The sequence below is a fragment of the Streptomyces sp. NPDC041108 genome (genome assembly GCF_055592645.1).
This window is the reverse complement of sequence record NZ_JBVIYK010000008.1, coordinates 343,217-455,751: the sequence shown is the minus strand read 5'-3', so window position 1 is coordinate 455,751 and position 112,535 is coordinate 343,217. Positions and strand designations below refer to the sequence as shown.

Below are 112,535 nucleotides of genomic sequence, written 5' to 3'. Positions count from 1 at the left end.
CGTGCTGTGCGTGAACAACTTCTCCCGCTTCGCACAGCCCACCGAACTCGACCTGCGCGCCTACCAAGGACGCCACCCCGTCGAACTCATCGGCGCAGTCCGCTTCCCGGCCATCGGTGAACTGCCCTACCTCCTCACCCTCGCGGGCCACGGCTTCTACTGGTTCCGGCTCTCCCGAGTCCTCACCCGCGCCGCCCCAGGGCGTTGAGGCGCGGCCCGGCGAAAGGACGCGTCACCATGTCGAAGACCGCAACCGCACTGCTCCGGCCGGGCAGCGGCGGGCCGAGCAGCGGCGAGGTCGCCGCCGACCTCATGGCCTCGCTGGCCGGGCTGCTGCGCGACTGGCTCCCCCGGCAGCGCTGGTTCGCCGGCAAGGACCGGCCGGTCACGGACCTCGCCCTGCTGTCGATGACGGAGCTGTATCCGGGCTGTCTGCACCTGCTCGTGCACACCGGCGAGCCGAGCCACACCGGCCACGGCGGGGTGCCCGCGCCGGGCGGCATCCCCGCCGCCGGTGACTGCTACCAGTTGCTGCTCGGTGTGCGGGAACACCAGGCGCCGCGCCTCGGCCGGGCGCTCATCGGGCAGGCGCAGAAGGGCCCGCTCGCGGGTCTCAGCGTGTACGACGCGCTGTACGACCCCCGCTCGGCCCAGTTGCTGCTCGAACGGCTCCGGCACCCCGGTACGGCGGGCCCGTTGCATTTCGAGTCGGACCCCGACGTGCGGGTGCCGGCCGGGCTCGCGCCCCGGCTGCTGGACGCCGAGCAGTCCAACTCCTCGCTGGTGTACGGGGACGCGTTCATCCTGAAGGTCTTCCGGAGGATCCAGCCGGGGGTCAACCCCGACCTCGAGGTGCCGGGTGCGCTGGCCGGGCAGGGGTGCGGCCGGGTGCCGGCGCCGGTGGCCTGGTTCCGGACGACCGATCCGTTCCCGGCGACGCTCGGTGTGCTGCAGCCGTTCCTGCCCGACGCGTCGGACGGCTGGACGCTGGCGCTCGGCGCGCTCGCCGCCGGGCAGGACTTCACGGCACAGGCCCGTGAGCTGGGCCGGGCCACGGCCGAGGTGCATCTGGCACTGGCCTCGGCCTTCCCCTCGGGCGCCCACGACGAGAACGGACGCACGGCTGCCGCGATGACCGAGCGCCTGAACGCCGCCGCACGCTCCGTACCGGCCCTGCGGCCGTTCGTCCCCGGTCTGCGCAGCGCCTTTCGCGCCCTGCTCTCCTGCGACGTCGGTCCGCCCGCACAGCGCGTGCACGGCGATCTGCACCTGGGTCAGGTGCTGCGGGCCGGGCGGGAGTGGTTCGTCATCGACTTCGAGGGGGAGCCGTCCCGTCCGCTGGCCGAGCGGTGCGGCACCCAGTCGCCGGTGCGGGACATCGCCGGGATGCTCCGCTCCTTCGACTACGCGGCCCGGCAGCGCCGCCCCTGGCGCCCGGAGTGGGCACGCCGCTGCCGGGAGGCGTACTGCGCGGGTTACGCCGCCCACGCCGGCTGGGACCCGCGCAAGAAGCACGGACTGCTGCGCGCCTACGAGACGGACCGGGCCGTGTACGAAGTGCTCTACGAGGCCCGGCACCGCCCCGACTGGCTTCCCGTACCGATGGCGGCGATCGAGCGTCTCGCCGTGAGAGGAGACTGAGACCGTGGCCCTGCGCGACACCACTCCCCCCGAGGCGGCGGGCCCGCCCCCGCGCGGGCCCCGGCTGACCGTGGCAGCCCCTCCCCTGGCCCCCGACGACCGTGCGCGGCTGCTCTCCGGCGCCCACCACGACCCGCACGCCCTGCTCGGCGCCCACCCGGTGCCGGGCGGGATCGCCGTGCGGGCGCTGCGGCCGTACGCCCACGCCGTGAGCGTCGTGATCGGCGGTGAGCGCACCTATCTCGCCTCGGAGGGCGACGGTCTCTTCTCCGTCCTGCTGCCGCGTGACGCAGTCCCTCCGTACACGCTGCTCGTCTCGTACGAGGACACCGACCACGAGGTGCACGACCCGTACCGCTTCCTGCCCGCGCTGGGCGAGCTGGATCTGCATCTGATCCGTGAGGGGCGGCACGAGCAGCTGTGGAAGGCGCTCGGTGCCGAACCGATGACCCACCAGGGCGTGACCGGCACCCGGTTCACCGTGTGGGCGCCGAACGCCCGGGGTGTACGGGTCGTCGGTGACTTCGCCTGCTGGGACGGGACGGCGTTCCCGATGAGGTCCCTCGGGTCGTCCGGGGTCTGGGAGCTGTTCCTGCCGGGGGTGGGTGAGGGCGCCCACTACAAGTTCGAGATCACCTCCCGCCACGGCCACCGTCTGCTCAAGGCCGATCCGATGGCCCGCCGGGCTGAGGTGCCGCCCGCGACGGCGTCCGTCGTCACGGCCTCCCACTACGAGTGGGGCGACGCGGAATGGATGGCGCGGCGCGGGGACACCCCGGTGCACGAGGCGCCGTTCTCCGTCTACGAGATCCATCTGCCGTCCTGGCGACCGGGACTGACGTACCGTCAACTGGCCGATGTGCTGCCTGAGTACGTCTCCGACCTCGGTTTCACCCATGTCGAGCTGATGCCGGTCGCCCAGCATCCGTTCAGCGGGTCCTGGGGCTATCAGGTCACCGGCTTCTACGCCCCGACCGCGCGCCTCGGCACCCCCGACGACTTCAAGTACCTCGTCGACGCGCTGCACCGGGCCGGTGTCGGGGTGATCCTGGACTGGGTGCCCGCGCACTTCCCCAAGGACGACTGGGCGCTCGGCCGGTTCGACGGGGAGCCGCTGTACGAGCCCGGGGACAGCCGGCGGGCCGAGCACCCCGACTGGGGGACGTACGAGTTCGACTTCGGCCGTACCGAGGTGCGCAACTTCCTGGTGGCGAACGCCGTCTACTGGTGCGAGGAGTTCCATGTCGACGGGCTGCGGGTGGACGCGGTGGCGTCGATGCTCTACCTCGACTACTCGCGCGACTCCGGTCAGTGGACCCCCAACGTGTTCGGCGGGCGCGAGGATCTGGACGCGGTCGCCTTCCTCCAGGAGATGAACGCGACGGTGTACCGGCGCGCGCCGGGCGTGGTGACCATCGCGGAGGAGTCCACGGCCTGGGACGGCGTCACCCGCCCGACCGACAGCGGCGGTCTCGGCTTCGGGCTGAAGTGGAACATGGGCTGGATGCACGACTCGCTCGGCTACATCGAGCACGAGCCGGTGCACCGCAAGTACCACCACGACGAGATGACCTTCTCGATGGTGTACGCGTACAGCGAGAACTACGTCCTTCCCATCTCCCACGACGAGGTCGTCCACGGGAAGCGGGCGCTGGTGTCGAAGATGCCGGGCGACTGGTGGCAGCGGCGGGCGAACCACCGGGGGTACCTGGGCTTCATGTGGGCGCACCCCGGCAAGCAGCTCCTGTTCATGGGACAGGAGTTCGCGCAGGGTGCCGAGTGGTCGGAGGCGCAGGGCCCCGAGTGGTGGCTGCTCGACCCGGGGTACGGCGCCGAGGCGGACCACCGGGGGGTGCGCGATCTCGTCCGCGACCTCAACGCGGTGTACCGGCGAACACCCTCGCTCTGGCAGCGGGACTCGGATCCCGCCGGTTTCCAGTGGGTGTGCGGGGACGCCGCCGATGACAACGTCTTCGCCTTCCTGCGGTTCGACGCGCAGGGGGTGCCTCTCCTGGCGGTGTCCAACTTCAGCCCGGTCGTCCGGCGGGAGTACCGGCTCGGTGTCCCCGAGGAGGTTCCCGCATGGGCTGAGGTGCTGAACACGGACGCCGTGGCGTACGGGGGCGGCGGTGTCCGCGACTCGGGCCCGGTCGCGCGCGAGCCGGTGGCCTGGCACGGGCGGTCGGGAAGTGTCCGGGTGACGCTGCCGCCCCTGGCCACGGTCTGGCTCCGCCCGGCCTAGGTCTTGCGGGCCGCTCGCGTGTGCCGGTCCTCCGCGGGTGGGTGGGGCTTCTCGCGCAGTTCCCCGCGCCCCTGAGAGCCACCAGGCCCCGCACCCGAATGCCGATGGGACACCCCTCGCTCTCGGGGGATCGATCAGGATCGGAGAAGCCTGCCGGGGCGCTCGCGCCCTAGCGTGGAGCGCAGTTCACAGCGACCAGGAAACGACACCCGAGGAGCACCCCATGACCGCCGGACTCAAGACCGTCATCTACCCCGTCAAGGACCTGGCCGCGGCGAAGGCCCTGTTCAGCGCCCTGCTGGAGGTCGAGCCGTATGCGGACTCGGCGTACTACGTCGGTTTCAAGGACGCGGGGCAGGACGTGGGTCTGGACCCGAACGGACACGCGAAGGGAATGACCGGTCCCGTGCCGTACTGGCACGTCACCGACATCCGGGCGACGCTCACGGGGCTGCTGGGCGCCGGCGCCGAGACGCTGGAGGACGTCCACGACGTGGGCGGCGGCCGGCTCATCGCCTCGGTGAAGGACCCGGACGGGAACCTGATCGGGCTGCTCCAGGACACCACGGCGGAGTAGACCCGGAGACAGTCGTTGCGCCTGCACTAGTTGCATGGGCAACAATCTGCTCGCCCTCTGTTACCGTGCACATATGGCAGCGAACACGGCCGGCGCCCGGCTTGAGGACGAGTGGCGGGACATCCTGTCCGTGCACGCCCGCACCATGTGCGAGATCGACCGCGTCCTGCATCCGCACGGCCTCGGCGCCAGCGACTTCGAGGTGCTCGACATCCTCGCGTCCGGCCTGGCGGCCGCCACGGCGGCCGGGGACCTGTGCCGGGTGCAGAACATCGCGGAGAAGGTCCACCTCAGCCAGAGCGCGCTGTCCCGGCTGATCGGCCGCCTGGAGAAGGACGGCCTGGTGGAACGGTCCGTGTGCGCGGAGGACCGGCGCGGCGTGTGGGTCGCCCTCACGGACAAGGGCCGCGCGCTGCACGCCGAGGCGCTGCCGCTGCAGCGCGACGCCCTGGCCCGTACGCTCCGGCAGGGCTGACCCGCCCGTCACCCGGCCGGACCGGGCACGAGGGGCTGCGGTCCCCGCTTCTCAGGCCGGCTCTCGGGCTCAGATTCCCTGCCCTCCCAGCAGGGTGCCCACGTCGTGGGCGTCGAGGGTGAGACCGTGCGGGGAACCGGCGTCGATGGTGAGGGACAGGTCCACGTCGGCCGGCCACTGGGAGGCGAGGGCGCCCAGCGGCACCAGACGGTAGCGCGACACGTACGGCAGGAGTTCGGCCATCGCGGGTTCCGAGGTGAAGACCGGCACGATCTGTTCACCGCCGGGCTGCTCCAGAACCGGCAGCGCCACGGCCGTCGGGTCGCTCACGGCGGCCTCGTCGGCGTCGTCCGGCACGGGAATCAGCACGTCGCTGTCGGCGAGTGTGCTCAGCGCGGCCTCGTCATGGGTGTCGAAGGCGAGCGCGGTCAGCGCGCGCTGGGCCGGCGATACGGCCTGGGGCGCGTGGTGACCGTTGGGGGAGATGTCCATGGAAGATCCCAGATAGTGATGGAAAGGCCGCCCGGAACGGCGTCCGTACCGGGCGCGTCGCCCTGCGCGTACCCGACACGGACGCACGCATTCCTCTACGCCGCTCCGGGTTCGGCCCGCCGGTCCGTGCCACGCCGACAGGGCTGGTCATTTCTCCGGTCGGGGTGAAAACGGACCAGCAGTGGTGACCGGCGCCCACGCGCCCGCCGGGGCCCTGCGCCTAGCGTGGCCGTATGACCATGCAACCCTGGTTTCCCGCCGCCAAGCTGGGCATCTTCATCCACTACGGCATCTACGCCGTGGACGGGGTGCCGGAGTCCTGGTCCTTCTACTGGGGCGAGGTGACGCACGAGCGGTACATGAAACAGCTGGACGGCTTCACCGCGTCCGCCTACGACCCGGCGGCCTGGGCCGAGCTGTTCGCCCGGGCGGGCGCGGGATACGCGGTGCTCACCGCACGCCACCACGACGGCGTCGCCCTGTGGGACACCGCCCACGGCGAACTGGACGTCGTCCGGCGCACCCCGGCGGGCCGGGACCTGATCGGCGGCTATGTGGACGCGCTGCGCGAGCGGGGCCTGAAGGTCGGCCTCTACTACTCGCACTCCGACTGGAACCACCCGGACTACGCGAGCGTCCGCCACCCCGAGATCGATCAGTGGTCGAACACGCACCCGGGCGGAAACGACGCCAACCCCTACTCGCACGCCGCACCCGGCGAGGAGGACCCGGCGGCCTGGGACCGCTACCTCGCCTACCGTGACGGTCAGGTGAGGGAGCTGGTGGAGCGGTTCCGCCCCGACCTGCTGTGGTTCGACGGCGAGTGGGAGCGCACCGAACAGCAGTGGCGCATCACGGAGTTGGCCGATCTGATCCTCGCGGAGAACCCGGACACCGTCCTGAACGCCCGCATGCTCGGCCGCGGCGACTACGCCACCCCGGAGCAGGGGGTACCGCTCGAAGCGCCAGACGGGCCTTGGGAGTTGTGCCTGACCATCAACGACTCCTGGGGTTTCCAGCACGCGGACCACAACCACAAGTCGGTCCGGCAGCTGGTGCGTTACTTCACCGAGACGATCGGCATGGGCGGCAATCTGCTGCTGGACGTCGGTCCCAGGGCGGACGGGACGATCCCCGCGGAGCAGGTCGAGCGGCTGGAGGGGCTCGGCGCCTGGATCGCGCGGCACTCCGAGGCCGTCCACGGGACGGTCGCCGGACTGCCCGCCGGGCACCACTACGGCCCGAGCACCCTCTCCGCCGACCGGCGCACGCTGTATCTGACGTGCTTCGACGTGCCGCGCGAGTCCGTCGCGGTGCGGGGGCTGCGCAATCCGGTCCGGAGGGCCACCGTCCTCGGCACGGGCGCCGAACTGGGCCACCGGGTGATCGGCGGCCTGGACGCCGTGCCCGGTGTGACCTGGATCGACGCCCCCGCGGAGGCCGACCTCGACCCGTACGCGACCGTGCTCGCCCTGGAGCTGGACGGGGAGCTGGACCTCTACCGGGGTGCCGGCCGCGACTGACCGAGCACCTGGTCGACGGTCACGACCCGGACGAGCGGGCGGTACAGGTCCAGCAGATGCAGGGCCTTGGCGTGCGACTCGTCGTCCGCGCCCGCGCAGGCATCGGCGGCCACCAGGACCTCGACGCCCGCGTCGGCCGCCGCGAGAACCGTGGACAGCACACAGCAGTCGGTGCTGACCCCGGCCAGGACCAGCCGCCCGTCCGACCCGAGGCGGGCGGCGAGTTCCGGGCCCCACTTGCCGAAGGTCGGGGCGTCGATCACGTCCGGCGCCTCGTCGGCGAGTTCGTCGGCCAACTGCCACAGGCGCGCGCCGGGTGGCCGCAGCGCGAAGGGCGCCTGCGCGTAGTACGCCCGCCAGGCTCCCTCGGGCCGCCGGGGCGCGACGAAGCGGGTGAACACCGTCCGTCCGGCGAACGCCGGCAGCAGCCGCCGTACACCCGCCGCGGCCTCCTCGAAACGGGGTGCCGCCCACGGGCTGTCGGGCTCGGCGAACACGCGCTGCATGTCGATGACGGCGAGCAGGCCCCCCGGGGCCGTCGTCCTCACGCCCCCGCCTCCTGCGCCCGGACCCGGCCCCGCGACAGCGTCAGCGTGCCGAGGAAGCCGGCCGCCAGGGCGACCAGGACGCCCAGGTTGGCGTAGGCCCAGTCACCGGTCCTGCCGCCGAGGCCGAAGGGGCCGAGGAGATAGCCCTGCCAGTCGAGCCAGCCCGCCGCGGCGTTGGTGACCAGGCCCCAGCCGAGGGCGGTGGCGGCGACGGTGAGCAGGAGAGGGCCGGGCGGGATGTCGCCGTAGCGGCCGTCCGGGCGGAACAGGTCGGCCTCGGCGTAGTCGCGGCGGCGCAGCAGGAGGTCGGCCAGCATGACTCCGCACCAGGCGGCGACGGGGACGCCGAGGGTGGTGAGGAAGCCGATGAACGGGCCGAGGAAGTCGTCGGCGAGGAAGACGATGTAGACGGCGCCCGCGATCATCAGCAGCCCGTCCACGAGGGCGGCGAGCGGACGCGGTACGCGCAGACCGGCCGCGAGCAGGGCGAGGCCGGAGGAGTAGATGTCGAGGACGGCACCGCCGACGAGGCCGAGCACGGCGACGGCGGCGAACGGGACCAGGAACCAGGTGGGCAGGAGCGTGGTCAGCGCGCCGACCGGGTCGGCGGCGACGGCCTCGCCGAGGTCGGCGGAGGAGCCCGCGAGGAGCAGTCCGAAGACCAGCAGGAGCAGCGGGGCGAGCGAGGCGCCGAAGGTGGTCCAGCCGACGACGCCCCGGCCGGAGGAGTCGCGCGGCAGATAACGGGAGTAGTCGGCGGCCGCGTTGACCCAGCCGAGCCCGAAACCGGTCATCAGGAAGACGAGGGCGCCGATGAACTCCTGGGCGGATCCGGCCGGTACCGAGCTGACGGCGGACCAGTGGACGTGGTCGGCGACCAGTGCGACGTAGACGACGGTCAGCACGCCGGTGACGACGGTGATGACGGTCTGCAGACGCATGATCAGGTCGAAGCCCGTCACGCCGACCACCACGACCAGTGCGGCGACGAGGATCAGGGCGAGCATCTTGGTCCCGGTGCCGCCGCCCGTGCCGAGCCGGTCGAAGACGGTGGCGGTGGCCATGGTGGCGAGCGCGCAGAGCACGGTCTCCCAGCCGACCGTGAGCAGCCAGGAGACGGCCGCGGGCAGCCGGTTGCCGCGCACTCCGTACGCGGCGCGGCTGAGCACCATCGTGGGGGCCGAGCCGCGTTTGCCGGCGACCGCGACGAAGCCGCAGAGCAGGAAGGAGAAGACGACGCCGATGACGCCGGCGGCCAGGGCCTGCGGGAAGGAGATGCCGAAGCCGAGCGCGAACGCGCCGTAACTCATGCCGAGCACGGAGACGTTGGCGCCGAACCAGGGCCAGAAGAGGGTCCGTGGGGTGCCCTTGCGTTCGGTGTCGCCGATCACGTCCAGGCCGTGGGTCTCCACCTGGAGCGGTCGGACGGCGCCGGTGCCGTCGGGGGTGTGTGAGTCCGTCATCGCCGACCTGCCTGTCTGATCGCGGACCTGTCCGTCCGATCATGCTGATCGCGTCGAGGGGAACCTAGGTGCGCCGGTCAGGGGCGTCAAGGTGGCACTCGCACGGGTGCGGGGACGGGGCCGCCGGCCTGCCGGGAGCTACGTACAATCTTCGGGAATCGGCCGGAGGTTCGTGATCAGGGCTCTCCGGACGGGCTCCGGACGGCCCGGGGCCGGCTTCGGGGGGAATCGCATTGCCGTGGGACGTGGCTCCGCTGGTGAGCCGGGAGACCGAGCTGGCACGGATCGCCGGAATACTCGACGGACTGACGGGGACCGGCGACGGTCCGGCGGACCCCGCCCCCGGCCCGGCGGTCGTCGACGTCACCGGCGCGGCGGGGATCGGCAAGAGCAGACTGGTCTCGGAGTTCTGCGCGCTGGCGCGGGAGCGGGGCATGACGGTGCTGCGCGGCCGGGCGACCGAGTACGAGCAGCATCTGCCCTACCAGCCCCTCGCCGACGCCCTTGCGGACCTCGACTCCGAGACCGGGATCCCGTCCCCGTTCGCCGAGGCGCACACCGTCGACCGCTTCGCGATGCAGCGCGCGGCGGCGGCCTTCCTCGCCCGGGTCGCCCGCACCGGCAAGGGCCTCGTGGTGGCGCTCGACGACGTGCACTGGGCGGACCCGGCGTCCCTGGAACTGCTCGACCATCTCGTACGGCACCCGCCGCGGCGCGCACCCGTGGTGATCGTGGTGGCGCGCCGCGAACGGCAGACCTCGCCCCGTCTCGTCGCCTCGCTCACCCGGGGCGTGGAGACCGGGACGGTACTGCGGCTTGAGCTGGGCCCCCTGGACCGTGCCGCCTGTCTCGCGGCGCTCGCCCCGGACCGGCCGCCCGCCCTGGCCGCCGAGCTGTACGCGGCCAGCGAGGGCAACCCGCTGTACTTCCTGGCGCTGCTCCAGGCGGGCAGACCCGCGGGGCTCAGCTCGCTGCTCCTGGACGAGCTGACTCCCCTGACCGACGCCCAACGCGGCACGGTCCAGGCCGTGGCCGTGCTAGGCGACCACGCCGCACCCGCGCTGGTGGCGGCCGTCACCGGGCGGGGCGAGGACGAACTCGACGCGGATCTGCGGGAACTGACGGCCCGTGATCTCGCGCGGCCGGGGCCGGACGGCCGCTGGGCGCTGCGGCATCCCGTGCTGCGGTCCCTCGTCCACGACACCACCGATCCTCTGCTGCGCACCCGGATGCACCACCTCGCCGCCGCCGAACTGGCCCGGATCGGAGCGCCGGTCACCGAACGGGCGCATCACGTCGAGCGTTCGCTGACCGGCTGGGACCCGGACGCCGTCGCCGTCCTCACCGAAGCCGCCCGGCAGGCCGCCGCGACCGCGCCCGCGAGCAGCGCGCACTGGCTGGGCGTCGCCCTCACACATCTGCCGGAGCGGCCGGCGCACGGGGCGCTGCGCCGTGACCTCATGCTGCGGCGGGCCGAGGCGCTCGGCGCCTGCGGGGGGCTGCTGGAGAGCCGGGACCTGCTGCACGACGTGATCAGCCTGTCGCCGCCGGGCACCGACGACGGCGTACGGGCCGGCGCGGTCACCCTGTGCGCGGTCATGGAACGTCATCTGGGCCGGTACGCGGAGGCCATCGCCCTGCTGCGCCGCGAACTGGCCCGCGGCGCCGACCTCTCCCCCGCCGAGACCGTCCAGCTCGGCCTGGAACTGGGCTCGTCCGCCCCGCACGCCAGCTCCTACCCGGATGTGCGCGACGACGTGGTCCGCACCCTGGAGCTGGCCCGGTCGCTGGGCGACGAGGTCGCGGAGGCGGGGGCGCTCGCCGTCACCGCGCTCGGGGAGGCGTACGAGGGGAACATGGTGGCCGCCGCCGAGGCCGCCGACCGGGCCGGCGCGCTCATCGACTCCCTCACCGACCAGGATCTCGCGGGCCTGTGCGAACCGCTCGCCCGGCTCGGCTGGGCGGAGGCGTTCCTCGAACGGTACGCCGACGCCGAACGGCACGCCGGGCGCGGTCTCGCCATCGCCCGCCGGGGCGGCCTGCTCTACGTGGTGCCGCATCTGCTGCTGTGCCTGTCCCACATACAGGTCATAACCCTGCGGCTGGGGCCGGCCCTGGAACTCGCGGAGGAGGCGGAGACCATCGCCCGGGGCATCGACAGCGACGAACTGCTCGCGTTCGTCCTGGCGTCCAAGGCCCTGGCGCTGGTTCCCGCCCTCCCGCCGGGCGACGACGGTGCGCTGGCCGTCGCCGAGGAGGCCGTGGCGCGGGCCGGTGCCGGCACCCGCTGGTGGGCGTCCATCGCCTGGTGCATGCTCGGGTACGCCGCGCTCCACACCGGTGATCCGGCGCGGGCCCGCGCGGCGGTGATCCGGGCGGGCGGGGAGGACCTCGGCGGCCTGCAGCCGAGCATGCGGCCCCTGTTCATGGAGATCCTGGTGACCGCCGCCGCCGTCGCCGGGGACCGCGATCAGGCCCGGCAGTGGGCGGACCGCGCCCGCAAGGAGGCGGAGCGGCTCGGTCTCGTGGCGCAGCGGGTGTCGGCGCTGCGCAGCTCGGCGCATGTGCCGCTGGCCGACGGCGACATGGCGGCCGCGGCCGCCCTGTTCGAGCACGCCGCGGCGGAGGCGGCTCGGGGCGGGGGCCGGCTGTGGGAGGCACAGACCCTGCTGCTGGGAGCGCCCCTGACCGCGTCCGCGGGACGTACGGCCCGGGCCCGCGCCATGTGGGAGCGCGCCCTGCGGCTGAGCACCGAGGGAGAGGCCCGTCTGCTGACCGGCCTCGCGGAGGTGATCCGGCCGACGGTCTTCGGCGCGGAGCAGACAGCGGAGGCGATAACGGGCGCGGAGACAGCGGGAGTTCCGCAGGTCGCGGGCGAGAGCGGCGGGGAGCCGGGCGCCGGTCTCGTGGCGGGTGCGGTGACCGGCCCGGTGGCAGGTATGGCGGCAAGTGCCGCGGCCGGTCCGGTGGCGGGGCCGCCGACCGGTGCGGGGGTGCGTCCGAGCGGGGGCGCAGACGGGTCGTCGCGGGAGGCGGCGTCCGAGGAACTGGCCGTGCTGTCGCCGCGGGAGCGGGAGATCGCCGCTCTCGTCGCGAAGGGCCTGACCAGCCCCGCCATCGCCGAACGCCTGTTCCTCAGCCCGCGCACGGTCGAGACCCATCTCTCCCGCATCTACCGCAAGACCGGCGTGACGTCGCGGGCCGCTCTGGCGGCGCTCCAGGTGCGTGACGAACTGCGCGACGGGGGAGTGTGAGCGCCCCAGGCACGTGATGAACGCCCCCCAGGCACGTGATGCGGCACGGCACTTGATCAGGCGCGGCACGTGATCAGGCGCGGTGCGTGGTTCGGCACGGCATGATCCGGCACGAACGAAGGCGCCCGGCAAGCCGTACGCCGCCGACCGGAGCCCCTGCGTCGGCGCGCTGACGACCGTGACGGTCGGCAAGCCGCTCGCCGAGAAGGAACTGCCGGAGACGATCCAGCTGCGTGGCGGCGCTCTCGGCGAGAACGACCTCGTGGACTTCCGGACCGAGCGCGTGGCCACCCTTCATGTCTCCCGCCCGAAGGCGACCCATGTCTGCGGCCCGGACGGCACCCCCACGGCCGACCCCGACGACGTGCCCTCCCCCACGGCCGAGTCCGAGCCCGAGCCGTACGCCCCCTCCGCCCTGCCGCCCGGGGAGCTGGAGGACCTGCCGGTGCCCAGCCTCAGTCTGGGCCAGCGAACCCGTGCGACCGCGCGCTTCCCGCACCCCTCGTTCGTCTCCTCCGAGCGGGGTGGTTAGCATATGAGCGCCGCCTAGCTCGAAAGATAAATCTGTGACTGTCAACGAGGACTCGTTCACCCAATGGAAGAACCGCGAGGAGATCGCGGAGTCGATGATCCCGATCATCGGGAAGCTGCACCGTGAGCGGGATGTGACGATCCTGCTGCACAGCCGCTCCTTGGTGAACAAGTCGGTGGTCAGCATCCTGAAGACCCACCGGTTCGCCCGCCAGATCGCCGGTGAGGAGCTCTCGGTCACCGACACCCTGCCGTTCCTGCAGACCCTCACCTCGCTCGACCTCGGCCCCTCCCAGATCGACATCGGTCTGCTCGCCGAGGCCCACCGGGCCGACGACCGGGGGCTGTCGGTCGAGGAGTTCACCGCGGAGGCCGTCGCCGGCGCCACCGGCGCCAACAAGATCGAGGGCGGCGAGGGACGCGACGTCGTCCTCTACGGCTTCGGCCGCATCGGCCGCCTCGTGGCCCGGCTGCTCATCGAGAAGGCCGGCTCCGGCAACGGCCTGCGGCTGCGCGCCATCGTCGTGCGCGGGGGCGGTGAGCAGGACATCGTCAAGCGCGCCTCGCTGCTGCGCCGGGACTCCATCCACGGCCAGTTCCAGGGCACGATCACCGTCGACGAGGCGACCAGCACGATCAACGCCAACGGCAACGAGATCAAGGTGATCTACGCCGGCGACCCGTCCGAGGTGGACTACACCGAGTACGGCATCAAGAACGCCATCCTCATCGACAACACCGGCAAGTGGCGCGACCGCGAGGGTCTGTCGACGCACCTGCGCCCCGGCATCGACAAGGTCGTCCTGACCGCGCCCGGCAAGGGTGACGTCCCGAACATCGTGCACGGCGTCAACCACGACACGATCAAGCCGGACGAGCGGATCCTGTCCTGCGCGTCCTGCACCACCAACGCGATCGTGCCGCCGCTGAAGGCGATGGCCGACGAGTTCGGTGTGCTGCGCGGTCACGTGGAGACCGTCCACTCGTTCACCAACGACCAGAACCTGCTGGACAACTACCACAAGTCCGACCGCCGGGGCCGGTCCGCGCCGCTCAACATGGTCATCACCGAGACGGGTGCCGCCTCCGCCGTCGCCAAGGCGCTGCCCGACCTGAAGGCGCCGATCACCGGCAGCTCGATCCGGGTGCCCGTCCCGGACGTCTCGATCGCGATCCTCAGCCTTCGTCTCGGCCGGGAGACCGACCGTGAGGAGGTCGTCGACTACCTCCGCGGCGTCTCGCTGACCTCGCCGCTCAAGCGCCAGATCGACTTCACCAACGCCCCCGACTCGGTCTCCAGCGACTTCATCGGCTCCCGCCACGCCTCGATCGTCGACGCGGGCGCCACCAAGGTCGACGGCGACAACGCGATCCTCTACCTCTGGTACGACAACGAGTTCGGCTACTCGTGCCAGGTCATCCGGGTCGTCCAGCACGTCTCCGGCGTGGAGTACCCGACGTACCCGTCCCCGGCGGGCTGATCCACCAGGACACGGGGCCACTGGCCGCGGGCCGGACGGGGTATCCACCCGTCCGGCCCGCGGCGCGTCCACGTCACCCGGCCTCGGTGCTGGGGCTCGTGGATGCCGCCGCCTACGCCCAGGCCGTCGAGGACCCGGTCCGGGCCTCGGCCGCGTACTACACCGGCGGCACCTCGGCGCTGGACGACGACACCTACGACCGGCTCGTGCGCGGCATCGCGGTGTGGGAGGCCGCCCACCCCGAGCAGGTCCTGCCCGAGTCGCCCACCGGGAAGGTGGCCGGCGGGGCCGTCGAGGGGGACGTGCCCCACACGGTCGCGATGCTGAGCCTGGACAACGTCTTCTCCGCCGAGGAGTTCACGGCGTGGACGGCGTCGCCGGCCCGGCGGATCGGGCACGAGGTGGAGCGGTTCGGAGTGGAGCCGAGGCTCGACGGGCCGACGGTCGCCGCCCGGTACACCCGGGGGCGGCTCACGCGGCTGATCACGCGGGGCGACGGGACGGCCGGCAGTGATACGCGTCTGTTCCGCCCCGCACCACCGCGACGGGGCGATGGGCGTGATGCAGTACAGCCTGGCCGACCGACCCGAGCAGCAACCCGGAGACACCTCCGCGCCCCCGGCCACCCACCGCCAACAACTGCGCGAACCGGCTCGCCTCGATCAACGCCTCCCGCGTCCTGCCATGCACCACCTCGTACTCCCGGTGCCCGGCGGGGGCCTCGGACAGCAGGCGCTCCTCCTCCCTGGCGAGCGCGCCCGGTGGGTTCGCGTACGGCGTCGACGCGTCCTGCAGCGCGGGCATCGGCGCGTTCCACATGGTCCGGGCATGCAGCGCCGGCACGGGGGCATTCCGCAGCGCGGCCTCGGCAAAGGCGAAGGCCACCGCCTGCTCTCCGGCGTCCGAACCGTCCACGCCCACCACGATCGGGCCGTCGGCCGACGGACGGCTCACGCATCACCAGCACCGGACACCGGCCGTGCGCCGCCGGACGCACCGCCGTCGAACCCGCCATCCCCCGAGACCCGACCACCACCAGCTCGGCCGATCGCGACTGCGCCTCCAGGACCGTCAGCGGCTCACCGTTCACCACCGCACGGCTGACATCGGCCTCCGGTGCCGCAGTGCGTGCTCGCTCCACCGCCTCGGCCAGTAGTCGTTCGACCATGTTCCGGATCCCGCCCTCGGGCGGCCGAGCGGCGACGGACCCAGAGGCGCATGCACCGCGGGGCCAGGATCCCCTCCGCCACGGGGCTCGGTGGCCGCCACGAGGGCGGCGCGAGGAGGAAGGCCACGCCTCGCCGGCGAGGCGTGCGGGGCGCCAGGTGCCCGTACATCACCTGGCCGAAGGGCCCTACCGTGACCGAGCCCCCCGCTTCGGCCCCGCTTCCGCGTGCGCATGAGCATGGGCATGGGCATCCGGGCCTTTCCGCCCCAGCCCGGACCGGGGCACACCGCGACCCACCAGCCCTATGGCAGCCGGCCGGCGACGTACCTGGTGAGATCGAGCAGCCGGTTGGTGTAGCCCCATTCGTTGTCGTACCAGCCGAAGACCTTCACCAGATCGCCGTGGGCCTGCGTGAGCGGGGCGTCGAAGACGCAGGAGGCTGGGTCGCCGACGACGTCACGGGAGACGATCGGGGCGTCCGAGACCCGCACGATCCCCTTCAGGGGCCCGTCGGCGGCCTTCCTGAACGCGGCGTTGACCTCATCGGCGGTCACGTCCCGGTTCAGGACCACGGTCAGGTCGGTGAGCGAGCCGTCCTCGACGGGGACACGGACCGCGAGGCCGTCGAGGGTGCCGGCCAGCTCCGGCAGGACCAGGCCCACGGCCCGGGCCGCTCCGGTGCTGGTCGGGATGATGTTCACTGCGGCGGTGCGGCCACGGCGGAGGTCCTTGTGCGGGCCGTCGAGGACGACCTGGTCGTTGGTGTAGCCGTGGATGGTCGTCATGAGCCCCTTGTCGAGGCCGAAGGCCTCGTCGAGGACCTTCACCATCGGCGCCACACAGTTGGTGGTGCACGAGGCGTTCGAAACGACGTGGTGACTGTCCGGGTCGTACGTGCCCTCATTGACACCCATGACGACGGTGGCGTCGACTCCCTTGCCCGGCACGGACAGCAGCACCTTGCGGGCCCCGCTCTTCAGGTGCAGACCGGCGTCCTCGCGGGTGCGGAAACGGCCGGTGGACTCGATGACGACGTCCACGCCGAGGCCGGCCCAGTCCAGAGCCGCAGGGTCGCGTTCGGCGGTCACGGAGATGCGGTGGCCGTCGACGGTGATCGACGTGTCGTCGTGTTCGACGGTGCGGCGCAGCCTGCCGTACGTCGAGTCGAACTCCAGCAGATGGGCGAGTGCCGCAGGGGAGGTGAGGTCATTGACCGCCACCACCTCGATCGGCGTGCCGGTGCCCGTCTCCGCTCGATCCAGCACACAGCGCAGGTAGTTGCGCCCGATGCGCCCGAAGCCGTTGATTCCCACGCGCACGGTCATGTCCGTCGTCCTCCTGGTCGGTAGCGGATGTGTGAGACCAGCCTGTGGGCTCCGGGCCGGGTGGGACGTGGGCCGTACGGGGGCAGGCCGAGGGCCGTTCGGCCCGGCATCGGGTGTCCGGGACAACGGCCACGGGTTGTCCGCGTGATGGCCATGACGCGACGTCCGGTTCTTGGAGTGCCGTACGCGGAGCTCCCTCGACGTCATCGACGCACGAGTTCGTGTTCGTGTTCGCCGGGCCCGCGCCGTCGGCCGGGCCTGAGGTCCGGCGCCGGGTTCGTCCCTATACGTCTGGTTCCGTCCCGTCTCGTCCTGCGCCCGTGACGCCGCGGCTTCGTGGCCGTCGGCACCGGACATGCCTCCCGTCGTCAGGACCCTCAGGGCCCTCAGGACCCCGACCCGGGACCACCGGCCCATGGGCCCGACGTCGCTCCTCCGCCACTCTCGAATGCGGGGGTCTGCCGGGACGTCCGCCGCCCCGCCGCACAAGACACGGAGGTACACCTCATGGTTCGCCACATCGTCGTGGGTCTGGACGGTTCTCCCGAGAGCCTCGCGGCAGCGGACTGGGCCGCCCAGGAGGCGCAGCGCCGCGCGGTGCCGTTGCGCATGGTGACTGCCTGGATCTGGCGGCCGGTCGACGTGCCCACCGCTCAGGAGTCGGAAGCCCAGAAGCAATGGGCACAAAGGTTGTCGAGCGAGGTCAGGACGGACCTGACTGCCCGGTTCCCGGAGCTGCGGATCGACGTCGAGCACGTGTCCGATCTGGCCCCCCACGCTCTGCTGGGGCGGACCGAGGACGCCGAGATGCTGGTGCTGGGCTCGCGGGGGCGTGGCGCCCTCGCGGGCTTCCTCCTCGGGTCCGTCGGTCAGCACGTGCTCGCCCGGGCGGGCATCCCCGTGGTACTGGTACGCGCGAACAGGCACCACACCATGGAGGGCGTCCGAACCGTCGATCACGACGGCGGCGAAGTGGTCGTGGGAATCCAGGACCTGGACGAACCCGCCGGGGAGCTGATGGAGTTCGCCTTCGCCGCCGCGGCGGCCCGTGGGGCCACGCTACGTGCTGTGCACGCCTGGAGCCGTCCACCGGTGTTCGCGTACAACCCCGGGGCTGTGCCCATGGGCGACGAGGACGGCGGTATGGGGGCCCGGATCGAGAAAGAGCTCTTGGACGCCCTCACGCCCTGGCGTCATCGGTATCCGCAGGTCGAGGTGGTCCACAGCATCGACCTGGCCGCAGCCGCGGAAGTCGTTCTCCAGGCCGCCCGAAACGCCGGCCTGGTCGTCGTCGGCCGCAGGACGCACCGACCGGCCCTCGGCATGCGCATCGGTCCCGTCACCCACGGTGTGCTCCACCACGCCGCCGCGCCCGTCGCCGTCGTACCCCACGGCTGAGGGCCGGCCGAACCATGAGCCGGGGCATTCGGGGCCGCCCCGGCGGCACCACACGACCGGGTCTGTCACCGGTGTGCAGGCGTGCCGGGCTCCGGCACACCTGCATACGAACTTGCCCGGCGCGAGTACCGTGTTCGTCCCTTTCCGGATCTCATCCCTGTCCGAATACTGATGTGTGAGCGGAACGGCCCCCGTCAGCGGGGTCCGACAGCCGGAATCCGGGATGTGGCGCCGGGGCGGGACGGGCCGTACGGCGCCGATGGCCACGCCGAAGAACCCCTGCGCTCGGTCCTGTCGGTCGCCGCGACACCCCCGCATCGCGGTCCCCGCATCGCCTCGTCCGGACAAGGCGGCAGGGGCAAGGCCACCGTCGCGGTGGCATCCGCCCGGTCGCGAAATGGACCGCGACCGGGGCAAGGTTCGGCGTCGGGCACTGGCTCAGGCGTGCGGGACGACAGCGACGGGGCAGGCGGCATGATGCAGCACCGCGTGCGCGACGGGGCCGATGCGGACGCCCGGACGGCTGTCCCGGATGCGGCGTCCCACGACGACGAGCGACGCTCCGGAGGCGGCACGGATCAGTTCGGTACCCGCCCGGCCTTCGACGACGGTCTCGGTGACGGTGACCTCGGGAAACTTCTCGCACCACGGGCTCAGCGTCGCGACCACGGTGTGCTCGTGCTCCGCGAGCAGTCCGGGGCCGGGCGGCGGAGCGACCCGGTCGGCGGTGGCGTATCCCGGCGGGACACCGAAGGTGTGGATCACGCGCAGTGCGGCGTGGCAGCGCCGGGCGGCCTCGAAGGCGAACTGGACGAGGTCCTCGCAAGGACGGGCGGTGTCGAGGCCGAGGACGATGTCGCGGTACGGGGTTTCCGGGATCTCGTCCGGTGAGACTCCGTCGGGGGCCGGGAAGTGCTCGGCAGCGGCGCTCCCACCCGCGCGGACCAGCACCACGGGGCGCGGTGACCTGGCGACAACCCGCGCGGACACCGAGCCGAGCAGGAAGCCGGCTACACCGCTGAGCCCACGGGACCCGAGCACCATCAGCTCGGCCCGCTCCGCCGCTTCCAGCAGGGTGGTGACCGTGGAGTCCCGTACCTGCTGGTCGGCGATTTCGAGGCCGGCGTGAGCGGCGCGGACGCTGTCCGACGCCTCCGCGAGGAGCTGCCGTGCCCAGCTTCGCTCGGTCATGTCCGCGGGCACGTTGGCAGCGGGACGCGGGTGCAGCTGCCAGGCGTGCACGAGCAGCAGCGTGGCGCCGCGGCGCAGGGCTTCCCGGGCCGCCCAGTGTGCTGCGGCGCGGCTCTCGGGCGAACCGTCGATCCCTGCGGCAACGTATCGAGCCATGGCCTGTGCCTCCTCGGTATCCATGTGCGTGCCCATGAAGCCTGGTACGGACACCGAGTGGTGTGCAGGGGCCGAAAGGGCCCTTCCTGTGAACTCCACGGCCCTCTTGGGCAGACGGATCGCCTCGTCGGAGCCGTGAGCGGATGATCGTCTGCCCTCCTGCGGTCCCGGAAGCCTCCTTCTCCACGGAGAGTCGGCCCCCGGTTTCGGATCCACAGCGTGGTTGGCCGACTGGTCCCGCCAAGACCGGCCCAGGAGAGGACGGTTCGGCCCGGGAGCCCGGGCCGGTCGGCCCCTGACTCCTCGAACCGTTGCACGCGAGGCTGAAGGAGCATCGGAGAGCCGGCCACCCGGGACGGTCCGAAGGGACGGCAACGGCCGAACCGGCCGCTCGGTCCCGTGAGTCCCGGCCTCCGGTGCACAGCCGCAGGGGCAGGAGGCCCGGCGGTGTCCGGTAGGCGTCCGCGGGCGCCGTACACACCACAGACCGGTCGCGCTCCGCTGGTGTGGGGGAGGACTTGCGTGGTGGAGGAGGGAGCAGCCATGCAGACCACCAGAGTCGGTGAGGTGATGACCGGCGAGGTTGTCGGAGCCCGCAGGGAGACCTCGCTCAAGGATGTGGCGCGGCTGCTGGACCGGCATCGGATCAGCGGCCTGCCGGTGGTGGACGCCGACGAGAAGGTCGTGGGCGTGATCTCCGAGAGCGATCTGATACGCTGGCAGGCGGCTCAGGCCGAAAGGGGCACGCGACGCCGCTTCCGGCTCTCCGCACTGCTCCGCAGGGCGCGACGGGCGATCGCCGAAGCCCGCGCCGTCACCGCGGGGCAGCTGATGTCGACACCCGCGATCACGGTGCACCCGGAGCAACCCGTCGCGTACGCGGCCCGGGTGATGGAGCGTCACCACGTCGAACGGCTGCCCGTGGTCGACGAGGAGGACCGCCTCATCGGCATCGCCACCCGCCGCGACCTGCTGCGGGTCTTCCTGCGGACCGACGAGGAGATCCGTCAGGAGATCGTCGACGAAGTCCTGACCCGCGCCATGTGCCTGGCGCCCCACACCGTGATCGTCTCCGTCCACGACGGCGTGGCCACGCTGGAAGGCCGCCTGGAAAGCCGTGGCGACATCCCGCTGGTGGTCCAGCTGGTCTGGAGGGTGGACGGCGTCGTGGGCGTGATGAACAGCCTCACCTTCCGCATCGATGACACCCACCCGCCCGAGAAACACCCCTCGCGCCGGATCGCCCATCACTGGCTCCCGGAGCGTTGACCCGGACGTCGCTTCCGCGGCATGCCGCCAGGCAGCGGTGGGAAGCCCGCGACGGTTCCCCTGGGTGTGGCTCCGCCCGCCGGCATCGGCATGCGACCGGCTCGCCCCGGGCTGGGTACGCCATTGGTCGCTGTGCGGTGCCCAGGGCTGTCCGGCCCGCAGGATCGGGGCCGACCGGACCCCGGCGGGGACCTTCGGCCGCCTGCGCGGCCGGCCTGCCAGGAACGACAGTGGTGACAGGACCTGTACCGATCCCCCGCCCACGCGGCGGCACTCGACAACGGAGGCGTTTCTCCATGGCCCGTAAGGAAGACCGCAGCCCCGCCAAGACCCCCGACAGCGGGCCGTCCGAAACCGCGATCGCGGTGGACCGGCTGGTCACCGACGGGCTGAAGGCGCTCAGCGACTACGAGTCGCTGACCCAGGAACAGGTCGACCACATCGTCAAGAAGGCCTCGGTCGCCGCCCTCGACCGGCACACCGAGCTGGCCCTGCTCGCCGTCGAGGAGACCGGCCGCGGCGTCTTCGAGGACAAGGCCGCGAAGAACATGTTCGCGTGCGAGCACGTCACCCACAGCATGGGCAGGATGAAGACGGTCGGGGTCATAGCCCGCGACGACATCGAGGACATGGTCGAGATCGCGGAGCCGGTGGGTGTGGTGTGCGCGATCACACCGGTCACCAATCCGACCTCCACCACGATCTTCAAGGCGCTCATGGCGCTGAAGACCCGCAACCCCGTCGTCTTCGCCTTCCACCCCTCCGCCCAGCGCTGCAGCGCCGAAGCGGCACGCGTCGTGCGCGACGCAGCGATCGCCGCGGGGGCGCCGGAGCACTGCGTGCAGTGGATCGAGGTCCCGTCCGTCGAGGCGACTCACACGCTGATGCACCACCCGGGCGTCGCACTGATCCTCGCCACCGGCGGCAACGCGATGGTCAAGGCCGCCTACTCGGCGGGCAAGCCGGCCCTGGGCGTCGGCGCCGGCAACGTCCCCGCATACGTCCACAAGAGCGCCAAGGTACGCCGGGCTGTCAACGACCTGGTGCTGTCCAAGTCCTTCGACAACGGCATGATCTGCGCCTCCGAACAGGCCGTCATCCTCGACGACGAGATCTACGACGCGGCACTCAACGAATTCCGCACCCTGCACGCCTACCTGGCGACCGCCGAGGACAAGGCGAAGCTGGAGGCGTATCTGTTCCCCGTCACCGCGTCGAACGGGGGCGGCGAGCCCAAGGTGAACGCGGCGGCCGTCGGCCGAAGCCCCGCGTGGATCGCGGCCCAGGCCGGGTTCCAGGTGCCCGAGAACACCTCGATCATTCTCGTCGAGGCCCAACGGGTCGGCCCGGACGAGCCTCTGACACGCGAGAAGTTGTGCCCGGTGCTCACCGTGCTCCGCGCGAGTTCACCGGCCCAGGGCTTCGACCTCGCCGCCGACATGGTCGCCTTCCACGGTCAGGGCCACAGCGCGGTCATCCACACCGAGGACCGCGACTTCGCCGAGGCCTACGGCCGTCGTATGAAGACCGTCCGTGTCATCGTGAACTCGCCCTCCTCACAGGGCGCCATCGGCGGTATCTACAACGGTCTGCTGCCGTCCCTGACGCTGGGCTGCGGCTCCTGGGGCAGTACGTCGGTGTCCAACAACGTCTCCGTCGCCCAGCTGCTGAACGTCAAGCGGGTCGGCACCCGCCGCAACAACCTGCAGTGGTTCAAGGTCCCGCCGAAGATCTACTTCGAGCCGCAGGCCATCCGCTATCTGGCCTCCATGCCGGACGTCCACCGCGTCACCGTCGTCACCGACGCGACCATGACCCGCCTCGGCTTCGTCGACCGGGTGAGCCGCGTCCTGCAGCGCCGGCCCGAGCCGGTGACCCTGCAGATCATCGACAACGTCGAGCCCGAGCCGAGCATCGGCTCCGTGCAGCGCGGCGCCCGCCTCATGCGGGACTTCCGCCCGGACACGATCATCGCGCTGGGCGGAGGCTCCCCGATGGACGCCGCGAAGGTGATGTGGCTGCTCTACGAGCAGCCCGACATCGACTTCGCCGACATGCGGCACAAGTTCTCCGACATCCGCAAGCGCGCCTTCCGCTTCCCCGTCCCCGGCAGGCTGGCCCGGCTGGTGTGCATCCCCACCACCTCCGGCACCGGCGCCGAGGTCACCCCGTTCGCCGTCATCTCCGACCCGGCCACCGGCAAGAAGTACCCACTGGCCGACTACGCGCTCACCCCCAGCGTGGCCATCGTCGACCCGCTGCTCACCACCGAGCTGCCCGCGGCACTGGCCGCCGACAGCGGCTTCGACGCCCTCACCCACGCCATCGAGGCGTACGTCTCCGTCTACGCCAACGACTTCACCGACGGCCTCGCCCTGCACGCCATCCGGCTCATCTTCGACAACATCGAATCGGCCGTGAGCGACCGCGCGAGCCACCCCGAGGCGCGCGAGAAGATGCACAACGCCGGCACGATCGCGGGCATGGCCTTCGGCAACGCCTTCCTCGGCATCGTCCACGCCATGTCCCACACGCTCGGCGCCACGTTCCACATCGCGCACGGCCGCACGAACGCGGTCCTGCTGCCGCACGTCATCCGCTACAACGGCACCGTGCCGACGAAGCTGACGGGCTGGCCCAAGTACGAGAGCTACCGGGCCCCCGAACGCTTCCAGGACATCGCCCGCGCCCTGGGTCTGCCCGCCGCCGCCCCGGCGGACGGCGTCGAGTCGCTGGCGGCCGCGGTGGAACGCCTGCGGGACTCCGTGGGCATCGAACCCACCTTCCAGGCGCTCGGGGTCGACGAACAGGACTTCCTCGATGCCCTCCCCCAACAGGCCCTGAACGCGTACGAGGACCAGTGCGCCCCCGCCAACCCGCGTATGCCGATGCTCGACGACATGCGGGAGATCATGCGGGCGGCCTACTACGGCCGGGCAGCGACCACCGCTGCCCCGGCCGCCGCCCAGTAGATCGCCCTGGAGGGTCCGGATCGCCACCGATCGCCGTCACCGCGTCCAGCAGGGTGTGCACCCGGTCCCGGATATCGCGCACGCGCTGGACATGTGTCTGCAGCTCATTCAGCAGTTCGTCCAGCCGTAACTGAGGCCGTGCGCTCCCGCTGCGTTGCTGGATTGAGTCCACCATGGCTCCCCATCTCGCAGAAACGTTCGTACGGCCGGTGGACGGTACATAGCAGCGGGACGGCCGATGCTCCGAGAGCTCTGTGAACTCTTGGCGCATCGGCAGGATCGAAGCGAACGGGCCTCCTGGCTCACCAGTAGCCGAGGACAGCGAACCAAGCGGCTCCGGCGCCCATCCAGATGACGATGTTGGCCACGGCGGCGATCAACCCTGTGCGCCACCATTCGGCGAGGGTGACGTATCCGCCGCCGAAGAGCACCGGCGCCGGTCCGGAGGCGTAGTGGGTCAGGCCGCCGTACAGCGAGCTGACGAATCCCAGGACCAGGGCCGCCATCGGGGGCGGTGCGCCGGTGGCGATCGCGGCGCCCAGGAAGGCCGCGTACATCGCCGCCACATGGGCGGTGTTGGAGGCGAACAGGTAGTGCGAGAAGAGGTAGACGAGGGTGAGGATCACGAACGCCTGTTGCCATCCCAGGCCTTCGGTCGTATGGGTGATCGAGTCGCTGAACCAGCCGATCACGCCGAGCTCCTGAAGCTGTCCGGCCATCATCACCAGCACGGCGAACCACACCAGCGTCGCCCAGGCGCCCTTCTCCGCGACCAGGTCGCTCCATGTCAGTACTCCGGTGACCAGGAGTACCGCAACTCCGGTGAAGGCGCTGGTGGTCGCCGACAGGTCGTACACCTGGCCGCCGACGGACCACAGCAGGAGCAGCAGCACGAAGGTCCCGCCCATGATCCACTCGTGGCGTGACATGGAGCCGAGGTCGGCCAGTTCGGCGCGGGCCTGCCGCGGCGCCTCGGGGGTGTCCCTCAACTCCGGCGGACAGACCCGGTACAGCAGCGCCGGGAGGACGAGGAGGGCCATGAGCCCCGGGACGGACGCGGCGACCGCCCAGCGGGTCCAACTGAGGTCGACACCCTCCTCCTCGGCGAACTTCTGGACCAGCGGGTTGGCAGCCATCGCGGTGAGGAACATCGCGCTGGTGACGGTGTTGACCTGCATCGCGGTCACACTGAGGTACGCGCCCAGCTTGCGTCTGCTCTCATCGCCGGGCTCCGAGCCGGCGTTCACGCTCAGCGAGCGGATGATCGGCTGGATGACGCCGCCGGAGCGGGCGGTGTTGCTGGGGGTGGCCGGGGCCAGCACCAGGTCGGTGAGGGTGACGCCGTAGGCCAGGCCGAGGCTGCTCCTGCCCAGCGTCCGGACGAACAGCAGGGCTATGCGCCGTCCCAGGCCGGTCTTGGTGAAGCCGATGGAGATGAAGAACGCGGCCACGATGAGCCAGATGGTCGGCTCGGAGAACCCGCCCAGGGCGACATCGGGTTCCAGCGTCCCGGTGATCATGGTCGCTGTCATCCCGACGAGCGCGACCGCCGCCAGCGGCAACGGTTGCAGGATCAGGCCCAGGACCGTCGCGGCGAAGATCGCCAGGACCGCCCAGCCGGCCGGCCTGACCTCGTCCGGCCTCGGGAGCAGGAAGATGACGCCTCCGGCCACGACGGGGAGAACCCACTTCATGGCCGTCCACAGCTCATCGCTGTGGGTCTTCCGCCGCACCGGCTCCGGCCCGGAGCCGGTGCCCGGTGCCGTGTCCACGTACTGCCTCATGCCCCCACATCCCTGTTCCGCAGAGTTCCGCAGAGCCATGAGGCTCTGTTCCCTTGTGCGATGGCGCGGTGGCGCCTTCAAGTCCATGGTCATGTCGAGGCGTTCGGCACGGCAGCGGACGGTGGGCCCTGATACCGGGACCAACGGCACCCACACGCGGTGCCGTTCGACCCGAGGGGCTCCGTGGGTCTTCAGTCCGTCTTCGGTCCGTCTTCAGTCCGCCAGGAGACCCTGGGCGCGGAACTGCTCGCAGACCCGGCTCACCAGAGTGGGGTCCGGCGCGGCGGTGTCGCGCAGCGGGAACGGAATCCCCAGGGCCTCGTACTTCGCCGCGCCGAGTTTGTGGAAGGGCAGGACGTCGACGCGTTCCACGGTGCCGAGCCCGGCGAGGAACCGGGCCAGGCCGTCCACGGCAATCTCGTCGTCGGTCCAGCCGGGCACCAGGACATACCGGATACGCACGGGTACGCCGAGCCGGTCGAGTCGGGTGGCGAAATTGAGGGTGGGGGAGAGTTCGCCGCCGGTCAGCTTCCGGTAGGTGTTGACGTCGAAGGACTTGATGTCCAGCAGCACCAGGTCGGTGTCGGCGAGGAGTTCGTCGGTGGCGCGGGCGCCGAGGAAGCCGGAGGTGTCGAGGGCGGTGTGCAGTCCGGCCGCCTTGCAGCGGCGCAGGATCGCGCCGGTGAAGGCGGGCTGGAGCAACGGTTCGCCGCCCGTGATCGTCACTCCCCCGCCGGCGGTGGTGACGAAGGCACGGTGCTTCTCGATCTCCGCCATCACCGCGTCGACCGAGGTCTCCCGGCCGTCGCGCATGTGCCACGTGTCCGGGTTGGCGCAGTACAGGCAGCGCAGCGGGCAGCCGGAGACGAAGAGCACGAACCGGGTCCCGGGACCGTCCACGCCGGTGGACAGGTCCCAGGAGTGGATCCGGCCGTTCGTCATGACGGCCTTCACAGCGATCCGTGGAAGGTACGGCTGATCACGTCGAGCTGCTGCTCGCGGGTCAGGCGGACGAAGTTGACGGCATACCCGGAGACCCGGATGGTCAACTCCGGGTACTTCTCCGGGTGCTCCATCGCGTCCTCCAGCAACGCCCGGTCCAGGACGTTGACGTTCATGTGGAACCCGCCGGCGGCCATGTAGGCGTCAAGGATGCCGACCAGGTTGCCCGCGCGTTCGTCGGGCACGTGGCCCAGCCCCTCCGGGGTGATGGTCGTGGTCAGCGAGATGCCGTCACGGGCCTGCTCGTACGGCAGCTTCGCGACCGAGAGCGCGGAGGCGGCCACGCCGTGCCGGTCACGGCCGTTCATCGGGTTGGCGCCCGGCGCGAAGGGCTGTCCGGCCCGGCGCCCGTCGGGGGTGTTGCCGGTGTGCTTGCCGTAGACGACGTTCGACGTGATGGTCAGCACCGACTGTGTGTGCTCGGCGTCGCGGTACGTGGGGTGCTCGCGCACCTTCGCCATGAAGGACGTCACGAGATCGGCCGCGATGGCGTCGGCGCGGTCGTCGTTGTTGCCGTACGCGGGGTAGTCGCCCTCGATCTCGTAGTCCACGGCCAGCCCTGTCGCGTCCCGGATCACCTTGACGCGCGCGTACTTGACGGCGGACAGACTGTCGACGGCGACCGAGAGTCCGGCGATGCCACAGGCCATGAAGCGGTGCACGGGGTGGTCGTGCAGCGCCATCTCGATGCGCTCGTAGGCGTACTTGTCGTGCATGTAGTGGATGACGTTGAGCGTGTCGACGTACGTGGCCGCCAGCCAGTCGAGCATGTGGTCGTACGCCGCGGACAGCTGCTCGTAGTCCAAGTACTCGCGGGTCAGCGCGGGCGCCTCGGGGGAGATCTGTTCGCCGGTGATCTCGTCGCGCCCGCCGTTGATCGCGTACAGCAGCGCCTTGGCGACGTTGACGCGGGCGCCGAAGAACTGCATCTGCTTGCCCACCGCCATCGCGGACACGCAGCAGGCGATCGCGGTGTCGTCACCGGTGCGCGGCCGCATCAGGTCGTCGGACTCGTACTGCACGGCGCTGGTGTCGATCGAGACCCGGGCGCAGAACTCCTTGAAGCCGGAGGGGAGTCGGGGCGACCACAGGACGGTCAGGTTGGGCTCGGGGGCGGGCCCCAGGTTGTACAGGGTCTGCAGGAAGCGGAAGGAGGTCCGGGTGACCAGCGTCCGCCCGTCGGTGCCGATACCGCCGATGGACTCCGTCACCCAGGTCGGATCGCCGGAGAACAGCGCGTCGTACTCGGGGGTGCGCAGGAACCGCACGATCCGCAGCTTGATCACGAAGTCGTCGATCAGCTCCTGGGCGCGGGTCTCGTCGATGGCCCCCTCGTCCAGGTCCCGCTGGAGGTAGACGTCGAGGAAGGTCGAGGTACGGCCGAGCGACATGGCGGCGCCGTTCTGCTCCTTCACCGCCGCGAGGAAGCCGAGGTAGAGCCACTGGACGGCCTCGTGCGCGGTGGCGGCGGGGCGGGAGACGTCGCAGCCGTACGATGCGGCCATCCGCGTCAGCTCGGCCAACGCCCGCATCTGTTCCGCGAGTTCCTCCCGGTCGCGGATGACGTCCGGGCCGGAGGGCCGTGCGTCCAGCAGGGCGCGCTCGGCGAGCTTGGCCTCGACGAGGCGGTCGGTGCCGTAGAGCGCCACCCGCCGGTAGTCGCCGATGATCCGGCCACGGCCGTACGCGTCGGGCAGGCCGGTGATGATCCCCGCCTTGCGGGCGGTCCGCATCTCGGCCGTGTACGCGTCGAAGACGCCGTCGTTGTGGGTCTTGCGGTAGGTGCCGAAGACCTTCGTCACGAACGGGTCAGCCTCGTAGCCGTACGCCTTCAGCCCGTTCTCCACCATCCTCAGGCCGCCGTTCGGCATGATCGCCCGCCTGAGCGGAGCATCGGTCTGCAGGCCCACGATCAGCTCACGGTCGCGGTCGATGTAGCCCGGCCGGTGCGAGGTGATGGTGGACGGGGTGCCCGGGTCGACATCGAGGATGCCCTTGCGGCGCTCCTCCGGGAACAGCACGCTGACCTTGTGCCAGACCGCGAGGGTGCGGTCGGTCGGGCGGGCCAGGAATCCCGCGTCGCCCTCGTAGGGCGTGTAGTTCGCCTGGATGAAGTCGCGCACGTCGATGCGGTCGCGCCAGCGCTCGCCCGTGAAGCCGCGCCACGCGGACTGGGCTGCCTCCACGCCTGTCGGTACCACCGTGGTCATCACTGCCTCCGCATATGTTCACGACACCGTCCACGGGATTCCGCTGACGTCTCCGCTGTCGATGCTCGTCCGCTTCGACGGCGCCCGAAAGGGCCCTCGGGTGCCCGGTGCGACGCCGTCCGGCCCTCGGTGGAGGACGCTTCCAGGGCCGATGGGCCCGAGCGACCGGGCCCGTTGGGCCCCTCGTCTCCCAGCACCACGACACAACCTGCCGGTGCCCGACGCCCTGCCGGTGCCCGGGGCACGGCGGGGCGCACGCCGAATCCGCGGCGCCGGCCTGCGCTCAGGACGCGGGATTCGCCCCGCAGATCGTGTGCTCGCCGACGAGTTCACGGCCGGTGACGAGCTCGGGCTCGATGCGTACGAATACGTCCTCCTGCTCGGAGAAGGTGCCCCAGGACCGCGAACCGGTCCGGGACAGCCGCGTGCCCGGCGGGGTCGGTCACGACCCTGGCCCGGCCGGTCACGACGACGCTCCAGCCGGACGGCGGTGCCGCGATGACCTCGTCCGCCTCGAACGCGACCACCGCGCCGTCGATCGTGCGGCAGAGCCCCGAATCCGCCGCGGTGCGCAGCACCACTGCGGAGTTCACGTCGAGGGAGAGGTGCACCGGCAGGACCGCGGGCAGGGCGTGACGCGTAGCCCCGGCGCCCTCGTCCGGTCGGCTCACCGCACCGGCTCGGGCCTGCGGGAACCGCGCCGGGCCGGCTATCGGCGCCGTGCGGTCTCCAGGGCCTTCGCCAGGACATGGGGATCGTGGTGGCCCTTGTAGACCTCGGGGGGCCGGCGATCGAGGCCGAGGAGGTCCGCGACGGCGGTCCACGCGGTGCGTACGGAGTACTCGACGGTGAAGACCACGTCGTCGGGGACCTCGGCGAACTGTCCGATGAACGCGAGGTTCACCGACCCCTTGGGCACGACCCGCGGCCGATCGCCGTGGCGGCGGACCAGGAACTGGCTGGTGATGTACGGCATCAGGCAGGGGACGACCGTGGAGGTGGCGCGTACGCGTTCCTTCGCGTCCTCGTCGAACGGCAGGTGGTGCAGCACCTCTTCGAGGATCTCCGCGCCCGAGCACTCGGTCATGGGCTTGTCGACGTGGTTGCCCGGCTTGTCGGGGAAGAGGGCGTAGCCCCACCAGACGGTGACGCCCTCCGGCTGGTCCCGGTAGACAGGTTGGTGGTTGGCGACGATCGTGAGCAGCCAGTTGGAGGCGGTGAACGTCATCAGCCCGCCCTTTCCGGTCGCACGGCCGCTGAACCGCTCCAGCGCGTCGAGGAAGGCGGGGTCCTCTGCGGTGACCGTGAACGACTCCCACTGGGATTCCCCGACGTTCTTGTCGAAGACGCCCGGGTCGCCGAAGTCGTCGCGTCCGCGGGACACCCGGTGCCAGAGAAGCCACGCGTCCGAGCACCGCGGCGGGCGTGGGGGCGGGGTGGTGTGCGAGCCGCGTGTGGAGGCGTCGGTCATGGAACCGTTGGTGACCAGGACCAGGTCGGTGGGGGCCACCTCGATGTGCTCGTCGTGTCCCTCGGTGTGCTCGTCGTGGTCCTCGCGGGCCAGGAGGATGCGCTCGACCGTCGTGCGGTGACCCGCCGCGAGCACCAGGTCCCGCACCCGGCGGCCGGTGTGGACGGTGACGCCCCGCTCCCGCAGCCAGTTCCCGAGCGGACGGACGACGGAGTCGTACTGGTTGTAGCGGGTCCGCTGGATCCCCGACATCGAGGCGAAGGCCGGGAAGAGGTGGATGAAGCGCTTGAGGTAGCGGCGGAACTCGATCGCGCTGTGCCATGGCTGGAAGGCGAAGGTGGTGCTCCACATGTACCAGAAGTTCGTGGTGAGGAAGTGCTCGCCGAAGCAGTCGGTGATCCTCTTGCCGTCCAGCTTCGTCTCGGGCGTCACCAGGCACCTGGCCAGGTCCAGCCGGTCATGTTCGGAGAACCCCATCGACCGTACGTCGGTGATCGTCCCGTCCGCGCCGACGAGCCGGGCGGCGTCGTCCCAGCCGAAGTCCTCGTAGGCGGCGAGGATGTCCTCGGTCACCGACACGGACGGGTCGTCGAGGGAGGGGATCCGGGACAGCAGGTCGTACGTGCAGCGGAACTCGGCGTCGAACATCCGCCCGCCACGCATGGTGTAACCCGACTGTGGTGTCCCGCCCGCGTCCAGGCTGCCGCCCGTCAGCCGGTGCTCCTCGAAGAGGTGGATGTCGCTCCCGTCGAACCCGCCCTCACGGATCAGGAACACCGCCGCGGCCATCGCCGCGATACCGCTGCCCACCAGATAGGCCTTCGCCATCACACATCTCCTCGCTGTTCTCGCTCGGTGATCGGGAACCCCGGACTCCAGGGTTTCCCGTGTCCCTGACCGACGTCAGTGGGCCGCCTGGCACCAGCGCCCGGGCCGACCGGCCCCGGCCGGCCCGGGTCCCGGTGACAGGAGTCCGGGTGGGGATGGCTCGGAGCCGCGACGCCGTCGGTGGCCCCGGTCCCGGATCACGCGCGCCGCACTCGAACACGAGGCGGCTCCGCCGTGGACCTGGTCATGGCTCAGGAACCCGATCCCGGAGACGGGGCCGCGGTCGTCCGAGGCTCCGCCTCGGACCGGCGCCAGGGCCGGCCCGAACCCCTGACTTCGGGTCAGGAACCCGGGCCGGCCGACGCGCCCTTCCGCCCCGCGCGGACAGCTCAGCCTGTCTTCGCTCCTCCCGTCAGCTCGGTCCCGATGCGCGCCGCCCACTCCTCGATCGCGGTGAAGTCCCGGAAGTCCCCGCCCTTGCCGTTGCGGAGGATCATCCCGGCGACCCATCCCTTGGCGCCCTCCTCCAGGCAGCCTCCGAAGGTGACATGGTCCTCGGCGTCGAGCCGGGCCATGGCCTTCTTCACCCCAGGTACGGGCGGGATGTCCCGCTCCGACGCCGAGGCGTCGAGCGGGCCGCTGCTGAAGAGCCACAACGGGCGCTCGGCCAGCTCGCGGTGGTGACGGCGGAGGAAGCGGCGGGCGTGCTTCTGCCAGCGCCCGGCGTAGAGTCCGCCGCCGACCACCACCGCGTCGTACGACGTCACACTCGCGACGGACCGGGCGGGCCGTGCCTCGACGGTCAGACCGTCCTTGCGCAGGACGTCGGCGATGGCTTCGGCGATCCGCGCGGTGGATCCGTTCGTCGTTCCGTAGGTGACCAACACGCTGCTGGGCATGGCGGTCCACCTCCTTTCACAGCTTGCGGAGCCAGTCGTCGGCGATGCCGTGCAGGGCCGGCTCGCCGGGCTGGAAGCGCGAGTCGTCGACGTGGTAGCCGAGCTTGTCGACGACGGCGACCACTCCGTCGATCTGACGGGTCATGGACACGGCGATCTCCGCCTCGCTTCTGCGCTCCGTGTGGCCGTCGAGCGTGACCACGCCCTCGGCCACGGAGACATCGACGGTCCGGGGCGCCAGCCACAGCGCACGCTCCAGCACCTCGCGGACGACCACGTCGCGGATCTCCCGGTCGGGTCGCAGGAAGACCTGGAGCAGATCGCGCCGGGTGACGATGCCGACGAGCCGGTTCTCCTCGTCCAGGACGGGCAGCCGTTCCACCCGGTGCCGCGCCATGGTCCGGGCGGCCTCGACGATGGTGTCGTCGGCGAGCGCGGTCACCGGCGGTTCGGTCATCAGCTGTCCCGCGGTGCGAGCCTTCGCCTTCGTGGCCCGGCTCCTGGCGCCGGGAGTCAGATCGGTCAGCCGGAAGCGGCGCTTCGGCTGGTAGGGGTCGGGGGTCTCGGCCTGCCGGACCATCAGGTCGGTCTCCGAGATGACGCCGATGACGTTGTCGTCCTCGTCGACCACCGGCAGCCCGCTGATCCGGTGGTGGGCCAGCAGCCGTGCCACCTCCTTGAACGGGGTGCCGTACTCGGCCCGGACCACATCGGTGGTCATCACCGAGCTCACCTTGTCGTGCCTCATGTCCGTAATCCCTCCTCAGCGGAGCCGGCGCAGGTAGGGGTCCTGGGGCCGGCGGGGCAGCAGCCGTACGCGCGCATCGAGCACGGAGACCCCGCCCGGTGTCGCGAGAACGGGGTTGAAGTCGGCCTCGGCCAGCTGCGGCAGGTCGCTCGCCATGCGGGACAGCCGCAGGAGCAGCTGCTCCAGGCCTTCGAGGTCGATGGGGCCGCTGCCACGCGCGCCGAACAGGAGCGGGGCGCAGCGCGGCGCGGTGATCAGGTCGTGCACGTCCTGGTCGGCGAGCGGGGCGAGCCGGGCGGCGTGGTCGGCCAGTATCTCGGTCGCCGTTCCGCCGAGCCCGAAGAGGACCAGCGGGCCGAAGACCTCGTCCTGGACGACACCCGCGAACAGCTCTGTGCCGCGTGCGGCGAGCGGCTGTACGAGCACGCCGGTGAGCAGTCCTTCGAACCGGGTCTCGAAGTCCCGGAAGGCGGCGCGTACCTGTGTGTCGCCGCGCAGGTCGAGGTGGACCGCGTGCTGCTCGCTCTTGTGCACCAGCCCCGGCCAGTGGGCCTTCATGACCACCCGGCCGTCGGCGCCGCGCAGTCGCTCGGCGGCGGCCGACGCCTCGTCCTCGGTCTCGGCCCAGGCCCAGGGAAGCTGGGGGATGCCGTAGCAGCCGAGGAGTTCGGCGCAGGTGCGTGGGTCGAGCCAGCCGCCGTCCGGGTGCGCCGCCAGGAAGGCCTCGGCGACCGCGTGGGCGCGTGCGGTCTCGGCTCCTTCGAGGTCCGGGAACGTGCCTGCCGGACGGCTCAGCCACTCCGCACGGCGGGCGGCATGGGCCAGGGCCCGCGCCGCCGCCTGGGGTTCGGCGTACGAGGGGATCGTGCCGCCCCCGTCGGCGGGCAGCAGTTTGACCGGCAGGTCCTGCTCCAGCCGTACGACCGCCGCGGTCCGGTTACGGCGTCCGGGCCCATGGGTGAGGGCCCGGACGAGGTCGTCGCCCGTCGCGGCGGCGACCGCGGTGGGGACGAGCGCCAGCACCACGGCGTCGATGCCGGGGCACCGCATGATCCGGTCCACGCACGCGCCGAGCTGCTCCTCCGTGACCGCGGCGGTGGCGTCGACGGGATTGCCCACCGCAGCGCCCTCGGGCAGTACCGCGAGCAGGTCGTCGACCGTCTCGGAGGTGAACGGGGGGATGGCCAGCCCCGCCTCCGTGCAGGCGTCGGCGGCGAGGACGCCCGCGCCGCCGGCGTTGGTGACGATCGCGACCCGGCTGCCCGCCGGGAGCGGCTGGGAGTGCAGCAGGGCGGCGGCTTCCATGAGTTCGGCGACCGAGCGGGTCGCGGTGATGCCGGCCTGGGTGAACAGGGCCTGCCGGGTCATCGTCCGGGTGGCCGCGGCCGCGGTGTGCGAGGCCGCGGCACGGCGGCCCGCGTCGGTGCGGCCGGCGTCCACGGTGAGGACGGGCATTCGACGGGTCACGCGCCGCGCTGTGCGGGAGAAGGCCCGGGGGTTGCCGAAGGACTCCAGGTGCAGCAGGGCGAGTTCGGTGCGGCCGTCGCTCTCCCACCACTGGAGCATGTCGTTGCCGCTGACGTCGTACTTGTCGCCGAGGGAGGCGAAGGAGGAGACGCCGATGCCCAGGCGGGACAAGCCGTCGAGCAGGGCGATGCCCACCCCGCCGGACTGCACGGCGACTCCGGCCGTGCCGGGGCGCGGGTGATCGACGGCGAAGGTCGCGTCGAGGGAGACGTCGGGCTCGGTGTTGGAGACGCCGAGGCAGTTGGGACCGACGAGCCGCAGGCCGTATTCGCGGCACGCCGCCATCAGCGCCTCCGCCTGCGCGCTGTCGAGGCCCGCGGAGACGACGAGCAGGGCCCGCACTCCGGCCTTGCCGCATTCCTCGGCGGTCGCCGGGATCGCTGCGGACGGCACCGCCACGACCACCAGGTCGGGGACCTTCGGCAGGGCGCTGACCGACGGGTAGGACGGGACACCGAGGATCGAACCGGCACTGGGGTTCACCGCGAAGAGCCGCCCGGTGTAACCGCCCGTGTGCAGGTGGTGCAGGATGGCCCGGCCCACCGACCCGGGTTTGCGCCCCGCGCCGACCACGGCGACCGTGCCCGGCCGCAGCAGGGTTTTCAGGCTGGCGATGTTGGCGGCCCCGCCACGTGCCTCGACAGCGGAGAGATAGGTGTCGGTCTCGTCGAGTTCGACGGTGCAACGCACCTCCGTACCGTCGAAGCGGCGGGAGGTGCGCAGGCCGAGGTCCGCGAAGAGCCGGAGGACCTCGCGGTTCTCGCTGAGCGCGTCCGCCGTGAACGAGGTGATGCCCTCCGCTCGGGCCGCCGAGACCAGGTGCTCGACGAGGAGGGTGCCGACGCCGCGATGGTGCAGTCCGTCGGCGACCGCTATGGAGATCTCGGCCGATGTCGCGTCCTCACCCGTCTCGTACTCGGCCAGGCCGATGACCTGTCCCTGCGTCTCGGCCAGCAGGGCTCGGTACCCGGCGTGTGGCGGCGCGCATGCCCGGTCGGCCGCCATCCGTGCGGAGCGCCGGCTCGCCGCGAAGAACCGCAGCCTCAGGTTCTCCAGGGACATCTCCTCGTACAGTCCCTGCAGCTGATCGTGGTCGCCCCGCGTCACAGGCCGGATGCACACGGTGGTGCCGTCCATGAGCAGGGCGTGGACCATGGGGCGGCTGGACGGGTCGGTCATGGCGGTCCTCCAAGGCTGTCGACACGTCGAGCATCCGGCGGATCGGGGGCCGATCCCAGGGGCTGTCCGGGGGTGAACCAGGGCCGGTCGGCCCTAAGTCCGCCCGGGGGGGTTGCCGCCGGACGCGCGTGCTCCGAGGCCCGTGGGGCGGGTACCCCGCGACGGCGCGGCAGAGGGCAGCCCGCTTCGCCACCGCCCTTCTCGCAGGTCCGGGCCTTTCCCGTGGCCCCGCCGTCACGGTCCGGGCCTGCGATCCGCGTACCGCACCACGTCCCGTGCCCGGTCGTCTCGTCCCGGGCTGCTGACGTGCGGCCCGGTCGGCGCCCGCGGCAGTTCGGGCCGTTCGTCCCCTGCTCTCGGTCACGCGCAGGGCTGAGATGGAGGCAGGCACGGTCCGAAGCAACTGGGCACGCGACCGGGAAACGTCGTGAAGCGCGTCATCACCGTCCCGGGAAAGCAGCTGCGTCGGCGGTTCGCCGCGGTGTCCCTGCCGCCGAAGATCGAACCAGCCCTCCTCGTCGTCACGGCCGCCGCGCTGGCGGCCGGGGTCGTCGCCCGGCTCCTCGGCGCTCCCGAGGTCGCCGACCTGTGCTGGGGCCCGGGCACGGTCGTGGCCGTAGCGCCCGCGGTGGGCTGGGTGCCGGCGGCGCTGCGGAGCGGTCACACGGGCCTGGACCTGATCGCTCGGCGGCACCCTGGCGGTCGGTGAGTACCTGGCCGGTGCCCTGATCGCGCTGATGCTCGCCTCCGGCCGCACCCCTGGAGGCCGCGGCCCGGCGGTTGTATGTGGCCCCTGGCTCTGGTGCCCGACCGGCTCCGCACGGCAGGGCACGCGGTGCCGCACGCCTGGGCCGTCGACGCCTGGACCACGCTGCTGGCCAAGGACGGCGATCTGCCCCCGCCCTTTCTGAGCTCTGGACCGGCGCCGGGGACAGGCGCAGGCTGAGAGGGAGGGATGGCGCCGTGAAGTCCGCGACGCCCCTCCGGACCTGCCGGCCCCACGTCCGGCGCACAGGAGTGATCACGATGGAGACCAGGCAAGCCAAGGAGTGGACCGTGCGGATCCACATCACCGAAGAGGGGGAGGAGACCCACGCTCGCGCCGTGCTGACCACCGAGGCCACGTCGACGGTCACCGGCAGGGGCGTGGCCCGGCGCAACCCGGTCGACCGCCCCATCCCGGAGATCGGCGACGAACTCGCGGCCAGCCGCGCTCTGGAGGATCTCGCCATCCGGCTGCACGACGTCGCCTCCGACGACATCGTGCAGCTCACCGGCCCGCTGCGAACCTGACGTGCGGTTCCGTGGCCTCTCATCCATGCGGTACGACAGCCACGGGGCAGCCGACGTGATGGATGACCGCGTGGGCCACGGGACCCGTGCGGGGGCCCACCGGACGCTCGGTCAGACGGTGGCCGACGACGAGCAGACCCGCCCCGGAGGCGGCCCGGACCAGCGCGGTCGACGCCTTGTCCTTCGGCACGCATTCCACGACCTCGACGCCGGGGTACTTGTCCCGCCACACCTGGAGCAGTGCGGACAGGAACCCCTGCCACTCCTCTCCACGCTGCCGTTCGTCGACCAGGGCGATGTCACCCGGTCCCAGGCTGATGGCGGACGGCGACTGCCAGGCGTACACCACCCGCAGCCGGGCCCGGCGCAGCCGGGCCGCCTCGAAGGCGAACTCGATCACCTCGTCGCACGGATCATTGACGTCCAGGCCGAGCACCACGTCCCGGTAGCCGGTGTGGAGGCAACCACTACCGTCGTCCGCCGGCAGATGTTCGTCTTCGGCCTCCTCCCCGGCCCGTACGAGAACGACGGGACGTGTTGCCTTGGCCACGACGCCCAGTGCGACCGAACCCACCAGGAATCCGGTGAAGCCGCTGAGCCCACGCGAGCCCAGCACCAGCGACTCGGCCCGGTCCGCCGCGGCCAGGAGGGCCGGTGTCGCGGGCCCCTCCGTCTGCTTGTCGTACACGAGTACGCCGGGGCATGTGGCTCGGACGCGCTCCTCCGCCTGACGCAAGCAGCGCCGGGCCAGGTGTCGTTGGACGGCATTGGCCGATTCGCCCTCTTCCTGACGCGGATGCCAGTTCCACACGTGCACCAGCCGCAGGGGGCACTCGCGCCGTAAGGCTTCGCGCGCCGCCCACTCGGCCGCGGCCAGACTCTCGGCGGATCCGTCGACTCCGGCGATCACAGGCAGAAGCATGACTCGCACCTCCCACACCAGGTCTGCTCCTCCTGACCCAGCGTCGCCCCTCGACAACCCGGCGGGGAGGGGCTACCAGGCCCTCCTCCGGACCATCCGGCCCAGTGTCCGCCGCCCACGAGGACGCACCGACCCGGACCACGGCGCAACAGACCGCGGGCAGAGTCGAGTTGTCGGTGCATTTCAGCAACGGATGGATGTACCGTCACCGGACGCGGCGTGATCCGTCGTGTCCGAACGGAAAAGCACCGGTGTCCGCACCCTGCGCACACGCCGCCTCAGCAGGCGGACCGCCCACGCGTCGAACACCACGGTGAGGACACAGGTCACTCCCATGGCCACCACCAGCAGCACGGCGAACCGCTCCCAGAACTCCGGTGTGAGACTCGTACCCATGGCCCTCACTCCCCTCAGGTTGGAATGGTTTATCTGATGCTCAGTCAACTCTGTTACTGGTCAAGGAGCATGAGCCGACCGGCCCCGGCCTCGGGGCCGGTCGGGGCAGGAACGCCCGCGCCCCGCACTCATGCCGAGAGCCGGGTGGGAACGCCACGTACCGGACCGGTCGGCGTTCCCGGAGCACGCTGAACGCGGTCGTCACCATCCGCTCGCCGGAGGCTGCGGCGCAGCAGCCGTGGCAAGTAGCCGATGTCGTCGTCACGCGCCCGGTCGCCGACAGCGCAATCCGTGAGCACGCTGCCGCGGACCGGGGCCTAACGACCCCTTCCTCAGGACCGGACGACCCGTGGCGCCCCGCCCGGTGCGCGCCCACGATGGGAGCAGTGGCCCCCACGGCATTCCGGAGGGGAACGATGGCAGACAGCCCGAGAACGGCGGCCCTGGACGGGAACGGACCCGCGCCCGTCCGTCTCGTGCCGCGCACCACGCGGAACCGGGGCGTCGTCGACGGCGGCCCGGTCCGTGCGTCTCGCGCGCCACCCATGTGCCGGCCCTCGGTTTCGAACGCACCTGACCGCCAAAGGAGGACGCCATGTTCGGCAGCCCGCGCGTCGTGAGCGATGTGATGACGCATACCGTCGTCGCCGTCGGCCGCGATGCCCAGTTCAAGGAGATCGTGGAGCTCATGGGGCAGTGGAAGGTCAGCGCCCTGCCCGTGCTGGAGGGCGAGGGCCGGGTGATCGGCGTCGTCTCCGAGGCCGATCTGCTGCCGAAGGAGGAGTTCCGCGACAGCGACCCCGACCGGTTCACCCAGATGCGCCGCCTGGACGACCTGGCCAAAGCCGGAGGGCTGACGGCGGGGGACCTGATGAACGCACCGGCCGTCACCGTCCACGCCGACGCCACCATCGCCGAGGCCGCACGCATCATGGCCCTGCGCAAGGTCAAGCGGCTGCCCGTCGTCAACGAAGTGGGCATGCTCGAAGGCGTCGTCAGCCGAGCGGACCTGCTGAAGGTCTTCCTGCGGGCCGACGACGACATCGCCGAGGAGGTCCGCCACGAAGTCGTCACACGCCTGTTCCCCACCACGGTCGAGCCAGTCCGGGTGCGGGTCTCCGAGGGCGTCGTCACGCTCACCGGACGGATCAGGGACACCTCACTGGTGCCGGTGGCCGCCCGCCTCGTGCGCGCGGTCGAAGGCGTGGTCGACGTCGAGTGCGACCTCACCGCCGGCGCACCTCGGAGTGACCCGAGGTGACGTGCCCCGCCGCGCCGTGCCGCGACCCGGTGCTCGCCCGGCGTCTGCCGGACGGGTGGCGCGGCACGGCGGCCGACCCTGGCGGACCTGGGATACGCACCGCCGGCATCGTCGGCGGCGGACGGGAGGCTCGTCCGCCGCCGACGGGCTCGCGCCGAGGGGCAGGACGCGGCCCGCGTCGGAGAGGTCATCGGGGAGTGTCCGAGCGGCCGGGTGCCGCGTCCGCCGGGGGTCGGACGTACGGGTGCGCGGCCGGTACGGACCCCGGCCGCGCACCGTGGTGCGGCTGTTCAGCCGTGCCGCACCGGGATGGTCCTGGCACCCGTCTTCTCCTCCTCCGGGACCGGGACCGTGACTGCCAGGACGCCGTCCCTGTACTCCGCGGTCGCCTCGTCACCCCTCGCTCCGGCGGGCAGCCGGACGGAGCGGGCGAAGGTGCCGTAGCGAAATTCCGTACGGTGCTTCTCCGTGGTCTCCTCACCGCGCTCGGCCCGCAGAGTCAGAACGCCTTCCTCCACGGTGATCTCGACGTCCTTCGCGGGGTCGATGCCCGGCAGTTCGGCCCGCAGCACATACGCTCCGTCCGCCATGTGCTCTTCGACACGGATGCCGTGCAGCCCGGGAACCATGTGCACGCCGGGGAACCCGGAGTCGGCCCACCCGAACAGGTCGGGCAACGCCGGCCAGCCGTGCAGCCGCTCGATCACGCCGTTCATGTTCTGCCTCCTCTGCTCACTTCCTCACTCCAGCGTGGCGCGCCCGGCCGGGACACGCGTGGGCCGACCGGGTCCCGTACTGGGCCGGTCGGCCTCAGCCGGTCATCTTCTTCCGCCATCGCGGACCGACCTGCTTCCACTCCGTCTCCCACTCCCCCATGCGCCGACGTTCCAGATGCCGACGGACCGGCCACCCGCACAGCAGCACTCCGGCTCCGACGCCGGTCCCGGCCAGCACACCAGCGAACGCCGACTCCAGCCTCGCCTCGGGGGCCGTGGCGGGCTCGGAGACCAGCTTGCCCGTTCCGTCCGTCCACACGGTGGCCGTGGTGCCCGCCCTGGCGCCCGGCTCGACCCGCGCCCGGCCCGTGTGGGGGGCACCGTCGGCGGACGTCCAGCTCACCTTCCCCCACACCAGGTCACCGCCGGTTCCGGACGTCGTCACACCCGGGGTCTTCGGCGCGTCCGCGGCGAGCACGGCCGACACGGTGTGCACCTGCGCGCTCCGTGAGGCGATGCTGTCCTCTGCCGCCCTCAGCGCCCACTGGCCGACGGCAAAGCCGCCCAGGAGGGCGAGCGTCCAGATGCCGAGTACGATCCACGCCTCCACAGAGTCGCTGCGGCGCCGCAGCGGATTGCGCCGCCACCGCCAGAACCACACCCTCGACGCCTTCGCACGCCGTGTCCGCTCCATCGGTGGACACCCCCTCACGAGAACCGCTGTCGATACCTGACACCTGTCGCAAGAAAAGTCCCACCTCCCCCGGGCCCCGGGCAGAGGCCGACCAGGCACGCCTTCCGGGACGTTCGGCCCGGTTGCGGATGCCGCGACCGGCCGTTCGGTCCCGCGCGCGGGAGCACAGGAGCATGCAGGGAACGCCGGTCCGGGCCCCGGAGCCCGGTTCATGACGACTCGCGCCCTCGGGAGGGCAGTGGGCCGTCCTCACCGTCCGGGAGATCCACTCGGGAACGGCCCGGCACATCCGTCGGTACGGCTGCGGCATCGAACTCGTGGGCGCGCGGGCGGCCGTCGCCCGCTCCTCCGCGCATCACGTCAACACCTTCAGTGCGGCCACGGACCCGCCCGGGACAGGGGCCGAGCGCCCCAGTCCTGGGCTCCGGTGTGCTCTCGTCCGACGCGTGTTCCGTCCTTGCCTCCAGCCCTCCAGGCCGCGGCGGAGAAGGTGAGGCTCCCGTGCCGTTCGCGCGGGAGCCTCACTGCCTCGCCGACTGTTCAGGTGACGAACTCACCTACCGCCGCCTTGAGTTCGGACAGTCCCTTCTTCGCGTCGGAGAAGAACATGCCGGTCCTGGGGTTGGTGTACAGCTCGTTGTCGATGCCCGCGTAGCCGTGGCCCATCGACCGCTTGATGACCACGACACTCCTGGCCTTGTCGACGTCGAGGATCGGCATTCCGGAGATCGCGTTGCCGGGGCGGCGGGCGATCGGGTTGGTGACGTCGTTGGCGCCGACGACGAGGGCCACGTCGGCCTGCGGGAACTCCGGGTTGACGTCCTCCATCTCCTTGAGCTGTGTGTACGGCACGTTGGCCTCCGCGAGGAGGACGTTCATGTGGCCCGGCATGCGGCCCGCGACCGGGTGGATCGCATAGGTGACGTCGACACCGTGGTCCGTCAACAGCTTGGCCAGGTCGCCGAGTTCGTGCTGGGCCTGGGCGGCGGCGAGGCCGTAGCCGGGGACGACGACGACCTTGCTCGCGTACGCCAGCTGGATCGCCACGTCGTCCGCGGAGACCGCACGCACCTGGGCCGGCGCACCGCCCGGGCCGGCCGCCGCCTGGGCGCTGTCGCCGGTGCCGAAGCCGCCGACGACGATGTTGACGATGGAGCGGTTCATGGCGCCGGCCATCAGCTTGGTGAGGATGCCGCCCGAGGCGCTGACGAGCATGCCCGCGATGATGAGCGCGGTCTCGTCGAGCACGAAGCCCGCCATCGCGACCGCCGACCCGGTGAAGGCGTTCAGCAGCGAGATGACCACCGGCATGTCGGCGCCGCCGATCGGCAGGACCATCGTCACGCCGAAGATCAGCGCCACGGCCACGAGCCCGTACAGCGGTGCGCGCGAGTCCGGGGCGAGTACCAGCCAGACCGTGCCGGCGACGAAGGACGCCGGCAGAAGGACGTTGAGCAGGCGTGCGCCGGGGAACACCACCGGCGCGCCGGACACGACGCCCTGCAGCTTGCCCGCGGCGACCAGCGATCCGGAGAAGGTGACCGCGCCGATGACGACGGACAGCGCTCCCGGCAGGGAGACCCGCGCGCCCAGAGCGGCCGGAGCCTCGGCCTGGAGCAGGTCACCGACCGCGACGAGCGCGGCCGCGCCACCGCCGACGGCGTTGAAGAGGCTGACCAGTTGCGGCATGGCCGTCATCCGGACCTCGCGTGCGGCCCACAGGCCGAGGGAAGCGCCGACCAGCCCGCCCGTGATCAGCACGAGCCATCCGGTCCGGCTGATCACGTTCTCGTCCGCCACCAGCCACACGGTGGCGGCGACGGCGACGGCCATGGCCCCGGCGGAGACGGTGTTGCCGCGGCGGGCCGTGCGCGGGTGGTTCATCAGGTGCAGGCCCAGGACGAAGCAGGCCGCGGCTGCCAGGAAGATGTAGTGGACGGCGTCGGAGACCGTGTCCATGGCGCTCACACCTCCGTCTTCTCGCGTGTGTCGTCGGTGACGGGCTTCTCGGTGGCCGGCCGGGCCTTGAACATCTCCAGCATCCGGTCCGTGACGACGTATCCGCCGACGACGTTCATCGCGCCGAACACCATGGCCACGAAGGCGAGGCCGTGGCCGAGCCAGGTGTGTGCCTCGGCCGCGATGAGCATCGCGCCGATGACGACGATGCCGTGGACCGAGTTGGAGCCGGACATCAGCGGTGTGTGCAGCGTGGCCGGGACCTTGCTGATGACCTCGATGCCGACCAGGACGCTCAGCACGAAGACGGTGATCGCGGTGAGGAGATCGAGGTTGTTCATGAGGATCCTCCGCGGGTGAGGGCGGCCGTGATCTCGTCGGCCGGGTCGAGGACCAGTTCGCCGTCGCGCACGAGATGGCGCAGCAGCGCGACGAGGTTGCGGGCGTAGGCGGTGGAAGCGGCCGTCGCCATGGCGGACGGCAGCCGGCCGGCGCCGATGACGGTGACGCCGCCCGCCAGGACGGTGGTCTTGTCGGGCTCGGAGCCCTCGACGTTCCCGCCGAGTTCGCTCGCGGCGAGGTCGACGACCACCGAGCCGGCCTTCATCCGCTCGACCGCGGCGGCGGTCACCAGGAGCGGCGGTCTGCGGCCCGGTGCCTGTGCCGTGGTGATCACCACGTCGGAGCGGGCGATGTGCCCGTCGAGCGCCTCGCGCTGCGACCGCTGTTCCTGTTCGGTCAACTCACGTGCGTAGCCGTCCCGTCCGGCGCCCGGTTCCTCTTCGGGCGGGCTCTGGACGTCGAGGAACCGGGCACCGAGCGATTCCACCTCCCCTCTCGACTCGGGGCGTACGTCGTACGCCGAGACGACGGCGCCGAGACGACGGACCGTGGCGATCGCCTGCAGCCCGGCCACTCCGGCGCCGAGGACGAGGACCTGCGCCGGGCGCATGGTGCCCGCCGCGGTGGTCAGCATCGGGAAGAACCGGTCGTACGAGTCCGCCGCGACCAACGCCGCCTTGTAACCGGCGACGCTGGCCTGGGAGGTCAGCGCGTCCATGGACTGGGCGCGGCTGAGGGTACGGGGCAGCAGATCGAGGCTCACCGTGCGCACACCGCGTCCGGTCATCTCCTCGACCGGCACGGGGTTTCGCAGCGGTTCGAGCAGACCGATCAGGGTCTGCCCCGCGCGCAGCGCGGACGCGCTCTCCGCGTCCGGCGGGCCCACGCACAGGACAGCGTCCGCGCGTTCGTACAGTTCGTCCGGGGGTACGACGTTCGCGCCCGCCGCCGTGTAGTCGGCGTCGGTGAACCAGGCGCCGGATCCGGCTCCGGTCTCGACGAGGACGTCGAGTCCGGCCCGGCGCAGGAGGGTGACGGCCTCGGGGACGAGGGCGACGCGGCGTTCGCCGGGCGCCCGCTCCCGTACGGCTCCTACAGTGACGGTTCCCATGGTCTGCTGCCTCTCCCGGTGGCCCGGTGGGTGCCGGGCCACAGAACTCTCAGAACTCGAAGACGAGCCGCGCCTCGGCCCGTCCGCCGAGGACCTCGTCGAAGGAGTCGTTGACCTGCTCCAGGCGCCGTGGTTCGGCGATGACCTGGGTGCGTCCCGCGGCGTGCAGGGCGAACACCTCGGTCAGATCCTGGCGGGTGCCGACGATGGAACCGATGACGGAGATCCCGCCGAGCACGGTCTCGAAGATCGGCACGTTGATCGCGGCGTTGTCGGCGGGCAGGCCGACCATGACCAGGCGCCCGCCCCGGTTGAGGGACCTGTAGGCCTGCTCGAACGCCTTCGCGCTCGCGGCCAGAACGACGGCCACGTCCGCGCCGCCGACCGCCTTGATCTCCGCGACCGGGTCGTGCGTACGGGCGTTGACGAGCTGGTCGGCGCCGAGCCGGTGGGCCAGGCCCAGCTTGTCCGGTTCCAGGTCGACGGCGGTGACGAACCCGCCGACGAGCCGCGCGTACTGGACGGCCAGGTGGCCGAGGCCACCGACGCCGAACACCGCGACCCGCTCGGCCGGGACCACACGGGCGACCTTGATCGCCTTGTATGTGGTGACGCCCGCGCAGGTCAGCGGCGCCGCGTCGAACGACGACACACCGTCGGGCACCTGGACGACCGCGCCCGCGTCGACGACGGCGTACTCGGCGAAGCAACCGTCCACGGAGTAGCCGCTGTTGACCTGGCTCTCGCAGAGGGTCGCCCAGCCGGTGACGCAGTAGCGGCAGGTGCCGCAGGACGAGCCGAGCCACGGGATGGCGACCCGCTTGCCGATCAGTTCGGCGCTGACGCCCTCGCCGACGGCCTGGACAGGTCCTACCCCCTCGTGGCCGGGGGTGAACGGCGGTTGCGGCTTGACCGGCCAGTCGCCGTGGGCCGCGTGGATGTCGGTGTGGCAGAGGCCGGATGCCTCCATACGGACGAGCATCTGGCCGGGACCGGGCTCGGGGACGGGAAGTTCCTGGATCTCCAGGGGCTTCCCGAAGTCGGTGACGACTGCTGCCTTCATGGTCTGCTCCTCAACTGGGCTCTGTGCCGGATGCCGGCTCTCGGCCGGTTCCTCGATCCGTGTGACGAAACGCAGCCCGTCCCCTGCGGCGAGAGAGAAACCGCCCGGGGTTCCCTCCTCGACGTCCAGGACGAGGCGTGGGCGGCCGAGGGCCTCGTACAGGTCGGCGTCGATGTGGAAGGTGCCGCCGTCCAGGACGCCGAGCAGCATGTCGCCCTCGCCGAGGAGGAATTCGCCGCCGGGGAAGCACATCGGGTCGCTGCCGTCGCAGCAGCCGCCGGACTGGACGAACATCACCGGCCGGCCGTGGGCGGCGCGCAGGGTCTGTATGGCCCGGTGCGCCGCCCGGGTGGCGGTGACGCGCCCGGCGTTGCCGTTCTCAAGCGTCGCGGGCATGTCGGTGCACCCTTTCGGATCCGCTGGGATCGCTCGAATCGCTGGGACCGCCGGCTCGGCTAGAACAGGCCGAGCGGCTTGGTGCCATAGCTGACCAGGAGGTTCTTGGTCTGGCTGTAGTGGTCGAGCATCATCTTGTGGTTCTCGCGGCCGATGCCCGAGACCTTGTAGCCACCGAACGCGGCACCCGCGGGGTACTGGTGGTAGCAGTTCGTCCAGACGCGGCCGGCCTTGATGGCGCGGCCCATCCGGAAGGTGCGGTTGGTGTCCCGGCTCCACACGCCGGCCCCGAGGCCGTACAGCGTGTCGTTGGCGATCTCCAGGGCCTCGGCCTCGTCCTTGAAGGTGGTGACGGAGAGGACGGGCCCGAAGATCTCCTCCTGGAAGACCCGCATCCTGTTGTGGCCCTTGAGGACGGTCGGCTCGTAGAAGTAACCGTCCGCGAACTCTCCGCCGATCGTGGGCCGGTGGCCGCCGACGAGCAGTTCGGCGCCTTCCTTCAGGCCGATGTCGACGTACGAGGCGATCTTCTCGATCTGCTGCTTGGAGACCTGCGGACCGAGCATGGTCGCGGTGTCGAGCGGGTCGCCCTGCTTGATCGCGCGGATCCGCTCCAGGCAGCGGCCCATGAACTCCTCGTAGATGTCCTCCTGGATGAGTGCGCGCGAGGGAGCGGTGCAGACCTCGCCCTTGTTGAACGCGTACAGGACGAGTCCCTCGACGGCCTTGTCCAGGAAGTCGTCGTCGGCGGCGGCCACGTCGTTGAAGAAGATGTTCGGCGACTTGCCGCCCAGTTCCAGCGTGACCGGGATGATGTTCTGCGCCGCGTACTGCATGATCAGCCGGCCGGTGGTGGTCTCACCGGTGAAGGCGACCTTGGCGATGCGCTTGTTGGTGGCCAGCGCCTTGCCGATCTCGGCGCCGGGTCCGTTGACGACGTTGAGGACGCCGGGCGGCACGATGTCGCCGATGACCTCCATCAGCTTCAGGATCGACCACGGGGTCGGCGACGCCGGCTTGAGGACCGTGGCGTTGCCCGCGGCGAGCGCCGGGGCCAGCTTCCATGCGGCCATCAGCAGCGGGAAGTTGAACGGGATGATCTGCCCGACGACGCCCAGCGGCTCGCGGAAGTGGTAGGCGACGGTCTCCTTGTCGATCTCGGTGATCGAGCCCTCCTCGGCGCGGACCGCCGCGGCGAAGTAGCGGAAGTGGTCGGCCGCGAGCGGGATGTCTGCGGCCAGGGTCTCGCGGACCGGCTTGCCGTTCTCCCAGCTCTCGGTGACGGCGAGTTCCTCGCGGTGGGCGTCGATGGCGTCGGCTACCTTGTTCAGCACCGCGGCCCGCTGGGCGGTGGAGGCCTCGCCCCACTTGTCCTTCGCCGCGTGCGCGGCGTCCAGGGCGAGCTCGATGTCGTCCGGACCCGACTTCGGAACCTCGCAGATCGGCTTGGCCGTGGCGGGGCACAGGTTGGCGGAGTACTCGCCGGTGGTGGGTGCCTCCCACTTGCCGCCGATGAAGTTCTCGTACCGGGGCGCCACATGCACGGGGCTGCCCGGCCTGCCAGGAGGCTGGTACTTCATGACCGTCCCCTCTCTCATCACGACGATCGTGCTGATGTTCAGCACGCTAGGGACGGGAACGCTGCAACAACGCTGCGTGGCGTCCCACCTGGCGCGGGACCACCAGCTCCGCGTCCAGCGCACGAGCGCGGGCCGCCGCTGCCGCCCGCTGCGGCGAACCGCCGGGCAGCAGGTGGGCGAGCGCCAGCCATGCGGCGGCGTCGTCGGTTCCCCGGGCCGCGTCCACCCAGCGGCGCAGCAGCCCGGCATCGCCACCGCCGAGGACGGCACCGCGCAACTGCTGCTCCAGGGCCCTGCGATGCTCGGCGATCGCCGGCGCCTCGGAACGCGGCAGCAGCGGACCGGGGTAACGGGCCAGCGCCTCGGCGACCCGGCCCTGGGCGAGCAGCGCGGCCACGTCGGCGAAGTCGGTCCGCACGGGGCCCAGCAGGGCGTACGGCCGTGATCCGAGCAGGGCGGGGCCGAGCACGGCGCGCAGCCGGGTCAGCTCGGCGCGCAACGTCGACGAGCACACGTCCCGCTCGGACAGGTCAACCGCGAGCCGGTCACCGGTCACACCCCGGCCCGCGATGACCAGCGCGACCACGATCTCGCTGTGCCGCGGGCTCAGCCGGTGGACACGCCCGTCGCACTGCAGCAGGGCGTGGTCCCTGCCCAGGGCGGTCAGCCGTGCCCCCGTCTCAGATCCGGCGGCGGACACGCGCAGCACGTGCCCGTCGGGGCCGAGCAGGGCCGGCGGTCCGGGCAGCGCGCGGGCGAGTTCCGCCTCGGCCGCCAGCGCGGCGGCGCGCACCGCGGCCAGGGCGGGTGGCGTGGCGATGGTGCCGCCACCGGAGAGGTCGACCACGCCGAGCAGTCGCCCGGTGCCGGGGTCGCGCACGGGAGCGGCGGCACACGACCAGCCGTGCACCGCGGAGCTGTAGTGCTCGCCGGCCACGATCTGCACGGGATGGCCCACCTCCAGCACCGTGCCCGGCGCGTTGGTCCCGGCCTGCGCCTCCGACCACAGGGCCCCCTCGACGAAGCGCATCCGCTCGGCACGCTCGACGGCCGCGGAATCCCCCTCGACCCACAGCAGCGTCCCGTCGGTGTCGCCGACCGCGAAGACATGCCCGTCGTCCGCGGCACCGGCTCCCAACAGCTCCCGGAACAGGGGCAGCACCGCGGCCAGCGGGTGGACGTTGCGGTACACGGCCAGTTCCTCGGACGTCCTGGGCGAGGGAGGCGGACGACTGCCGTCGGGCCGTACGCCGCACGCTCTGCAACGCCGCCACGAGTCGGCCACCAGACGCCGCACTCCTGACGGCGTTCCGGGTGAGGTCACGAACCGCTCGTGGGCTGCGCGCAGCGTGGAGGCCGAGGCCGCGGTGGAAGCATCCATACGGCCAGCACCTCCCACGCTCCCTGCTCACTGTCCGGTCGGGCCAGCCTCACCCGTACACGGGGACCAGCCGTAGGGGCCGAACGGCCTTCGTGCCTGGGCCATTTGGGTCCCGCCGCTACGCGATGCCCCGTCTGTCGGCCACTCGCCCTGGCGGACGGTCCGCGGGTTCACACGGCGCCGGGCGGAAAGCGATCGACGGTCGCAGGAGCCACCTCCTCCTGGACAACCGTGGGCCGGCGCCTCACCCACCGTACGGCCCGCCCCGCGTACGGCTCGCCAGCCGAGCGGAGCGACAGTGCCCCGCGATGTCTGGCGCAGGCGGCGCCGCCGGGGTGGAACGCCCGGACCGGGGTGAACCACTCGGCTTCGCCGAAGTCGACGTGCGACGGCTCGGCTCTGCGGGCCGGGGTCACGCCGTGCCGCACCGGGCGGCTCACTCCGGGAAGGTGCTCGGATCGTCCGTTCCGTTCTCGTCCGGGCGGTGGGCGGAGCCGGGCAGGGGGAGCGAGAACCACACGGTCTTGCCGTCCTGGGTGGGCAGGGTGCCCCAGGCCGAGGCCAGTTGGTCGAGCAGGACCAGTCCGCGTCCGGACTCCTCATCGGGACCCGCGGTCCTGGCACGGGGCAGGACCGGGCTGCCGTCGCAGACCTCGATGTGGAGCTCGTCCCTGGCGCGGCGCAGGCGCAGGCGCAGCGGGTCACAGGCGTGGCGCACCGAGTTGGCCATGAGTTCGGAGGCCAGCAGACAGGCGGTATCGGTGAGGTGCTCACAGTGCCAGTCCCGCAGGGTGCGGCGCAGAAAGCGGCGCCCCTCCCTCACGCTGACCGGTTGCGCGGGCAGCAGCGCGGACACCGCGGTCATCGGGGCAGGGGGTATGCGGGCCAGCAGCAGGGTCACGTCGTCGGTGTAGTCCTGGGGATCGGGCAGCAGGGCGGTGAGGACGGAGTCGGCGGCCCGCTCCAGGCAGGGAAGGTCGGCGAGGGCCTTTTCCAGAGCTATGGCGAGGGCGTCGATCTGCAGTTCGATGTCGCTGGTGGGGGTTTCCACCAGGCCGTCGGTGTACAGGGCCAGTACCGAGGCCGACGGCACGGTCATCCGGGTCTCCTGGTGGGGTACCTCTCCGACGCCCAGGGGCACGCTGACCGGAACCGGGAGCCTGCGGACCTGTCCGGTGGGGTCCACCAGCAGCACCGGCAGATGCCCGGCGGAGCACACGGTCAGGGCGCTCTCGTCCGGGTCCAGGACCAGGTAGCAGCAGGTGACGAGCTGGTCGGGCAGTTCGCTGACGACCGCGTCCAGGGCCCGCATCAGCTGCCAGGGGGGCATGCCGGTCTTGGCCAGGGCGTGCGAGGCCGAGCGCAGTTGGCCCATGACGGCGGCGGCCTCCAGGCCACGGCCCATGACGTCGCCGATCAGCACTCCCATGCGACCGCCGCCCAGGGCGATCAGGTCGAACCAGTCCCCGCCCACACCGGGACCCTGCCGTGCCGGGAAGTAGCGACTGGAGGTGTCCATGCCGGGCAGGGGAGCAGGCGAGCCCATCAGGCTGCGCTGCAGGGTCAGGGCGACATGGCGCTGCTGCTCGTAGAGTTCGGCGAGCTGGGTCTCGGCCCTCTTGCGTTCACTGACGTCGCGGATGGCGGCGGAGACCAGGGTGCCGTCCGGGGTTTCCAGCGGGCTGAGGCTGATCTCGACCGGGAACTCGACTCCGTCCTTGCGCAGCCCGTACAGGTCCAGGCCGGCACCCATGGGGCGCACTCTGCGGTTGTCGACATAACCGTGGCGGTGGGCAGGGTGGTGGTGATGGAACCGCTGAGGGACCAGGACTTCCACCGGGTGTCCCAGCAGCTCTTCACGCCGATAGCCGAACAGGGCCTCGGTCTGTGCGTTGACCAACTGGATCATGCCTGCGTCGTCCACGATGACGATGGCGTCGGGAGCCGCCTCCAGCAGCGCGCGGAAGCGTGCTTCGGCCGCCTTGCGCTCGCTGACGTCGCGCACGGCGGCGGAGATCAACAGTCCGTCGGGGGTCTGCAGCGGGCTGAGGCTGATCTCGACCGGGAACTCGGCTCCGTCCTTGCGCAGCCCGTAGAGTTCGAGGCCGGCGCCCATCGGACGGACCTGCTGGTTGCCGGAGTAGCCCGCGCGGTGGCTCGGGTGCTGGGCACGGAAGCGCCGCGGGACCAGCATCTCGATGGGCCGGCCGAGCAGCTCGTTCCGAGGGTGACCGAACAGCGCTTCGGTCTGGGCATTGACCAGGCGAATCACCCCGGCGTCGTCCACGATGACCATCGCGTCGGGAGCCGCCTCCAACAACGCGCGGAACGGTTCCTCCGCCACGGGGATCGAGCCGGGTTGCGCCTTGTGCTCGCCTGCTTCCATGGCACATCTCAGCATCGGCCGGCTCCGGAGCGGGCGCCTTGTCGCTGATTGCCCGCCTATGACATTTTCCCGCCGAAATAAGAGAGCTCGGGTTCCGGACGCGGGACGGCCGAGCCGGAGACGGCCGCCCCTGGCCGGCCCGACCGGCACGGAGCCCTGCCGCTCGCGCGCGCCGACGGCGGCCCTTACCGCCTTCGGCGTCCCGCGACCGCACTGACCCGTCTTCGCGTGGGTGCGTCGGGAACAGGCGTTGACGGCCCGTCCCACGGGGCAGTACGCGACCACGGCCAACTGCAGGGCCCGGTGTCTGCGGTTCCCAGTCGGCCCGGTCGGCCCGGTCGAGGGGCCCGGCGCCGCGCCGCCGTCACCGGGAGCCTCAGCGGCCCTCCTGCTTCGACTGGTCCTGCGCCTGGGTGGCGATGACGGCCGCCTGGATACGCCGCTCCACACCGAGTTTGGCCAGCAGGCGGGAGATGTGGTTCTTCACGGTCTTCTCGGCGAGGTAGAGCCGCTGGCCGATCTGGCGGTTGGTGAGTCCTTCGCCGATCAGGGCCAGGATCTCCCGCTCCCGGCCGGTCAGGCCCGGCAGCGCGTCCGGTTGCCTCTCCTCCGGCTGCTGGTCCTGACGGAGGCGGGCCAGCAGCCTGGTGGTGGCGCTCGGGTCGAGCAGGGACTGGCCGGCGGCCACGGTGCGGACGGCGGAGACCAGGTCCGAGCCCCGGATCTGCTTCAGGACATAGCCGGACGCCCCGGCCATGATCGAGTCGAGGAGTGCCTCCTCGTCGTCGAACGAGGTCAGCATCAGGCAGGTCAGCTCCGGCATGCGCGTGCGCAGCTCCCGGCACACGGTCACCCCGTCGCCGTCCGGCAGCCGGACATCCAGCACGGCCACCTGCGGGCGCAGCGCCGGAACGCGCACCAGAGCCTGCTCGACGGTGCCGGCCTCTCCGACCACGGTGATGTCCGGCTCGTCGTTCAGCAGGTCACGCACGCCGCGGCGTACCACCTCGTGGTCGTCCAGCAGGAAGACCCGGATCGGGGTGTCCGGCCCGGGCTGCTCGCTGACCGCCATCGATTGCTCCTTGGGTTCCGCGTTCCACGCCGATGTCCGTCGGCGGACGGCATCCGCCTCGGTGCAGTGATCATTGCCGTATCCGGGCCCGAAGGCCAGGGGCCGGTCGGCCCTGATCGAACAGCACCTCCCCGACGAGCTGGGCACCGCGGTCAACGTGCAGCGCATGGTCTACGGCAATCTCGGCCCGGACTCCGGCAGCGGCGTCGCCTTCACCCGTGACCCGGCCACCGGCCGCACCGGCCTGTACGGCGACTACCTGGCGTGGTCACCGGCTTCGCCCGCCTGGTGACCGGCCCGCACGAGCTGGTCCGCTACCGGGCCCTCCTCCACCCCTGGGTGCACCAGGCCATGGATCACGCGGTCCGCATCCACCCCGACCTGGTCACCGGGATCCGGCTCATCGCCGCGGACGGGTCCACGGACGTCTGAACCCGGCGCGGCTGCCTGTCGGCCGGCGCCGCCTTCTGGTGTGTCTCCAGCGCTCAGGAGCGCCGAAACCGCGTCAGTCGTGCGAAGCCACCGCGACCGGTGCGTGCCGTTCGAGTTCACGGAATCCGTCGTTCGGATACATCAGCCAGTCCGTCGTTCATCATGGTCAGTATCCGTGGCCCGACCTGGTGACCGGTGTCCGGCTCACCGCCGACGGCCGCTCGGGCGGCCTGGCCCCGCCCTGCGGATTCGGGAAGACGGATGGGCGGTCAGCCGATCGGTACGACGACCACGGGGCAGTGCGAACGGTGCAGGAGGGTGTGGACGACCGATCCCGGACGGCTACCGTGCCTGCCGCGCGACCGGTGGTGTCCGATGACCACGACGGAGGCTTCCCGGGTGGCCTCGACCAGGGCGGGTGCCGGGGCGGTGCGGACCGTACAGCTCTCGACCTCGATGCCGGGGTGCTGTTCCCGCAGCCCGGCCAGGGTGAAGCGAGGTACGGCCTCCTCGGCCCGGTCGCGCAGTGCCTGCCGCTCCTGCCCCGGGCTCGACGTCGGTATCAGCGAGGGCAGTTCGGGGGTCGTGTGGCGGTGGGTCCAGGAGTGCAGGACGCGCAGTCGCGCACCGCGCCGCTCCGCGTCCTGCACCGCATAGACGGCCGCCTCCGCGTCGGTGTCGTTCTCCAGAGCCAGCAGCACGTCCCGTCGCTCCGCGTAGGGGTGGTCCCCTCGTACGACGAGCAGCGGACCGCGCACATGCGCGGCGAGCCGCACGCTCACCGCACCCGACAGCGCACCGGCGAACCCGCCGAGCCCCCGCGTGCCGACGACGGTGAGGACCGCGTCCTCGCTCTCGCGCGTGAGCACCCGTACGGCGCCGCCTTCCGCGGCGGTGGTCACCACGGACAGTCCGGGATGCCGTTCGCGTACGCGCGACGCGGCGGAGGCGAGAACCGGTCCCGCTTCGTCACGGTCCGGCACGGCGTACAGCACCTGCAACGCGGTGCGGCGCCGCGCCGCTTCGTCGGCGGCGAGGTCCAACGCCCGTACGGAGAGCAGTGAGCCGTCCACTCCGACGACGACGTGGTGGTGGAGAGTCATGGCGGTGCCTTCCCTTCTCCGTCTGTGCTCTGTGTGTGCGTACGGGACGATGCTCGTCGTCGCCCGCCCGGAGGGGCAGGGGCCGACGGCACCCACCGAACGCTGAACGGCCCCTTGGGACAGGGCCGTTCGGTCCTCGACGGGGCGGGGGGCGTGGCGGTGTCATGCGGCGCGGCGCGTACGCGACCGGGGCGGCGCCGCGTTCCGGTACCCGATGCCGGTGTCGTGGCCCGCCGTCGGTGGACCGGGCAGGGGCGGACGAGGTTAGCCGACCGGGGCACTCCACACATGGACGGGACGGGTGAACGGCCAGGCGGCGAAGAGGAGGCAGGCGGTGAGCGCGTGCAACTGCAGCAGCGGTGCGCCGCTGATCGCCTCCGGTTGCGGCTGGAGGGTGAACGGGCCGCGGAACCAGACCGCGACGGTGGATCGGTAGTCGTATCCGGCGCCGAAGACGCTGTGGGCGACGATGCCGAGGAGGACGGTGGCGGAGAGCAGCGGGTAGAGGAGCTTGTCGCTCCGGTCGGTGCCCAGACGGATTCTGCGGGAAAGCAGGCGGCGGGCCCAGAGCATGCCGAGGACGGCGACCATCGCCACACCTGGCGGCGAGCCCGCCCCGACGGCGGTGGTGTGGTAGGCATGCTCGCCGATGCCGGCGGCCTCGATCCAGGAAGCCGGTACGGCGAGGCCCACCACATGTCCGGCGATGACCATGAAGGCGCCGAGGTGGAACAGTGGACCGCCGCAGCGCAGCCAGCGGTGTTCGAGGAGCTGACTGGTGTGAGAGGTCCAGCCGAACTGGTCGTGCCGGTAGCACCAGACGTGGCCGACGGTGAACACGGCGAGGCAGATGTAGGGGACGGCGACCCAGAGCGTGAATACCAGCGGCACGAACTTCAGCACCGTGGTGACCACCTGGAAGACCCCGGTGTTACGTACTCCGGTGAGGTTGATCGCGGCGGGTGTTCCACAGCCCGATCAGCGCGATGAGCACCGAGAACCACGTCCGATGGCCGGTGTTGACGAACACCTCGACGTAGCCGACCCGGGCCACCACGATCGCCGCGTTGCCGGCCCACGCGGTGATCCCGTACGACCAGGCGTTGAGGAACCCCGTGAACCCGCCGAAGGCCTCACGGGCGTACACATACGGCCCGCCGCTCGCCGGGACCCGCTTCGCCAGCGCCCCGAAGGTGAGCGCCAGGGCCGAGGGTGACGCCGCCGAACGCCACGAGCGAGACGGGGCCGCACGGGGCGAGCGGAGGGCAGGGCAAAGACTCGGACGAGTTCGCCGCGCTGGTCGCCGACTTCCTCAGCTGACCACCGCGGGCGACTGCCGCGGGGCCGACCGCGGCCGGTATCAGAGCTGGAGGATGACGAGGGCCGCGTCGTCGGTGGCTCGGCCGGCGGGGAGGAGGTCGAGCAGGAGGGCGTCGGCAAGGGGTTCGGGGCCGACCCGGCGGTGGCGGGTGAGCGCGTCGGCGAGGCGGGCGAGGCTGTGGTCGATGTCCTCGCCGCGGCGTTCGACCAGGCCGTCGGTGTAGAGGACGAGCAGGTCGCCCTCGGTGAAGCCGACGGTGGCCTCGGGCCGGGGCGTGTGTTCCGGGCGGGCGCCGAGCGGGGGATCGGTGGCCCCGTCGAGGAACACGACCTCGCCGTCACGGCACAGCAGCGCGGGCGGCAGATGTCCGGCGCTGCTGTAGGTGATCGTGCGGGTGTCCCAGTCGACGCAGGTCTGCACGGCGGTGGTGTTCTCGGCGCCGTCGACGGACCGGGCGTACAGACCGAGCGCGTCCAGTGCCTGCGCGGGACCGTCCGCCACCAGGGACGCGGCGCTCAGCGCACTGCGCAGCTTGCCCATGACGCAGGCGGCGGCCAGGCCGTGTCCGACCACGTCACCGACGGCGATGCCGATGCGGTCGGCGCCGGTCAGATAGACCAGGTCGTACCAGTCGCCGCACACGTTCAGCGCGTCGGTCGCCGGCTGGTAGCGCACCGCCGCACGGTGGTGACCGAGCGGGCTGGGCGCGGGCAGCATCGCCGTCTGCAGGGCGAGCGCGACCTCCCTCTCGTGGGCGTGCGCCTCGCGCAGCCGCTCGTTGACCTCCTGCAGCTCACGGGCGCGGGTGTACAGCTCGGCCTCCAGCACGCTGGCCCGGTCGCCCGGGGAGCGCCCACGGGCCCGGATCAGCTCGGTGACCTCCTCGACCTTGTGGATCAGGAGGACCACCTTCCCGTCGGGGCCGAGCACCGGCGCGTTCACCGGGCTCCAGTACCGCTCCTCCCACTCCCCCGGCCGCTCCGCCGACTCCACGTCGTAGCGCTGGAGCGCCATCGCGTCCCGCTCACCGGTCTCCACCACCCGGTGGAGGGAGGCGGCCAGATTGCGCATCCCGCTCGCGGACGGGTCGGCGGGGTTGTCGGGGAACACGTCGAAGAGGTACCGGCCGACCACCTGCTCGCGGGTGCGGCCCGACAAGCGCAGGAACTCCTCGTTCGCGTCCGCGTACACCAGCTCGGGTGTCAGCAGCGCCACCATGCCCGGCAGTGCCTGGAACACCGCCGCGTAGTCGTTCGCCGTATCCGTCATGGTCGCCGCCTCAGCGTCCTTGGCCTTTCCGTGATCCCCACCATAGGAGCCCACGGCCGCGAGGGCGCGGTCCCGTTCCAGGAAAACCGGCAGGTCACGCACGTTTGTGCGATATGGGACGCAGCGTCCGGGAAGGGTCACGGTGCGGCACCGCGGCGTGGCCGGGCAGCCGCCGCACCCCACCACGGGCCGCTGCGGAGGGTGAGCGCGCACGGCGGACGACGACGGCCCGGCGCCGGCCCCGGTGACTGGCCGGTAATACGTACTCCGGTTACGTAGGACTACGGATGCGGCGGCGCACCCGCTTCGGTTGGCTTGCCGGACGCCGGGGGATCGTCGCGCGCGCCCGCTCGCCGTCGGGGGCTCTCGGCGCGGCGCGGGAGGCTTCTCGGGAGGGGCCCCGCAGTGATTGTCAGTGGCTGCCGCTAGCGTTCCGCACATGGTCGCACGTGGGCCGGGATTCCCCGGCTGAACTGTGCTTTCTTCCTGTGCAATTGACGCTAGGGGCTGGGGTACGTGGGTTGGCTGTCGGCGGGCGACGGGTATGAAGTCGCCCTTGTGGAGGGGCGGGTGGCGGCGCGAGCCACCTCGGGCCGGGCGGCGGGACGGCAGTTGAAGTCGCTGCCGAAGGCGCTGAAGGACCATCCGGAGGTGGACCGGCTGCGGCGGTTCGCCGAATGGCTGGATCGGCACGCGGCGGCGTGCGTCACGCAGGTGGACGCCTGGATGGTGTCGTCACTGCCCGTACCCACCGGTCTGCTGGCCCGGGTGTGGCCGGACGAGGCGTGGCAGGCCGCGCTGCGGGACCTCGCGGTGGTCGGCGACGATCCGGACGAGGTCGGCTTCCTGCGGGGGGCCACCGAATCCGGCGAACTGCGGGTCGTGAACCTGGACGGCGAGACGGTCCGCCTCTCCCCGCGCACGGTGACCCTGCCGCACCCGGTGCTGCTGCCGGACCTCGACGACATCCGGGAGTTCGCGGCGGAGCTGGGCATCGTCCAGCGCGTCGAGCAGATACACCGCGCGACCTGGCGGCGGCCGGCGGACCTGGCCGCCAAGGCCACCCAGGTACGGGACTTCACCGGGGGCAGGTTCCGCTCCCGCTTCGCCCTCGCCGCCCGCGCCACCTCCCTCGGGTACCGCGTCTCCGGTGGGTACGCCACCGCCCGCGTCCGGGACGGCGAGCGCACCGTCGAGGCATCCGTGTGGATCGGGGAGCCGTACTGGGACGACGAGGTGGAGACCGGCAGCCTGACCTGGCAGGACCAGGACGGCCGCGCCCTGCCGCTGGCCGAGGTGGGCCCGGTGGCCTGGTCGGAGGGGATGCGGATGGCCTCGGCGCTGCATGCCGGGCGTGTGATCGAGGAGGGCAAGGACGCATGAGCGGGGGCGAGGCTGTGTCGTACGAGGACATGCTGGCGGCGGGCGGGGTGCTGCCGGCGGACACCGAGGGGGCCGGGGAGCGGGCGGTGCCGCTGACGGCGCGGACGTACCGCCATCCGGGTCTGGACGACCGGGTGGTGGTGCGGCTGGTCGCCGGGGAACTGGGCGCGGCGGAGGATCTGGCCGCCGGGTTCCTCGGTCTGGAGCAGGACGCGGAGCCGGCGGTCGTGGGGCTCGGGCTGCGGCAGTCGCTGGGCTTCCCCGAATGGGTGCTGGTGCACCACCCGGCGGACGGTCACCACGCTCTGGGCGTCGTGCCGGACCTGGAGCGGGCGGCCCGGCAGGCCCGCACCAAGCCCAAGGCGGCCATGGACGCGTATCTGGAGCTGGGCGAACGGCTCGCGGCGTCGGTGCCGCACTTCCTGCCGACCTTCTACGAGCAGGCCGGGCGGGTGTTCCTCGCGGAGGAGAACGCCACCTACGCGGCCCAGTTGTTCACCCGCGCCCGCAAGGCCGAGGCGGAGCACGGGCTGGTCGTCGAGGAGGAGCGGCTCGACGCCGTGTTCCTGGAGTTCGCGCTGGCCGGCGCGCTCCCGGTGAAGGTGCTGTCGGCGTACGCGAAGGAGCTGGCCGCGCGGGTCCCCGCCGAGGAGGCGCTGCGGCGCTTCACCAGGCTGTGCCTGCGCCGCACGGCGGGCGGTCTGCCGCCCTCGGCGCAGATGGCGAACGACCTGCGCAGGCTGGCCCGCGCCGCCGGCCTCGACGCCGACGTGACCGAGCAGGACTATCTGGCCGAGCTGCTGGTCCTGCCGTCCACGCTGCGCGCGGCGGCCGGCTGGTGGAAGGGCCACCGCACGGCGCTGGTGGCGCTGGCCGCGCGTGAGCCGAAGATGCGCGGCACCCTGCTGGACACGCTCCCCTCGTCCTCCGACGAGGATCTGCCCGCGATGTGGCTGGACCTCCTGGATGCCTCCGGCGCCACGGCCGCGCTGTGGGACGGCTCCCTGCCCGCGGACCAGCGCCCGCACGACGGGGCGGCGGGCTGGCTGGAGCGGTTCCTGGTGTTCCGGGAGCGTGCGCGGTCCTGGCGCGGCTCCACCCGGATGCCCAAGCTGTACCCGCTGGTGGAACGGGCGGCGGACCAGTTGCGGACCGAACTGAAGTCTTCCGCACGTGAGCTGACGGTCACGCACGACATCGACCTGATGGACCTGCTGCTGTCCCTTGACGTGCCCGTGGCAGCTCCGAAGAAGGCCACCGCGCTGCCGCTGGAGCAGTGGGCCCCGGGTGAGGGCCACCGTGAGCTGCTGTCGCTGAGCGCGGACTCCCGTTTCCACGACGCCTTCCGCCTGGGCGCGGACCGGTTCAGCGACGACGACTCCGGACGGCGCGCGATCCGTGTGCTGGCCGCCTCCCCGGGCGGGCGCCCGCTGCTGGCGCGCTGGGTGAGCGGGGTCGTGCGGCGGTTCACCGCCGTGGGCCTGCCCCAGCTGCCCGACGCCCTCACGCGGCTGAGGTGGCTGCCGGCCGAGGCGCTGGCGCTGGCCGAGGACGAGGTCCGCGCGGCCGTCGCCACCGACCTGGCACCGGTGCTGACGCGGACCCTGCGCGCCGGGCTCTTCGACGAACTGGGCTGGCCCGCCTGGGAGGACGCCACCGCCACCCTCGTCCCGAAGAACGACGTCGAGGACATCATCGTCGCCGACGCCTGGCCGCATCTCGTCGTGGCCGGCGGAGCCCAGGCCCGCGTGATCGGCGCGGAGGGCACGGTCCTCACCCACGACCTGCGCATCCCGGCGAGCGACAGGTGGGGCGACCCGGGCTTCCACCACGTGGACGGCGAACTGCTCGTCTACTGGCGGTCCCGCAACGACGGGCTGCGCGGCTACTGGCACACCCGCGCCGACAGCCCCCGGACCATGGAGGGCCCGGGCGGCACCCGGGGCACCGAGATGGACTGGTACAAGGGCGACCTGCGGCTCACCCTGCCCCTGCCGGGCGGCGGCCGGACCACCGGCGCGGGCGTCCTGCACACCGGGGACACCAGGGTCCCCGAGGAGCGGTGGCTGATCTTCGACGGCGCCTCGTACTGGGTGTGGCACGCGGAGGGCGAGCAGGACGCCCACGGCTTCCACGAGTACGACCCGGCCACGAACACGCGCGGGCGCCGGAGCCTGCCCGCGTTCCTGTCCGACGCGTTGCGTGACGCCCCCGAGGGCAGCACCTACGACAGCGGCTGGCTCGGCCCCTCCCCGACCGTCGGCCGCACACCGGCCTCGGCTCCCGTGGACGGTGTGGTCGGCATCCGCACGATCCGGCTGCCCGACGGCTCCCTGCGTACCCGGGACCTCGCCGGACACACCGTCACCCTGCCCGCCGACCGGGGCAGGGCGGCCGCGCTCGTGGTGTTCCCGGGCGACGACCGGGCCCGTGCCGTCGTCCGCAACGGCTGGCAGCTGGAGATCGTCGACACCGACGGCGTCGTCACCTCCGTCGCGAAGACGGACCGTACGCCGGGCGTCTTCGGAGAGGGCACGCTGCTGCTGCCGCCGGTGCAGTTCTGGGAGTGCATGACCGCCCGAGACCCGGAGGGCTCCGCCGCACTGCGCCGCGTCGACGGCGACACCGCGGCGGCTCTGCTGACGGCCGCCGCCCAGGAGGACAAGGAGGCGCTGCCCACCGCGATCCGCACGCTGCTGCCGGTCACGCACGACGCGCTCGTCGCGGGTATCGCCGGAGTCGTGCGCCACGCGGCCGGCCAGCAGGCCGTCCTCGACGGGGCCGCGGCGCGGCTCACCCGGGCGCTCGACGGGGGCCTGGAGGAGGAGGGACCCGCCGGGCCGGCGGACACCGTGCTCCAGCAGGCCCTGAGCGGTGTCGGCGGATCGGCCGGCTACTGGTGGAACCGTGACGACCAGGCCGACACCGTCTTCCGTGCCCTGCGCACCCTGACCAGGGCCGCCGGGCACGGAGAGACCGCCGTGCCGCAGGAGCGCGCCGTACGCCTCCACCTCGACGGGACCGGGCTGCCGACCGGGCGGCCCGAGCTGTCGGCGCTGATCGACCGCGTGTGCGCCCTGGCGTTCCGGGCCGCGGCCCTCACCACGGCTCAGGAGCACCGCGAGGTAGTGAGGACACTGCTCGAACGGCTCGACGCCCTCGGACTGGGGAACGACGGCGCGTCCACCCGCTGGCGCGAGGTGACCCTGAGGCTGGGGGCCGACCAGTTGCGCACCCCGTCGGGGGCATGGCGCGAGGGCTCGTGGGACGGACTCCTGCCGCTGGGCGGCGGCGCGTTCCTGGCGATCGTGGAGCACGGCTCGCCGGACAACGACGGCTGCACCTTCCGGGGGTACTTCCACGACCCGGCGGAGCGGTTCGAGACACCGGAGCCCTACACGCTCCAGAAGTCCTCCCCGCTGGGCGTGGCGGGAGATGCCCCCTGGATCGGCGGGTTCCTGGCGGAGCTGGCCGCGCGCGGGCCGGCGCCCTGGTTCCCGGAGGCCGCCGAGGAGTTCGCCCGTCTGACCGGGGTCACCGAGACGGTGGCCCGGCTGATCGTGGCCGGGCTTCCGGGGGTCGACGTCCACCAGCGCACGTTCCTGACCACGGAGGCACGCCAAACCCTCGGGGTCAAGGCCGCCCCCGCGGCCGTCGCCAAGGACGAACTCCAGGGCGTCGACAGCGCGGTCCGCGCGGCGGTGGTCGGCGCGCTGCTGCCCGACGACCCCGCCGGTCTGTGGACCGACGGGCCGAACGTGGCCGCCGCGGCCGAGCTGTGGAACAGCGAGGTCGGCAGGCGGACGGCCGTGCCCGAGGACGTGCTCGCCGACGCGTTGCGCGCGGTCAAGCATGCGCGGTGGAACGTGCGCGAGGCCCTGCCCGCGCTGCTGCATCCGGCCGGTGAGCCGCGGCTCACCCAGGACCTGGAATGGGCGGTCAGGGGCGACCGGGTCCGGCCGGTGACGGACGACGCGGTCGGGTTCACGGCGGACACGCTGGTCGGCTCGGTCGGCCTGGCCGCCTGGCTCGCCCACCGCCTGCCCGCGGGCGACCCGCTCCGGGCCGCGCTGCCCGTCGCGCTCACCGCCGTACGGGAGCGGCTCGCGCACCCCGGGCTGGTGCTCGACCTCGGGCGGTACATCAGCATCACCCAGTTCCGGAAGACGGCCGGCACCCCGACCGAGACCGGCGAGGGCTTCGAGCGGTACGGCGCCGTCGTCCTCGCCACCCACGACGACCAGCCGGCGCCGGGCGTCCGGGTCGCGCTGCTCGACGAGGCCGGCCAGGACCCGTACCTGCCCGCGCTGCGGGTGGACGATCAACGGCCCTACGCGGCCGAGGTGGCGCTGCGCCTGGCCCGCTCGGCCCCGTTCGCGGCGCTGCTCGACGACCCGGGCGCCCCGCTCGCCGGCGAGCGTGCCGCGGACGGCACCTGGTGGCCGCAGGACCCGAGCCGTTCGGTGCCCGATCTGGTGACCGAGGTGGCGAAGGAGTACGGCATCGGTGAGGACGCCGCCACGCTCTATCTGATGCTGCTCGCCATGCCCGACCCGACCGACCGCGTGACGGCCCGGTGGACGGGGTGGAAGCCGGCCCGGCTCAGGGCGGCCCGTGCCGAACTGGCGGGGGGCGAGCTGGTGGTGGAGGCCAGCCGCACCAGGGCGGGGCGTTCGCTCTTCCTGCCCGGCGCCTGGGTCGACCCGAAGGCACCGCGTCTGCCGCTGGAGCGGTGGAAGCTGCCGCTGTTCGGCGAGCTGATGAGCGACGAGCACGCGACGTTCGGCGTGATCGTGCCGGCCGAACCGGCCGCCGAGCTGTACCGCAGGGCCTGGCAGCGCGTCCAGGACGGCGACGCGCCCCGGTTCGAGGAACTGAAGGTGCGGCGGGGCCGCCGCCGCTGACCTTGTCGGGGGCGCCCGGCACCGGGCGCCCCCGGCCCCTCCCCACCCACGAACGACCCACACCACAGCCCTACCGAGCAAGGACATCCATGACCCCGACCGACACGGCGACGGCCCTCCCGGCCCGGCAGACCCTGCCCGCCGAGGAGCGCCACGCCACCGAACTCGACTTCCTCGCCGCCCATGACCAGGGCCCCCGCCCGCCCGGCTGGCGTCTGACCCCGCGTTCCGTGGTCACCTTCGTCTGCGGCAGCGGCGGCGACGCGCTGAAGCCGGCCAAGCCGCACGAGACGCTGCCCGACAAGCTGGTGATCGCGCCCAAGTTCGTCGGCGAACGCGCCCTGGTCGAGCGGTGCGTGGTCACTCTCGCCGGTGAACGGGGCCTGCTGCTGGTCGGCGAGCCCGGTACGGCCAAGTCGATGCTCTCCGAGCTGCTGTCGGCCGCCGTGTGCGGCACCAGCGCGCTGACCGTGCAGGGCACCGCGGGCACCACCGAGGACGCCTTCCGCTACGGCTGGAACTACGCCCTGCTGCTCGCCCAGGGTCCGACCCCGCAGGCGCTGGTCGACTCGCCGGTGCTCGGCGCCATGCGCTCGGGGCGGGTGGCGCGGGTCGAGGAGATCACCCGCTGCCTGCCCGAGGTGCAGGACGCCCTGGTGTCGATCCTGTCCGACCGCCGGGTGAGCGTGCCCGAGCTGTCCGGCACGGACGACGCCCAGGTCCCGGCCGCGCCCGGGTTCACCGTCATCGCCACGGCCAACCTGCGCGACCGGGGTGTCTCGGAGATGTCGGCGGCGCTCAAGCGGCGCTTCAACTTCGAGACCGTGCACCCGATCGCCGACGTGGACGCCGAGACGGCCCTCGTCCGTCGGCAGGCGGAGGCGGCGGTCCAGCGGGCGGGCGCCGCCTTCGGTGTGGACGACGCCGTGCTCGACGTGCTGGTGACCGTCTTCCGCGATCTGCGTGAAGGGCGCTCCGCGGAGGGCTGGGACGTGGAGCGTCCCGGCACGGTGATGTCCACCGCCGAGGCCGTGCAGGTCGCGGCCTCGCTCGGGGTGGCCGCCGCGTATCTGCCCGGCGGGGACGCCCTCGACCTCGTCCCCGGGCATCTGCTGGGTGTGGTCCGCAAGGACGACCCGGCCGACCACGCCCGGCTGCTCGGCTACTGGGACGGTCCGGTGCGGCGCCGCGCCGAGGACGGCTCGGCGATGTGGCGCCGCCTGTGGGACCTGCGGGAGAACCTTCGGTGACGACCGCTCAGGACCCGCGGGCGGCCGTCACGGCCCTCGCCGACTCCGCCGCGCCGTACCTGCTCGGGGTACGGCACCACAGCCCGGCCCTCGCCGCGGCCGTACCCGCCCTGCTGGACTCCTCGGGCGCCGAGGTGGTGTGCGTGGAGCTGCCGGCCGACTTCCAGCACTGGCTCCCCCATCTCGCCGCCCCCGGCACCGTGGCACCGGTCGCGCTCGCCGGGGCGAGCGAGGGCGGACGGCTCGGCTTCTACCCGTTCGCCGACTTCTCCCCCGAACTCGCCGCGCTCCGCTGGGCGCGTGAGCGGGGCGTGGAGGTGATCTGCTGCGACCTGCCGATGGCGGATCCGGCGTGGAGCACGGAAGCCACCGGTCCGGGCCCGGACCTCCCGGCACCGCCCACGAACGGACCGGCGGACGGCCCCATGGACGACCTGGCGGACGGTCCCGCCACGCCGGCGCACGGCCCCGTTCCGGCCGCCGACACGCGGAGCGCGGTCGCCGAGGCCGCCGCTCCCCTCGCCCCGCCCACCGCGTTCGCGGCCGCGCTCACCGCCGCCGGCACGGGGCGCGACGGCGACGACCTGTGGGACCGGTGCGTGGAGGTGCTCGCCCCCGGCTGCGCCCCCGAGGCGATCCGCCGTGCCGCTCTCGGCGTGGGGTGGGCGCTGCGTCGCGATGCCGAGTCGTCGGGCGGCGTGCCGTCGGTCGACCTGGCCCGCGAGACGCACATGCGGGACACCATCGCCCGCGCGGCGGCGGGAGGCCGCCGGGTCGCGGCAGTGATCGGCGCCTTCCACGCCCCGGCCCTCACGGACCCGTCCGCGACCGGCCCCGCCGAGGGCGAGAGCGGGGCGCCGGTCACACGTACGGCCGGCGCCGCCGGCCGGGCCCGGGGCACGGGGTTCGTCGCTGAGCACCCGTCCGTCGTCACCTCGCTCGTCCCTTACGCCTTCGACCTGCTGGACTCCCGTTCCGGGTACCCGGCCGGCATCCGGGACCCGCGCTGGCAGCAGGCGGTGTTCACGGCCGGCGGCGAGCCAGGGCTGCTGCGGGACGCCGCCGCACGGGCGATCACCGACGTGTGCCGGGAGCTGCGCGCCGCCGGGCACACCGCGGGCACCGGGGAGGCCACCGAGACCCTGCGGATGGCGTGCGACCTGGCCAGCCTCCGGGGGCTGACCGCCCCCGGCCGGGGCGAGGTCCTGGAGGCGCTGACGACCGTCATGGGCCAGGGCGAGCCGCTCGGCCGGGGCCGGGCCCTCGCCCGGGCACTCGAAGTGGTCCTGGTCGGCACCGACCGGGGGCGGATCGCTCCGGGCACCCCCCGGTCCGGCCTCGGTCCGTCGGTGGAGGCGGAGCTGGCCGCGCTGCGGCTGCCCGGCCCGGACGACCCCGCCTCGCGCGAACTGCGCCTGGACCCGCTCCGTTCGGCGCTCGACAGCCGCCGCGAGACGCTGCTCCAGCGCCTCGCGGTGTGCGGCGCGGGCTACGGCGAGGCCGTGGAGGTGGCCGGCACGGGCGACGGCACGGCGCTCACCACCCGGTGGCGGCTGTCCTGGACGCCCGCGGTTCCCGTACGGCTGGACCTGGCCGGGATACGGGGCGTGACCGCGGCCCTGGCCGCCGAGGGCACGCTGCGGGAGACCTTCCGCCGGGAGTCGGCGGACGGCGGGCCCACCTGTGCCCTGGTGCTAGCCGGGCTCCGCGCGGCGGCCCGCTGCGACCTGCCCGCGCTGGTCGCCGACCGTCTGGCCGACGCCGCCGCCGTGCTCCCGGCGGCGGCCACGCTCCCCGAACTCCTCGAAGCGCTCGACCTGTTGGAGGCGCTGCGCCGGGGCCATCTGCCCGGCACCACCGCCGAGGGCAGGCTGTCGGCGGCCGAACTGGCCGTCGACCTCCTGGAGGCAGCCGTCCGCGCGCTGCCGGGCCTCGCGGGCAGCGACCAGCCGGAGGACGCGGCCGCGCTCGTCGCCCTCGCCTCGCGGGCCGGTGAACACCGCCTCGGTCTGCGCATGGACGACGCCCTGGCCACCCTCGCCCGCACCGGCTCCCCGCTGGTCCAGGGCGCGGCGCTGGCCGCCCGCGTCCTGCTCGACCTCGACGCCGCCGACACTCTCGGGGCACGTGCCGCGGGCTGGATCGACACGGCCACCGGCCCCGACGGCCGCCTCGCACTGGCCCGTCGCCTCAGCGGCCTGCTCAGCGGCGCGGCCCCGCTCCTGCAGTCCGCGCCGACCGCGCTGGACCCGCTGCTCGACCGTGTCGACACGCTCACCGACCAGGCGTTCCTGGACCGGCTGCCCGCTCTTCGCGGCGGTTTCGACACGCTCACCCCGGCCGGCCGCGACCGTCTTCTCGACACCGTGACCGAACGCCTCGGCGACCGGCTGGACCTGTCGCTCAGCGCCTCACCGGCACTCCTCGCGCTGTGGACGGCGGCCGACGGGGCGGGCCTGGCGGCCGTCGACCGGCTGCGGCTGCCGACCCGCACGGCCCCGGTGGGGCGACCCGAGGACGTGGCCGACGCCACCACCCCGGACACGCACATCACCCCGGACACGCACACCGTCCCGGAGCCCCCCGTCGCCCCTACGGGACCGAGTACCCCCGCCGGCCCCGGGGCCACCGGGATCGCCGCGGCCGAGGTGCCCGCCCGCGAGGCGCCCGGCCTCCTCCACCTCACCCCCGCCGACCGCTGGCGGCTGCTCCTCGGCCGGGAGAGCGAGAAGCTGCCGCAGGGTGCCCGCCGTTACGCGCACGCCCTGGACGAGCTGTACGGCACCGGCCGGGGCGAGGGTTCCTCGGATCTGGGACGGGAGGGCGGCCGGGGCCGGGCCGGCGGTCAGGACACGTCGTTCCCCACGGCCCGGGAGTGGGCCGAGGAGCTGGACGCGCTGTTCGGCGCGGAGGTCCGCGAGGAGGTGCTGGCACGGGCCGCCGACCAGGGCCGTACGGACGTCCTGGCCGAGCTTGACCCCAAGGCCGTCCGTCCTTCGGTCGACCTGCTCACCTCGGTGCTGTCCCTCGCCGGAGGGATGCCGGAGCAGCAACTGGCCCGGCTGCGCCCGCTGGTCCGGCGTCTGGTCGACGAGCTGGCGAAGGAGCTCGCCACCCGTATGCGGCCCGCGCTCACGGGTCTGGCCACCCCGCGCCCGACCCGCCGCCCCGGCGGCCGGCTCGACCTGCCGCGCACCCTGCGGGCGAACCTGGCCCACACGCGCCGGACGGCGGACGGCCGGACCGTGGTGGTGCCGGAGCGGCCGGTGTTCAGCACCCGGTCCCGCAAGGAGGCGGACTGGCGGCTGATCCTCGTCGTCGACGTGTCGGGGTCCATGGAGGCCTCGGTCATCTGGTCGGCGCTGACCGCGGCCGTGCTGGGCGGTGTGCCCACGCTGTCGACGCACTTCCTGGCCTTCTCGACCGACGTGATCGATCTGACCGACCGGGTCGACGACCCGTTGTCGCTGCTGCTGGAGGTACGGGTCGGTGGCGGCACCCATATCGCGGCGGGGCTGGCCCACGCCCGTTCCCTGGTGACCGTGCCCAGCCGGACCCTGGTGGTGGTGGTGAGCGACTTCGAGGAGGGCTACCCGCTGGGCGGGCTGCTCGGCGAGGTACGGGCCCTCGCGGGTTCCGGGGTGCATCTGATGGGCTGCGCCGCCCTGGACGACACCGGCACCCCGCGCTACTCGGTGCCGGTCGCCCAGCAGCTCGTCGCGGCCGGGATGCCGGTCGCCGCCCTCAGTCCCCTCGCCCTCGCCCGCTGGGTGGGCGACCGGCTCCGCGGAGAGACCCGATGAACGCCGAACTGCCCCCGGCGGCACCCGATGTGGTGGCCGCCGCCGTCGAGAGTCTGACCTCACGGCTGCGCAAGAAGCTGGACGCCGCGATCGAGACGTACGCGGCCCTGCCCGTCACGGCCGACGGCTCTGCCCTGCGCGTCCGGTGCGGCGAGGACGCCGAGGTGACGCTCACTCCCGGGCCGTCCGGCGCGGTGACCGACGCCGAGCGGGCGGTGTGCAGCTGTCTGCTCGCCCCCCGCTGCCTGCACCGGGCCGCGGTGCTGAGCGCCTGCCCGGTGGCCGACACCGAGGCCGAGGGCGGCGGCACGGGCGGGGACACCGCCGGCGCGGTCACCGATGCGGGCGGCCCGACCGGCCCCGGAGCCACCGGGCCTACCGGCTGCACCGACCCCGGCGGCTCCACAGCGGACGACAGCGCCACCGCCACAGGCACCCGCACCGGCACCGGCACCGGCACCACGGGAACGCCCCACACCCCCGCGGCGGCGGCCCTCCCCGTCGCCCGACCCACGCCCCCCACCCCGGCCCAGACCGCCGCCGCGGCCGGACTCTGGGCCGCCACCGCGGCCGTGCTCGCCGCCGGGGTCCCGGCCGCGGGCGCGGTGCCGCAGGCGGAGCTGCTGCGGGCCGCGCACACCGCGCGGCTCGCGGGGCTGCACCGCGCCGAGGCGGCCGCCCTGCGGGTGGTGCGCGGCCTGCGCGGCGCGCGCGCCCGGCACGAGAGCCACCGGTTGGCCGACCTCGTCGCCAACGTGCGCGAACTGCTGCTCACCACCGGCCTGCTGTCGGCGGCGGACCCGGATCCGGCCCTCGTCGGCACCGCCCGCCGCGCCTACCGGCCGGGCGGCAGCCTGCGGGTGCACGGTGTGTGCCGGGAGCCGGTGATCTCGGCCACCGGCTACGGCGGTGTCGTCACCCACCTCGTCTCCGACGAGGGGGACTGGTTGTCGATCGCCGACGTCAGACCGGGCGGCCCGGCGCGCGCCCGGGGCGCCGGCACGGCCACCGTCGCTCTCGGCTCCGGCACCCTCGACCACGCCCGGCTCTCCCGCGGCGGCCTGCTGATCTCCGGCGCCACGCTCTCCCCGGACGGCCGCCTCGGCTCCGGCAAGGGCGTGCGGGCCACCCCGCTCACCGGCCTGTCCTGGACGTCGGGACCGCTCGCCGCCCTCTTCGCCCGCCCCCTGGCCGAGGCGGTCGCCGAACGGCTCGCGGTCGCCCCCGGAACCGATCCGGAACAGGCCGAGCAGACGGCCCGCCGGCTGATCGGCTGCGACCTGGTCCTTGTCGGGGCGGCGGGCGATCATCTGCTCGCCCGCGAGGTGTCGCCGGCCGGGGCCTCGACCGGGGACGGGCTGCTCGTCCGGCTGACTCCGGCGAACGGCCACCCGGACCTCGCGCACACCGCCAACTTCCGCCGGCTCGCCACCCGGCCCGGCCTGCGGCTGCGTGTGCTCGGCCGGCTCGAACCCGACCGCGCCGCCACGCTGCGCCCCCTGGCGGTCGGCCCGGCACCGGACACGGAGGCCACGCTGCGGCTGCCGGACGACTGGCAGGGCCACGCCGACCTGGGGTACGACCGCCTCCAGGGCGCGCACTTCCCACCGCCGGACGCCCTGCCCGCCCCGGAGGGCCTGGTCGGCGTCCCGGCCGACCCGCTGGCCGAGGCCCCGCTGTGGCGGGTACGCCGGCTGGTCGAGGTCGCCGTCTCCGGGGGCCGCCGCGCGGTCGCCGAGCCGGCCCGGGACGGCGACCGGAACGGAGCGGGTGCGGCCCTGCGGCGCAGCGGTTTCCACGCGGCAGCCGACCTGTCGAGCGCGCTCACCGCGGAGGCCGACCGTCGCTCCCGGGACGTCTTCGGCCGCGTCACCGATCCCGACCCGGCCCCCTACGCCCGCGCCTGGCTCGCCACCGCGGTGTATCTGGCCGCCACCGAACGCGCCCTGGTCCAGGCCACCTGGCAGCCGGCGGCCTCCGGCACCTGACCGCGGGCCGCCCCGACCGCCGTGCCTGCCCCGGTCTCCCCCGACCGGGGCGGGCGCGTCGCTCAGACCCGGCCCGACGGCTCCGGCACCGGTTCCCCCGCCGGCTGGTGCGGGATGGACGGACGGTGCCGCTGGAGGCTGGATTCGAGAGCATCGAGGGCCTGCCGGGCGGCAAGGATGCGGGCGAGGAGTTCACCCTCCTCGGAGGTGTGCCCCTCGGCGGCCGGGCGCGCCGGGCTCGGCGTACGGAGCGACTCCCCCTGCCCGCCGACGGGTTCCGCCTGGGCACGCGTACGCTCCGCCTGCGCACGGGCCCTCTCCTCCTCTTCCCGTTCCATCTCACGGGCCTCGTCGAGGGAGCTGATGACGACGCCGATGAGGACGTTGACGAGCACGAAGGAGGCGAAGAGGACGTAGGAGGCGTAGTAGACGATGCTCCAGCGGGAGATCTCCAGGCCGGCGCGGACGGCGTCGCCGAGGCCGTCCAGGGTCATGAGGAGGAAGAGGGTGAGGACGGCCCGGCCGAGGGAGCCGAAGTGTTCGGGGTCGTGCTCGGCGAAGAACACCCAGCCGACCATGGCGTAGACGTACAGCAGCAGGGCGCCGACGAGAAGGAAGCTGAAGGTGCCGGGCAGGCTGCGGCCCACGGCGACCATGAAGACGCGCAACTGGGGCAGGAAGCGGGCGGTGCGCAGGACGCGGGCCAGGCGCAGCAGCCGCAGGACGGTGCCGTTGTCGCGGGCGAAGGGGAGGAAGGCGGAGGCCACGACGGCCAGGTCGAACAGGTTCCACGGGTCGCGCAGGAAGTCACGGGGGCGGTCGGCGTGCGCACAGGCACGCACGAGTATCTCCGCGGTGAACGCGACCAGGAAGGCGTGCTCGGCGAGGCGTAACCACATGCCCCAGCCCGCCACCAGCGCGCTGTACGTCTCCACGCCCAGCAGCGCCGCGTTGGCGAGGATCAGGGCGAACACGGTGACGCCGAACCAGCGGGCCTCCGTGACGGCGCGGGCCCGTTCCGCGAGCTCCCGGCGGAGGGTCCGCCGGCCCATGGTCGTACGGTCGTGCGGGTCGGTCATCCTGCTGTACCTGCTCCTTCGCGCAGCGCGACGTCCCGCCGGCCGGGGCGGCCGGCGGGGCCGTTGGAACGATCACGCTCCAGGAGACTTCTACAGCACGGTCGACATGGGGTGCGCCGAGGGCGGCCCTCAGGCCGCCCGGGGTTGCAGGTAGCGCGCCAAGAGGTCGTCCAGGGTGACCAGGCGCCCCGAGTCGTCGTGGACGACGGCGAGGGTGGCACGGTGCCGGCGCAGGACGTCGATCGCGTCGGCCACGGTCGCGTCGTCCGGCAGTTCCGGTACGGGCCGGGCGAGGGTCCGTGCCGTGACGGCGCGGCCCTTCGTCCGGGCGACCAGGGCGTCGCGGGCGTGGACCGAGCCGAGGACGGTGGTGTCCCCGGCGCGGACGAGGAGGCGGCGCGTACGTCCCGGCCCGTCGCACGGCCCGGCCGACCATCGCGGAGGTGCCGCACCACGAGTGCGGCACGCGCGGACGCCTCACCTCCGGGAGGGCGCCCCCGTACGCAGGCCGCGCATGACGAGGTCGAAGAGGCGGGCGGCGCGGGGCTCCCAGTCGCCCTGGGGGTCGAGCTGCCAGACGCCGGCGATGGCGAGGACGAGGTCGTCGGCCGTCACGTCCGGGCGGATGGTTCCGGCGTCGTGGTTGGCCGTCAACAGGCGTTCGATCGCGGCGACCAGGAGCGAGGAGCCGGGTTTCGCCGGGGCACCCGTCGCGGCGGTGGCCCGGCGCAGCGCGTCGGCCAGTCCGGCCTTGGCGGTGGCGTAGCGGGCGAGGTGGTCCAGCCACGCGCGCAGCGCCCGGTCGGGCTCAAGGGTCCGGAGCAACTCGGCCGCCCCGTCGACGAGTTGCTGCACCTCTTGGCGGTGGACCTCCAGGACGAGCGCCTCGCGGCTGGGAAAGTTGCGGTAGAAGGTGCCCTGCCCCACACCCGCCTTCTTGGCGATGGTGCTGAGCGGGACGTCGGCGGACCGCGCCAGCTCGGCCAGCGCGACCTTCAGGATGCGCTCGCGATTGCGTTGCGCGTCGGACCGCTGCGGCACCTCACTCGCCGACACCACTCGCCCGCCCTTCCTGACGCACGCCCGGCACTGACGGACAGATGTCCACTTAGGGCGACCTTACCGCGCCTCCCGGGCCGGAACGAACACCCGCCCGCCACCCTGCCCCACCGGAGCACCGATCGAGGCGGTGTACGGTCCTCTATAACACTCGTCATAGGAGGCAGGCATGACCGTCGTCACCGTCAACACCGTGCAGGGCCGACTGAGCCTCGACCAGCGCCGGACGCTGGCCGAGACCCTGACGGACGCCGTGCTGGTGCCCGAGGTCGGACAGTTCGCCCCGGCCGCGCGGGCCGGCTTCCAGGTCCACTTCACGGAGCGGGCGAGGGACATGGCCGCGATCGGCGGCCGGCTCCTGGCGGACGGTGAGCAGCCGGCCGACACCATGGTGATCGACGTCACGGTGATGGACGGCGACTGGCGCCGGGAGGTCAGGGCGGAGGTCATCGAGCGCGTCCTGGCCGCGATGGCCGCGGCCTGCGGGGTCCCCGAGCCCTCGCCGACGTGGTGGGTCACCTTCCGGGTCGTCGACGAGGGCAGCTGGGGCTCCGGCGGCGGCGTCCTGTCCGTTCTCTCCCTCCTCGACAGCGGCGTGTTCACCGAGGAGAAGGCCGCGGCGATCCGCGGGGCCGTCGGGGCCTGAGCCCACGGCCGAGGTCCGCCGACCCACCTCGGGGCGGGCCGGCGGACCCGGGGAGCACGCCGGGGGTGAACCCCCACTCACCACCGCGCGGGTTGGCGCAGACGGCGTCGGGGACCGCGTGGGGAGCCGTATCGGAACGGCACGACGGTCGTCGGGGGCAGCGCCGTGCGCTCCATCGGGCGGCCGGCACCGACCCGGCCCGCCTCGCGGACCGAGCCCTTCGACCGGGCGGCGAGCCGGGCGCCGGTGCCCCCGCCGGGGCGAGTCCGCCCAACAGCCCCTCCACGGCGCCGCGGGCACGGATCAGCGTTCGCGACACGTCGATACATCGATACATCGGTACATCCGTACGTCGACACGTCGCCACTCGGCACGTCGAGGGCGACGACGTCGCCCGAGCCCGCACGGATCACGACAGGGCCGACTCACCGCTCCCACCCGACACGGCAGAGCCCTCGGCGGCGAAGCCCGGACCCCACCCGGTCACCTCCGCCGGCCTCAGCCCCGGCTCTCGACAGCCCCGGCGATCAGCGCCACCAACTGCTCCCCCACCTGATCCAGCGGCCGGGCGCTGCGCTTGGCACGGCACATGGCGGTGGCGCCCTCGACGGAGGCCACGACGAGGGCACCGAGGGCGGCCGCCCGCTCCGGGTCGACGCCGTGGTCGCACAGCGCGTCGGCGAGCAGGCGCTCCCAGCCGTCGAACGCGGCGGCGGCGGCACTGAGGGCCGCGGGGATCTCGCCGTCCGGCGGCTCCTCGACGGACACGGCGAGGATGGGGCAGCCGACCCGGAACTCGCTGTCGACGACGATGCCGCGCCACAGGGCCAGGAAGGCACGGACCCCGTGGACGGGCCCGTCCTTCAGCGCCTTGCCCAGGGCACGGGCGATGGCCGTCTCCGCGTATCGCACGGCCTCGGTGGCCAGTTGCGCCTTGCCCTCGGGGAAGTAGTGGTACGTAGAACCGAGCGGCGCCTTGGCGTGCTTGGCGAGATTGCGGATGCTCGCGGCATGCAGCCCGCGTCTGCTGATCAGGTCGGCCGCCCCGGCGACGATGCGCTCACGGGACGGCGAGCCGCCGTGCGTCAAGATCGTAGTCCCCTCTGGTTATGTCGCTCGTCATAGTCTAGCGTGACCTCCGTCTATAACGTTCGTCATGGACCGCTCGGATGCAGTCGCCCGCAGCGCCGCACCGCCCCCACGCCCCACGTCGACACACTCCGAAAGGAACCCGCCATGCCGATGATCCGGCTCACCGCCCCCACCGGTTCGCTGACCGAGAAGGGCCGCGCGAGCGTCCAGCGCGAGCTGGCCGCCGTACTGCTGCGCTGGGAGCGCGCGCCCGACGCGCCGTTCTTCCGCGCCCAGGCGTGGAGCTACCTGATCGAGCTGCCCGAGGGGGCGCAGACCACGGCCGAGGACGACGAGCCGCGCTTCCTCGTGGAGGTGACGGTCCCCCAGGGGGCACTGTCCGACGAGCGCAGGGCCGGGCTGGTCGAGGAGGCCACCAAGACCGTCCTGGAGGCCGCCGGACTCTCCCAGGACCACGCCATGCGTGTCTGGGTGCTGGTGAACGACCAGCCCGAGGGCACCTGGGGCGCGGGCGGCGCCGTCATCCGCTTCGCCGACCTCGTCGCGCTGGCGAGGGAGCAGCGGGAAGGTGCGTGAACTGACCTACGTGGCCCGCCACACCGTGGAGTGGCGTGAGGCCCCCGACCCCGTGCTCCGGTCCGACCGGGAGGCGATCGTCGCCCCGGTCGCCGCCACCTCGTGCGACGTGGACTCCGCGATCCTCGCCGGCCACGGCTTCATCGACCCGCCCTTCGCCCTCGGTCACGAGTGTGTGGCACGGGTCGTCGAGACCGGCGACGCCGTCACCACCGTGGCCCCCGGCGACCTGGTGGTGGTCCCCTGGTCCGTCAACTGCGGCACTTGCGACCACTGCCGGGCCGGACTCACCGCGCACTGCACGGCCGTACCGCACATGGCCATGTACGGGGCGCCGATCGGCGGCAGTTGGGGCGGGCTCTTCTCCGACCTGGTCCGGGTGCCGTACGCGGAGGCCATGCTGGTGCCCCTGCCCGCCGGCCTGGACCCGGTCGCCATGGCCTCGGCGAGCGACAACTGGTCCCTTTCCTGGCGGCTGGTCGCCCCCCACCTCAGGAACCGGCCCGGCGCCCGCGTCCTGGTCGTCGCGCGGGGCAGCATCGGTCTGTACGTGTGCGACATCGCCCGCGCGCTCGGCGCCTCGGACGTGCTGTACGTCGACCCCGACCCCGGACACCGGGCGCTCGCCGAGGGCTTCGGCGCCCGTACCGCGGAGGTGTTCGAGCCCGTACCGCACGGCTTCGACCTCGCCGTCGAGGCCACCGGACGGGTCGACCAGCTGGCGCTGGCGGTCAGGTCCCTGGCCCCGGAGGGGGTGTGCGAGTCGGCCGGCAATCATTTCCGGCCGGGTGAACTGCCCCTGCTGGACATGTACCTCACCGGCGTCACCCTGCGGATCGCTCGCGACAACGTCCGGGCCCACCTCCCGGACGCTCTCGAACTGGCTCGCTCCGGAAAGGTGGACCCCGCCCGGGTCGTCTCCCACGTCCTCGACTGGGAGCAACTCCCGGACGCGCTCCCGGAGAAGCACCTCAAGCCGGTCTTCGTACGCCCCGCCGCCTGACCGTGGCCAGCGCCGGGCCACGGATCCCTCCGGCACCGAGAGCGACGAGAGCGACGAGAGCACCGGGGACGTCGAGGACGTCACCGGCCCGGCCTCCTGCACCCGCCCGCAGGGGGCCGGGCCGGTGGCCGGGCATCAGATCGTGGGGTCGAACCACGTGACCGTCTCGGACATCGCCTGCTTGATCCGGAACAGCGCGAACTCGTTGAGGTCCGGCAGGGCGTCCAGCGAGAACCAGCCGACGTCCAGCGACTCGTCGTCGTTGACCCGTGCCTCGCCGCCGACGGCCCGGCAGTAGAACGTGGTGTCCATGTACTGGCAGACGTCACCGTTGTCGTACCGCACCGGGTCCAGCGCTTGGACGAGGACGATCCGTTCGGCCACGCACCGCACCGCCGTCTCCTCGTAGACCTCCCGCACGGCGCAGGCCGCCGGCTGCTCCCCCGGGTCCGGGATGCCGCCGATCAGCGCCCACCTGCCGGTGTCGGACCGGCGGCCCAGCAGCACTCTGCCCTCGTCGTCGAAGACGAGGGCGGTGACTCCGGGGAGCCAGAGCAGCTGGTTGCCGGCGGAAGCACGGAGTGTGCGGATGAAGTCAGGGGTAGCCATGGAGCCGACCCTAACGGGCCGGTTCCCTCACCCCCGCCGTTCCGGCACGCGCACGCGCGGCGTACGGCTACACGCCACCGGCGCGCCTCCCGCGCACACCGGCTCCGATCGCCCAGCCGAGTCCACCGGCCGCGACCAGCACCAGAAGCATCTCGGGCGCGATGCCGAACCGGGTGGCGGGCGTCTGCGAGGAGCGCAGCGGCACCTTCTGGACCAGCGAGTCCGGGACGAACATGCCCGTCTTCTGGGTGATCCTGCCGTCCGGCATGATGATCGCGCTGACGCCGCTGGTCACCGGCACGGTGACGGTGCGGCTGTGCTCGACGGCACGGACCCGGGACATGGCGAGCTGCTGGTAGGTCATCTCGCTGCGGTCGAAGGTCGCGTTGTTGCTCGGCACCGAGATCAGCTGGGCGCCGTCGGTGACCTCGGAGCGCACGGCCCAGTCGAAGGCCGCCTCGTAGCAGGTGACGAGGCCGACCTCGGCGCCGTGCATGGTGAAGACACCCGGTTCGGTGCCCCGGCTGAAGTCCTTGCGGACCATGGAGGTCCACTCGCTGTTGATGGCTCCGATGAGCGACCGCAGCGGGAGGTACTCGCCGAACGGCTGGATCTGCCGCTTGTCGTAGGTGTCGACGGGGCCCTTCTCCGGGTCCCAGAGGATCTGCTCGTTGTAGAGCCTTCCGTCCCGCTCGACGACACCCCCGACGGAGATGGGGGCACCGATGGCGGTGGCCGCCCGCTCGATCACCGCGCGGGCGTCGGCGTTGGCGAAGGGGTCGATGTCGGAGGAGTTCTCCGGCCAGAGCACGAAGTCGGGCCTGGCGACCTTGCCCGCCCGGACGTCGGCGGCCAGCCGCTCGGTCTCCTTGGCGTGGTGGTCGAGCACGGCCCGCCGCTGGGCGTTGAAGTCGAGCCCCAGGCGCGGCACGTTGCCCTGGATGACCGCCACGGTCGCCGTGCCGTCCTCGGCCTCGTCGCTCACCAGGGCCCGGGACGCGAGGGCGCCGGCCAGGGGGACGGCCACGGAGAGCGCGGCCACGGCGGCGGTGCCCCGCCGTACGGCCTCGCCGGTGCGGCGGTTCGCGACGAGCAGCCGCACCGCCTCGCAGAGTCCGAAGCCGCACAGCACGACCGCGAAGCCCAGCACGGGTGTGCCGCCGAGCGCGGCCAGCGGCAGGAAGACGCCGTCCGCCTGACCGAAGGCGATCTTGCCCCAGGGGAAGCCGTGGAACGGGGCACGCGCGCGTGCCGCCTCACCGGCGACCCACACCGCGGCGGCCCACACGGGCCAGCCCGGCAGCTTCGAGACGACGGCGACGCCCGCGCCGACGAGCGCCACGAACACCGCCTCGATCAGGACGAGCGCGAGCCACGGCCCGGGGCCCACCTCCACGCCGGTCCACACCAGCAGCGGAAGCAGGAATCCGAGGCCGAAGAGATAGCCGAGACCGAGCCCCGCCTTCCAGCCGCGTCCGCGCAGCACCCAGCCGAGGACGGCGAAGGCCGGCAGGGCCAGCCACCACAGGGTCCGGGGCGGGAAGCTGACGTAGAGCAGCACCCCGGAGAGCGCCGCGGCGGCGGCCGGAAGGAGCCGGGCGGCCCATCGGGACACCCGGGAGACGGGCGTGGCCTGGGGTTCGAGCTGTTCCGGCTCGTCTACGGGAGTGGCGGTGACGGTCACTCGGGGAGTGTACGGCGCGTCACCCCGGCGCCGACAGCGCGGCCCGGGCGTCCGGCGTGAGGCTTTTGTCGCACCCCAGCCGCAACGTTCCTGCGCAACTCGTCCACAAACCGGCGCATCACCCGTTACGGTGTCCGCGAGCCTCTGACGTGCGGCCGGACGGAGTCCGGGCGGTCGAGGCCCGGCACAGGCGAGAGGCGTCGGGGGGCGACGGGTTGGGGTCCACGAGGACGCGGTCCGCGGCCGGTGCGCCGGCCGCACGCGAGAGACGGAACGTCTCCGATGTGACGGGTGTGCTGCTGCTCGGGGCGTGCGCGGCCTGGTCGCTCACCACGGCGGCGGTGCGGGGCGGCCGTCCCGAGGGGGTGCTGCTCGCGGTGCTCGCCGTGGCGGCCGGCTATGCGACGGGCCGGATCTGCGGGGCGCTGCTGCCGGTGCTGGCACCGTCCGCCGCGGCGCTGGCCGGATTCGGTCTGGCGGTCACGGCACCGCACACCGTGGCGGGCTCGCCGCTGATCTCGCCGCTCGGGCACACCGGGGCGACCGCCGCGCTCATGGCCCTGTCCGCGGGCGCCGCCTGCTGTGCCGCCTGGGCGACGCCGTCCCCCGGGCCGCGGCTGGCCCTGCGGCTGCTGGCCGGCGGCATCGCGGTGACGGCGGCGGTGCTCGGGTCCACCACCGGTGTCGCCGCGTGCGTCGCAGTGCTGTTGTGCTCGCTCGCGTCGGACCGGATGCGGCACCGTGGCCTGGGGCTGGCGGGGCTCGCGGCCGGCACGGTCCTGGTGACGGCGACGGTCTGGGCGATCGCCGAGGACGCGCTGCCGTCCGGACTGACCGACTCGCTGGAGGGGCAGCTCACCCCGCACCGGGTGCTGCTGTGGCACGACGCGCTCGGCCTGGCCCACGACGAGCCGCTGCTGGGTACGGGGCCGGGCCGTTTCGGGGAGCTGAGCCCGACGGTCGCCCTGTCGCTGCCGTCCGACGACCGGCCCCACTCGGCTCCGTTGCAGCTGGCGGCCGAGCAGGGGCTCGTCGGGGTCGCCCTGCTCGCCGCCGTGTTCGGCTGGATCCTGTACGTGCTGTGGCGGGCCCCGCGTTCCACTCCGGTCGTCCTCACCGCCGGCGCGGCCCTGACCGCGCTGGCCGCGATCGCCTCCGTCGGCAACGCGCTGAGCTTCACGACGGTGACGGCGGGCGCGGGGCTGCTGGCGGGCATGGCGACGGCCCGGCCCCTGACGGACGAGGACGACGGCGGCCCGGGGCCCGGCCCCGGGGACCGCTAGAACACAGGGGTGCCCGCGGAGCGGCAGGTCGTCAGCGTGCGGCGCCGGACGCCCTCGGGCTCAGCCGGGCGCGGATGACACGGACGGCCGTTTCCGCGTTGTCCACGGTGATCGTGAACGTGTGGCCGTCCCAGAGGCGCAGCACCACGGCCTCCCCCCGTCGTACGACGACGGCGGTGCCCTTCTCGGGCCGCCAGCGATAGCCCCAGCCGCCCCACTGGTGGGGAGTGACGCAGGCGGCGAAGTCGGCGTCGGCGACCTGGGACAGCGGGATACGGCGACGGGGTACGCCGATGTGGCCGCAGCGGACCTCCAGGCACTCGTCGTCGACCCGCACCGAGACATGGACGAACGCGAGGGTGCCGAAGAGGACGAGCAGTCCGGCCGCGATGCAGCCGACGACCGCCATGACGAGCGGAGCCGTACCGGACGTCCACGCGGAGTCGACCGCCAGTTCGATACCCAGTGCCATGAACGCGGCGCCGCCGAGCGCCAGCAGCCATTGACCGCGGTTGGTCGCGCGGCCGGTCCAGACCTCGGAGCCCGGGCCCTCAGGGGTACCCGTCTCGCCGTGGGGGTGGTCCCTCATGGCTCTGAGACTACTCAGATTCCGCAGCGCGGGCACCTGGTCGCGGAGCGTCACTGCTCCGGGTGGACGGCCGGTACGGGAGCGGTCGTCCGGAGCAGGGAGCCCTCCGCGTAGGCCAGCGCCGGGGCGGGCAGCGCCCCCTCGCGGCCGCTGAGGATGACGGTCAGCGTCGCCCCGGTCCAGTCGGCCTCGGGCTTGGGCAGCTCACCGATGCGGCGCAGCGCCTGGGCGGCCACGGCGCCGGCGGAACCGTGCAGCACGAGAGGCGGGCGGCCGGGCTGCTGGACGGCCGCGCGGATACGCTCGGCGACCAGTTCGTAGTGGGTGCAGCCGAGGACGACGGTCGTGACGTCCGCGGGGGTGAGGGCGGCGGCCGCGGCGATCGCGGCGTCGATCGCCGCGTCGTCCGCGTGCTCCACCGCTTCGGCCAGCCCCCAGCAGGGCACTTCGGTGACCGCGACGCCGTCGGCGAACTCCTCGATCAGGCCGCGCTGGTAGGGGCTGCCGGTGGTGGCGGGTGTGGCCCAGATGGTGAAGGGGCCGCCACCGGACGCGGCGGGCTTGATCGCCGGGACGGTCCCGATGACCGGCAGACCGGGTTCGAGGAGCGCTCGCAGGGCGGGCAGGGCGTGCACGGACGCGGTGTTGCAGCCGACGATCAGGGCGTCCGGCGCGTGGGCGGCGGCCGCCGCCGCGACGGCGAGGGCGCGCTCGGTGAGGTCCTGGGGCGTGCGCGGGCCCCAGGGCATGCCGTCTGGGTCGGAGGAGATCACCAGATCCGCGTCGGGCCGCAGCCGCCGTACCGCGGCGGCGGCGGGAAGCAGACCGATACCGGAGTCCATGAGCGCGATCTTCACCCGGCCACGATAGACGATGGCCTCGGCGGGGCCGCCGCCGTGGGGCAGACTGCGCACGTGAGCGCCATCGCGTGGACCGCCGCCGGATCACTCGCCGCCTGGTTGTGGCTGCTGCTCGGCCAGGGCTTCTTCTGGCGCACCGATGTGCGCCTGCCCCCGCGCCGGGATCCGGACCACTGGCCGTACGTCTGTGTCGTCGTCCCCGCCCGCGACGAGGCCGGCGTGCTGCCCGAGAGCCTGCCGTCGCTGCTGGCGCAGGACTATCCCGGCAGGGTGGAGATCTTCCTGGTCGACGACGGCAGCTCGGACGGCACCGGTGAGCTGGCCCGCGACCTGGCCCGACGGCACGGCGGACCGGCCCTGACGGTGTCCTCCCCCGGGGAGCCGCCCCCGGGCTGGACGGGCAAGCTGTGGGCCGTACGGCACGGGATCGAGCTGGCACGCGCGCGGGAACCGGAGTTCCTGCTGCTGACGGACGCGGACATCGCGCACCGGCCGGACAGCCTGCGCGCGCTGGTGGCGGCCGCGCGCACGGGCGGCTTCGACCTGGTCTCCCAGATGGCCCGGCTGCGTGCCGAGAGCCCGTGGGAGCGGCTCGTCGTGCCGGCCTTCGTCTACTTCTTCGCCCAGCTGTATCCGTTCCGGTGGATCGGCGTACCGGGTTCGCGCACGGCAGCAGCGGCGGGTGGCTGTGTGCTGCTGCGCACCGAGGCCGCCGAGCGGGCGCGGATCCCGGAGGCGATCCGGCAGGCGGTCATCGACGACGTGGCCCTGGCGAGGGCGGTGAAGAGGAGCGGTGGCCGGATCTGGCTGGGGCTGGCGGAGCGGGTCGACAGCGTGCGCCCCTACCCCCGGCTGCGCGACCTGTGGCACATGATCGCGCGCAGCGCCTACTCCCAGCTGCTGCACAGCCCGCTGTTGCTGGCCGGCACGGTCCTCGGCCTCACCCTGGTCTACCTCGTGCCGCCCGTCGCACTCCTGGCGGGACTGCTCGCCCGGGATCCGGCGACGGCGCTCCTGGGCGGCCTCGCCTGGCTGCTGATGACGGCGACGTACCTGCCGATGCTCCGCCACTACGGTCAGCCCCTCCGGCTCGCCCCGCTGCTGCCGTTCACCGCGTTCCTGTATCTGCTCATGACGGTGGATTCCGCGGTGCGGCACCACCGGGGGCGCGGTGCGGCCTGGAAGGGCCGCACCTACGCACGCCCGGAGCCGGTCCCCGACGAGGGGTAGCGCGGCTACTTCCGTCCGGGGGTCCAGTTCATCCCCCACCCGTAGGCGTAGTCGACCGTACGCTGCGGGCTCACTCCGCGTTCGGGCACCAGGTAGCGGGCCTCGCGCTGGACGATGAGGTCGCCGCCCTGGTTGGTGATGAGGGCGAGCGCGCAGACCGTGGAGGGGACGGTGCATTCGTCGAGGGAGAAGTCGATGGGCGCGCCGTGCTGCGGCTGGAGCGTGACCGTCGCGTGCAGGTCGGCGAAGGAGCGGGCGCCCTCGTAGATGGTGACGAAGATCAGGATGCGCCGGAAGTGCTGCGTGTGGTCGAGGTTGATGGTGAGGTTCTCGCCGCTGCTGACGGCGCCGGTGCGGTCGTCGCCGTCGAGGTGGATGAAGGGCGGCTGGCGCAGGGAGCCGAACGCGTTGCCGAGCGCCTGGACGACGCCCTTGCTGCCGTCGGAGAGTTCGAACAGGGCGCACAGGTCGAGGTCGAGGTCCGCGTGCATGGCGACGGCGCGGCCCAGCTTGCTGCCCCACCCCTTGAACTGCTTGCGCACCTCCCAGTTGAGGTTCACACGCATCCCGCCGGAGGTGCCGCCCTGCTTGGTGAGAGAGACCGCCGGGGCCTCCTTGGTGAGCGTCACCTTGGTGAGGCGGACCGGTGCGGGGGCCGTCGCGGGAGGGGCGGGCGGCGGGGGCGGGGCGTGGGTCACCGGCGGCGGCACGGTGACCGGAGGAGCGACGGGCGTGGGGGCCGTCGGCGTGGGCGCGGCCACGGGGGCGGGGGCCGCGGCCTGCTGCTGGGGTTCGTCCACGGTGATGCCGAAGTCGGTGGCGAGGCCCTCCAGTCCGCTGCTGTACCCCTGGCCGACGGCGCGGAACTTCCAGGCGCCCTGCCGGCGGTAGAACTCCCCGAGCACGAAGGCGGTTTCGACCCCGGCGTCCGCGCTGTCGTAGCGGGCGATCTCGGTGCCCGCCCGTTCGTCGAGCACGCGGATGTGCAGGCCGGGCACCTGCCCGAAGGTGCCGCCGTCCGCCGAGGCGGCCACGACCACGGTCTCGACGGCGGACTCCACGCGCGCGAGGTCGACGACGAGCGACTCGGTCACCTGGCCGCCAGCGTCCCGCTTGCCCTCGTGCCGGACGGCGCCGGAGGAGTGCGCGGGCTGGTTGTAGAAGACGAAGTCGGCGTCCGAGCGCACCTTCCCGCCGACGAGCAGCAGCGCCGAGGCGTCCGTGTCGGGCACACCGGGTCCGGAGCTTCGGCCCAGTTCCACGCGCAGCGCGGTCGTCGGCACCGCGGTGTTCGATCCTTTCGGCATTGACATGTCCGCCCCCATCAGAAGGTCATCCAGAAGGTCGTCGCCAGACCGCGTCCCACGCGGACCGTCGGATCCGGCCGGATCCGTTGTCGGCGCCAAACCTATTCCCCCGGGGCCCGGAACCCCCAGAACCCGTACCGAAAGATCGTGGCCGACCGTCGGTAACCCGCGGGGAACTCTGCCTTTACACGATCAGTACGCGTTTTGCTGCCCTTTTTCGCCGAGTTCGCTCGCATTGGGGGTCCAGCGTCACTGCCCACACGGAAAACAACCCTCTTATCGGTCTCCCCAACCAGCACATCGTGGGCTTAACTTATGTGCCATGACCTCCCCCCGCTCCACCTACGGCGGCGGTTACTACTCCGCCTCGTCCTTCGCGGACACCCCGATCTACGACTCTCTCGTCGCCGAGCGGGGAACCCCTCAGATCGCCCCGATCCGGGTACCCGCCCAGTACGACACCCCGGGCAGCAACCTGCCCGCGCTGCCGTCGGCGCTGCCCGCGCTGCCGTCGGGTCCCTCCCAGTCCGCCTACGGCTATCCGCAGGCGCAGCAGCCCTCGCCGTTGCAGCAGGCGCCCAACGCGTACATCCCGCAACAGGTCGCGGGCCCGCGCGGCTATCCGGGCGCCCAGCCTCAGCAACAGCAGCAACGGCCCATGGCCGGGTACGAAGCCATGCGTCCGGCGGCTCCGCGCCCTGCCCCGTCGGCCCCCTACCAGCAGGATCCGTACAACGGCCAGCAGTACCGCGGGTACTGAGGCACTCGGCACAATTCGCGTGGGGTTGTCACGATCTGCTGGCAGGATGACCCCATGGGGAATCCGTCGCTGCACTCGATCCACGTCCATCCGCTGAAGGCGGCCCGGGGCTTCGCCCCCGACGAGGCCGTCGTGGAGCCCTGGGGGCTGGCGGGCGACCGTCGTTGGGTGCTGGTCGACGACTCGGGCAAGGTCATCACTCAACGTCCGCATCCGCGTATGACGTTGGCCGCCGCCGGGCTGCTGCCCGGCGGCGGTCTGCTGCTGTCCGCGTCCGGCCGCGCGCCGCTGACCGTCCCCGTGCCCGAGCCCACCGGCACGGTCACCGTGGAGATCTGGCGGGACAAGGTGGAGGGGGTCCTCGCCGACGCCGCGGCGCACGCCTGGTTCAGCGACCACCTCGGCGTCTCCGTGCGGCTCGTGCACCTCGACGACCCGGCGACCCGCCGCCCGCTCGACCCCGAGTTCGCCCGCCCCGGCGAGACCGTCAGCTTCGCCGACGGCTATCCGCTGCTGCTGACCACACTCGCCTCGCTGGACGCGCTCAACGCGCTGGTCGCGCGGGGAGACCATCCCGAGGAGGGCCCGCTCCCCATGAGCCGCTTCCGGCCGAACCTGGTCGTCGACGGCACGGGCGCCTGGGCCGAGGACGACTGGCGGCGGGTCGTGATCGGCGAGGTGACCTTCCGAGTCGCGAAGATGTGCGGCCGGTGCGTGGTGACCACCACCGACCAGGAGACCGGCGAGCGCGGCCGCGAACCCCTGCGCACCCTCGCCCGCCACCGCCGGTTCGGCGACAAGCTGGTCTTCGGGCAGAACCTCGTCCCGGAATCCGGCGGCACGGTACGGATCGGCGATCCGGTGCGGATACTCGAATAACGAGTCCGAACCCGCCGCCGTACGAGCGTTCTCGACGCGGCCCGTATGCGGCCCGTATGCGGCCCATAAGCGACCCCCGTGCGCGTCCCCGGATTGCGAACTCCCGTTCCCCGCTTGAAAATTCAATCTCCTACGATTCGGTTCACGCGCTGGGAACACATGCTCAGGGTCCGGCCGTTGGCTGCTTGTGAGAAGTTCATGAGAAGGCCCGGTGGGAGAGTGACATCGCTCTCTCTTGACCGGGACCGCCTGTGGACGGCTCCGCCCCGGGTTATCACGGACGCGGAAGGGGGTGTGGCGCGATGCGGACCATCGGTGGACTGCGGGCGATCGGCGGGCTGTGGCGCTGGCGGCACAATCCGCTGCGACGGACGACCGATCTGGTCGAGGCATGGCTGGCGTTCGCCGCCCTGCTGCTGATCCTCGTCGCCGCGCCCCTCGTCGGCGCCGTCGCCGGCACCACCGCCCAGGGAGCCCTGCAGCAGTCCGTGCGCGACCAGCAGCAGAGCCGGCACCGGGTGACGGCCACCGTCGTCAAGAAGGTCGACGGCTCCCCGCTGGACCCCGATCCGGAGACCTCCACGACCCGCGGCCGGCAGAGCCGTGTGGTCGCCGACTGGACGGGCCCGGACGGCACCGAGCGCCGCGGCACGGTCCTGGCCGGTCTCAGAGCCCCGCGGCCCGGCGACCACTTCACGCTGTGGACGGACGGGCAGGGCCGCACGGTCGGCCGCCCCCTGGACTCCGCCACCGCGACGACCCACGCGGTGCTGGCCGGATTCGGCTCCACCGTGCTCGCCGCGGGGCTCGTCGAGGGCGTCAGACGCCTGATCGTCTGGCGCATGGTCCGCCGCCGGTACGCCCGCTGGGACCAGGCATGGGACAAGGCGGGGCCGGACTGGGGCAGGACGGGCACGGGCAGCTGACGGCCTTCGCACTCCGGTCAACTCCCCCTGCCCGCGCACGCTACGGTGGACCGACCAGCCGAACTGTTCGGCATCGACCCGCGTTCCACGAGGTGGGGGCACAGCAACGCCATGGCACAGGGCACGGTCCAGGTGACGCACACCGGTACATCGCGGTGGCGGCGCCGCACGGGTGAGTACGCATCGCTCGCCGCAGCCCTGGAGGCCGCGAGCGACGGCGACGTGCTCGTCGTCGCTCCCGGCACGTACCGGGAGAACCTCGTCGTGCAGCGCGGGGTCACGCTCCGCGGCCCGGAGGGCTCGCCCGGCTCGGTCCGCATCGCGCCCGTGGACGGGGTGCCGCTGACCGTGGCCGCCTCGGCCGTCGTCCAGGACCTGCATGTGGAGGGCCAGGACGCGGCGGCGCCCGCGCTTCTCGTCGAGGACGGCACACCCGAGCTGCTGGACCTGCGGATCGTCACCCGTTCCGCGGCCGGCATCGAGGTGCGCGGCGGCGCCCGGCCGACGGTCCGGCGCTGCACCGTGGACAACCCGGCCGGCATCGGCATCGCCGTGGTCGACGGCGGCGGCGGTGTGTTCGAGGAGTGCGAGGTCGTCGCCGCCGGTCAGGCCGGTGTCGCGGTGCGCGGCGGCGGCCATCCCCGACTGGAGCGCTGCCGGGTGCACCACACCTCGGGCTCGGGTCTGACGGTGACCGGGGAGAACTCCGCGCTGGAGGCGGTCGGTTGCGAGGTCTACGAGGTCCGCGGCAGCGGCGTGCAGATCACCAACCGGGCCACGGCCCATCTCACCGACTGCGACGTGCACCGTACGACGGCCGACGGGATCACCCTCGACACCGACGCCGTGCTCACCCTCGCGGACTGTCGTATCCATGACATCCCGGAGAATGCGGTGGACCTCCGCTCGCGCTCCGTCCTCACGCTGACGCGCACGTCGGTACGGCAGTTCGGGCGCAACGGGCTGTCGGTGTGGGACCCCGGCACCCGCGTGGACGCCAACCAGTGCGAGATCTTCGACAGCACCGGCGACTACCCGGCCGTCTGGGTCAGCGACGGCGCGACCGCGGTGCTGGAGTCCTGCCGCGTGCACGACGTGCCGGACGCGCTGTTCGTGCTGGACCGGGGCTCGCGCGCGGACGTCGTCGACAGCGACCTGTCGCAGGTGCGGAACACCGCGGTGTCGGTCAGCGACGGGGCGACCGCGCAGCTCGACGACTGCCGGATCAAGGACGCCGCCACCGGCGCCTGGTTCCGCGACCACGGCAGCGGCGGCACCCTCAACAACTGCACCGTCGACGGCACCCAGACCGGCGTGATCGTCACCAAGGGCGCCGACCCGACCATCGAGCGCTGCACCGTCACCTCGCCCGCCGAGGCCGGCTTCTACGTCTCCGCTGGAGGCCGCGGCAGCTTCCTCAACTGCCGGGTGACCGGCAGCGGCGGCTACGGCTTCCACGTCATCGACGGCTGCCGGGCCACTCTGCGCAAGTGCCGTACGGAGCGCTGCGCGCGCGGTGGCTACGAGTTCGCGGAGGGCGGTCCCGGTACCGCGGGCGGCGGTCCGGTGGTCGAGGACTGCGCCAGTGACGAGAGCGCGGGGGTCCGGCCCCCGGTCCCGCCGGAGACCGCCACGCAGACCACGACCGCGTCGTCCGGCCTGCTGGGCTCGATCCCCGGGCAGCGCACCACCGAGCACCCGGTGGCCGTCACCCCGTCCGTCGTGGAGCCCGAGACCCCGGCGCGGGCCTCCAAGGCGGTGCTGGGTGAACTCGACGCGCTGGTCGGCCTGGACAGCGTCAAGCGCGAGGTCCGTGCCCTCACCGACATGATCGAGGTGGGCCGCCGCCGTCAGCAGGCCGGCCTCAAGGCGGCCTCCGTCAAACGGCATCTGGTGTTCACGGGGTCCCCCGGCACCGGCAAGACGACGGTCGCCCGCCTCTACGGCGAGATCCTGGCCTCGCTCGACGTCCTGGAGAAGGGGCATCTCGTCGAGGTGTCCCGCGTGGACCTGGTCGGCGAACACATCGGCTCCACGGCGATCCGCACCCAGGAGGCATTCGAACGCGCCCGTGGCGGTGTGCTGTTCATCGACGAGGCCTACGCGCTGTCGCCGGAGGACTCGGGGCGGGACTTCGGCAAGGAGGCCATCGACACGCTGGTGAAGCTGATGGAGGACCACCGGGACGCGGTGGTGGTGATCGTCGCGGGCTACACGGCCGAGATGGAGCGCTTCCTCACGGTCAACCCCGGTGTGGCGTCCCGCTTCTCCCGCACCATCACCTTCGACGACTACGTCCCCGACGAACTGCTGCGCATCGTGGAGCAGCAGGCGGAGGAGCACGAGTACCGGCTGGCGCCGGGCGCGGGCGAGGCACTGCTGGACTACTTCACGGCGATCCCCAAGGGCCCGGCCTTCGGCAACGGCCGCACCGCGCGGCAGACGTTCGAAGCGATGGTCGAACGCCACGCGAGCCGGGTGGCGCAGGTCGACGAACCGGACAAGGACGACCTGACGCTGCTCTACGCGGAGGACCTGCCGGAGCTGCCGTAGCCCGACTCCCTGGGGTGAACCCCAGGGGGAGGACCCCACCACGGGGGTGTTGTCAGCCGGATGGGACCGGAACGGTCCGGCCGACAGTATGGCCGCATGAAGATGACCACCCGACGAGCCCTCGTCCTGGCCCTGTCCGTCTCGGCCGCCGCCACGCTGACCGTTCTTCCCGGTCCGGCGTCCGACGCGGCGGCCTCCGCCCCCGCCCTCGACTGGCGTCCCTGTTCCCAGCCCGGCGGCCCGGCCGGACAGCAGTGCGCCGAACTGGCGGTGCCGGTGGACTACCGCTCCCCCGACGGCCCCTTGCTGACCCTCGCGCTCTCCCGGCTGCCCAGTGAGCGCCCCGAGGCCCGGCGCGGCACACTGCTCGTGCTCCCGGGCGGGCCGGGCGGCTCCGGCACGGCGAAACTCACCCGGCAGGGCGAAGCGTTACGGCGGGAGACGGGGGCCGCGTACGACCTCGTGAGTTTCGACCCGCGCGGTGTGGGTGCCAGTACCCGTGCGTCCTGCGGACTTCCCGCGGCGGACCGGCATCTGGTGGCCCTGCGGCCCTGGCCCGCGCCGGACGGCGGCATCGCGGAGAACGTCGCCCGCTCCCGCCGCACCGCCGAGGCGTGCGCCCGCAACGGCGGTGCGGTGCTGCGCAGCTTCAGCACCGCCAACCAGGTGCGCGACATCGAACGTCTCCGGCAGGCCCTCGGCGAGGCGAAGCTGTCGGCGTACGGCGTCTCGTACGGGGCCTATGTCGGCGCCGTGTACGCGCAGAGGCATCCGGGACGGGTGGACCGGCTGGTGCTGGACAGCAGCGCAGACCCCGACCCCCGGCGGGTCGAGCGGGCCTGGCTGGCGAACATGGCGCGAGGGGCCGAGGACCGGTTCCCGGACTTCGCCGCCTGGGCCGCCGACCCGGCCCGGGAGGCGGAGGGCCTGCGACTGGCCCGGCGCCCCGAGGACGTCCGGCCGCTGTTCCTCTCCGTGGCGGCGGAACTGGACCGCGCGCCGAAGGAGTCGACGACACCGGGCGTGCCGCTGACCGGCAACCGGCTGCGGCAGGTCATGCACAACGCCCTGTACGACGACGCGGCCTTCCCCCGGCTCGCCCGGCTGGTGCGCGCGGCCCTGGTGCCCCAGGCGACTCCCGTGCTGCCGCCGGAGGTCGCCCTGCCCCTGAGCGACGAGGACGCCTCGGGCACGACGGCGGTGATCTGCAACGACGTGCGCTGGCCGAGGTCGGTGGCCGGGTACGAGCGGGCGGTGGCCGCGGACCGGGCGCGCCACCCGCTCACCGCCGGGCTGCCCGCGAGCATCCCGCCCTGCGCCTTCTGGAAGGACGCCCCCGCCGACAGGCCCACCCGGATCACCGACCGGGGCCCCTCGAACATCCTCATGATCCAGAACCGGCGTGACCCCACGACCCCGTATGTCGGCGCGCTGAAGATGCGGCAGGCCCTCGGCGACCGCGCGCGGCTCGTCACGGTCGAGCGCGGCGGCCATGGCGTGTACCTGGGCACGGGCAACGCCTGCGGCGACCGGGCCGTGACCCGGTTCCTCACCACGGGTGAGCGTCCCGCGCGGGATGTCTCCTGCCCCGACTAGGAAGTCCGCGGACCCGGCAGCCCTGCGTCGAGGCGGTCGAGCAACTGCCGCCGCTCCTCGACGAAGGCCGGGTCCGCCTGGTAGTCGGAGTGACCGAGGATCGGCGCGGGCAGGGGGTGCGCGGCGGTGCGGCCGTAGGCGAGCGGGTCGGTGAAGGGTTCGGCGTCGACCTGCGGCCCGTTCCGGCTCGTCAGACGTACGGGGCCGCCGATGGGGTCGGTGCGGCGGTACAGGTTGCGCCAGCAGTCGATCTCGCGGTGCAGGGAGGCGAGCGGCTCGGGGCCGAAGTGGGCGGGGAACCAGCGCCCGTACAGCCGCTCCAGCGGGGATCCGTAGGTGAGGAGCGCGACCCGTCTGCGGACCGACGGGGTCAGCTGCCAGGCGGCGGCCGCCGCGAGGACGCTGCCCTGGGAGTGCCCGGAGATGACGAGCCGGCCGCCCGTGGCGCGGGTCCAGGTGGCCATGCGCCAGGTCAGGTCGGGTACGGCCCGCTCGGCGTAGCAGGGCGGTGCGAACGGGTGTGCGGCGCGCGGCCAGAACGTGCCCACGTCCCAGAGGATGCCGATCGTGCGGCGCGCGGAGGCGTCCTTGTAGGCCCGGCGCCCCCAGGTGACGAACAGCAGGAAGCCCACGCCGATCAGCCAGGACCCCAGCGCCTGGGCGGCCTCGGCGGCGCCCGCGACGAAGGCGGACGAGCCGAGCGCCGCCCGCGCCGGTGTCTCGCGCGTCACCAGGGCACCGGTCAGGGCGGCCGCGCCCAGCAGCAGGGTCACGGTGGAGATGACGCCGACGAGGCGGGGCGCCCGGTCGGTGAGCGCGGCCATGGCCCGGGTGCGGGCGATCCGGCGGGTGCGGCCGACGTCCCGGGACTCGTGCTCCTCACCGGGGCGCTCCTCGTGGGGTCGCTCCCGTGTCAGGCCGTACTCCCCCTCGACCGCCGCCGTCTCCGACCGCCGCAGCGCCAGGGTGCGGCGGGCCAGCCAGCCGAGGAGGCCGAGGACGACCAGGAGGAAGGGCGGGATGACGGATGCCTGCCAGGTGAGCAGGACGGGGGGACCGGGCAGGGCGTCGTCCGTGCCGCCCAGCCAGTCGGCGACGCGCTGGGCGACCCCGGCGGACATCACGCCGCCGAGGGCGCAGGCGAGCATCGCGACGGCGGGACCGGCCAGACCGTACAGGGCGGTGCGCGGGTCGGGGCGGGAGCGGTACAGCAGGTGGGCGACCACGCCGAGCGCGAGGACCAGCACGCCCTGGACCAGGGTGATCCCGCCGAAGGTCATGTCCCCCGGCAGCCGCCCGGCCGACCGCCAGCCGGGGCGTGACCACCCGGCGTACAGCAGGGCGAGAACGAGCACGGCGATCGCGCAGGCCGGCAGACGGCGTGCCAGGTGGGCGTCCAGGTGCTTGTCGAGGCGCCACTCGCTGCGGCCCCGGCGGCACACCACCCACACCACGACCACGGCGAGCACGACCAGTGCCGCGTTCAGCAGCCAGCCGAGCAGTTCCAGGACGGCGGGGCCGCCCGCCCGGCGGTCCTGGCGGGCGGCGGGCGTGCCGACGGCCGCCGCCACGGTGAGGAAGCCCGCCGCCACATGGGCGGCACGCAGCCTGGCCACGAGGCGGCGCCCGTACCAGAAGCCGGGCCGGCCGAGGGCGACGTGTGCGGTGTCCTCGGTGTCGAGGGCACCGCGCGGCGCCTTCTCGTCCTCGGAGCAGGCGTCGCCGCGCTCCATGGGGCGCTGGGACTCGTACTCGCTCCAGGTGCGGTGGGAGAGGTACCACAGCAGGCCGGTCAGGGCGCTGGGGACCAGGGCCGCCAGGGCGAGACGGCGGCCGGGCAGGCTCCACCAGCCGTCGTCGGAGACGGCCGGGGAGAGAAAACCGAGCCAGGTGTGCGCCCGCGCACAGCCGCGTGCGCCCGCGCACTGCCAGGCGGTCAGGTCGAGCGCGACCTCGCAGGCAGCCGCGACGAGCAGCACGGTCAGGGTCAGGCCGGTCAGCCGGACCAGCAGGCCGTAGAGGCGTACGGTCCGACGGCGGCCGCGGACACCGGGCCGCATCCAGTGGGCGAGGTTGACGACCATGAACGGCAGCAGCACCAGCCACAGCGCGCGGGAGCCGTTGCCGGAGGTGAGGTTGCACCAGACGTAGGCCTCGGGGACGGGTCTGCCCCGGCGGTCCGCGGGCCGTTCCTCGGCGTCGTCGGCGCGGCGGAACACGGCGGCCGTGTCGTCGCCGGTGATCCGGACGGTGCGGGGATCGTCGAGCATGCGGTCGGGGCTGGTTCCGCCGACGCCGTGGACGAGGAGTTCGAGGGCGGGACCCCCCGGCCCCGATCGGGCGGATTCCGGGCGCTTCTCCGCCTCGGCGGGATCCCGATGTTCCCTGGGTTCGGTATGTGCCGTATGTTCCCTCGCACGATCCACTGTTCCGCTTCCCCCGTGACGCGCCGCAAGTCAGGTGATGTGCAGGCACTGATGATCGCCGCTGAGGGGGCCTCGTACACCTGTGGTCACCGAATCTCCTCGATCCGTGTGATAGTGACGGGCGCGGGAAACGGTGTGTGACGTGCGGGTGACCGCACAGGTAAGGGCCTTGCCCGTGGCGGGGCGTGCGAATATGGGACGTCCTCGGGACCGGGGACGGGGAAATGTCCTCGTCGGAGGGGTAGGGAAGGCGTGTCGGGCGTGATGGGGCGAGAGGACCGGAGCGGGCGTGAGTGAGAACCAGAACCTCCTCGCGGAGCAGCGCCGAGCCCTGATCCTCGACGAGGTGCGACGGCGGGGCGGGGTCCGGGTCAACGAGCTGACCCGCAGACTCGGGGTGTCGGACATGACGGTGCGCCGCGATCTGGACGCGCTCGCCCGCCAGGGCGCGGTGGAGAAGGTCCACGGCGGCGCGGTGCCGGTGGCCGAGGCGAGCACCCACGAGCCCGGTTTCGAGGCGAAGTCCGGCCTGGAGCTGAACGCCAAGGAGGACATCGCGCGGGCCGCCGCGGAGCTGGTCGCTCCGGGGTCGGCGATCGCCCTGTCGGGCGGTACGACGACGTACGCGCTGGCGCACCGGCTCGTGGATGTGCCGGACCTGACCGTGGTCACCAATTCGGTGCGGGTCGCCGATGTCTTCCACGCCGCGCAGCGCACGACGGGCCCCCGGCAGGGGGCGGCGACCGTGGTGCTCACCGGCGGGGTGCGCACGCCGTCCGACTCCCTGGTGGGGCCGGTGGCGGACCAGGCGATCGCGGCACTCCACTTCGACGTGCTGTTCCTCGGGGTGCACGGCATATCCGTCGAGGCGGGTCTGTCCACGCCGAACCTGGCGGAGGCCGAGACCAACCGGCGGCTGGTGCAGTCGGCGCGGCGGGTCGTGGTGGTGGCCGACCACACCAAGTGGGGGACGGTGGGCCTGAGTTCGTTCGCGGCGCTGGAGCAGGTCGACACACTGGTGACCGACGCGGGGCTGGCCGCGCAGGCGCGGGCCGAGATCGCGGAGCATCTGCGGCGGCTGGTGGTGGCCGGCGAGGACTCCGACGACGGCATGGACATCTGAGCGCGGCCGCACCGGGGGGCGCTGCGCGGGCCGCCGGCCGGCCGCGCCCACGCGGCGCAGCCGCGGGCCGACGAGGCCCCGCCCCTAGTGGGGAGCCGCCCACACCCCGGTGCGCAGGAGGGACTCGATGGCCGCCGTGTAGGGCGCGATGTCCAGGCCCTGCTCCCGCAGCCATCCGTCCGAGTAGTACTTGTCGAGGTAGCGGTCGCCCGGGTCGCAGAGCAGGGTCACGACGCTGCCGTGCCGGCCCTCCGCCACCATCTCGGCGGCGATCTTGAGGGCGCTCCACAGGCCCGTGCCCGTCGAGCCGCCGGCCTTGCGGCCGATGGCCTGTTCCAGGGCGCGTACGGCGGCGATGCTGGCGGCGTCGGGGACCTTCATCATGCGGTCGACCGCGCCGGGGACGAAGCTGGGCTCCATACGGGGCCGGCCGATGCCCTCGATGCGGGAGCCGCAGTCGCAGGTGACGTCGGGGTCGCCGGTCGTCCAGCCCTCGAAGAAACAGGAGTTCTCGGGGTCGGCGACACAGATCCGGGTGTCGTACTGCATGTAGTGCACGTACCGGGCGATGGTCGCCGAGGTGCCGCCGGTGCCGGCGGTGGCGACGATCCAGGCGGGCTCGGGGAAGCGCTCCAACTGGAGCTGACGGAAGACGGATTCGGCGATGTTGTTGTTGCCGCGCCAGTCCGTGGCCCGCTCGGCGTAGGTGAACTGGTCCATGTAGTGGCCGCCGGTCTCCCCCGCGAGGCGGGCCGACTCCTCGTACATCTTCCGTGAGTCGTCCACGAAGTGGCAGCGTCCGCCGTGGAACTCGATCAGACGGATCTTCTCGGCGCTGGTCGTGCGGGGCATGACGGCGATGAAGGGGACGCCGATCAGTTTGGCGAAGTACGCCTCCGATACGGCCGTGGAGCCGCTGGACGCCTCGATGACGGGGCGGCCCGGCCGGATCCAGCCGTTGCACAGGCCGTAGAGGAAGAGGGATCGGGCGAGGCGGTGCTTGAGGCTGCCGGTGGGGTGGGTCGACTCGTCCTTGAGATACAGGTCGATGCCCCATGTCTCGGGCAGCGGGAAGCGCAGCAGATGGGTGTCGGCGGAGCGGTTGGCGTCGGCCTGCACCTTGCGCACGGCTTCCTTGAGCCAGCCGCGGTACCCGGCGTCGCTGTGATCGACATCGAGGGTCGCGCCCGGACGAGTGGGGTGGGGGGTGCTCACGGCGTGCTCCTCACATTGCGCCGACGGCGGATCGCGGCGTCGGACACCCCGATGATAAACACCTTCCACACGCTTCTCACCTGCATAAACATGCCTTTGGGCACCTCAAAGGCACACCTGTGGCAGGGATGCGCGGGGCGCATGGGGGGGCGCATGCCGCGCATGCGCCGGAACCCCGCCCCCGGTCCACCGTGCGCACTGGTGCTCGACCCGGAGGACGTGCAGACTTCACCGCACGGGCCGAGTCGACGTCGCCGGGGCCGTTCGGGGGAGGCGGCCTCGGGCACACTGGATCACGGTCCGCGACGGATCACACGACACGGGGACAGTCGAGGCGCACTAGGGGGCGGGATACATGGCCGAGCCGGAGTTCAGGGCCACGGGCGTCCGGATCGGGAAGAGGCTGCGGCAGCTCACCCGGGCGGGGCAGGTCCGGATCGAGGACGGCCGGCTGCAGTTGCTGACCAGCTACGGCAGCGAGATCGACAGCGCGCCGGTGCAGGCGGTGCGCGCCTCGAAGCCCTGGTTCGCCCACGAGGACCGGGCGTTGGCCGACGTCAACGGCACCCGTTACACGCTCACGCTGAACGAGCACGACCCGGCTCCGGGGAAGCCCGGTCCACCGTCGGCGCGCCGGTTCATCGAGGCGGTGCGCCGGGCCGCCGGGCGGGGCTGACGAAGCGGGCCGCCGCGCCGCGAGTTGCGGGACCGGTCCCCCTGCGTCACTCTGGTCTCACGTCACTCTGGGTTTACCGGCGATAACGCTGCGAACCAGCCCGCCGGCCACGTCAGCGGGCGGCGGCCGTGCGCAGCCACCCCACGAGCAGGCGGCAGCTCCGGCTTCCGCCACCAGGCGGCAGTCATCGGCGGCCGCACCACAGCAGGCGGCGTTTTTCGCCCAGCCACCTCGCTGGATCCGTACTCCGATCTTCTTCCGGACTCAACTTCGGGGAGTCGCAGCCGTGATCAGCCAGCAAAGCAGGCACTGCACGGTGGAGCTCCAAGCCCTGCCGTCGCGGATCGGACAGGTCCGCAGAATCGTATCTGCGCAATTGCGCTACTGGCATCTCGATCCGTTGATAGAGCGGGCCGCACTCGGCGTGACCGAGCTGCTGTCCAACGTCCACCGGCACGCGGAGCCGGACAAGATGTGCACCGTGGAGATGGAGTTGCTCCTCGGCCGGCTCACGGTCTCGGTGCGCGACAACGACCCCCGCCTCCCCGTCGTCCAGGACGCGGAGCCCTTCGCCACCTGCGGCCGCGGTCTCGCGATGGTCGCCGCGGTGAGCGAGAGCTGGGGTGTGCGGCCCCACTCCGAGTCGGGGAAGGTCGTGTGGTTCACGCTGCCGGCGTCCTCGGCGGCGGTGCCGAAGATCTCGCCGTACGACGTCGGGCTGACGGTCGAGGCCGGACAGTCCTACGACACCGGACGCAGGCCCGCCGCGCGCGGGCGCAGGTCCGAACACGCTCCCGCCCGGTCGGCCGTCGCAGGCTGACCGGGCGGTGACCGTTCCGCCGCAGGCCGACGAGGGTTCGCACGCCGACGATTGGCGTGGCTGATGTCGGCCGATCCCGAACCCGGCGCGCTCTCGCCAGTCCGAGGACGGCGCCGGGCACCGTGCCGTCCGGTCCCCGCCACGCCTCATGGGTGGACCACCGTACGGGACGGTGCCCGCGGCGGCCACGGACAGGGGCCGGCCGCAGGCGAGGACACGCCGTGGCAGGATCGTGTGGCTCGGCCGCCCCCCGGCGGTTTCACGGCACCCCTGTGCCACGGCACCCGATCCGAGAAGAGGCCCACCCATGGCGCTGGAGATGCGTGACCGCTGCGAACGCTGCGCGACGGCCGTTCTGCCCGCCGACGCCCCGGCCCGCATCTGCTCGTACGAGTGCACGTTCTGCGTGCCCTGCGGCGAGGCCCTGGACGCGATCTGCCCCAACTGTGGCGGGGAGCTGGTGGCCAGGCCCCGGCGCCGGACGGGGGCGTAGCGCCGGGGGACAGCCTGTGGGGCGGTGCCGCAGGAGCGTTGACGGCGACGTGACCGGCGGATACGGCGTCCACGGCGTGATCGAGGCCGTCGGCACCCTGGACTCGTTAGCGGCCGCCGCACTCACCGACGGCGTGGGGACGCCGGGTTGTGTCACCATCGTCATGGCCGTCACCGCCCTCGCCGGGGTGGCTGGTGAAGGCGACCGATGGGGAGCAGACGGAGGAACACGCGGCGTGCGGCACGACCAAGGACCTCATACGCCGATGCGCACGGCGACGCGGACACCGACGCTCCCCGGGCCCCAGCCCCAGCCCCAGCCCCAGCCCCAGCCGTACGTAACCCCGGAACGCCGTATACCGGGTCAGATCATCGCCTTCGCCTTGGTCGGGGTGGTCAACACGGCGGTCTATTACGGCTTCTACCTGTTGTTCCTCCACTGGATCCCCTACCTGGGCGCGCATGTTCTCGCCTTCGCCCTGAGCATGACGGGCTCGTTCTTCCTGAACGCGAGATTCACCTACCGCACCCGCCCGACCTTGCGGAAGTTCCTGCTCTTCCCGCTGACGAACGCCACCAGCTTCCTGCTGACGACGACGGGTGTCTATGTGATCGTCGACGTCCTGCACGCCGGCAACCGGTTCGCTCCGCTGCTGGCGTCGGGGGCGGCGATCCCGGTGACGTTCGTGGTGTCCCGCTCGATCATGCTGCGGGGTGCGGGCACCCGCTGAGAGGCGTCAGACCAGCGCGCCCAGCGGATCGTCGAGCACCGGCTGCCATGCCAACTCGGCCGCACCGACCAGGCTGTTGTGGTCCAGGGTGCAGGCGAGGATCGGAGGCACCCCGCTCTGCCGTCCCCACAGGCTGCGGTCGGCGACGACGGCGCGCAGCCGGTCGGGGTCGGCGTCGAGCAGAGCGCGGTGCATGCCGCCGAGGATGATGCGGTCGGGGTTGAGGATGTTGACCAGGCCCGCGATCCCCAGGCCGAGGCGGTCGATGATGGCCTCGGCGGCCGTGCGGACACCCGGGTCGGCGTACTGGGTGCGGATCAGTTCGTTGGCCTGCTGCAGCAGGGAGCCCTCGGGGCCGGGGTCGCGGCCGACGGCCGTGAGCAGGGCCCGCGGGTCGGCCTCGACGTCGAGGCAGCCGCGGCTGCCGCAGTGACAGGGGCGGCCCTCGGGGTTGACGGTGAGGTGCCCGACTTCGAGGGCGAGGCCCGAACTGCCCGTGTGCAGACGGCCGTCGAGGACGAGCGCACCGCCGACGCCCCGGTGCCCGGTCGCCACGCACAGCAGTTCCCGGGAGCCCCGTCCGGCACCGTGCCGGTGTTCGGCGAGGGCGGCGAGGTTGACGTCGTTCGCCGCGAAGGCGGGCCCCTCGATACCGGCCGCACGGACCCGCTCGGCGAAGATCTCCCGGACGGGCGCCCCCGCCGGCCAGGCCAGGTGCAGCGGGTTCAGCGCCAGTCCCGCCGGTTCGGCGACCGCGGACGGCACGGCGAGGCCCGCGCCCACGCACCGCCGGCCCGTCTCGCGCAGCAGCGCGGCGCCCGCGTCGACGACCGAGCCGAGCACCTTCGCCGGATCGGCGTCGACGATCTCACAGGCGGGCGCGGTGGTGACGATCCGGCCGCCCAGGCCGACCAGGGCGACCCGCCAGCCGTCGGCGTGGATCTGGGCGGCGAGGGCGACGGGTCCCTCCTCGGCGATCTCCAGGCGGTGGGAGGGCCTGCCCTGCGAACCGGCGGCCGCGCCCGGGTGGGCGTCGACGCGGATCAGGCCGAGCGCCTCCAGTTCGGCGGCGACGGCGCCCGCCGTGGCCCGGGTGACCCCCAGTTCGGCGGTGAGCACGGCCCGGGTGGGCGCCCGCCCGGTGTGCACCAGCTCCAGTGCCGGACCGAGCGCGCCCCTCCCCCGCTCCAGTCGCGTGCGTGTCGTCGGTGTCCCTTCGCCCGCCGCCGTGGGGGCCGCCTTCCCGTCCATGAGGGGGAGTCTCCCATGATCCGCTCGGCGTCGGCTCCTCGCCCGGCGCCGCGCCTCAGACGTCGTCGAAGCCGCCGGCCCGCAGGGTGATGTTCAGCCGGCCGGTCAGGCCCAGTCCGGCCGGCGCGGTCCCCGCGTACACCCGGGGCACCCCGTGGTACGCCCGCCGCGCCGCCCCACCGAACACGAACAGGTCACCGCTGCGCAGCTCCACGTCCGTGTAGGGCCGGGTCCGGGTCCGCGGGTTGCCGAAGCGGAAGAGGCAGGTGTCGCCGATGCTCAGCGACACCACCGGCGCGTCCGACAACTCGTCGCTGTCGCGGTGCATGCCCATACGGGCGTCGGCGTCGTAGTAGTTGATCAGCGCGATGTCGTACGGGTCCGTCGCCCGCGCCGGGCCGAGTGTGTCCGCCACCGCGCGCCGGCCCAGTTCGCCCAGCCAGGCCGGGAAGGGCTTCACGGGCGCGCCGTCGCCGTCGACGACCGTACGGGAGTAGGCGTACGGGTACGTGTGCCGGCCGGGGCAGGCGGGGTTGTCCCGTACGGCACGGCCGCAGGCGGGACATGCCGGTACGACACCCCAGTGCCGGCCGAGGCAGACCTGCCGGGCGGTCATGGTGCCGCCGCCCGGGGTACGGACCGTGCGGAGCCCGGCGGGCGGCCGGGCCCATGCGCGGCAGGCGTCCAGGAGACGCCGCTGCTGTTCGGCGTCCAGCCGGTCCGGGACGTGGACCGCGCCGGGCACGATCTCGGTGCGGTCGCGGGGGAACAGCTCGGCGTTCATGGTGCCATCGTCCCGCACGGCCACTCGGGGAGGAGTCCTGAGCTGCGGCTCGGTTAGCCTGGGCGCACGATGAGCGACCGTATGACCGCGCCCTGGGGCGAGTACACCCTGACGCGCTTTCCCGAGGACCCCCGTGACCCGTTGCGCGCCTGGGACGCGTCCGACGCGTATCTGCTGCGCCATCTCGCGGAGAGCGGGACGCGGCTGGACGGGACGGTCGTGATCGTCGGGGACCGCTGGGGTGCGCTGACGACCGCGCTGGCCGGGTACGGGCCGACGCAGATCACCGACTCGTTCCTGAGCCGGGAGGCGACGCGGGCGAACCTGGAGCGCGGCGGAGTCGGGACGGACGCCGTACGGCTGCTCACCACGCGGGACACACCCCCGGACCGCGTCGACGTGCTGCTCGTCCGGGTCCCCAAGAGCCTCGCGCTCCTGGAGGACCAGCTGCACCGCCTCGCGCCCGCCGTGCACGAGGGTACGGTCGTGATCGGCACCGGCATGGTCAAGGAGATCCACACCTCCACGCTCCGGCTCTTCGAGCGGATCCTCGGCCCGACCCGCACCTCGCTGGCCCGGCAGAAGGCGCGGCTCGTCCTCTGCGCGCCGGACCCGGACGTTCTCGCCGCTCGGGGCGGCGATCCGTGGCCGTACATCTACCGACTGCCGGACGACACCGGCCCGTTGGCCGGGCGGACGGTCGTCAACCACGCGGGGGTGTTCTGCGCGGACCGTCTGGACATCGGCACCCGGTTCTTCCTGCGGCATCTGCCCGAGGCCCCGGCCGGTGGCCGGGTCGTCGACCTCGGCTGCGGCAACGGCGTGGTGGGCACGGCGGTCGCGCTGGCCGGTCCGGACGCCGAGGTGGTGTTCGTCGACGAGTCCTACCAGGCGGTGGCCTCGGCGCGGGCGACGTACGAGGCGAACCGGCCCGGCGCCGACGCCAGGGCCGAGTTCCGGGTGGGCGACGGGCTGGAGGAGTTCCCGCCGGGGAGCGTCGATCTCGTCCTCAACAACCCGCCGTTCCACTCCCATCAGGCCACCACCGACGCCACGGCCCGGCGGATGTTCACCGGGGCGCGGCGGGCGCTGCGGCCGGGCGGGGAGCTGTGGGTGGTCGGCAATCGCCATCTGGGCTATCACGTGACGCTGCGGCGGATCTTCGGCAACAGCGAAGTCGTCGCGAGCGACCCCAAGTTCGTGGTGCTGAGGGCGGTCAGGTCGGGCTGATCGGCCCCGACGGCGGGGCGCCTCGCAGCGCGCGGGGTGAGGCGCCCAGCTCCCGGCGGCATGCCTTGTTGAATGCCTGGAGGTCGGGGATGCCCACGGAGGCGGCCACGGCGGGGATGGAGAGGGTCGTGGCGCGGAGCAGATGGTGGGCGCGTTCGAGTCTGCGCCGGCGGATGTAGGCGACGACCGTGCCACCGGTCTCGGCGCGGAACAGACGGGTCAGGTGGTTGTGGGAGACGCCGGCCGCCCGGGCCACCTCCGGGACGGTGAGCGGCGCCGCCAGACGGGCCTCGATGTGGGCGATGGCGGCGGTCACCGCCGGGTGCGGGCCGGGACCCGCGGCGGCGGGCGGGGCCAGCGTGGCGACGCGCCACAGGGTGGTCCAGATCTCGGCCCGGGTGCGGTCCGGCTCGCTCGGAGCGGCGGCCACCGCCCGTAGCAACAGATCGGTGAGCGCGGGGAGTTCGGGTCCGGCGTCCTGCACGATCGGTACCGTGTGGGGCGGTCCGGACGGGGTGATGCGCAGATGGGCGAAGAGGTGTTCGGAGCGGCCCCGGTAGCGGTAGCGGACCGTGGTGCCGGGTGGTACGAGGCTCACCCGGCCGGGGCGGATGGGGTGGACGGTGCCGTCGACGGTCAGTTCGCCCTCGTACCGGTAGAGGTGCAGCTGCCACAGCTCCGGCAGCCGGAACACGTCCGTGGGGCTCGCGACGCCGTGCACGCCGACCCCGGTGAGGGCGACGACCGGCGGCTCACCGAGGTGGATCTCCGTCTCCCGCATGACCGGAAAATACCAGTGACGGGCGTCACATTCCGCCCCTGCCTCCGCCCCGCCCTACGCGGACGGGGCGGAGGGAACGGCAGGAGCGCTGGGGACCGTCCGCTCCGAGCGCAGGACGCGGATGAGGCGGGCCACGGTGTCCGCCATCGCCGACCGGCCCGCCGTGAGGTACCGGCGCGGGTCCACCGCCTCGGGGCTGGCGTCGAGGAACTCCCGGATCGCGCCGGTCAGGGCGATGTTGAGCGCGGTGCCGATGTTGACCTTTGCGATGCCGCCCGCGACGGCCTTCCGCAGCTCATCGTCCGGGACGCCGGAGGAACCGTGCAGGACGAGGGGAACGTCCAGGGCGCCGGCCAGTCGCCGCAGAAGGGCGTGGTCGAGGGCCGCGGTGCGGGTGGTCATCGCGTGCGAGCTGCCGATGGCGACGGCGAGCGCGTCCACACCCGAGTCGGCCACGAAGGCCCGCGCCTCCTCGGGGCCGGTACGGGCCCCCGGCGCGTGCGCGTCGAGCGGCTGCTCGCCGTTCTTGCCGCCCACCTGACCCAACTCGGCCTCGATCCAGAGCCCTTGGGCGTGTGCCCAGCGCACGGCGGCGTGGGTGGCGGCCAGGTTGTCCAGGTAGGGCAGATGCGAGGCGTCGTACATCACGGAGCTGAACCCGGCATCGGCGGCCCGGCGCAGCAGGTCGTCGCTCCGCACGTGGTCGAGGTGGAGCGCGACGGGCACGGCCGCCCGCTCGGCGGCGGCGGACGCGGCGCGGGCGAGCGGGAGCGGGTCGCCGTCGTGGAACCTGACCGCGTTCTCGCTGACCTGGAGGACGACGGGCGCGGCGGCGGTCTCGGCGCCCGCGACGACCGCCTCGACGTGCTCCAGGGTGATGACGTTGAACGACGCCACCGCGGCGTGCGTGGCGGCGGCCCCGGTGATCAGCGCTCCGGTCGTCGTGAGGGGCACGGCTCCTCCTGTTTCAGCGGTCGTTCGGGTCGAGGATCACCGAGCGCGTGAGATGGCGCGGCCGGTCGGGGTCGAGGCCGCGGGCGGCGGCCACGGCGACGGCCAGCCGCTGGGCGCGGACGAGTTCGGCGAGCGGATCGAGCCCGCCGGGCACCCAGGTCGCGCCGGTCGCCCGTACCTGGTCGGCGAGCCCCTCCGGTGCCTCGCCGAACATCCAGGTCGCCGTGGACCGGGTGGTGACGCTGATCGGGCCGTGCCGGTACTCCATCGCCGGATACGCCTCGCTCCACGCCAGCGCGGCCTCGCGCATCTTCAGCGCGGCCTCGTGGGCGAGGCCCACGGTCCAGCCCCGGCCCAGAAAGGTGAACTGGGCGCACCCGACGAGCCCTTCGGGCAGCGGCGCCTCGAGCGCGGTGCGGGCGTCGGCGACGGCCGCCTCGGTGTGCAGGCCGAAGTGGGCGCGCAGAAGGGTGAGCGCGGTGGTGGCGAAACGGGTCTGGACGACGGACTTCTCGTCGGCGAAGCCCAGGACGACGACGTCGTCCGCCGCGGCCATCACCGGGGTGGCCGGGTCGGCGGTGACCGCCGTCGTACGGGTACGGCCCCGCAGCGCGCCCAGCAGGTCCAGCACCTCGGTGGTGGTGCCGGAGCGGGTGAGGGCGACGACGCGGTCGTAGGTCCGCAGCCGGGGGAACTCCGAGGCCGCGTAGGCGTCCGTCTCCCCGTGTCCGGCCCGTTCACGCAGCGCCGCGGCGGCCTGCGCCATGAAGTACGACGTCCCGCAGCCGACGAGCGCCACCCGCTCCCCCGGCGCGGACAGGACCCCGGCGTGCTCCACCGCCTCGGCGGCGACGCGTGCCCAGCATGCGGGCTGGCTGTTCAGCTCGTCCTCGACGTGGGTCATGCGGTCACCCTCCCCAGGAGACACCGGGATCATGCTCGTTCCTGCACGATAGAGTCAGCTTTCGAGCAACTTCAAGCACCATGCGGCAACCGGACCAGCAGGAGGAGACCCCATGTCCCGCGACGCCCGCTGGCAAACGCTGTTGGAACTGCTCGCCGAGCGGAGGCGGCTGGACGTCGAGGAGGCGGCCGCCGAGCTGGGGGTGTCCGCCGCGACGATCCGCCGCGACCTCGACCGGCTCGCGGAGCAGCAGATGCTCGTCCGCACCCGGGGCGGAGCGGTCGTGCACGGCGTCTCGTACGAGCTGCCGCTCCGCTACAAGACGGCGCGTCGCGCCACCGAGAAGCAGCGGATCGCGCAGGCGGTGGCGGACCTCGTGGCCCCCGGCGAGGCGGTGGGCCTGACCGGCGGCACGACCACGACGGAGGTCGCGCGGGCCCTGGCCGTACGGGCAGACCTGACGTCCGGAACTCCCGCCCTGACCGTGGTCACCAACGCCCTCAACATCGCGGGCGAGCTGGCCGTGCGGCCCCAGTTCAAGATCGTGGTGACGGGCGGGGTGGCCCGCGCCCAGTCCTACGAGCTCGTCGGCCCGCTCGCCGACGGTGTGCTCGACCGGATCACCCTGGACGTGACCGTCCTCGGCGTGGTCGCCCTGGATGTGGCCCATGGCGCCGCCGCCCACGACGAGGCGGAGGCAGCCGTCAACCGGCTCCTCTGCGAGCGTGCCGAGCGGGTCGTCGTGGCAGCCGACTCCAGCAAGCTGGGACGGCGGGCCTTCGCCCGGATCTGCGGGACCGGCTCGGTGAACACGCTGGTCACGGACGCGGCGGCGGCACCGGAGACGGTTCGGCGCTTCGAGGAGACGGGGGTGCGGGTGGTCATCGCCTGAGGCCCGCGGGCGCGGTGAAGCCGTCAGTGCGCGTGGTCGGTCGCGGGCTTCTCCGGGTGCGTGGGCCCCGTGGCTTGTCCTGCGCCGACCGTGAACGCCGCCGTGTGGACCTCGCCCTCGTGCTTGAAGTCCAGGAAGAGGCGGTAGGTGCCGGTGCTGGGGGCGGTGGCCGTGAAGGAGATGCCGGGGCCGGGCCGGGTCCGTCCGTCGCCGGGCTCGCCGTTCGGGTGGACGTGCAGGTAGGCGAGGTCGCCGGAGCGCAGGGCGACCAGATGGCCGTACGCGCCCAGGTAGGGCTGGAGGTCGGTGACGGGCCGGCCGTCCCGGGAGACCTTGAGGGTGAGTTCGCTCGCTGCGCCCGGGCGCAGGCCGCCGTCCAGCTCGACCTCGTAGCCGTCGACCGCGGCGGTGGTCTTCGGCGCCGGGAGCTTTCGCGGCTCGTAGGTGCCCGAGGCCGCGAGGTCGGCGCCGAGGGTGAGGTTCTCGGCGTCCTTCCCGGCCGGCGTGAAGTCGGCGAACACGCGGTAGCCACCCGCCTCGGGCAGCTCGACGGGAGCGCTCCAGGTGCCGTCGGCCGTGCGGGTGGGGTGCAGATGGCGGTAGGTGACCAGATCGCGTGAGGCGACGATGAGGTGGAGTTCCTTGTCGTGCTCGCGCTGGTACGCGATGACGGCGCGGTCGTCCTCGTCCCGGATGACGAAGCGCAGGTCGGAGCGGTGGCCGGCGGCGACGCCCGGGGTGCGCAGGTCGAGGGTGTAGCCACCTTCGGAGATCTGGAGTCCGCCGGGCGGGGCGGTCTCGTGGCCGCCGTCGCCGTGCCCTGGATCCGGTGACTCCTCGATGTGGCTGTCGTGGCGGGCGGGCTCGTTCTCCGCGGCGCCGGAGACGACGGGTTCGATGCCCTTTCCCACGCCGTAGGCGGTGCCGAACGTGGCGGCCAGCGCGGCGGCGAACGCGGTGATCCTGAGTCCGGTGTTCATGGCCGTCTCCTTCGATGTACGGGTGCCCTCATCACGGCCCACGATACCCCTGGGGGGTATATAGTCAAGCCTGGTGAGCGACTCGCCACGGGTAACCCCAGGTCGGACGGTCCTGTCGGCCGTGCACCTCGCCGGCGGCACCGACACGGCCGGGGTCCTGCGACCGGTGGGCGCGTCGGAACACGCCTCGGAGCACCTGGCCGCCCGCGGCGTCGACGAGGCGGCGCTGACGCGGCTCGGCCCACTGCCCGCGCCTCGTGGCCGCCTGGGACGGTGAGGCCCCGCGCGGCCCTCGAAACCGCCGACGCGGTCAGGGCGGGCAGCGCGCAGGCGATCAGCCGCCTCGCGTGCGCTCGACCTCGCGCGCGATCCCGCCGACGGGGGACGCCGGAGTGCCGCGGCCGACACCGTCCACCTCACCCACCGGACACGCGGCACGACCCGGTCCGGCCTGCTCCGGTCTTCGCCTTCGCCTTTGCCTTCACCTTCGCCTTCGCCTTCGCCTTCGCCTTCGCCTTCGCCTACGACACGGCCACCCTGCCGCCCGCCGCGTCCGGCCATGGTGACCCCGGTGATCACCGGGGTCACCATGGCCTTTCCTCTGCCTTCGTCGTGGGCAACTCCCTGCGACTGACGGGTTCCGAGCGGAGGGATGACGCAACTGCCCTCATGAATACGGTCAGTTGTCTTCCGGTTACCGGCGACCGTTAGTGAAAGGGCCCGCCGGATCCGCGAGGAAAACGATTCGGCAGGGTGTCGCCCCGGCGGCGGAAATGGTGTCGAATTCTGGGTTCGATCCACCGTCACGGGCCCGCGCGGGACGGGACTCCTTTGCCCGGCAGCCCCCTTTCGCCCGCCCGGCACCCGGCGCCGCGCATTCCCCTCACCCGGACCCGCGAATTCCGTCCTACCGGCGAACGGGAGGTCGCCGTCGGTGAGCGGCCGGGAGGGCGAGCCGCTCACGGCGACGCGACCGGCACGACGTCCCTCGCGGGTGCGCGCCCAGCTTCGCCACTCGTCCCCGAACGAGCCGCTCACCGACGACCGACCTCCCCAGCAGCCCCGTTCCGCCCCCAGCCCCGTCCACGTACGGGCACCCCCGGTGGACCTTGCCCCGGCCCCGGCTCCCACCTAGCCTTATTTTGTGCCGCGAATAAACAAAACCCGAACGCACAGTGCCGTGCCGGGTCACGAGAGCGACTTCGCGCGCCTCGGCGACCTCCGCTCCCTCCGCGTCGCGATCACCGCCTTCTTCGCCCTCGACGGCTTCGTCTTCGCCGGCTGGGTGGTCAGGATCCCCGCGATCAAGGAGCAGACCGGCGCGTCGCCCGGCGCGCTGGGTCTCGCGCTGCTCGGCGTGTCCGCCGGAGCGGTGATCACGATGATGCTGACCGGCCGGCTCTGCCGCCGCTTCGGCAGCCACCCGGTGACGGCCGTCTGTGCCGTTCTGTTGTCCCTGAGCGTGGCCCTGCCCCCGCTCACCCACTCGGCGCTCGCCCTGGGCGCGGTCCTGCTGGTCTTCGGCGCGGCTTTCGGGGGCATCAACGTCGCCTTCAACAGCGCGGCCGTGGATCTGGTGGCCGCGCTGGGGCGGCCCGTCATGCCCGGTTTCCACGCCGCGTTCAGCCTCGGCGGCATGGTAGGTGCAGGGCTCGGCAGCCTGATCGCGGGCTCCCTGTCGCCCACCCGCCACCTGCTCGGCATCGCCGTGGCGGGCCTGCTGGTCACCGCCCTGGCCGCACCCACCCTGCTGCGCCACGAGCCTCCGGCACCACCGGCCCGCACCCCGGAGCAGGACACCCGAGAGGCCGGGCCGCGCGACGCACCCGGCGTGGACCACATCGGCGGCCGGACGCGCGGCCCGGTCGTCGTCCTCGGCCTGATCGCCGGGTGCACGGCGTACGGCGAGGGGGCACTGGCCGACTGGGGCGCCCTGCACCTGGAGGCGGACCTGGACGCCTCACCGGGAGTCGCGGCGCTCGGTTACTCGTGTTTCGCGCTGGCCATGACGATCGGCCGGCTCACCGGGACGCACCTGCTCGAACGCCTGGGCAGGACGACGGTGCTCGTCGCCGGTGGCGCGACCGCGACGGGCGGCATGCTGCTCGGCTCCCTCGCGCCCTCCGCGTGGGCCGCCCTGCTCGGCTTCGCCGTCACCGGTCTGGGCCTCGCCAACATCTTCCCCGTCGCCATCGAACGCGCGGGCGCGCTGGCCGGCCCGGGCGGGGTCGCCACGGCCTCCACGCTCGGCTATCTGGGCATGCTCCTCGGCCCGCCCGCGATCGGATTCATGGCCGAATTGCTCTCCCTGCCCGCCGCGCTCACGAGCGTCGCGGTACTGGCCGGGTTCGCCTCCGCCATCGCCTTCACCACCCGTGACTCGGCCGCGAAATGACCACTCACCGTTGCCCGATGACGCCTCGCGGTGCATGAAGTCAGCCCTCCGAGAACATGAGGCAACCATTCAGTCGTTCGATTCGTATAACTCCCTGGAGGCACTGCGACCCGGCCGAACAGAGAGCGGCCGGAGCGTCACCATCCGCTTTCCGGATGGTCCCGAACAAGGAGAAACGATGCGACTGTTCGTGCTCAACTACGCTCGCGCCGCTGAGCAGTTGGAGTTCAGCGCTCCGTACACCTACGACTCCGGGCTGCAGTTGAACGTGCTCGCCGACGGGCGGATAGCGGCACACGACCAGGGTCTTATGCGGGAATTGGGGGCGACTACCTCCACGGCGGGATCGAAGACCCATTTCGACGACTGAACGCGGATTCGCGACGATGACGGTGTTGATCCTCACCTCTGAACAGGATGTGACGGCGGACCTGGTGGTGGCCCGGCTCAACAGGACCGGCGTACCGGTGGTCCGGCTCGACCCCGCCGACCTGCCCGGCGCGGTGGCGCTCTCCGGCGAGTACGTGCACGGCTCGTTCCGCGGACATCTGTCCGCCGGCGGCCGCCTGGTGAGCATGCACGGGCTGCGGTCCATCTGGCTGCGCAGGCCCGGCGTTCCGGCCGCCGGGGTCCCCGAGCCGTCCCCGTGGCTCACCGAGGAGTCCTCTCAAGCCCTGTACGGCATGCTGCGCGGCACGGGCGCCCGCTGGATGAACGACCCGGACGCGGCCCGCCGAGCCAGGCACAAGCCGTGGCAGCTCCGGCACGCCCAGCGTTGTGGGCTCCCCGTACCGGCCACGCTGATCACCACGTTCCCGCAGGCCGCCCGCGACTTCGCCGAGCGCTTCCCGGACCTGGTGGTGAAGCCGGTCTCCGGCACCCACCCCCGGGAGCCCGCCGGCACCGTCCCCACCAGCCGCGTCGCACCCGGCACCGACTTCACCGCCGTCGCGTTCGGCCCGACACTGCTGCAGCGGCGCATCGCCAAGACCGCCGACATCCGGCTCACGGTCGTCGGCGACCGCATGCTGGCAGCCCGCAAGGCCGTCGCCCCGGACGCGCACCCCGACGAGGTGGACGTCCGCTTCGCCCCCTCCACCGCGCCCTGGCAGTCGGCCGAGGTGCCGGACCGCACCGCCACGGCCGTCCGCACCTACCTCCGCGACGCCGAACTCTCCTACGGGGCGTTCGACTTCGCGGAGGACGCGGACGGGATCTGGTGGTTCCTGGAGTGCAACCAGTCCGGCCAGTTCGGGTTCGTGGAGATGGACACCGGCCAGCCGATCGCGCACAGCGTCGCCGAGTGGCTGGCGCACGAGGAGCCAGGGGCGGGAGCCCGCCACGACGACCGGATCCGGGCGACCCCCTGACGCCTCTGACGTCCCTGACGACCCATCAGCGCGTCGAAGCGCCCGCCCGGGGCCGGGGCGGGCGCTTCGCGCGAGCGGCGTACTTCGCCGTCGTGCGCCGTACTTAGTGGTCGGCTCCGTAAGGTCCTTCGGGGGTTGACGTCGGAGGCAGTTCTGTATCTGGCGTCTGCTCAGATGTCGGGGGCGGCGAGGTGGAGATGGCAGGCACAGTCGAGTGCGTCTGTCCGGGCTGCCGGGGCCGCCGGTTCCGGAGCGAGGTCCTCGCGGTGCGCTACGACGGGTACGACATCGCGGAGGTGCTGGCCGCGACGGTGGACGAGGCGCTGACCGTCTTCCGGGGCGTACGGCAGACCGCGGCCCGGCTGCAACGGCTCTCGGACGTGGGCCTCGGCTATCTCCCGCTGGGCCAGCCCGCCACCACCATCTCCGGCGGCGAGGCCCAACGCCTCAAGCCGGCAAAGGAGTTGGGGCGCCGAGCGACCGGCCGCACCCTCTACCTCCTCGACGAGCCGACCACCGGCCTGCACGCCGCCGACACCGCCCGCCTGCTCGACGTACTCCAACGCTTCGTGGACGCGGGTCACTCGGTCGTCACGATCGAGCACAACCTCGACGTCATGCGCGCCTCGGACTGGATCATCGACCTCGGCCCGGCGGGCGGCGCCGGGCAGGGCGGGTGGTGGCCGAGGGGACACCGGAGCAGGTCTCGCGGGCGGCGGCGGAGGAGGACGGGGGCGGTTCCCGGACGGGTGGGTTTCTGCGCGAGTTGGAGCCCGATGTCTGAGGCCGATGTCTGAGCCCGACGTCTGAGTCCACACTGCTTCGATTCGACGGGACAATAAATGCCTGAAAGCCAGGGCCTGTTGCGGTCACAATGCTCCTGTGAAGCATGCCGATGTCCTGAGCGGGCTTGCCGCCAACGCCTCCCTTCCGCCCGAACTCGTCGACCGTTCTGATCGAACTCGCGGTCGCCGACACCGACGCCGACTTCACCGATGACCTCACCGAACGCCCCGACCTCACCCACGCGCAGGCGCTCGCGCTGTACGCACGCGTCCCGGAGAGCGGCCCACGGCTCGCGCGCGAGGGCCGGCTGACCGTCGCCGACGTCGATCCGGCAGCCGATCCGGACACCGCTCTCGCGCTGCTCGGCGAGGGGCGCGGCGATCCGGCGTGGGGCCGGGTCCTCGTGGCGGACCCGGATTCCTGGCGTCGGCAGCAGCTGGCCCGGTGTGTGGGCCTGCCGCCCGATGTCGTCGAGACGCTCGCCGCCGGTCCGGATGTGCGGGTGGTGAGGGAACTCGCCCTGTGGACGACGGATCGCCCGCTGGCCACGAGGCTCGCGGGGCATCCGAACGCCGAGGTCCGCAGGTATGCGGCCTGGAACGAGGCAACGCCACCGGCCGTACTGACGGCACTCCTCGACGACAAGGGACTGCCTCCCGTACAGCGGTGCTCGGTCTGCAGCGTCGAGGAGACCTTCTGCGAGGCGGATGCGTACGATGTCTGCGGCGGCACGCACGAGACCGCCGTGCACGACGTACGGCACGGGGCCCTGAGCAACCCCGCCACCCCCATCGAGGCCGCGATCCCCTTCGCCGACGACCCGTCGGAGCTCCTGCGCCGGGCCCTCGCCGAGCGCTCCGACCTGCCCCCGGAGGTGAGCCGACGGCTCGCCACGGACCCCGACGTGCACATCCGGGCCTGCATCGCCGAGAAGCTGGCCGGCGACTACGCCCTGATGCGCGTACTGGCCGAGGACGAATACCAGGACGTACGGCGCCGACTCGCGCACAACCCCAACGTGCCCCTCGGCGTCCTCGTTCGCCTCATCGCCACCACGAAAATCGGCCCCACCCTGCTACCCCGCGTCGAGGCCGCGTCCCCGGCCGAGGTCGGGAAACTGGCCCACTCGACCGACTCGACCGTGCGGATGCTCGTGGCCCTGCGCCGCGACCTGCCCGCCGAGATACGCGACGCCCTCGCCACCGACCCCGACGCGAAGGTACTCAAGAGCATCGCCCCGCACCCCGGCCTCTCCGAGGCGCGACTGCGGGCCATGGTCGACCGGCACGGAGTCCAGGTCCTGGCGGGGGTGGCGGCCAACCCGGACGCGTCCGGGGCACTCCTGGAACACCTCGCCCACCACCGTCCGCCGGTGCACGAGGCGTTCCGCGAAATCGCCGCCCACCCCCACGCGACCCCGCGGGCCCTGCTCGCCTGCCTGACGGACGGCCAGGCGAAGCCCATTGCCGCGGGCCATCCGGCCCTCCCGCCCCAGGTGATCGTGGAGTTGCTCGCCGACGATGACGGTCATGTGGCGAAGGCGGCGGCGGGCAATGCTTCGCTGCCGGGTGCGGTGATGCGAAATCTGGTGCCTTAGCGGTCGGCTCCGTAAGTCCTTCGGGGGTTGATCATGTAGCTGGCTCGGCGGAGGATTCTTCGTGGTGATCGGTGGTGTGCCGGTCGAGCCTGGCCAGCAGATCGTCCAGGTCGGAGGTGGTGAACTTCCACTGGAACGGCTGTGCTGTGGCGTTGTAGCGGTCTTCGAAGGCCCCAAGCCGGTCGGCGACCTGGGCGAGGTCGGTGAAGTCGTTGGGTGAGACGACCTTGCGCTGTACGACGGAGAAGTAGATCTCCACCTGGTTCAACCACGTAGCATGCACGGGGGTGCGGACCATCACCGCGTTGGGGAAGGCGGCGGCCAGGCGGTCGGCGGCCTTCTTGCCGCGGTGGGAGGAGCCGTTGTCCACGATCCAGAACACGCGCTTCGCGCTGGCGTAGGGCTCGGTGCTCATGACCTGGGCGACCAGGTTCATGAACGGGTCGATGCCGGTGCGTGGCTCGGTGCGGCCGGACACTTTCGCGGCGTGGACGTCGTAGGCGGCGAGGTAGGCCAGGGCGCCGCCGCGTCCGTAGGTGTGGTTGACGCGCATCGCGCGGGCCTGGCCGGGGGCGAGGGTGGGGTGGCAGCGGCAGCGGGCCTGGATGGAGGTCTTCTCGTCCGCGCTGATGACGTACTCGTCCTCGCCGAGCCGGACGCCTCGCCAGGTGCGGGCGTACAAGCCGAGCACCCGCTCGGCCTCGGTCCGGAAGCCGGGGTCGGTGATGAAGATCCAGGACTGGTGCTGCCAGGGCTTGAGCGCGTCGTCGGTGAGCCAGCGGCGCACGGTGGAGGCGGAGACCCAGCAGGCGATCGCCTGGGCGACGACCTCACGGGCCAGTTCCGGGCACGACCAGCGCGCCAGCGGCACGCCGCTCTCGGCTGGCAGCCGGCAGGCCAGGGCCTTGACCTGGGCCACCTGCAACGCGGTGAACGACGGAGGCCGCCCTGACCGCTCGCGGTCGGACAGACCGGCCGGACCGTGCTCGACGAACCGGCCGCGCCAGCAGCGGACCGTGTCCAGATGCAGCCCCGTCTCACGGGCGATGCGCGCGTTGGAGCGTTCGCGTGCGGCGTGCAGTACCACCTGCGCGCGCATCCGCAGCCGGTGCTCGGACTTGTGGCCGTAGGCCATCTTCTTCAGTCGCTCGCGCTCGGCGGCGCGCAGGACTATCGGGCGGGCGACGGTAACGGGCAAGGCAGGCAGGCCGATCGACAGAAGTGGATCATGAAAGGCCGAAGCCTGCCGCATCCGGCAACCGGCCCCTCGGGCAGGATGACCGACATGCCCACGCCTTCGGAACACACCCGGCTCTCGGTGGAGGCGCGCCTCGGTGAGCGCGCCCGCCCCGCCTGGCCGCAGCTGGAGCGGCTACACATCCGCCACCGGGGAGCCTTCGCCTATGTGGAGGCCGAACTGGCCGACGGCCAACGGGTCAAACTGATGCGACTGCGCTACACCGGCGCGGTCGGCAGGTGGGGCTTCGCCCTCTACCACGCCGGCGGTGACCACTACGAGGACTCCCTGCTGCCCAGCGGCAGCCACGGGCACCCCCGCAGACGCACTCGACTGTGCCTGCCATCTCCACCTCGCCGCCCCCGACATCTGAGCAGACGCCAGACACAGAACTGCCTCCGACGTCAACCCCCCGAAGGACTTACGGAGTCGACCACTTAGTGCGCCGCGCGACGCGCCTCGTGGCTCGCGCCTCGCGCGTCATGCGTCATGCGTCATGCGTCGGGCTTCCTGCTTCGTGCTTCGTGCTTCATGCTGATCCGAGGCCGGCGGATGCATCCGCCGCCTTGTCGGTCGCGTCCGGCGCCCCCACACTCGGGCCATGGGGAGACGAACGCAGGCCGAACGGGACGCGATGACACTCGAGATGCTCTACGCGCTCTTCGCGGGGGCGGCCCTGGCGGGCGCGGCCTACTTCGGCGTCACGGCGTTCCTGCCGAACGTCTTCGGCTCCCTGCGCGACCGGCAGAGCCTGCTCGGCCCCCTCGCCCTGGCCGTGACC

General features: G+C 72.7%; 87 protein-coding genes and 10 pseudogenes (1 of these 97 cut by a window edge). 48 read left to right on the top strand and 49 right to left on the bottom strand.

Annotated elements, in window-relative coordinates; genetic code table 11:
• The 5 genes from ACZ6BB_RS24765 to ACZ6BB_RS24745 form a co-directional block, all read left to right on the top strand.
• The coding region (locus ACZ6BB_RS24765) for an alpha-glucosidase C-terminal domain-containing protein (protein ID WP_471617333.1) at positions 1 to 208 on the top strand (208 nt) is incomplete at its 5' end.
• 29 nt (positions 209 to 237) lie between these two features.
• Positions 238 to 1,641 (top strand): maltokinase N-terminal cap-like domain-containing protein, encoded by a 1,404-nt coding sequence (locus tag ACZ6BB_RS24760; protein WP_471617332.1) that lies wholly within the window; start codon positions 238 to 240, stop codon positions 1,639 to 1,641.
• 4 nt (positions 1,642 to 1,645) lie between these two features.
• Complete coding sequence (glgB, locus tag ACZ6BB_RS24755; RefSeq protein WP_471617331.1) at positions 1,646 to 3,883, top strand: 1,4-alpha-glucan branching enzyme; 2,238 nt, start codon at positions 1,646 to 1,648, stop codon at positions 3,881 to 3,883.
• A 223-nt stretch (positions 3,884 to 4,106) separates the two neighbouring features.
• Positions 4,107 to 4,460 (top strand): VOC family protein, encoded by a 354-nt coding sequence (locus tag ACZ6BB_RS24750; RefSeq protein ID WP_471617330.1) that lies wholly within the window; start codon positions 4,107 to 4,109, stop codon positions 4,458 to 4,460.
• Positions 4,461 to 4,533: 73 nt separating this feature from the next.
• Entirely contained in the window at positions 4,534 to 4,935 is a 402-nt protein-coding gene (locus tag ACZ6BB_RS24745; RefSeq protein WP_275460257.1) for a MarR family winged helix-turn-helix transcriptional regulator, read from the top strand.
• Between the two features lie 69 nt (positions 4,936 to 5,004).
• Here ACZ6BB_RS24745 and ACZ6BB_RS24740 read toward each other — a convergent pair whose 3' ends face one another.
• Positions 5,005 to 5,427 carry an SseB family protein gene (locus ACZ6BB_RS24740; RefSeq protein ID WP_471617329.1) on the bottom strand — a complete coding sequence of 141 codons (423 nt, stop codon included), beginning with the start codon at positions 5,425 to 5,427 and terminating at the stop codon, positions 5,005 to 5,007.
• Positions 5,428 to 5,660: 233 nt separating this feature from the next.
• Here ACZ6BB_RS24740 and ACZ6BB_RS24735 point away from each other — a divergent pair, with 233 nt between their 5' ends.
• Positions 5,661 to 6,950 (top strand): alpha-L-fucosidase, encoded by a 1,290-nt coding sequence (locus tag ACZ6BB_RS24735; RefSeq protein ID WP_471617328.1) that lies wholly within the window; start codon positions 5,661 to 5,663, stop codon positions 6,948 to 6,950.
• Here the strand turns inward: ACZ6BB_RS24735 and ACZ6BB_RS24730 are convergent.
• Together ACZ6BB_RS24730 and ACZ6BB_RS24725 are read right to left on the bottom strand one after the other, a co-directional pair.
• On the bottom strand, positions 6,926 to 7,498 hold the full coding sequence (locus ACZ6BB_RS24730; protein ID WP_471617327.1) for a cysteine hydrolase family protein: 573 nt from the start codon (positions 7,496 to 7,498) through the stop codon (positions 6,926 to 6,928). The two genes, ACZ6BB_RS24735 and ACZ6BB_RS24730, sit on opposite strands and share 25 nt — an antisense overlap.
• A complete protein-coding gene (locus tag ACZ6BB_RS24725) occupies positions 7,495 to 8,961 on the bottom strand; it encodes a purine-cytosine permease family protein (RefSeq protein ID WP_471617326.1) in 1,467 nt (488 codons plus the stop codon). The genes ACZ6BB_RS24730 and ACZ6BB_RS24725 overlap by 4 nt, the downstream gene beginning before the upstream one ends.
• Positions 8,962 to 9,206: 245 nt before the next feature.
• Between ACZ6BB_RS24725 and ACZ6BB_RS24720 the strand changes: the two genes are divergently transcribed.
• The 4 genes and pseudogenes from ACZ6BB_RS24720 to ACZ6BB_RS24705 form a co-directional block, all read left to right on the top strand.
• Entirely contained in the window at positions 9,207 to 12,215 is a 3,009-nt protein-coding gene (locus tag ACZ6BB_RS24720; RefSeq protein WP_471617360.1) for a helix-turn-helix transcriptional regulator, read from the top strand.
• Between the two features lie 82 nt (positions 12,216 to 12,297).
• Complete coding sequence (locus ACZ6BB_RS24715) at positions 12,298 to 12,747, top strand: hypothetical protein (RefSeq protein ID WP_471617325.1); 450 nt, start codon at positions 12,298 to 12,300, stop codon at positions 12,745 to 12,747.
• Between the two features lie 34 nt (positions 12,748 to 12,781).
• Positions 12,782 to 14,227, top strand: a complete 1,446-nt coding sequence (locus tag ACZ6BB_RS24710; RefSeq protein WP_471617324.1) for a glyceraldehyde-3-phosphate dehydrogenase — start codon at positions 12,782 to 12,784, stop codon at positions 14,225 to 14,227.
• 86 nt (positions 14,228 to 14,313) lie between these two features.
• Positions 14,314 to 14,742, top strand: a pseudogene (locus tag ACZ6BB_RS24705) (NAD-dependent DNA ligase LigA); the annotation flags it as partial.
• Here ACZ6BB_RS24705 and ACZ6BB_RS24700 read toward each other — a convergent pair.
• Together ACZ6BB_RS24700 and gap are read right to left on the bottom strand one after the other, a co-directional pair.
• Positions 14,711 to 15,457, bottom strand: a pseudogene (locus ACZ6BB_RS24700) (universal stress protein); the annotation flags it as partial. The pseudogenes ACZ6BB_RS24705 and ACZ6BB_RS24700 sit on opposite strands and share 32 nt — an antisense overlap.
• A 240-nt stretch (positions 15,458 to 15,697) precedes the next feature.
• Positions 15,698 to 16,720 carry a type I glyceraldehyde-3-phosphate dehydrogenase gene (gap, locus tag ACZ6BB_RS24695; RefSeq protein WP_471617323.1) on the bottom strand — a complete coding sequence of 341 codons (1,023 nt, stop codon included), beginning with the start codon at positions 16,718 to 16,720 and terminating at the stop codon, positions 15,698 to 15,700.
• A 507-nt stretch (positions 16,721 to 17,227) separates the two neighbouring features.
• Here gap and ACZ6BB_RS24690 point away from each other — a divergent pair.
• The gene (locus tag ACZ6BB_RS24690) at positions 17,228 to 18,118 is read left to right on the top strand and encodes a universal stress protein (RefSeq protein ID WP_471617322.1); all 891 of its coding nucleotides are present in this window, start codon (positions 17,228 to 17,230) and stop codon (positions 18,116 to 18,118) included.
• Positions 18,119 to 18,556: 438 nt separating this feature from the next.
• Here ACZ6BB_RS24690 and ACZ6BB_RS24685 read toward each other — a convergent pair whose 3' ends face one another.
• The gene (locus ACZ6BB_RS24685; RefSeq protein ID WP_471617321.1) at positions 18,557 to 19,465 is read right to left on the bottom strand and encodes a universal stress protein; all 909 of its coding nucleotides are present in this window, start codon (positions 19,463 to 19,465) and stop codon (positions 18,557 to 18,559) included.
• Positions 19,466 to 20,008: 543 nt separating this feature from the next.
• Here ACZ6BB_RS24685 and ACZ6BB_RS24680 point away from each other — a divergent pair.
• Positions 20,009 to 20,734: a CBS domain-containing protein gene (locus ACZ6BB_RS24680; RefSeq protein WP_471617320.1), complete on the top strand. Its 726-nt coding sequence runs from the start codon at positions 20,009 to 20,011 to the stop codon at positions 20,732 to 20,734.
• A 296-nt stretch (positions 20,735 to 21,030) separates the two neighbouring features.
• Positions 21,031 to 23,706, top strand: coding sequence for a bifunctional acetaldehyde-CoA/alcohol dehydrogenase (gene adhE / locus ACZ6BB_RS24675; protein WP_471617319.1), 2,676 nt, complete (start codon positions 21,031 to 21,033; stop codon positions 23,704 to 23,706).
• A gap of 302 nt (positions 23,707 to 24,008) precedes the next feature.
• Here the strand turns inward: adhE and ACZ6BB_RS24670 are convergent, their stop codons facing one another.
• From ACZ6BB_RS24670 to ACZ6BB_RS24635, 8 genes and pseudogenes are all read right to left on the bottom strand, one after another.
• Complete coding sequence (locus ACZ6BB_RS24670) at positions 24,009 to 25,490, bottom strand: anion permease (protein ID WP_471617318.1); 1,482 nt, start codon at positions 25,488 to 25,490, stop codon at positions 24,009 to 24,011.
• A 213-nt stretch (positions 25,491 to 25,703) separates the two neighbouring features.
• A complete protein-coding gene (pflA, locus tag ACZ6BB_RS24665; RefSeq protein WP_471617317.1) occupies positions 25,704 to 26,432 on the bottom strand; it encodes a pyruvate formate-lyase-activating protein in 729 nt (242 codons plus the stop codon).
• An 8-nt stretch (positions 26,433 to 26,440) separates the two neighbouring features.
• Positions 26,441 to 28,702 carry a formate C-acetyltransferase gene (pflB, locus tag ACZ6BB_RS24660; protein WP_471617316.1) on the bottom strand — a complete coding sequence of 754 codons (2,262 nt, stop codon included), beginning with the start codon at positions 28,700 to 28,702 and terminating at the stop codon, positions 26,441 to 26,443.
• Positions 28,703 to 28,985: 283 nt separating this feature from the next.
• Positions 28,986 to 29,343: pseudogene (locus ACZ6BB_RS24655) on the bottom strand (pyridoxamine 5'-phosphate oxidase family protein); the annotation flags it as partial.
• Positions 29,344 to 29,411: 68 nt separating this feature from the next.
• The gene (locus ACZ6BB_RS24650; RefSeq protein WP_471617359.1) at positions 29,412 to 31,052 is read right to left on the bottom strand and encodes an oleate hydratase; all 1,641 of its coding nucleotides are present in this window, start codon (positions 31,050 to 31,052) and stop codon (positions 29,412 to 29,414) included.
• A 338-nt stretch (positions 31,053 to 31,390) separates the two neighbouring features.
• Positions 31,391 to 31,900 (bottom strand): flavodoxin domain-containing protein, encoded by a 510-nt coding sequence (locus ACZ6BB_RS24645; RefSeq protein WP_471617315.1) that lies wholly within the window; start codon positions 31,898 to 31,900, stop codon positions 31,391 to 31,393.
• 16 nt (positions 31,901 to 31,916) lie between these two features.
• Positions 31,917 to 32,648 (bottom strand): CBS domain-containing protein, encoded by a 732-nt coding sequence (locus ACZ6BB_RS24640; RefSeq protein WP_471617314.1) that lies wholly within the window; start codon positions 32,646 to 32,648, stop codon positions 31,917 to 31,919.
• Positions 32,649 to 32,663: 15 nt separating this feature from the next.
• Complete coding sequence (locus ACZ6BB_RS24635) at positions 32,664 to 35,354, bottom strand: bifunctional acetate--CoA ligase family protein/GNAT family N-acetyltransferase (protein WP_471617313.1); 2,691 nt, start codon at positions 35,352 to 35,354, stop codon at positions 32,664 to 32,666.
• 460 nt (positions 35,355 to 35,814) lie between these two features.
• On the opposite strand from ACZ6BB_RS24635, the pseudogene ACZ6BB_RS24630 reads away from it, so the two are divergent.
• Positions 35,815 to 36,134, top strand: a pseudogene (locus ACZ6BB_RS24630) (heavy metal translocating P-type ATPase); the annotation flags it as partial.
• 246 nt (positions 36,135 to 36,380) lie between these two features.
• A complete protein-coding gene (locus tag ACZ6BB_RS24625; RefSeq protein ID WP_471617358.1) occupies positions 36,381 to 36,647 on the top strand; it encodes a DUF1876 domain-containing protein in 267 nt (88 codons plus the stop codon).
• A gap of 19 nt (positions 36,648 to 36,666) precedes the next feature.
• On the opposite strand, the gene ACZ6BB_RS24620 is transcribed toward ACZ6BB_RS24625, so the two are convergent.
• Positions 36,667 to 37,569, bottom strand: coding sequence for a universal stress protein (locus ACZ6BB_RS24620; RefSeq protein WP_471617312.1), 903 nt, complete (start codon positions 37,567 to 37,569; stop codon positions 36,667 to 36,669).
• A gap of 183 nt (positions 37,570 to 37,752) precedes the next feature.
• Positions 37,753 to 37,965 carry a hypothetical protein gene (locus tag ACZ6BB_RS24615; RefSeq protein WP_471617311.1) on the bottom strand — a complete coding sequence of 71 codons (213 nt, stop codon included), beginning with the start codon at positions 37,963 to 37,965 and terminating at the stop codon, positions 37,753 to 37,755.
• Between the two features lie 595 nt (positions 37,966 to 38,560).
• On the opposite strand from ACZ6BB_RS24615, the gene ACZ6BB_RS24610 reads away from it, so the two are divergent.
• Positions 38,561 to 39,226: a CBS domain-containing protein gene (locus ACZ6BB_RS24610; RefSeq protein WP_471617310.1), complete on the top strand. Its 666-nt coding sequence runs from the start codon at positions 38,561 to 38,563 to the stop codon at positions 39,224 to 39,226.
• A 290-nt stretch (positions 39,227 to 39,516) separates the two neighbouring features.
• Here ACZ6BB_RS24610 and ACZ6BB_RS24605 read toward each other — a convergent pair whose 3' ends face one another.
• The 11 genes and pseudogenes from ACZ6BB_RS24605 to ACZ6BB_RS24555 form a co-directional block, all read right to left on the bottom strand.
• On the bottom strand, positions 39,517 to 39,942 hold the full coding sequence (locus tag ACZ6BB_RS24605) for an Hsp20/alpha crystallin family protein (protein WP_471617309.1): 426 nt from the start codon (positions 39,940 to 39,942) through the stop codon (positions 39,517 to 39,519).
• Positions 39,943 to 40,036: 94 nt separating this feature from the next.
• Entirely contained in the window at positions 40,037 to 40,636 is a 600-nt protein-coding gene (locus ACZ6BB_RS24600) for an Rv1733c family protein (RefSeq protein WP_471617308.1), read from the bottom strand.
• A 540-nt stretch (positions 40,637 to 41,176) separates the two neighbouring features.
• Positions 41,177 to 42,595: an NAD(P)(+) transhydrogenase (Re/Si-specific) subunit beta gene (locus tag ACZ6BB_RS24595; RefSeq protein ID WP_471617307.1), complete on the bottom strand. Its 1,419-nt coding sequence runs from the start codon at positions 42,593 to 42,595 to the stop codon at positions 41,177 to 41,179.
• Positions 42,596 to 42,600: 5 nt separating this feature from the next.
• On the bottom strand, positions 42,601 to 42,936 hold the full coding sequence (locus ACZ6BB_RS24590) for an NAD(P) transhydrogenase subunit alpha part 2 (RefSeq protein ID WP_471617306.1): 336 nt from the start codon (positions 42,934 to 42,936) through the stop codon (positions 42,601 to 42,603).
• Entirely contained in the window at positions 42,933 to 44,048 is a 1,116-nt protein-coding gene (locus tag ACZ6BB_RS24585; RefSeq protein WP_471617305.1) for an NAD(P) transhydrogenase subunit alpha, read from the bottom strand. The genes ACZ6BB_RS24590 and ACZ6BB_RS24585 overlap by 4 nt, the downstream gene beginning before the upstream one ends.
• 49 nt (positions 44,049 to 44,097) lie before the next feature.
• On the bottom strand, positions 44,098 to 45,111 hold the full coding sequence (locus tag ACZ6BB_RS24580) for a zinc-dependent alcohol dehydrogenase (protein WP_471617357.1): 1,014 nt from the start codon (positions 45,109 to 45,111) through the stop codon (positions 44,098 to 44,100).
• A 66-nt stretch (positions 45,112 to 45,177) separates the two neighbouring features.
• A pseudogene (locus tag ACZ6BB_RS24575) lies at positions 45,178 to 45,507 on the bottom strand (DUF779 domain-containing protein); the annotation flags it as partial.
• Between the two features lie 59 nt (positions 45,508 to 45,566).
• Positions 45,567 to 47,087 carry an aldehyde dehydrogenase family protein gene (locus ACZ6BB_RS24570; protein ID WP_471617356.1) on the bottom strand — a complete coding sequence of 507 codons (1,521 nt, stop codon included), beginning with the start codon at positions 47,085 to 47,087 and terminating at the stop codon, positions 45,567 to 45,569.
• Between the two features lie 46 nt (positions 47,088 to 47,133).
• A complete protein-coding gene (locus tag ACZ6BB_RS24565; RefSeq protein ID WP_471617304.1) occupies positions 47,134 to 48,468 on the bottom strand; it encodes a GAF domain-containing protein in 1,335 nt (444 codons plus the stop codon).
• A gap of 436 nt (positions 48,469 to 48,904) precedes the next feature.
• Positions 48,905 to 50,854 carry a PAS domain S-box protein gene (locus tag ACZ6BB_RS24560; RefSeq protein WP_471617303.1) on the bottom strand — a complete coding sequence of 650 codons (1,950 nt, stop codon included), beginning with the start codon at positions 50,852 to 50,854 and terminating at the stop codon, positions 48,905 to 48,907.
• Between the two features lie 376 nt (positions 50,855 to 51,230).
• On the bottom strand, positions 51,231 to 51,926 hold the full coding sequence (locus ACZ6BB_RS24555; protein WP_471617302.1) for a response regulator: 696 nt from the start codon (positions 51,924 to 51,926) through the stop codon (positions 51,231 to 51,233).
• 124 nt (positions 51,927 to 52,050) lie between these two features.
• On the opposite strand from ACZ6BB_RS24555, the pseudogene ACZ6BB_RS24550 reads away from it, so the two are divergent.
• Both ACZ6BB_RS24550 and ACZ6BB_RS24545 read left to right on the top strand, forming a co-directional pair.
• A pseudogene (locus ACZ6BB_RS24550) lies at positions 52,051 to 52,188 on the top strand (PEP/pyruvate-binding domain-containing protein); the annotation flags it as partial.
• 2 nt (positions 52,189 to 52,190) lie between these two features.
• Positions 52,191 to 52,358 (top strand): annotated as a pseudogene (locus tag ACZ6BB_RS24545) (pyridoxamine 5'-phosphate oxidase family protein); the annotation flags it as partial.
• Positions 52,359 to 52,627: 269 nt separating this feature from the next.
• On the opposite strand, the gene ACZ6BB_RS24540 reads toward ACZ6BB_RS24545, so the two are convergent.
• The 4 genes and pseudogenes from ACZ6BB_RS24540 to ACZ6BB_RS24525 form a co-directional block, all read right to left on the bottom strand.
• Positions 52,628 to 53,461 (bottom strand): universal stress protein, encoded by an 834-nt coding sequence (locus ACZ6BB_RS24540; RefSeq protein WP_471617301.1) that lies wholly within the window; start codon positions 53,459 to 53,461, stop codon positions 52,628 to 52,630.
• A 191-nt stretch (positions 53,462 to 53,652) separates the two neighbouring features.
• Positions 53,653 to 54,361 (bottom strand): annotated as a pseudogene (gene narI, locus ACZ6BB_RS24535) (respiratory nitrate reductase subunit gamma); the annotation flags it as partial.
• Between the two features lie 31 nt (positions 54,362 to 54,392).
• Positions 54,393 to 54,608 (bottom strand): hypothetical protein, encoded by a 216-nt coding sequence (locus ACZ6BB_RS24530; RefSeq protein WP_471617300.1) that lies wholly within the window; start codon positions 54,606 to 54,608, stop codon positions 54,393 to 54,395.
• Positions 54,609 to 54,821: 213 nt separating this feature from the next.
• A complete protein-coding gene (locus tag ACZ6BB_RS24525; RefSeq protein WP_471617355.1) occupies positions 54,822 to 56,051 on the bottom strand; it encodes a PP2C family protein-serine/threonine phosphatase in 1,230 nt (409 codons plus the stop codon).
• Positions 56,052 to 56,567: 516 nt separating this feature from the next.
• Here ACZ6BB_RS24525 and ACZ6BB_RS24520 point away from each other — a divergent pair.
• The 5 genes from ACZ6BB_RS24520 to ACZ6BB_RS24500 all read left to right on the top strand — a co-directional run bounded on the left by ACZ6BB_RS24520 (position 56,568) and on the right by ACZ6BB_RS24500 (position 69,379).
• Positions 56,568 to 57,434: a DUF4132 domain-containing protein gene (locus tag ACZ6BB_RS24520; RefSeq protein ID WP_471617299.1), complete on the top strand. Its 867-nt coding sequence runs from the start codon at positions 56,568 to 56,570 to the stop codon at positions 57,432 to 57,434.
• The gene (locus ACZ6BB_RS24515; RefSeq protein ID WP_471617298.1) at positions 57,431 to 62,338 is read left to right on the top strand and encodes a DNA-binding protein; all 4,908 of its coding nucleotides are present in this window, start codon (positions 57,431 to 57,433) and stop codon (positions 62,336 to 62,338) included. Before ACZ6BB_RS24520 ends, ACZ6BB_RS24515 begins: the two co-directional genes overlap by 4 nt.
• A gap of 89 nt (positions 62,339 to 62,427) precedes the next feature.
• Positions 62,428 to 63,588: an ATP-binding protein gene (locus ACZ6BB_RS24510; protein ID WP_471617297.1), complete on the top strand. Its 1,161-nt coding sequence runs from the start codon at positions 62,428 to 62,430 to the stop codon at positions 63,586 to 63,588.
• On the top strand, positions 63,585 to 67,391 hold the full coding sequence (locus tag ACZ6BB_RS24505; protein WP_471617296.1) for a vWA domain-containing protein: 3,807 nt from the start codon (positions 63,585 to 63,587) through the stop codon (positions 67,389 to 67,391). Before ACZ6BB_RS24510 ends, ACZ6BB_RS24505 begins: the two co-directional genes overlap by 4 nt.
• A complete protein-coding gene (locus ACZ6BB_RS24500) occupies positions 67,388 to 69,379 on the top strand; it encodes a hypothetical protein (protein WP_471617295.1) in 1,992 nt (663 codons plus the stop codon). Before ACZ6BB_RS24505 ends, ACZ6BB_RS24500 begins: the two co-directional genes overlap by 4 nt.
• A gap of 62 nt (positions 69,380 to 69,441) precedes the next feature.
• Here the strand turns inward: ACZ6BB_RS24500 and ACZ6BB_RS24495 are convergent, their stop codons facing one another.
• The 3 genes and pseudogenes from ACZ6BB_RS24495 to ACZ6BB_RS24485 form a co-directional block, all read right to left on the bottom strand.
• On the bottom strand, positions 69,442 to 70,458 hold the full coding sequence (locus ACZ6BB_RS24495; RefSeq protein WP_471617294.1) for an ion transporter: 1,017 nt from the start codon (positions 70,456 to 70,458) through the stop codon (positions 69,442 to 69,444).
• Positions 70,459 to 70,587: 129 nt separating this feature from the next.
• Positions 70,588 to 70,854: pseudogene (locus tag ACZ6BB_RS24490) on the bottom strand (CBS domain-containing protein); the annotation flags it as partial.
• 81 nt (positions 70,855 to 70,935) lie between these two features.
• Positions 70,936 to 71,517: a TetR/AcrR family transcriptional regulator gene (locus ACZ6BB_RS24485; protein ID WP_471617293.1), complete on the bottom strand. Its 582-nt coding sequence runs from the start codon at positions 71,515 to 71,517 to the stop codon at positions 70,936 to 70,938.
• 169 nt (positions 71,518 to 71,686) lie between these two features.
• Here ACZ6BB_RS24485 and ACZ6BB_RS24480 point away from each other — a divergent pair, with 169 nt between their 5' ends.
• Positions 71,687 to 72,163: a tautomerase family protein gene (locus ACZ6BB_RS24480; protein ID WP_471617292.1), complete on the top strand. Its 477-nt coding sequence runs from the start codon at positions 71,687 to 71,689 to the stop codon at positions 72,161 to 72,163.
• Positions 72,164 to 72,661: 498 nt separating this feature from the next.
• Here ACZ6BB_RS24480 and ACZ6BB_RS24475 read toward each other — a convergent pair whose 3' ends face one another.
• Complete coding sequence (locus ACZ6BB_RS24475; RefSeq protein WP_471617291.1) at positions 72,662 to 73,252, bottom strand: TetR/AcrR family transcriptional regulator; 591 nt, start codon at positions 73,250 to 73,252, stop codon at positions 72,662 to 72,664.
• A 147-nt stretch (positions 73,253 to 73,399) separates the two neighbouring features.
• On the opposite strand from ACZ6BB_RS24475, the gene ACZ6BB_RS24470 reads away from it, so the two are divergent.
• A complete protein-coding gene (locus ACZ6BB_RS24470; protein ID WP_471617290.1) occupies positions 73,400 to 73,831 on the top strand; it encodes a tautomerase family protein in 432 nt (143 codons plus the stop codon).
• Positions 73,824 to 74,834: a zinc-dependent alcohol dehydrogenase gene (locus ACZ6BB_RS24465; RefSeq protein WP_471617289.1), complete on the top strand. Its 1,011-nt coding sequence runs from the start codon at positions 73,824 to 73,826 to the stop codon at positions 74,832 to 74,834. The genes ACZ6BB_RS24470 and ACZ6BB_RS24465 overlap by 8 nt, the downstream gene beginning before the upstream one ends.
• Before the next feature lie 135 nt (positions 74,835 to 74,969).
• Here the strand turns inward: ACZ6BB_RS24465 and ACZ6BB_RS24460 are convergent, their stop codons facing one another.
• The gene (locus ACZ6BB_RS24460) at positions 74,970 to 75,443 is read right to left on the bottom strand and encodes an NUDIX hydrolase (protein WP_471617288.1); all 474 of its coding nucleotides are present in this window, start codon (positions 75,441 to 75,443) and stop codon (positions 74,970 to 74,972) included.
• Between the two features lie 67 nt (positions 75,444 to 75,510).
• Positions 75,511 to 77,127 (bottom strand): apolipoprotein N-acyltransferase, encoded by a 1,617-nt coding sequence (gene lnt, locus ACZ6BB_RS24455; RefSeq protein ID WP_471617287.1) that lies wholly within the window; start codon positions 77,125 to 77,127, stop codon positions 75,511 to 75,513.
• Positions 77,128 to 77,420: 293 nt separating this feature from the next.
• Between lnt and ACZ6BB_RS24450 the strand changes: the two genes are divergently transcribed.
• Positions 77,421 to 78,410: an O-antigen ligase family protein gene (locus ACZ6BB_RS24450; RefSeq protein ID WP_471617354.1), complete on the top strand. Its 990-nt coding sequence runs from the start codon at positions 77,421 to 77,423 to the stop codon at positions 78,408 to 78,410.
• 31 nt (positions 78,411 to 78,441) lie between these two features.
• On the opposite strand, the gene ACZ6BB_RS24445 is transcribed toward ACZ6BB_RS24450, so the two are convergent.
• On the bottom strand, positions 78,442 to 78,999 hold the full coding sequence (locus ACZ6BB_RS24445) for a hypothetical protein (protein ID WP_471617286.1): 558 nt from the start codon (positions 78,997 to 78,999) through the stop codon (positions 78,442 to 78,444).
• A gap of 50 nt (positions 79,000 to 79,049) precedes the next feature.
• Positions 79,050 to 79,856 carry a glutamate racemase gene (locus tag ACZ6BB_RS24440; protein ID WP_471617353.1) on the bottom strand — a complete coding sequence of 269 codons (807 nt, stop codon included), beginning with the start codon at positions 79,854 to 79,856 and terminating at the stop codon, positions 79,050 to 79,052.
• 57 nt (positions 79,857 to 79,913) lie between these two features.
• Here ACZ6BB_RS24440 and ACZ6BB_RS24435 point away from each other — a divergent pair, with 57 nt between their 5' ends.
• Positions 79,914 to 81,089: a glycosyltransferase gene (locus ACZ6BB_RS24435; RefSeq protein ID WP_471617285.1), complete on the top strand. Its 1,176-nt coding sequence runs from the start codon at positions 79,914 to 79,916 to the stop codon at positions 81,087 to 81,089.
• Positions 81,090 to 81,094: 5 nt separating this feature from the next.
• On the opposite strand, the gene ACZ6BB_RS24430 is transcribed toward ACZ6BB_RS24435, so the two are convergent.
• On the bottom strand, positions 81,095 to 82,402 hold the full coding sequence (locus tag ACZ6BB_RS24430) for a TerD family protein (RefSeq protein WP_471617284.1): 1,308 nt from the start codon (positions 82,400 to 82,402) through the stop codon (positions 81,095 to 81,097).
• A gap of 316 nt (positions 82,403 to 82,718) precedes the next feature.
• Between ACZ6BB_RS24430 and ACZ6BB_RS24425 the strand changes: the two genes are divergently transcribed.
• The 5 genes from ACZ6BB_RS24425 (at position 82,719) to ACZ6BB_RS24405 (ending at position 89,110) form a co-directional block, all read left to right on the top strand.
• Positions 82,719 to 83,156 carry a DUF6643 family protein gene (locus ACZ6BB_RS24425; RefSeq protein WP_471617283.1) on the top strand — a complete coding sequence of 146 codons (438 nt, stop codon included), beginning with the start codon at positions 82,719 to 82,721 and terminating at the stop codon, positions 83,154 to 83,156.
• A gap of 54 nt (positions 83,157 to 83,210) precedes the next feature.
• The gene (locus tag ACZ6BB_RS24420; RefSeq protein WP_471617282.1) at positions 83,211 to 84,035 is read left to right on the top strand and encodes an MOSC domain-containing protein; all 825 of its coding nucleotides are present in this window, start codon (positions 83,211 to 83,213) and stop codon (positions 84,033 to 84,035) included.
• 302 nt (positions 84,036 to 84,337) lie between these two features.
• Complete coding sequence (locus tag ACZ6BB_RS24415) at positions 84,338 to 84,961, top strand: Rv1733c family protein (protein WP_471617281.1); 624 nt, start codon at positions 84,338 to 84,340, stop codon at positions 84,959 to 84,961.
• 111 nt (positions 84,962 to 85,072) lie between these two features.
• On the top strand, positions 85,073 to 87,514 hold the full coding sequence (locus ACZ6BB_RS24410) for a right-handed parallel beta-helix repeat-containing protein (protein ID WP_471617280.1): 2,442 nt from the start codon (positions 85,073 to 85,075) through the stop codon (positions 87,512 to 87,514).
• 96 nt (positions 87,515 to 87,610) lie between these two features.
• Positions 87,611 to 89,110: an alpha/beta hydrolase gene (locus ACZ6BB_RS24405; protein ID WP_471617279.1), complete on the top strand. Its 1,500-nt coding sequence runs from the start codon at positions 87,611 to 87,613 to the stop codon at positions 89,108 to 89,110.
• Here the strand turns inward: ACZ6BB_RS24405 and ACZ6BB_RS24400 are convergent.
• Positions 89,107 to 91,380 carry a hypothetical protein gene (locus ACZ6BB_RS24400; RefSeq protein ID WP_471617278.1) on the bottom strand — a complete coding sequence of 758 codons (2,274 nt, stop codon included), beginning with the start codon at positions 91,378 to 91,380 and terminating at the stop codon, positions 89,107 to 89,109. The two genes, ACZ6BB_RS24405 and ACZ6BB_RS24400, sit on opposite strands and share 4 nt — an antisense overlap.
• Before the next feature lie 445 nt (positions 91,381 to 91,825).
• On the opposite strand from ACZ6BB_RS24400, the gene ACZ6BB_RS24395 reads away from it, so the two are divergent.
• The gene (locus tag ACZ6BB_RS24395) at positions 91,826 to 92,659 is read left to right on the top strand and encodes a DeoR/GlpR family DNA-binding transcription regulator (RefSeq protein ID WP_471617277.1); all 834 of its coding nucleotides are present in this window, start codon (positions 91,826 to 91,828) and stop codon (positions 92,657 to 92,659) included.
• A gap of 84 nt (positions 92,660 to 92,743) precedes the next feature.
• Here ACZ6BB_RS24395 and cds1 read toward each other — a convergent pair whose 3' ends face one another.
• A complete protein-coding gene (gene cds1, locus ACZ6BB_RS24390; RefSeq protein ID WP_471617276.1) occupies positions 92,744 to 93,874 on the bottom strand; it encodes an L-cysteine desulfhydrase Cds1 in 1,131 nt (376 codons plus the stop codon).
• 355 nt (positions 93,875 to 94,229) lie between these two features.
• On the opposite strand from cds1, the gene ACZ6BB_RS24385 reads away from it, so the two are divergent.
• The 4 genes from ACZ6BB_RS24385 (at position 94,230) to ACZ6BB_RS24370 (ending at position 96,593) form a co-directional block, all read left to right on the top strand.
• Positions 94,230 to 94,550, top strand: a complete 321-nt coding sequence (locus ACZ6BB_RS24385) for a hypothetical protein (RefSeq protein ID WP_471617275.1) — start codon at positions 94,230 to 94,232, stop codon at positions 94,548 to 94,550.
• 286 nt (positions 94,551 to 94,836) lie between these two features.
• A complete protein-coding gene (locus ACZ6BB_RS24380) occupies positions 94,837 to 95,370 on the top strand; it encodes an ATP-binding protein (RefSeq protein ID WP_471617274.1) in 534 nt (177 codons plus the stop codon).
• Positions 95,371 to 95,677: 307 nt separating this feature from the next.
• Positions 95,678 to 95,863 carry a DUF1272 domain-containing protein gene (locus ACZ6BB_RS24375; protein WP_471617273.1) on the top strand — a complete coding sequence of 62 codons (186 nt, stop codon included), beginning with the start codon at positions 95,678 to 95,680 and terminating at the stop codon, positions 95,861 to 95,863.
• 367 nt (positions 95,864 to 96,230) lie between these two features.
• On the top strand, positions 96,231 to 96,593 hold the full coding sequence (locus ACZ6BB_RS24370; RefSeq protein ID WP_471617352.1) for a GtrA family protein: 363 nt from the start codon (positions 96,231 to 96,233) through the stop codon (positions 96,591 to 96,593).
• Between the two features lie 6 nt (positions 96,594 to 96,599).
• Here the strand turns inward: ACZ6BB_RS24370 and ACZ6BB_RS24365 are convergent, their stop codons facing one another.
• Together ACZ6BB_RS24365 and ACZ6BB_RS24360 are read right to left on the bottom strand one after the other, a co-directional pair.
• On the bottom strand, positions 96,600 to 97,844 hold the full coding sequence (locus ACZ6BB_RS24365; protein WP_471617272.1) for an ROK family protein: 1,245 nt from the start codon (positions 97,842 to 97,844) through the stop codon (positions 96,600 to 96,602).
• A 55-nt stretch (positions 97,845 to 97,899) separates the two neighbouring features.
• Positions 97,900 to 98,628: an alpha-ketoglutarate-dependent dioxygenase AlkB family protein gene (locus ACZ6BB_RS24360; protein ID WP_471617271.1), complete on the bottom strand. Its 729-nt coding sequence runs from the start codon at positions 98,626 to 98,628 to the stop codon at positions 97,900 to 97,902.
• A gap of 69 nt (positions 98,629 to 98,697) precedes the next feature.
• Between ACZ6BB_RS24360 and ACZ6BB_RS24355 the strand changes: the two genes are divergently transcribed.
• On the top strand, positions 98,698 to 99,858 hold the full coding sequence (locus ACZ6BB_RS24355) for a methyltransferase (protein WP_471617270.1): 1,161 nt from the start codon (positions 98,698 to 98,700) through the stop codon (positions 99,856 to 99,858).
• Here the strand turns inward: ACZ6BB_RS24355 and ACZ6BB_RS24350 are convergent.
• Genes ACZ6BB_RS24350 through ACZ6BB_RS24340 form a run of 3 tightly spaced genes read right to left on the bottom strand, consistent with a single transcriptional unit; the run spans position 99,845 to position 102,497 of the window.
• Positions 99,845 to 100,639 carry a helix-turn-helix domain-containing protein gene (locus tag ACZ6BB_RS24350; RefSeq protein WP_471617269.1) on the bottom strand — a complete coding sequence of 265 codons (795 nt, stop codon included), beginning with the start codon at positions 100,637 to 100,639 and terminating at the stop codon, positions 99,845 to 99,847. The genes ACZ6BB_RS24355 and ACZ6BB_RS24350 overlap by 14 nt on opposite strands.
• Before the next feature lie 54 nt (positions 100,640 to 100,693).
• The gene (locus ACZ6BB_RS24345) at positions 100,694 to 101,593 is read right to left on the bottom strand and encodes a class II fructose-bisphosphate aldolase (protein WP_471617268.1); all 900 of its coding nucleotides are present in this window, start codon (positions 101,591 to 101,593) and stop codon (positions 100,694 to 100,696) included.
• A gap of 13 nt (positions 101,594 to 101,606) precedes the next feature.
• Positions 101,607 to 102,497, bottom strand: a complete 891-nt coding sequence (locus ACZ6BB_RS24340) for an SIS domain-containing protein (protein ID WP_471617267.1) — start codon at positions 102,495 to 102,497, stop codon at positions 101,607 to 101,609.
• Between the two features lie 112 nt (positions 102,498 to 102,609).
• On the opposite strand from ACZ6BB_RS24340, the gene ACZ6BB_RS24335 reads away from it, so the two are divergent.
• Positions 102,610 to 103,389 carry a DeoR/GlpR family DNA-binding transcription regulator gene (locus tag ACZ6BB_RS24335; RefSeq protein WP_471617266.1) on the top strand — a complete coding sequence of 260 codons (780 nt, stop codon included), beginning with the start codon at positions 102,610 to 102,612 and terminating at the stop codon, positions 103,387 to 103,389.
• A gap of 23 nt (positions 103,390 to 103,412) precedes the next feature.
• On the opposite strand, the gene ACZ6BB_RS24330 is transcribed toward ACZ6BB_RS24335, so the two are convergent.
• Positions 103,413 to 104,369, bottom strand: a complete 957-nt coding sequence (locus ACZ6BB_RS24330) for a hypothetical protein (protein ID WP_471617265.1) — start codon at positions 104,367 to 104,369, stop codon at positions 103,413 to 103,415.
• Positions 104,370 to 104,442: 73 nt separating this feature from the next.
• Between ACZ6BB_RS24330 and ACZ6BB_RS24325 the strand changes: the two genes are divergently transcribed.
• The 6 genes and pseudogenes from ACZ6BB_RS24325 to ACZ6BB_RS24300 all read left to right on the top strand — a co-directional run bounded on the left by ACZ6BB_RS24325 (position 104,443) and on the right by ACZ6BB_RS24300 (position 110,517).
• Positions 104,443 to 104,646, top strand: coding sequence for a hypothetical protein (locus ACZ6BB_RS24325; RefSeq protein WP_471617264.1), 204 nt, complete (start codon positions 104,443 to 104,445; stop codon positions 104,644 to 104,646).
• A 903-nt stretch (positions 104,647 to 105,549) separates the two neighbouring features.
• The gene (locus ACZ6BB_RS24320) at positions 105,550 to 106,764 is read left to right on the top strand and encodes an MFS transporter (RefSeq protein WP_471617263.1); all 1,215 of its coding nucleotides are present in this window, start codon (positions 105,550 to 105,552) and stop codon (positions 106,762 to 106,764) included.
• A 178-nt stretch (positions 106,765 to 106,942) separates the two neighbouring features.
• The gene (gene tgmA / locus ACZ6BB_RS24315) at positions 106,943 to 107,134 is read left to right on the top strand and encodes a putative ATP-grasp-modified RiPP (protein ID WP_013005676.1); all 192 of its coding nucleotides are present in this window, start codon (positions 106,943 to 106,945) and stop codon (positions 107,132 to 107,134) included.
• A gap of 16 nt (positions 107,135 to 107,150) precedes the next feature.
• Positions 107,151 to 108,134: an ATP-grasp ribosomal peptide maturase gene (gene tgmB, locus ACZ6BB_RS24310; protein WP_471617262.1), complete on the top strand. Its 984-nt coding sequence runs from the start codon at positions 107,151 to 107,153 to the stop codon at positions 108,132 to 108,134.
• Positions 108,135 to 108,331: 197 nt separating this feature from the next.
• Complete coding sequence (locus ACZ6BB_RS24305; protein WP_471617261.1) at positions 108,332 to 108,931, top strand: hypothetical protein; 600 nt, start codon at positions 108,332 to 108,334, stop codon at positions 108,929 to 108,931.
• Between the two features lie 85 nt (positions 108,932 to 109,016).
• Positions 109,017 to 110,517, top strand: a pseudogene (locus ACZ6BB_RS24300) (hypothetical protein).
• Positions 110,518 to 110,548: 31 nt separating this feature from the next.
• Here ACZ6BB_RS24300 and ACZ6BB_RS24295 read toward each other — a convergent pair.
• A complete protein-coding gene (locus ACZ6BB_RS24295; protein WP_471617260.1) occupies positions 110,549 to 111,715 on the bottom strand; it encodes an IS630 family transposase in 1,167 nt (388 codons plus the stop codon).
• An 87-nt stretch (positions 111,716 to 111,802) separates the two neighbouring features.
• On the opposite strand from ACZ6BB_RS24295, the gene ACZ6BB_RS24290 reads away from it, so the two are divergent.
• Both ACZ6BB_RS24290 and ACZ6BB_RS24285 read left to right on the top strand, forming a co-directional pair.
• Complete coding sequence (locus ACZ6BB_RS24290) at positions 111,803 to 112,195, top strand: hypothetical protein (protein WP_471617259.1); 393 nt, start codon at positions 111,803 to 111,805, stop codon at positions 112,193 to 112,195.
• 160 nt (positions 112,196 to 112,355) lie between these two features.
• On the top strand, positions 112,356 to 112,535 hold the 5' portion of the coding sequence (locus ACZ6BB_RS24285; RefSeq protein WP_471617258.1) for a DUF6332 family protein. It continues 144 nt past the right edge of the window; the window shows 180 of its 324 coding nt (coding positions 1-180); it begins with the start codon at positions 112,356 to 112,358; its stop codon lies off the right edge, out of view.

Excerpts from the sequence above, each read along its gene's own strand:
- ACZ6BB_RS24610 (WP_471617310.1), top strand. The coding sequence starts at position 38,561 with ATGTTCGGCAGCCCGCGCGTCGTGAGCGATGTGATGACGCATACCGTC.
- ACZ6BB_RS24525 (WP_471617355.1), bottom strand. The coding sequence starts at position 56,051 with ATGACGGATACGGCGAACGACTACGCGGCGGTGTTCCAGGCACTGCCG.
- ACZ6BB_RS24415 (WP_471617281.1), top strand. The coding sequence starts at position 84,338 with ATGCGGACCATCGGTGGACTGCGGGCGATCGGCGGGCTGTGGCGCTGG.
- gap (WP_471617323.1), bottom strand. The coding sequence starts at position 16,720 with ATGACCGTGCGCGTGGGAATCAACGGCTTCGGGCGCATCGGGCGCAAC.
- ACZ6BB_RS24350 (WP_471617269.1), bottom strand. The coding sequence starts at position 100,639 with ATGCGGGAGACGGAGATCCACCTCGGTGAGCCGCCGGTCGTCGCCCTC.
- ACZ6BB_RS24620 (WP_471617312.1), bottom strand. The coding sequence starts at position 37,569 with ATGCTTCTGCCTGTGATCGCCGGAGTCGACGGATCCGCCGAGAGTCTG.
- ACZ6BB_RS24570 (WP_471617356.1), bottom strand. The coding sequence starts at position 47,087 with ATGAAGTACCAGCCTCCTGGCAGGCCGGGCAGCCCCGTGCATGTGGCG.
- ACZ6BB_RS24685 (WP_471617321.1), bottom strand. The coding sequence starts at position 19,465 with ATGGCTCGATACGTTGCCGCAGGGATCGACGGTTCGCCCGAGAGCCGC.
- ACZ6BB_RS24445 (WP_471617286.1), bottom strand. The coding sequence starts at position 78,999 with ATGAGGGACCACCCCCACGGCGAGACGGGTACCCCTGAGGGCCCGGGC.
- ACZ6BB_RS24555 (WP_471617302.1), bottom strand. The coding sequence starts at position 51,926 with ATGGCGGTCAGCGAGCAGCCCGGGCCGGACACCCCGATCCGGGTCTTC.
- ACZ6BB_RS24375 (WP_471617273.1), top strand. The coding sequence starts at position 95,678 with ATGGCGCTGGAGATGCGTGACCGCTGCGAACGCTGCGCGACGGCCGTT.
- ACZ6BB_RS24355 (WP_471617270.1), top strand. The coding sequence starts at position 98,698 with ATGAGCGACCGTATGACCGCGCCCTGGGGCGAGTACACCCTGACGCGC.
- ACZ6BB_RS24580 (WP_471617357.1), bottom strand. The coding sequence starts at position 45,111 with ATGAAGGCAGCAGTCGTCACCGACTTCGGGAAGCCCCTGGAGATCCAG.
- ACZ6BB_RS24590 (WP_471617306.1), bottom strand. The coding sequence starts at position 42,936 with ATGAACAACCTCGATCTCCTCACCGCGATCACCGTCTTCGTGCTGAGC.
- ACZ6BB_RS24430 (WP_471617284.1), bottom strand. The coding sequence starts at position 82,402 with ATGTCAATGCCGAAAGGATCGAACACCGCGGTGCCGACGACCGCGCTG.
- ACZ6BB_RS24410 (WP_471617280.1), top strand. The coding sequence starts at position 85,073 with ATGGCACAGGGCACGGTCCAGGTGACGCACACCGGTACATCGCGGTGG.
- ACZ6BB_RS24495 (WP_471617294.1), bottom strand. The coding sequence starts at position 70,458 with ATGACCGACCCGCACGACCGTACGACCATGGGCCGGCGGACCCTCCGC.
- ACZ6BB_RS24510 (WP_471617297.1), top strand. The coding sequence starts at position 62,428 with ATGACCCCGACCGACACGGCGACGGCCCTCCCGGCCCGGCAGACCCTG.
- ACZ6BB_RS24460 (WP_471617288.1), bottom strand. The coding sequence starts at position 75,443 with ATGGCTACCCCTGACTTCATCCGCACACTCCGTGCTTCCGCCGGCAAC.
- ACZ6BB_RS24420 (WP_471617282.1), top strand. The coding sequence starts at position 83,211 with ATGGGGAATCCGTCGCTGCACTCGATCCACGTCCATCCGCTGAAGGCG.
- ACZ6BB_RS24680 (WP_471617320.1), top strand. The coding sequence starts at position 20,009 with ATGCAGACCACCAGAGTCGGTGAGGTGATGACCGGCGAGGTTGTCGGA.
- ACZ6BB_RS24600 (WP_471617308.1), bottom strand. The coding sequence starts at position 40,636 with ATGGAGCGGACACGGCGTGCGAAGGCGTCGAGGGTGTGGTTCTGGCGG.
- ACZ6BB_RS24760 (WP_471617332.1), top strand. The coding sequence starts at position 238 with ATGTCGAAGACCGCAACCGCACTGCTCCGGCCGGGCAGCGGCGGGCCG.
- ACZ6BB_RS24640 (WP_471617314.1), bottom strand. The coding sequence starts at position 32,648 with ATGAGGCACGACAAGGTGAGCTCGGTGATGACCACCGATGTGGTCCGG.
- ACZ6BB_RS24515 (WP_471617298.1), top strand. The coding sequence starts at position 57,431 with ATGAGCGGGGGCGAGGCTGTGTCGTACGAGGACATGCTGGCGGCGGGC.
- ACZ6BB_RS24670 (WP_471617318.1), bottom strand. The coding sequence starts at position 25,490 with ATGAGGCAGTACGTGGACACGGCACCGGGCACCGGCTCCGGGCCGGAG.
- ACZ6BB_RS24615 (WP_471617311.1), bottom strand. The coding sequence starts at position 37,965 with ATGGGTACGAGTCTCACACCGGAGTTCTGGGAGCGGTTCGCCGTGCTG.
- ACZ6BB_RS24540 (WP_471617301.1), bottom strand. The coding sequence starts at position 53,461 with ATGACTCTCCACCACCACGTCGTCGTCGGAGTGGACGGCTCACTGCTC.
- ACZ6BB_RS24740 (WP_471617329.1), bottom strand. The coding sequence starts at position 5,427 with ATGGACATCTCCCCCAACGGTCACCACGCGCCCCAGGCCGTATCGCCG.
- ACZ6BB_RS24405 (WP_471617279.1), top strand. The coding sequence starts at position 87,611 with ATGAAGATGACCACCCGACGAGCCCTCGTCCTGGCCCTGTCCGTCTCG.
- pflA (WP_471617317.1), bottom strand. The coding sequence starts at position 26,432 with ATGACGAACGGCCGGATCCACTCCTGGGACCTGTCCACCGGCGTGGAC.
- ACZ6BB_RS24335 (WP_471617266.1), top strand. The coding sequence starts at position 102,610 with ATGTCCCGCGACGCCCGCTGGCAAACGCTGTTGGAACTGCTCGCCGAG.
- ACZ6BB_RS24625 (WP_471617358.1), top strand. The coding sequence starts at position 36,381 with ATGGAGACCAGGCAAGCCAAGGAGTGGACCGTGCGGATCCACATCACC.
- ACZ6BB_RS24750 (WP_471617330.1), top strand. The coding sequence starts at position 4,107 with ATGACCGCCGGACTCAAGACCGTCATCTACCCCGTCAAGGACCTGGCC.
- ACZ6BB_RS24690 (WP_471617322.1), top strand. The coding sequence starts at position 17,228 with ATGGTTCGCCACATCGTCGTGGGTCTGGACGGTTCTCCCGAGAGCCTC.
- ACZ6BB_RS24735 (WP_471617328.1), top strand. The coding sequence starts at position 5,661 with ATGACCATGCAACCCTGGTTTCCCGCCGCCAAGCTGGGCATCTTCATC.
- ACZ6BB_RS24565 (WP_471617304.1), bottom strand. The coding sequence starts at position 48,468 with ATGGATGCTTCCACCGCGGCCTCGGCCTCCACGCTGCGCGCAGCCCAC.
- ACZ6BB_RS24360 (WP_471617271.1), bottom strand. The coding sequence starts at position 98,628 with ATGAACGCCGAGCTGTTCCCCCGCGACCGCACCGAGATCGTGCCCGGC.
- ACZ6BB_RS24585 (WP_471617305.1), bottom strand. The coding sequence starts at position 44,048 with ATGGGAACCGTCACTGTAGGAGCCGTACGGGAGCGGGCGCCCGGCGAA.
- ACZ6BB_RS24305 (WP_471617261.1), top strand. The coding sequence starts at position 108,332 with ATGGCAGGCACAGTCGAGTGCGTCTGTCCGGGCTGCCGGGGCCGCCGG.
- tgmA (WP_013005676.1), top strand. The coding sequence starts at position 106,943 with ATGCGACTGTTCGTGCTCAACTACGCTCGCGCCGCTGAGCAGTTGGAG.
- tgmB (WP_471617262.1), top strand. The coding sequence starts at position 107,151 with ATGACGGTGTTGATCCTCACCTCTGAACAGGATGTGACGGCGGACCTG.
- pflB (WP_471617316.1), bottom strand. The coding sequence starts at position 28,702 with ATGACCACGGTGGTACCGACAGGCGTGGAGGCAGCCCAGTCCGCGTGG.
- ACZ6BB_RS24560 (WP_471617303.1), bottom strand. The coding sequence starts at position 50,854 with ATGGAAGCAGGCGAGCACAAGGCGCAACCCGGCTCGATCCCCGTGGCG.
- ACZ6BB_RS24365 (WP_471617272.1), bottom strand. The coding sequence starts at position 97,844 with ATGGACGGGAAGGCGGCCCCCACGGCGGCGGGCGAAGGGACACCGACG.
- ACZ6BB_RS24385 (WP_471617275.1), top strand. The coding sequence starts at position 94,230 with ATGGCCGAGCCGGAGTTCAGGGCCACGGGCGTCCGGATCGGGAAGAGG.
- ACZ6BB_RS24745 (WP_275460257.1), top strand. The coding sequence starts at position 4,534 with ATGGCAGCGAACACGGCCGGCGCCCGGCTTGAGGACGAGTGGCGGGAC.
- ACZ6BB_RS24635 (WP_471617313.1), bottom strand. The coding sequence starts at position 35,354 with ATGACCGACCCGTCCAGCCGCCCCATGGTCCACGCCCTGCTCATGGAC.
- ACZ6BB_RS24425 (WP_471617283.1), top strand. The coding sequence starts at position 82,719 with ATGACCTCCCCCCGCTCCACCTACGGCGGCGGTTACTACTCCGCCTCG.
- ACZ6BB_RS24340 (WP_471617267.1), bottom strand. The coding sequence starts at position 102,497 with ATGACCCACGTCGAGGACGAGCTGAACAGCCAGCCCGCATGCTGGGCA.
- ACZ6BB_RS24480 (WP_471617292.1), top strand. The coding sequence starts at position 71,687 with ATGACCGTCGTCACCGTCAACACCGTGCAGGGCCGACTGAGCCTCGAC.
- adhE (WP_471617319.1), top strand. The coding sequence starts at position 21,031 with ATGGCCCGTAAGGAAGACCGCAGCCCCGCCAAGACCCCCGACAGCGGG.
- ACZ6BB_RS24500 (WP_471617295.1), top strand. The coding sequence starts at position 67,388 with ATGAACGCCGAACTGCCCCCGGCGGCACCCGATGTGGTGGCCGCCGCC.
- ACZ6BB_RS24400 (WP_471617278.1), bottom strand. The coding sequence starts at position 91,380 with ATGCTCGACGATCCCCGCACCGTCCGGATCACCGGCGACGACACGGCC.
- ACZ6BB_RS24290 (WP_471617259.1), top strand. The coding sequence starts at position 111,803 with ATGCCCACGCCTTCGGAACACACCCGGCTCTCGGTGGAGGCGCGCCTC.
- ACZ6BB_RS24645 (WP_471617315.1), bottom strand. The coding sequence starts at position 31,900 with ATGCCCAGCAGCGTGTTGGTCACCTACGGAACGACGAACGGATCCACC.
- ACZ6BB_RS24595 (WP_471617307.1), bottom strand. The coding sequence starts at position 42,595 with ATGGACACGGTCTCCGACGCCGTCCACTACATCTTCCTGGCAGCCGCG.
- ACZ6BB_RS24330 (WP_471617265.1), bottom strand. The coding sequence starts at position 104,369 with ATGAACACCGGACTCAGGATCACCGCGTTCGCCGCCGCGCTGGCCGCC.
- ACZ6BB_RS24725 (WP_471617326.1), bottom strand. The coding sequence starts at position 8,961 with ATGACGGACTCACACACCCCCGACGGCACCGGCGCCGTCCGACCGCTC.
- ACZ6BB_RS24470 (WP_471617290.1), top strand. The coding sequence starts at position 73,400 with ATGCCGATGATCCGGCTCACCGCCCCCACCGGTTCGCTGACCGAGAAG.
- ACZ6BB_RS24605 (WP_471617309.1), bottom strand. The coding sequence starts at position 39,942 with ATGAACGGCGTGATCGAGCGGCTGCACGGCTGGCCGGCGTTGCCCGAC.